At 68.0% G+C, this 112,598-nt stretch carries 116 protein-coding genes and 2 tRNA genes (1 of these 118 running past the window's edge); 43 read left to right on the forward strand and 75 right to left on the reverse strand.

Annotated features, from left to right (window positions below; genetic code table 11):
* Positions 1–32 precede the first annotated feature (32 nt).
* On the reverse strand, positions 33–1,853 hold the full coding sequence (locus tag AB0E63_RS17815) for an ABC-F family ATP-binding cassette domain-containing protein (protein WP_360366686.1): 1,821 nt from the start codon (positions 1,851–1,853) through the stop codon (positions 33–35).
* A 49-nt stretch (positions 1,854–1,902) separates the two neighbouring features.
* Between AB0E63_RS17815 and AB0E63_RS17820 the strand changes: the two genes are divergently transcribed.
* Complete coding sequence (locus AB0E63_RS17820) at positions 1,903–2,751, forward strand: fructosamine kinase family protein (protein WP_360366688.1); 849 nt, start codon at positions 1,903–1,905, stop codon at positions 2,749–2,751.
* Between the two features lie 5 nt (positions 2,752–2,756).
* Here AB0E63_RS17820 and AB0E63_RS17825 read toward each other — a convergent pair whose 3' ends face one another.
* The 12 genes from AB0E63_RS17825 to metG (AB0E63_RS17880) form a co-directional block, all read right to left on the reverse strand.
* The gene (locus tag AB0E63_RS17825; protein WP_360366690.1) at positions 2,757–4,655 is read right to left on the reverse strand and encodes a translation factor GTPase family protein; all 1,899 of its coding nucleotides are present in this window, start codon (positions 4,653–4,655) and stop codon (positions 2,757–2,759) included.
* A 213-nt stretch (positions 4,656–4,868) separates the two neighbouring features.
* A complete protein-coding gene (locus AB0E63_RS17830) occupies positions 4,869–5,255 on the reverse strand; it encodes a type II toxin-antitoxin system VapC family toxin (protein ID WP_360366692.1) in 387 nt (128 codons plus the stop codon).
* Positions 5,252–5,503, reverse strand: coding sequence for a type II toxin-antitoxin system prevent-host-death family antitoxin (locus AB0E63_RS17835; RefSeq protein WP_360367084.1), 252 nt, complete (start codon positions 5,501–5,503; stop codon positions 5,252–5,254). Before AB0E63_RS17835 ends, AB0E63_RS17830 begins: the two co-directional genes overlap by 4 nt.
* Before the next feature lie 33 nt (positions 5,504–5,536).
* Positions 5,537–6,475, reverse strand: a complete 939-nt coding sequence (locus AB0E63_RS17840; protein ID WP_360366694.1) for a 4-(cytidine 5'-diphospho)-2-C-methyl-D-erythritol kinase — start codon at positions 6,473–6,475, stop codon at positions 5,537–5,539.
* Between the two features lie 11 nt (positions 6,476–6,486).
* Complete coding sequence (gene rsmA, locus AB0E63_RS17845) at positions 6,487–7,308, reverse strand: 16S rRNA (adenine(1518)-N(6)/adenine(1519)-N(6))-dimethyltransferase RsmA (RefSeq protein WP_360366696.1); 822 nt, start codon at positions 7,306–7,308, stop codon at positions 6,487–6,489.
* 72 nt (positions 7,309–7,380) lie between these two features.
* The gene (locus AB0E63_RS17850) at positions 7,381–8,505 is read right to left on the reverse strand and encodes a transglycosylase family protein (RefSeq protein ID WP_360366698.1); all 1,125 of its coding nucleotides are present in this window, start codon (positions 8,503–8,505) and stop codon (positions 7,381–7,383) included.
* Between the two features lie 217 nt (positions 8,506–8,722).
* Positions 8,723–9,337: a nitroreductase family protein gene (locus AB0E63_RS17855; RefSeq protein ID WP_360366700.1), complete on the reverse strand. Its 615-nt coding sequence runs from the start codon at positions 9,335–9,337 to the stop codon at positions 8,723–8,725.
* On the reverse strand, positions 9,324–9,620 hold the full coding sequence (locus AB0E63_RS17860) for a hypothetical protein (RefSeq protein WP_360366703.1): 297 nt from the start codon (positions 9,618–9,620) through the stop codon (positions 9,324–9,326). Before AB0E63_RS17860 ends, AB0E63_RS17855 begins: the two co-directional genes overlap by 14 nt.
* Positions 9,617–9,931, reverse strand: a complete 315-nt coding sequence (locus tag AB0E63_RS17865) for a hypothetical protein (RefSeq protein WP_360366706.1) — start codon at positions 9,929–9,931, stop codon at positions 9,617–9,619. Before AB0E63_RS17865 ends, AB0E63_RS17860 begins: the two co-directional genes overlap by 4 nt.
* On the reverse strand, positions 9,928–10,842 hold the full coding sequence (locus AB0E63_RS17870; protein WP_360366709.1) for a TatD family hydrolase: 915 nt from the start codon (positions 10,840–10,842) through the stop codon (positions 9,928–9,930). Before AB0E63_RS17870 ends, AB0E63_RS17865 begins: the two co-directional genes overlap by 4 nt.
* 9 nt (positions 10,843–10,851) lie before the next feature.
* Positions 10,852–11,286: an SRPBCC domain-containing protein gene (locus AB0E63_RS17875; RefSeq protein WP_360366712.1), complete on the reverse strand. Its 435-nt coding sequence runs from the start codon at positions 11,284–11,286 to the stop codon at positions 10,852–10,854.
* 46 nt (positions 11,287–11,332) lie between these two features.
* Entirely contained in the window at positions 11,333–13,087 is a 1,755-nt protein-coding gene (metG, locus tag AB0E63_RS17880; protein WP_360366715.1) for a methionine--tRNA ligase, read from the reverse strand.
* 220 nt (positions 13,088–13,307) lie between these two features.
* On the opposite strand from metG (AB0E63_RS17880), the gene AB0E63_RS17885 reads away from it, so the two are divergent.
* On the forward strand, positions 13,308–15,053 hold the full coding sequence (locus tag AB0E63_RS17885; RefSeq protein WP_360366718.1) for a phytanoyl-CoA dioxygenase family protein: 1,746 nt from the start codon (positions 13,308–13,310) through the stop codon (positions 15,051–15,053).
* Here AB0E63_RS17885 and AB0E63_RS17890 read toward each other — a convergent pair.
* Positions 15,050–15,961 carry an NADP-dependent oxidoreductase gene (locus AB0E63_RS17890; protein ID WP_360366721.1) on the reverse strand — a complete coding sequence of 304 codons (912 nt, stop codon included), beginning with the start codon at positions 15,959–15,961 and terminating at the stop codon, positions 15,050–15,052. The two genes, AB0E63_RS17885 and AB0E63_RS17890, sit on opposite strands and share 4 nt — an antisense overlap.
* Before the next feature lie 140 nt (positions 15,962–16,101).
* Here AB0E63_RS17890 and AB0E63_RS17895 point away from each other — a divergent pair, with 140 nt between their 5' ends.
* Positions 16,102–17,352 carry a LuxR C-terminal-related transcriptional regulator gene (locus tag AB0E63_RS17895; protein ID WP_360366724.1) on the forward strand — a complete coding sequence of 417 codons (1,251 nt, stop codon included), beginning with the start codon at positions 16,102–16,104 and terminating at the stop codon, positions 17,350–17,352.
* 53 nt (positions 17,353–17,405) lie between these two features.
* Here the strand turns inward: AB0E63_RS17895 and metG (AB0E63_RS17900) are convergent, their stop codons facing one another.
* From metG (AB0E63_RS17900) to AB0E63_RS17915, 4 genes are read right to left on the reverse strand one after another with little or no spacing between them, the layout of a single operon-like run.
* A complete protein-coding gene (gene metG / locus AB0E63_RS17900; RefSeq protein ID WP_360366727.1) occupies positions 17,406–18,971 on the reverse strand; it encodes a methionine--tRNA ligase in 1,566 nt (521 codons plus the stop codon).
* A 22-nt stretch (positions 18,972–18,993) separates the two neighbouring features.
* Positions 18,994–19,833: a 16S rRNA (cytidine(1402)-2'-O)-methyltransferase gene (gene rsmI, locus AB0E63_RS17905; protein WP_360366730.1), complete on the reverse strand. Its 840-nt coding sequence runs from the start codon at positions 19,831–19,833 to the stop codon at positions 18,994–18,996.
* Positions 19,830–20,249, reverse strand: coding sequence for a PIN domain-containing protein (locus AB0E63_RS17910; RefSeq protein WP_360366733.1), 420 nt, complete (start codon positions 20,247–20,249; stop codon positions 19,830–19,832). The genes rsmI and AB0E63_RS17910 overlap by 4 nt, the downstream gene beginning before the upstream one ends.
* On the reverse strand, positions 20,246–20,485 hold the full coding sequence (locus AB0E63_RS17915; protein ID WP_360366736.1) for a hypothetical protein: 240 nt from the start codon (positions 20,483–20,485) through the stop codon (positions 20,246–20,248). Before AB0E63_RS17915 ends, AB0E63_RS17910 begins: the two co-directional genes overlap by 4 nt.
* A 228-nt stretch (positions 20,486–20,713) precedes the next feature.
* On the opposite strand from AB0E63_RS17915, the gene AB0E63_RS17920 reads away from it, so the two are divergent.
* Positions 20,714–22,264, forward strand: a complete 1,551-nt coding sequence (locus AB0E63_RS17920; RefSeq protein ID WP_360367087.1) for a phospholipid carrier-dependent glycosyltransferase — start codon at positions 20,714–20,716, stop codon at positions 22,262–22,264.
* Position 22,265: 1 nt separating this feature from the next.
* Here AB0E63_RS17920 and AB0E63_RS17925 read toward each other — a convergent pair whose 3' ends face one another.
* The 14 genes from AB0E63_RS17925 to AB0E63_RS17990 all read right to left on the reverse strand — a co-directional run bounded on the left by AB0E63_RS17925 (position 22,266) and on the right by AB0E63_RS17990 (position 35,057).
* Positions 22,266–22,721 carry a hypothetical protein gene (locus AB0E63_RS17925; protein WP_360366739.1) on the reverse strand — a complete coding sequence of 152 codons (456 nt, stop codon included), beginning with the start codon at positions 22,719–22,721 and terminating at the stop codon, positions 22,266–22,268.
* 44 nt (positions 22,722–22,765) lie between these two features.
* On the reverse strand, positions 22,766–23,446 hold the full coding sequence (locus AB0E63_RS17930; RefSeq protein WP_360366741.1) for a DUF1707 domain-containing protein: 681 nt from the start codon (positions 23,444–23,446) through the stop codon (positions 22,766–22,768).
* Between the two features lie 80 nt (positions 23,447–23,526).
* Positions 23,527–24,762: an MFS transporter gene (locus AB0E63_RS17935; protein ID WP_360366744.1), complete on the reverse strand. Its 1,236-nt coding sequence runs from the start codon at positions 24,760–24,762 to the stop codon at positions 23,527–23,529.
* Positions 24,759–25,580, reverse strand: coding sequence for a DUF364 domain-containing protein (locus tag AB0E63_RS17940; protein WP_360366747.1), 822 nt, complete (start codon positions 25,578–25,580; stop codon positions 24,759–24,761). Before AB0E63_RS17940 ends, AB0E63_RS17935 begins: the two co-directional genes overlap by 4 nt.
* Positions 25,581–25,648: 68 nt before the next feature.
* Positions 25,649–26,695 carry a pyridoxal-phosphate dependent enzyme gene (locus AB0E63_RS17945; RefSeq protein WP_360366750.1) on the reverse strand — a complete coding sequence of 349 codons (1,047 nt, stop codon included), beginning with the start codon at positions 26,693–26,695 and terminating at the stop codon, positions 25,649–25,651.
* Positions 26,692–28,239 carry an ATP-binding cassette domain-containing protein gene (locus tag AB0E63_RS17950; protein ID WP_360366753.1) on the reverse strand — a complete coding sequence of 516 codons (1,548 nt, stop codon included), beginning with the start codon at positions 28,237–28,239 and terminating at the stop codon, positions 26,692–26,694. Before AB0E63_RS17950 ends, AB0E63_RS17945 begins: the two co-directional genes overlap by 4 nt.
* On the reverse strand, positions 28,236–29,033 hold the full coding sequence (locus tag AB0E63_RS17955) for an ABC transporter permease subunit (RefSeq protein ID WP_360366756.1): 798 nt from the start codon (positions 29,031–29,033) through the stop codon (positions 28,236–28,238). The genes AB0E63_RS17950 and AB0E63_RS17955 overlap by 4 nt, the downstream gene beginning before the upstream one ends.
* Positions 29,030–29,968 (reverse strand): ABC transporter permease, encoded by a 939-nt coding sequence (locus AB0E63_RS17960; protein WP_360366759.1) that lies wholly within the window; start codon positions 29,966–29,968, stop codon positions 29,030–29,032. The genes AB0E63_RS17955 and AB0E63_RS17960 overlap by 4 nt, the downstream gene beginning before the upstream one ends.
* On the reverse strand, positions 29,969–31,501 hold the full coding sequence (locus AB0E63_RS17965) for an ABC transporter substrate-binding protein (protein ID WP_360366762.1): 1,533 nt from the start codon (positions 31,499–31,501) through the stop codon (positions 29,969–29,971). It lies immediately after the preceding gene.
* A 175-nt stretch (positions 31,502–31,676) separates the two neighbouring features.
* Positions 31,677–32,162, reverse strand: coding sequence for a MarR family winged helix-turn-helix transcriptional regulator (locus AB0E63_RS17970; protein ID WP_360366765.1), 486 nt, complete (start codon positions 32,160–32,162; stop codon positions 31,677–31,679).
* A gap of 54 nt (positions 32,163–32,216) precedes the next feature.
* Positions 32,217–33,239: a CopD family protein gene (locus AB0E63_RS17975; protein WP_360366768.1), complete on the reverse strand. Its 1,023-nt coding sequence runs from the start codon at positions 33,237–33,239 to the stop codon at positions 32,217–32,219.
* Between the two features lie 11 nt (positions 33,240–33,250).
* Complete coding sequence (locus AB0E63_RS17980; protein WP_360366771.1) at positions 33,251–33,763, reverse strand: copper resistance CopC family protein; 513 nt, start codon at positions 33,761–33,763, stop codon at positions 33,251–33,253.
* A gap of 2 nt (positions 33,764–33,765) precedes the next feature.
* On the reverse strand, positions 33,766–34,473 hold the full coding sequence (locus tag AB0E63_RS17985) for a YcnI family protein (RefSeq protein WP_360366774.1): 708 nt from the start codon (positions 34,471–34,473) through the stop codon (positions 33,766–33,768).
* A 44-nt stretch (positions 34,474–34,517) separates the two neighbouring features.
* Positions 34,518–35,057 carry a hypothetical protein gene (locus AB0E63_RS17990; protein ID WP_360366777.1) on the reverse strand — a complete coding sequence of 180 codons (540 nt, stop codon included), beginning with the start codon at positions 35,055–35,057 and terminating at the stop codon, positions 34,518–34,520.
* A 331-nt stretch (positions 35,058–35,388) separates the two neighbouring features.
* Here AB0E63_RS17990 and AB0E63_RS17995 point away from each other — a divergent pair, with 331 nt between their 5' ends.
* From AB0E63_RS17995 to proS, 4 genes are all read left to right on the forward strand, one after another.
* Complete coding sequence (locus tag AB0E63_RS17995; protein WP_360366780.1) at positions 35,389–36,213, forward strand: ROK family protein; 825 nt, start codon at positions 35,389–35,391, stop codon at positions 36,211–36,213.
* 30 nt (positions 36,214–36,243) lie between these two features.
* Entirely contained in the window at positions 36,244–36,918 is a 675-nt protein-coding gene (locus AB0E63_RS18000) for a pentapeptide repeat-containing protein (protein WP_360366783.1), read from the forward strand.
* Between the two features lie 78 nt (positions 36,919–36,996).
* Positions 36,997–39,213, forward strand: a complete 2,217-nt coding sequence (locus AB0E63_RS18005) for an NADP-dependent isocitrate dehydrogenase (protein WP_360366785.1) — start codon at positions 36,997–36,999, stop codon at positions 39,211–39,213.
* A 197-nt stretch (positions 39,214–39,410) separates the two neighbouring features.
* On the forward strand, positions 39,411–40,823 hold the full coding sequence (gene proS / locus AB0E63_RS18010) for a proline--tRNA ligase (protein WP_360366788.1): 1,413 nt from the start codon (positions 39,411–39,413) through the stop codon (positions 40,821–40,823).
* A 193-nt stretch (positions 40,824–41,016) separates the two neighbouring features.
* On the opposite strand, the gene AB0E63_RS18015 is transcribed toward proS, so the two are convergent.
* The 13 genes from AB0E63_RS18015 to AB0E63_RS18075 form a co-directional block, all read right to left on the reverse strand.
* A complete protein-coding gene (locus AB0E63_RS18015) occupies positions 41,017–42,000 on the reverse strand; it encodes a LuxR C-terminal-related transcriptional regulator (RefSeq protein WP_360366791.1) in 984 nt (327 codons plus the stop codon).
* 438 nt (positions 42,001–42,438) lie between these two features.
* Entirely contained in the window at positions 42,439–43,875 is a 1,437-nt protein-coding gene (locus AB0E63_RS18020) for a GuaB1 family IMP dehydrogenase-related protein (protein WP_360366794.1), read from the reverse strand.
* 175 nt (positions 43,876–44,050) lie between these two features.
* Complete coding sequence (katG, locus tag AB0E63_RS18025) at positions 44,051–46,282, reverse strand: catalase/peroxidase HPI (protein WP_360366797.1); 2,232 nt, start codon at positions 46,280–46,282, stop codon at positions 44,051–44,053.
* A 36-nt stretch (positions 46,283–46,318) separates the two neighbouring features.
* Positions 46,319–46,744 (reverse strand): Fur family transcriptional regulator, encoded by a 426-nt coding sequence (locus AB0E63_RS18030; protein WP_360366799.1) that lies wholly within the window; start codon positions 46,742–46,744, stop codon positions 46,319–46,321.
* A 116-nt stretch (positions 46,745–46,860) separates the two neighbouring features.
* Positions 46,861–47,697 (reverse strand): LuxR C-terminal-related transcriptional regulator, encoded by an 837-nt coding sequence (locus tag AB0E63_RS18035; protein WP_360366802.1) that lies wholly within the window; start codon positions 47,695–47,697, stop codon positions 46,861–46,863.
* 565 nt (positions 47,698–48,262) lie between these two features.
* A tRNA-Ala gene (locus tag AB0E63_RS18040) sits at positions 48,263–48,335 on the reverse strand.
* Between the two features lie 83 nt (positions 48,336–48,418).
* Entirely contained in the window at positions 48,419–49,222 is an 804-nt protein-coding gene (locus AB0E63_RS18045) for a hypothetical protein (RefSeq protein ID WP_360366805.1), read from the reverse strand.
* Positions 49,223–49,320: 98 nt separating this feature from the next.
* The gene (locus AB0E63_RS18050) at positions 49,321–49,938 is read right to left on the reverse strand and encodes a GNAT family protein (protein WP_360366808.1); all 618 of its coding nucleotides are present in this window, start codon (positions 49,936–49,938) and stop codon (positions 49,321–49,323) included.
* Positions 49,938–50,426, reverse strand: coding sequence for a MogA/MoaB family molybdenum cofactor biosynthesis protein (locus tag AB0E63_RS18055; RefSeq protein ID WP_360366811.1), 489 nt, complete (start codon positions 50,424–50,426; stop codon positions 49,938–49,940). Before AB0E63_RS18055 ends, AB0E63_RS18050 begins: the two co-directional genes overlap by 1 nt.
* A complete protein-coding gene (gene moaC / locus AB0E63_RS18060; protein WP_360366814.1) occupies positions 50,423–50,926 on the reverse strand; it encodes a cyclic pyranopterin monophosphate synthase MoaC in 504 nt (167 codons plus the stop codon). Before moaC ends, AB0E63_RS18055 begins: the two co-directional genes overlap by 4 nt.
* Entirely contained in the window at positions 50,923–52,149 is a 1,227-nt protein-coding gene (glp, locus tag AB0E63_RS18065) for a gephyrin-like molybdotransferase Glp (protein ID WP_360366817.1), read from the reverse strand. The genes moaC and glp overlap by 4 nt, the downstream gene beginning before the upstream one ends.
* 57 nt (positions 52,150–52,206) lie before the next feature.
* Positions 52,207–52,686 (reverse strand): GNAT family N-acetyltransferase, encoded by a 480-nt coding sequence (locus AB0E63_RS18070; protein WP_360366820.1) that lies wholly within the window; start codon positions 52,684–52,686, stop codon positions 52,207–52,209.
* Between the two features lie 16 nt (positions 52,687–52,702).
* Positions 52,703–54,091 carry a UTP--glucose-1-phosphate uridylyltransferase gene (locus AB0E63_RS18075; protein WP_360366823.1) on the reverse strand — a complete coding sequence of 463 codons (1,389 nt, stop codon included), beginning with the start codon at positions 54,089–54,091 and terminating at the stop codon, positions 52,703–52,705.
* 231 nt (positions 54,092–54,322) lie between these two features.
* On the opposite strand from AB0E63_RS18075, the gene AB0E63_RS18080 reads away from it, so the two are divergent.
* From AB0E63_RS18080 to AB0E63_RS18090, 3 genes are read left to right on the forward strand one after another with little or no spacing between them, the layout of a single operon-like run.
* Positions 54,323–54,883: a 5-formyltetrahydrofolate cyclo-ligase gene (locus tag AB0E63_RS18080; RefSeq protein ID WP_360366826.1), complete on the forward strand. Its 561-nt coding sequence runs from the start codon at positions 54,323–54,325 to the stop codon at positions 54,881–54,883.
* Positions 54,876–55,778, forward strand: coding sequence for an aminoglycoside phosphotransferase family protein (locus AB0E63_RS18085; protein ID WP_360366829.1), 903 nt, complete (start codon positions 54,876–54,878; stop codon positions 55,776–55,778). Before AB0E63_RS18080 ends, AB0E63_RS18085 begins: the two co-directional genes overlap by 8 nt.
* A complete protein-coding gene (locus AB0E63_RS18090; RefSeq protein ID WP_360366832.1) occupies positions 55,778–56,839 on the forward strand; it encodes a serine hydrolase domain-containing protein in 1,062 nt (353 codons plus the stop codon). The genes AB0E63_RS18085 and AB0E63_RS18090 overlap by 1 nt, the downstream gene beginning before the upstream one ends.
* On the opposite strand, the gene AB0E63_RS18095 is transcribed toward AB0E63_RS18090, so the two are convergent.
* On the reverse strand, positions 56,823–59,354 hold the full coding sequence (locus AB0E63_RS18095) for a penicillin acylase family protein (protein ID WP_360366835.1): 2,532 nt from the start codon (positions 59,352–59,354) through the stop codon (positions 56,823–56,825). The genes AB0E63_RS18090 and AB0E63_RS18095 overlap by 17 nt on opposite strands.
* A 79-nt stretch (positions 59,355–59,433) precedes the next feature.
* Between AB0E63_RS18095 and AB0E63_RS18100 the strand changes: the two genes are divergently transcribed.
* The 4 genes from AB0E63_RS18100 to mscL all read left to right on the forward strand — a co-directional run bounded on the left by AB0E63_RS18100 (position 59,434) and on the right by mscL (position 61,500).
* Positions 59,434–59,898: a DUF1203 domain-containing protein gene (locus tag AB0E63_RS18100; RefSeq protein WP_360366838.1), complete on the forward strand. Its 465-nt coding sequence runs from the start codon at positions 59,434–59,436 to the stop codon at positions 59,896–59,898.
* Between the two features lie 77 nt (positions 59,899–59,975).
* Entirely contained in the window at positions 59,976–60,317 is a 342-nt protein-coding gene (locus AB0E63_RS18105) for an FmdB family zinc ribbon protein (protein ID WP_360366841.1), read from the forward strand.
* Between the two features lie 56 nt (positions 60,318–60,373).
* Positions 60,374–60,991 (forward strand): hypothetical protein, encoded by a 618-nt coding sequence (locus tag AB0E63_RS18110; protein WP_360366844.1) that lies wholly within the window; start codon positions 60,374–60,376, stop codon positions 60,989–60,991.
* 119 nt (positions 60,992–61,110) lie between these two features.
* Positions 61,111–61,500 carry a large conductance mechanosensitive channel protein MscL gene (gene mscL / locus AB0E63_RS18115; protein ID WP_360366847.1) on the forward strand — a complete coding sequence of 130 codons (390 nt, stop codon included), beginning with the start codon at positions 61,111–61,113 and terminating at the stop codon, positions 61,498–61,500.
* Between the two features lie 75 nt (positions 61,501–61,575).
* Here mscL and AB0E63_RS18120 read toward each other — a convergent pair whose 3' ends face one another.
* Genes AB0E63_RS18120 through AB0E63_RS18135 form a run of 4 tightly spaced genes read right to left on the reverse strand, consistent with a single transcriptional unit; the run spans position 61,576 to position 63,506 of the window.
* Entirely contained in the window at positions 61,576–62,052 is a 477-nt protein-coding gene (locus tag AB0E63_RS18120; RefSeq protein WP_360366850.1) for a GNAT family N-acetyltransferase, read from the reverse strand.
* Positions 62,053–62,065: 13 nt separating this feature from the next.
* Entirely contained in the window at positions 62,066–62,689 is a 624-nt protein-coding gene (locus tag AB0E63_RS18125; RefSeq protein ID WP_360366853.1) for a hypothetical protein, read from the reverse strand.
* Positions 62,686–62,826 (reverse strand): hypothetical protein, encoded by a 141-nt coding sequence (locus AB0E63_RS18130; protein ID WP_355477357.1) that lies wholly within the window; start codon positions 62,824–62,826, stop codon positions 62,686–62,688. The genes AB0E63_RS18125 and AB0E63_RS18130 overlap by 4 nt, the downstream gene beginning before the upstream one ends.
* Positions 62,823–63,506 (reverse strand): hypothetical protein, encoded by a 684-nt coding sequence (locus AB0E63_RS18135; protein ID WP_360366856.1) that lies wholly within the window; start codon positions 63,504–63,506, stop codon positions 62,823–62,825. The genes AB0E63_RS18130 and AB0E63_RS18135 overlap by 4 nt, the downstream gene beginning before the upstream one ends.
* A gap of 240 nt (positions 63,507–63,746) precedes the next feature.
* On the opposite strand from AB0E63_RS18135, the gene AB0E63_RS18140 reads away from it, so the two are divergent.
* Positions 63,747–64,352: a hypothetical protein gene (locus AB0E63_RS18140; RefSeq protein WP_360366859.1), complete on the forward strand. Its 606-nt coding sequence runs from the start codon at positions 63,747–63,749 to the stop codon at positions 64,350–64,352.
* A 111-nt stretch (positions 64,353–64,463) separates the two neighbouring features.
* On the opposite strand, the gene AB0E63_RS18145 is transcribed toward AB0E63_RS18140, so the two are convergent.
* Positions 64,464–65,639 carry a hypothetical protein gene (locus tag AB0E63_RS18145; RefSeq protein ID WP_360366862.1) on the reverse strand — a complete coding sequence of 392 codons (1,176 nt, stop codon included), beginning with the start codon at positions 65,637–65,639 and terminating at the stop codon, positions 64,464–64,466.
* A gap of 98 nt (positions 65,640–65,737) precedes the next feature.
* Here AB0E63_RS18145 and AB0E63_RS18150 point away from each other — a divergent pair, with 98 nt between their 5' ends.
* From AB0E63_RS18150 to AB0E63_RS18170, 5 genes are all read left to right on the forward strand, one after another.
* Positions 65,738–67,036, forward strand: a complete 1,299-nt coding sequence (locus AB0E63_RS18150; protein WP_360366864.1) for an alpha/beta hydrolase — start codon at positions 65,738–65,740, stop codon at positions 67,034–67,036.
* A gap of 105 nt (positions 67,037–67,141) precedes the next feature.
* Positions 67,142–67,624 carry a SigE family RNA polymerase sigma factor gene (locus tag AB0E63_RS18155; protein ID WP_360366867.1) on the forward strand — a complete coding sequence of 161 codons (483 nt, stop codon included), beginning with the start codon at positions 67,142–67,144 and terminating at the stop codon, positions 67,622–67,624.
* A gap of 9 nt (positions 67,625–67,633) precedes the next feature.
* The gene (locus AB0E63_RS18160) at positions 67,634–68,239 is read left to right on the forward strand and encodes a hypothetical protein (RefSeq protein ID WP_360366870.1); all 606 of its coding nucleotides are present in this window, start codon (positions 67,634–67,636) and stop codon (positions 68,237–68,239) included.
* Positions 68,240–68,332: 93 nt separating this feature from the next.
* The gene (locus AB0E63_RS18165) at positions 68,333–69,649 is read left to right on the forward strand and encodes a hypothetical protein (RefSeq protein WP_360366873.1); all 1,317 of its coding nucleotides are present in this window, start codon (positions 68,333–68,335) and stop codon (positions 69,647–69,649) included.
* 33 nt (positions 69,650–69,682) lie between these two features.
* Positions 69,683–69,755: transfer RNA gene (locus AB0E63_RS18170), tRNA-Arg, on the forward strand.
* Between the two features lie 256 nt (positions 69,756–70,011).
* Here AB0E63_RS18170 and AB0E63_RS18175 read toward each other — a convergent pair.
* The gene (locus AB0E63_RS18175; protein ID WP_360366876.1) at positions 70,012–71,055 is read right to left on the reverse strand and encodes a porin PorA family protein; all 1,044 of its coding nucleotides are present in this window, start codon (positions 71,053–71,055) and stop codon (positions 70,012–70,014) included.
* 326 nt (positions 71,056–71,381) lie between these two features.
* Complete coding sequence (locus AB0E63_RS18180) at positions 71,382–71,810, reverse strand: hypothetical protein (RefSeq protein WP_360366879.1); 429 nt, start codon at positions 71,808–71,810, stop codon at positions 71,382–71,384.
* A 320-nt stretch (positions 71,811–72,130) separates the two neighbouring features.
* Here AB0E63_RS18180 and smpB point away from each other — a divergent pair, with 320 nt between their 5' ends.
* Entirely contained in the window at positions 72,131–72,610 is a 480-nt protein-coding gene (gene smpB, locus AB0E63_RS18185; protein WP_360366882.1) for an SsrA-binding protein SmpB, read from the forward strand.
* A gap of 74 nt (positions 72,611–72,684) precedes the next feature.
* Here smpB and AB0E63_RS18190 read toward each other — a convergent pair whose 3' ends face one another.
* The gene (locus AB0E63_RS18190) at positions 72,685–73,608 is read right to left on the reverse strand and encodes an RNA polymerase subunit sigma-70 (RefSeq protein WP_360366885.1); all 924 of its coding nucleotides are present in this window, start codon (positions 73,606–73,608) and stop codon (positions 72,685–72,687) included.
* Between the two features lie 140 nt (positions 73,609–73,748).
* Between AB0E63_RS18190 and AB0E63_RS18195 the strand changes: the two genes are divergently transcribed.
* Complete coding sequence (locus AB0E63_RS18195; RefSeq protein WP_360366888.1) at positions 73,749–74,453, forward strand: DUF899 family protein; 705 nt, start codon at positions 73,749–73,751, stop codon at positions 74,451–74,453.
* Positions 74,454–74,457: 4 nt separating this feature from the next.
* Here the strand turns inward: AB0E63_RS18195 and AB0E63_RS18200 are convergent, their stop codons facing one another.
* The 6 genes from AB0E63_RS18200 to AB0E63_RS18225 form a co-directional block, all read right to left on the reverse strand.
* On the reverse strand, positions 74,458–75,096 hold the full coding sequence (locus AB0E63_RS18200) for a hypothetical protein (protein ID WP_360366891.1): 639 nt from the start codon (positions 75,094–75,096) through the stop codon (positions 74,458–74,460).
* A 49-nt stretch (positions 75,097–75,145) separates the two neighbouring features.
* Positions 75,146–75,979 carry an aquaporin gene (locus AB0E63_RS18205; protein WP_360366894.1) on the reverse strand — a complete coding sequence of 278 codons (834 nt, stop codon included), beginning with the start codon at positions 75,977–75,979 and terminating at the stop codon, positions 75,146–75,148.
* Positions 75,980–76,031: 52 nt separating this feature from the next.
* Positions 76,032–77,501, reverse strand: coding sequence for a DUF2252 domain-containing protein (locus tag AB0E63_RS18210; protein WP_360366897.1), 1,470 nt, complete (start codon positions 77,499–77,501; stop codon positions 76,032–76,034).
* A gap of 216 nt (positions 77,502–77,717) precedes the next feature.
* Entirely contained in the window at positions 77,718–78,185 is a 468-nt protein-coding gene (locus AB0E63_RS18215; protein ID WP_360366900.1) for a hypothetical protein, read from the reverse strand.
* A 144-nt stretch (positions 78,186–78,329) separates the two neighbouring features.
* A complete protein-coding gene (locus AB0E63_RS18220) occupies positions 78,330–78,989 on the reverse strand; it encodes a response regulator transcription factor (RefSeq protein WP_360366903.1) in 660 nt (219 codons plus the stop codon).
* Positions 78,986–80,155, reverse strand: a complete 1,170-nt coding sequence (locus AB0E63_RS18225; protein ID WP_360366906.1) for a sensor histidine kinase — start codon at positions 80,153–80,155, stop codon at positions 78,986–78,988. The genes AB0E63_RS18220 and AB0E63_RS18225 overlap by 4 nt, the downstream gene beginning before the upstream one ends.
* Before the next feature lie 188 nt (positions 80,156–80,343).
* Between AB0E63_RS18225 and AB0E63_RS18230 the strand changes: the two genes are divergently transcribed.
* Positions 80,344–81,111 (forward strand): CPBP family intramembrane glutamic endopeptidase, encoded by a 768-nt coding sequence (locus AB0E63_RS18230; RefSeq protein WP_360366909.1) that lies wholly within the window; start codon positions 80,344–80,346, stop codon positions 81,109–81,111.
* 317 nt (positions 81,112–81,428) lie between these two features.
* Here AB0E63_RS18230 and AB0E63_RS18235 read toward each other — a convergent pair whose 3' ends face one another.
* Positions 81,429–81,596 carry a hypothetical protein gene (locus tag AB0E63_RS18235; RefSeq protein WP_360366912.1) on the reverse strand — a complete coding sequence of 56 codons (168 nt, stop codon included), beginning with the start codon at positions 81,594–81,596 and terminating at the stop codon, positions 81,429–81,431.
* A 160-nt stretch (positions 81,597–81,756) separates the two neighbouring features.
* Here AB0E63_RS18235 and AB0E63_RS18240 point away from each other — a divergent pair, with 160 nt between their 5' ends.
* From AB0E63_RS18240 to AB0E63_RS18270, 7 genes are all read left to right on the forward strand, one after another.
* The gene (locus AB0E63_RS18240; protein WP_360366915.1) at positions 81,757–83,361 is read left to right on the forward strand and encodes a multicopper oxidase family protein; all 1,605 of its coding nucleotides are present in this window, start codon (positions 81,757–81,759) and stop codon (positions 83,359–83,361) included.
* Positions 83,358–84,443 (forward strand): NAD(P)/FAD-dependent oxidoreductase, encoded by a 1,086-nt coding sequence (locus AB0E63_RS18245; RefSeq protein WP_360366918.1) that lies wholly within the window; start codon positions 83,358–83,360, stop codon positions 84,441–84,443. The genes AB0E63_RS18240 and AB0E63_RS18245 overlap by 4 nt, the downstream gene beginning before the upstream one ends.
* A 40-nt stretch (positions 84,444–84,483) precedes the next feature.
* Positions 84,484–85,383, forward strand: coding sequence for an NAD-dependent epimerase/dehydratase family protein (locus tag AB0E63_RS18250; RefSeq protein ID WP_360366921.1), 900 nt, complete (start codon positions 84,484–84,486; stop codon positions 85,381–85,383).
* A gap of 34 nt (positions 85,384–85,417) precedes the next feature.
* Entirely contained in the window at positions 85,418–86,140 is a 723-nt protein-coding gene (locus AB0E63_RS18255) for a DUF2993 domain-containing protein (RefSeq protein WP_360366924.1), read from the forward strand.
* Positions 86,141–86,219: 79 nt separating this feature from the next.
* Positions 86,220–87,185, forward strand: a complete 966-nt coding sequence (locus tag AB0E63_RS18260; RefSeq protein ID WP_360366927.1) for an aldo/keto reductase — start codon at positions 86,220–86,222, stop codon at positions 87,183–87,185.
* A 154-nt stretch (positions 87,186–87,339) separates the two neighbouring features.
* The gene (locus tag AB0E63_RS18265; RefSeq protein WP_360366930.1) at positions 87,340–88,026 is read left to right on the forward strand and encodes a PadR family transcriptional regulator; all 687 of its coding nucleotides are present in this window, start codon (positions 87,340–87,342) and stop codon (positions 88,024–88,026) included.
* Complete coding sequence (locus tag AB0E63_RS18270; protein ID WP_360366933.1) at positions 88,023–88,652, forward strand: DUF1707 domain-containing protein; 630 nt, start codon at positions 88,023–88,025, stop codon at positions 88,650–88,652. Before AB0E63_RS18265 ends, AB0E63_RS18270 begins: the two co-directional genes overlap by 4 nt.
* A gap of 6 nt (positions 88,653–88,658) precedes the next feature.
* Here the strand turns inward: AB0E63_RS18270 and AB0E63_RS18275 are convergent, their stop codons facing one another.
* Complete coding sequence (locus AB0E63_RS18275) at positions 88,659–89,042, reverse strand: VOC family protein (RefSeq protein WP_360366936.1); 384 nt, start codon at positions 89,040–89,042, stop codon at positions 88,659–88,661.
* Positions 89,043–89,093: 51 nt separating this feature from the next.
* Here AB0E63_RS18275 and AB0E63_RS18280 point away from each other — a divergent pair, with 51 nt between their 5' ends.
* The 3 genes from AB0E63_RS18280 (at position 89,094) to AB0E63_RS18290 (ending at position 90,708) form a co-directional block, all read left to right on the forward strand.
* Positions 89,094–89,681: a helix-turn-helix transcriptional regulator gene (locus tag AB0E63_RS18280; RefSeq protein WP_360366939.1), complete on the forward strand. Its 588-nt coding sequence runs from the start codon at positions 89,094–89,096 to the stop codon at positions 89,679–89,681.
* Between the two features lie 109 nt (positions 89,682–89,790).
* Positions 89,791–89,979: a hypothetical protein gene (locus AB0E63_RS18285; RefSeq protein WP_360366942.1), complete on the forward strand. Its 189-nt coding sequence runs from the start codon at positions 89,791–89,793 to the stop codon at positions 89,977–89,979.
* 99 nt (positions 89,980–90,078) lie between these two features.
* On the forward strand, positions 90,079–90,708 hold the full coding sequence (locus AB0E63_RS18290) for a dihydrofolate reductase family protein (protein ID WP_360366945.1): 630 nt from the start codon (positions 90,079–90,081) through the stop codon (positions 90,706–90,708).
* Positions 90,709–90,711: 3 nt separating this feature from the next.
* On the opposite strand, the gene AB0E63_RS18295 is transcribed toward AB0E63_RS18290, so the two are convergent.
* Positions 90,712–91,761 (reverse strand): lipoate--protein ligase family protein, encoded by a 1,050-nt coding sequence (locus AB0E63_RS18295; protein WP_360366948.1) that lies wholly within the window; start codon positions 91,759–91,761, stop codon positions 90,712–90,714.
* A gap of 23 nt (positions 91,762–91,784) precedes the next feature.
* Complete coding sequence (locus tag AB0E63_RS18300) at positions 91,785–92,066, reverse strand: DUF1905 domain-containing protein (protein ID WP_360366951.1); 282 nt, start codon at positions 92,064–92,066, stop codon at positions 91,785–91,787.
* A 36-nt stretch (positions 92,067–92,102) separates the two neighbouring features.
* Here AB0E63_RS18300 and AB0E63_RS18305 point away from each other — a divergent pair, with 36 nt between their 5' ends.
* A complete protein-coding gene (locus AB0E63_RS18305; protein WP_360366954.1) occupies positions 92,103–92,735 on the forward strand; it encodes a hemerythrin domain-containing protein in 633 nt (210 codons plus the stop codon).
* A 9-nt stretch (positions 92,736–92,744) separates the two neighbouring features.
* Here AB0E63_RS18305 and AB0E63_RS18310 read toward each other — a convergent pair whose 3' ends face one another.
* From AB0E63_RS18310 to AB0E63_RS18340, 7 genes are all read right to left on the reverse strand, one after another.
* On the reverse strand, positions 92,745–93,668 hold the full coding sequence (locus tag AB0E63_RS18310; RefSeq protein WP_360366957.1) for a hypothetical protein: 924 nt from the start codon (positions 93,666–93,668) through the stop codon (positions 92,745–92,747).
* Between the two features lie 5 nt (positions 93,669–93,673).
* A complete protein-coding gene (locus tag AB0E63_RS18315) occupies positions 93,674–96,796 on the reverse strand; it encodes a caspase family protein (RefSeq protein WP_360366960.1) in 3,123 nt (1,040 codons plus the stop codon).
* Positions 96,796–97,182: a hypothetical protein gene (locus AB0E63_RS18320; RefSeq protein WP_360366963.1), complete on the reverse strand. Its 387-nt coding sequence runs from the start codon at positions 97,180–97,182 to the stop codon at positions 96,796–96,798. The genes AB0E63_RS18315 and AB0E63_RS18320 overlap by 1 nt, the downstream gene beginning before the upstream one ends.
* 156 nt (positions 97,183–97,338) lie before the next feature.
* Entirely contained in the window at positions 97,339–98,202 is an 864-nt protein-coding gene (locus AB0E63_RS18325) for a hypothetical protein (protein ID WP_360366966.1), read from the reverse strand.
* Positions 98,203–98,302: 100 nt separating this feature from the next.
* Entirely contained in the window at positions 98,303–98,890 is a 588-nt protein-coding gene (locus AB0E63_RS18330) for an adenylate kinase (protein ID WP_360366969.1), read from the reverse strand.
* A 129-nt stretch (positions 98,891–99,019) separates the two neighbouring features.
* Entirely contained in the window at positions 99,020–99,397 is a 378-nt protein-coding gene (locus AB0E63_RS18335) for a VOC family protein (RefSeq protein WP_360366972.1), read from the reverse strand.
* Positions 99,398–99,399: 2 nt separating this feature from the next.
* Positions 99,400–99,771, reverse strand: coding sequence for a YciI family protein (locus tag AB0E63_RS18340; protein ID WP_360366975.1), 372 nt, complete (start codon positions 99,769–99,771; stop codon positions 99,400–99,402).
* Between the two features lie 123 nt (positions 99,772–99,894).
* Here AB0E63_RS18340 and AB0E63_RS18345 point away from each other — a divergent pair, with 123 nt between their 5' ends.
* From AB0E63_RS18345 to AB0E63_RS18365, 5 genes are all read left to right on the forward strand, one after another.
* Positions 99,895–101,064, forward strand: coding sequence for a histidine kinase (locus AB0E63_RS18345; protein ID WP_360366978.1), 1,170 nt, complete (start codon positions 99,895–99,897; stop codon positions 101,062–101,064).
* Positions 101,061–101,720 carry a response regulator transcription factor gene (locus AB0E63_RS18350; RefSeq protein WP_360366981.1) on the forward strand — a complete coding sequence of 220 codons (660 nt, stop codon included), beginning with the start codon at positions 101,061–101,063 and terminating at the stop codon, positions 101,718–101,720. Before AB0E63_RS18345 ends, AB0E63_RS18350 begins: the two co-directional genes overlap by 4 nt.
* A gap of 108 nt (positions 101,721–101,828) precedes the next feature.
* Positions 101,829–104,003, forward strand: a complete 2,175-nt coding sequence (locus tag AB0E63_RS18355; RefSeq protein ID WP_360366984.1) for an MMPL family transporter — start codon at positions 101,829–101,831, stop codon at positions 104,001–104,003.
* Positions 104,004–104,398: 395 nt separating this feature from the next.
* Complete coding sequence (locus AB0E63_RS18360; RefSeq protein ID WP_360366987.1) at positions 104,399–106,504, forward strand: DUF222 domain-containing protein; 2,106 nt, start codon at positions 104,399–104,401, stop codon at positions 106,502–106,504.
* Positions 106,505–106,702: 198 nt separating this feature from the next.
* Positions 106,703–107,449 (forward strand): NAD(P)H-binding protein, encoded by a 747-nt coding sequence (locus AB0E63_RS18365; RefSeq protein WP_360367090.1) that lies wholly within the window; start codon positions 106,703–106,705, stop codon positions 107,447–107,449.
* Here AB0E63_RS18365 and AB0E63_RS18370 read toward each other — a convergent pair.
* Complete coding sequence (locus AB0E63_RS18370; protein ID WP_360366990.1) at positions 107,413–108,306, reverse strand: DUF3800 domain-containing protein; 894 nt, start codon at positions 108,304–108,306, stop codon at positions 107,413–107,415. The genes AB0E63_RS18365 and AB0E63_RS18370 overlap by 37 nt on opposite strands.
* Before the next feature lie 163 nt (positions 108,307–108,469).
* On the reverse strand, positions 108,470–109,279 hold the full coding sequence (locus AB0E63_RS18375; protein WP_360366993.1) for an SAM-dependent methyltransferase: 810 nt from the start codon (positions 109,277–109,279) through the stop codon (positions 108,470–108,472).
* Positions 109,280–109,506: 227 nt separating this feature from the next.
* Between AB0E63_RS18375 and AB0E63_RS18380 the strand changes: the two genes are divergently transcribed.
* Together AB0E63_RS18380 and AB0E63_RS18385 are read left to right on the forward strand one after the other, a co-directional pair.
* The gene (locus tag AB0E63_RS18380) at positions 109,507–110,952 is read left to right on the forward strand and encodes a polysaccharide lyase 6 family protein (protein ID WP_360366996.1); all 1,446 of its coding nucleotides are present in this window, start codon (positions 109,507–109,509) and stop codon (positions 110,950–110,952) included.
* A gap of 140 nt (positions 110,953–111,092) precedes the next feature.
* On the forward strand, positions 111,093–111,635 hold the full coding sequence (locus AB0E63_RS18385; RefSeq protein WP_360366999.1) for a dihydrofolate reductase family protein: 543 nt from the start codon (positions 111,093–111,095) through the stop codon (positions 111,633–111,635).
* Here the strand turns inward: AB0E63_RS18385 and AB0E63_RS18390 are convergent.
* Positions 111,632–111,928 carry a hypothetical protein gene (locus tag AB0E63_RS18390; RefSeq protein WP_360367002.1) on the reverse strand — a complete coding sequence of 99 codons (297 nt, stop codon included), beginning with the start codon at positions 111,926–111,928 and terminating at the stop codon, positions 111,632–111,634. The genes AB0E63_RS18385 and AB0E63_RS18390 overlap by 4 nt on opposite strands.
* A 60-nt stretch (positions 111,929–111,988) precedes the next feature.
* On the opposite strand from AB0E63_RS18390, the gene AB0E63_RS18395 reads away from it, so the two are divergent.
* Positions 111,989–112,516 carry a GNAT family protein gene (locus AB0E63_RS18395; RefSeq protein WP_360367005.1) on the forward strand — a complete coding sequence of 176 codons (528 nt, stop codon included), beginning with the start codon at positions 111,989–111,991 and terminating at the stop codon, positions 112,514–112,516.
* On the opposite strand, the gene AB0E63_RS18400 is transcribed toward AB0E63_RS18395, so the two are convergent.
* A protein-coding gene (locus AB0E63_RS18400; protein WP_360367008.1) for a methyltransferase domain-containing protein crosses the window boundary here: on the reverse strand, positions 112,509–112,598 show its final stretch. 672 nt of this gene lie beyond the right edge of the window; 90 of the gene's 762 nt are visible here — the last part of the coding sequence; the start codon falls outside the window, past its right edge; its stop codon occupies positions 112,509–112,511. The genes AB0E63_RS18395 and AB0E63_RS18400 overlap by 8 nt on opposite strands.

The raw sequence follows: 112,598 nt of genomic DNA on the forward strand, positions 1-112,598 counted from the left end.
GACTCTGTTGTCTGTTTCTGGGACGCTGCGGATCACTCGGCGCGTTCGGCGGCTTCGAACCAGGCGGTTTCGAGTTCGCCGCGTTCGTCGGCGAGCTTGCGCAGCTCGGCGTCCAGCTCGGCCAGCCGCTCGTAGTCGCTGGCGCTGACGGCCAGCTGGTCGTGCAGCTTCGCCTCCGCCTCGGTGAGCCGGGAGAGCTGGCGTTCGATCCGGTTGAGTTCTTTCTTCGCCGCCCGGGCCGCTGCCGCGTCAACCACCGGTCGATCATCAACCGCGGAATTCCCGGCCGGCGCCAAATCATTGGACACCGCCGGTTGCGGTGTCAACGCATTCGACGGCGTACGCCGCGGAATTCCGGTGACGAGTTCCTCGAGATACTGATCGACACCCCGAGGCAGATGCCGGACCCGCCCGTCGCCCATGATCGTATACACCATGTCACTGACCCGTTCGAGGAAGTAACGGTCGTGCGTGACGGTGACGACAACACCGGGCCAGCTGTCCAGAAAGTCCTCCAGGACGGTCAGCGTTTCGACGTCGAGATCGTTGGTGGGCTCGTCGAGGATCAACACGTTCGGCTCGTCCAAGAGGATCCGCAGCAACTGCAGGCGGCGCCGTTCGCCACCGGACAGATCCGAGATCCGCGTGGTCAGCTTGTCGCCGGTGAACCCGAACCGCTCGAGCAGTTGCGATGACGTGAGCTCGCCGCCGCGCCCGGCGAGGGCCGCCGTACGACGAATCGCGGTGATGTGCTCCAGCACCGTCGCCGAGCCGTCGATCTCCTCGAGGGTCTGCGACAGGTTGGCGATCCGGACGGTCTTGCCCTGCTTGACCACGCCGCGGTCAGGTGCGAGCTGTCCGGTCATGACCTTCAAGAACGTGGTCTTGCCGGCACCGTTCGGACCGAGCAGCCCGATCCGGTCCGCCGGACCGAGCCGGAACGTGACGTGGTCGAACATCACCCGGTCGCCGAAGCTGAGGCTCATGTCCTCGACGTCGAACACGTCCTTGCCGAGGCGGGCGGTCGCCAGCTGGGACAGGGCGAGCTTGTCGCGCGGCGCCGGCTCGTCCTCGATCAGCGCGTTGGCGGCCTCGATCCGGAACTTCGGCTTGGTGCTGCGGGCCGGTGCGCCGCGACGCAGCCAGGCGAGCTCCTTCTTCAGGAGGTTCTGCCGCTTCGTCTCTGTTACCTGTGCGCTCCGGGCCCGCTCCGCCTTCGCGAGGACGTAGGCCGCATAACCACCGTCGTACGACGTGACCCGGCCGTCCTGCACCTCCCACGTCTCGTTGCACACCGCGTCCAGGAACCAGCGGTCGTGGGTCACGACGACGAGCGCACCGGCCCGGTCGACCACGTGGTCGGCGAGCCAGTTGACCGCTTCGATATCGAGGTGGTTGGTGGGCTCGTCGAGGATCAGCAGGTCGACCTCGGTCAGCAGCAGCCTGGCCAGGGACGCGCGCCGGCGCTCACCACCGCTCAGGGTGCCGATCAGCGCTTGGTGATCCACTCCGCCGAGCAAGTGCTCCATCACCGACCGCGCGCGCGGGTCCGCGGCCCACGTGTACGTCTCGACATCTCCGAGGACCGCGTGCAGCACGGTCTGCTCCGGATCGAGATCGTCGCTCTGCCCGAGGTACCCGAGCCGCAGGTCCCGGTTGTGAGTGATTCGTCCACTGTCGGCCTCCTCTCGCCGAGCGAGGAGCCGGAGAAGCGTCGACTTGCCGTCGCCGTTTCGCCCGACCACGCCGACGCGCTCACCCCGGCCGATGCCGAGGCTGACTGAGTCGAGGAGTGTCCGAGTACCGAAGCCTTTGGAAACGGCTTCCAGATTGACCAAGTTAGGTGCCGCCATAACGCGCCCCAGGGTAGCTGACCGGAGCCCGCATGCCAGGATCGTCCACGTGCTGACTCCTGCCTGGCTCGACGGGCTGGCCCTGGGTGACGCGATCTCGGCCGATTCCGTGGAAGGCGGCTACGCCAGCAGGACCTACCGCGTCCGTACGTCGCTCGGCCGGTCGGTGATCGTGAAGACGCAGACCGAGCTGCCGCCCGACCTCTACGCCCGGGAGGCCGACGGCCTGGACGCACTGCGGTCGCCCGGTGCGTTCGCCGTACCCGAAGTGCTCCGCGTCACGCCGACCTTCATCGTCCTCGCAGACTTCGGTACATCGTCCCCGTCGCCCACCTACTGGGAGAACGCCGGCCGCGCACTGGCTCGCCAGCACCAGCAGACCGCTGACAAATTCGGATACCACCACGACAACTACCTCGGCGTACTCCCCCAGCGGAACCCGTGGAGCACCGACGGCCACACCTTCTTCGCCGAGCACCGCCTGCTCCGCTACCTCGAGGTCCCCAACTGCTACAACGCCTTGTCCGCTGACGATCGCCGCCGCCTCGAACGGGTAGCCAACCGCCTCCCCAACCTCGTCCCCAGCCAGCCGCCGTCCCTCCTGCACGGCGACCTTTGGCACGGCAATCTCCTCCCCACTCCCGAGGGTTACCCCGCGTTGATCGATCCGGCCGTCTACTACGGCTGGGCCGAAGCCGAGCTCTCGATGCTGCACGGCTGCGGCAACATCCCGGACACCTTGTACGACGCCTACCAGGAGGTCCGCCCTTTGGCCCCGGGCTGGCGGGACCGACTGCCGCTCCTCCACCTCCGCGAACACCTCTGCGTCACCGCTCACTTCACCGACTCCGCGACCGCGGTGGAGAAGATCCACGCCACCCTCGCGCACTTCGCCTGACGGGTTCAGGCCTGGTTGAGGTGGAGCAGGTACTGCTTCTGGTTGAGCGGATTGCCGTCGGTCCGGGTGCGGGTGGGCGGGGTCCCGGGGACGGACTGGTAGGTGGTTTCCGTGGGCGTCAGGATGCCTTCGCCGTGGGTCTGCCCGGGGAGGTGGGTCTCGAACGGGTGGATCGTGGCGGCCGGAATGGTGCCTTCCAGGCGAGCGCGCGTGGGGTGGATCGTGGTCTGCTCCACCACCGCCCGGGACTCGGCCAGCAACGACAGGACTCGGGCGACGGAGTCGGGTGGGATGTCGAGCTCGAAATGGCTGACGGGCTCGAGCACCGTGGTGCCCGCGGCCTCGATGGCCTGCATCAGGACGAGCGGGACGAGACGGCGGAAGTCCGACGCGACCGTGACAGGGCTGCTGTAGGCGGTGTGGGTGAGGTCGATCCGGCAGTTCGGGATCTCCCAGCCGTACAGGCTCTGGTGCAGGGTCTGGCGGACCGTCTCCTCGATCGCGGTATGGAAAGCGCGAGGCAGGCCACCCAGCTCGACCTCCAGGTTGTACGCAATGCCCTCTGCCAGCGGTGAGACCCGGAACCCGACACCCGCCGCCCAGAGGTTGTCGGGGGCACCGATCTCCCGGTACGCCGCTCCGACACCATCCAACCGCTCGATATGGATCGGCGTGGTCTCACTGAAGGCGACCTGCAGTCCGTACTCCGTTTCGAGCAGAGACGCGATCACCTCCTTCTGCACCTCGCCGTACAGGCTGACGGTGATGTCGTCGGCCTTCCGGACCCGGATCAGCGGATCCTGCTCGGCGAGCTGGGTCAGGGCCTGGAACAGCTTGACGCGATCACGAGCACTCACGACGGTCTCGAGCGTCGGCGGCGAGAACAGCCGGCCGACACCCTGCGCGGGGACGCCGAGCTGATCGCCGATCCGGATGTCCTTCAGTCCCCGCAACGCCACGATCTGGCCCGCCTCGGCGCGCTCGACCGTCCGCCGCGCGCCGCGCTCGAACAGCTCCACCGCGGTCGGCCGTGCCTCGTACGACGGACCTTCCGCCGGGTGCACGTGGACGTACGCGCGGGCCGAGAGCGAGCCGGCGAAGATCCGGGCCGACGCGACCTTCTGCCCGGCAGACGCTCGCTCGACCTTGAACACCCTTGCCCGCAAGGCATTTGAAGGCGAGTCGGATGCCCTGGGCAACCACGACTGGATCCCCGCGATCAGCTCGTCGATTCCGTCCCCGGTCATCGCGGACCCGAAGTACACCGGGTGGACCTGAGCGGCCGCCACCTGCCGCCGCAGCTCGGCGGCGTAGTCGTCGGCCGACAGACTGTCGTCCAGGTAGCCGGTCAGGATCTCGTCGTTGTGCTCGGCAAGCAATTCGCCAAGTGCCTTGTTCTGCAGGGGAAACGGCACGAACCGTGCCGACCGCTGGCCGAGATCCTCGACCGACCCCATCGGTACGGCGGCGGGAGTCAGCAACCGCGCGATGTCCGCGAGCAGCTCGTCGTACCGCGCACCGACCCGGTCGATCTTGTTCACGAACAGACAGGTCGGGATGCGCAGCCGGGTCAGCGTGCGCATCAGCAGGCGGGTCTGCACCTGGACGCCCTCGACCGCGGAGATCACCAGCACGGCACCGTCCAGCACGGACAGCGCGCGCTCGACTTCGGCGATGAAGTCGGAGTGTCCCGGGGTGTCGATCAGATTGACGGTCAGGTCACCCAGCTCGAACGACACCACGGCCGAGCGGATCGTGATGCCGCGCTTCCGCTCGAGGTCCATCGAGTCGGTCTGGGTGCTCCCGTCATCGACCCGGCCGACCCGGTCGATCACACCGGCGGCGTACAGCAGCCGCTCGGTCAGGCTGGTCTTACCGGCGTCGACATGCGCCACAATGCCCATCGTCAGAGAGTTCAAGAGTCCTCGCGAATACGTCGAAGCGATCAGTACCGATGAGGTCGATCACTCCACGGCGCATCCCGGTCTCCTACCACTCGTTCGACGGACTACCTGCCCGGACCGTAACAGCACCCCGCCCCGCCCGCGACCGAATTACCCAGCAGATTCAAACGCTCGCATTCCCGATCGGCCGGAATCCCTTGCAGGTTGAGGAAATCAGGCCTTGATCGTCGGTACGTCGTACTGATGGATCAGGCCGTCCCTGGTCACCAGCGTCAGCCTCTCGACAAGCGCCTGCGCGATCAGCATCCGATCGAACGGATCCCGATGGATCATCGGCAACCGGCCCGCGAGGTCGGCGTGCGCCATGCGGATCGGCAGATCGCTGAGACCGCTGCGCTCGATCCAGCCGGTCAGGTCGTCAGGCAGCTTCAGCTTCCCGGCAGCGGACTTGATCGAAAGTTCCCACACGGTGGCCGTGCTGACGTACACCTCGAGCTCGGTGTCGATCCGGTCCTTCAGCTGGTCGGACAGCTCAGGACCGTCCTCGAGCCACCAGAGCAGCACATGTGTGTCCAGCAGCAGCCTCGCCGGCTCCGTCACGAGGGCATTCCGAAATCATCGGCGATCTGCTCATTGGTCTCGGTCGAATCCCAGTCGTCCGAGAAGCCGATCTGCCCGGCGAGCGAACCCCGGCCGGTGCGGCGGCGAGCGGTGGGCAGCGGGACGACCTGCGCGACGGGGTGGCCGGCCCGGCTGATGATGACGATCTCGCCGTGTTCCACACGGTCGATGATCCGGGACAACTGTGTCTTCGCTTCATGGATGTTGTACTGTGCGAGCTCGCTCACCAATGCCCTCCTTAGTCCACTTAGCTAAGTGTACTACCGGGTGACGATGGCGGGGAGGATTCGGGCGCCGGGGACGGGGGCTTCGGCTTGGCGGACCATGCGGCAGAGGCCGGATTCGGCGAGTTCGACGGCGAGGTCGACGGCGCTGCGGCTGTCGGCGGCGAGGAACAGGCAGGTCGGGCCGGAGCCGGAGATCTGGGCGGCGAGGGCGCCCTGGTCGAGACCGAACTGGAGGGTCTCGGCCAGTTCGGGGCGCAGCGACAGCGCGGCCGCCTGGAGGTCGTTGCTGAGGGCAACCGCGAGGGCACCGGGCTGGCCGGAGAGCAGCGCGGAGAGGAGCTCGGGGCGGACATGCGGCTGCTCGACCCGGCGGATCGGCCGCAACCGGTCCAGTTCGCGATAGACGGCCGGCGTGGACAGCCCACCGTCGGCGATCGCGAACACCCAGTGGAAGGTCCCGCGCGACATCACCTCGGTGACCTGCTCGCCCCGCCCCTGACCGAGCGCGGTGTGACCGACCAGGCAGAACGGCACGTCACTGCCCAGCTCGGCCGCATGGTGCCGCAACTCGGTCTGGGACAGCTGCAGCCCCCACAACCGGTTGCACGCCACCAAGGTCGCTGCCGCATCGGTCGAACCGCCCGCCATCCCACCCGCGACCGGGATCGTCTTCCGGATGGTCAGCTCGACGCCGTCGTCGACGTCGTACTCCGCCTGCAGCAGCCGCGCCGCCCGAACCGCGAGGTTCGTGTCGTCGGCCGGTACATCGTTCGCGAAATCACCGACCACCTCGACCGAGATCGTGTTGTCGTCGTCACGGAGCACTGCGGTGACATCGTCGTACAAGGCAACGGCCTGGTAGACCGTGGCGACCGGGTGATACCCGTCCGAACGCGGCGGACCGACCGACAGACCGAGATTGATCTTGGCCGGCGACCGCACCGTGACCTCAGAGGAAGGTGGCACGGGCACAGGCTAGTGCCTCAGACAGTCCGACCCGCACCAGCGAGCGCAGCGAAGTCGGTGATCGACAGCATCTCGCCGCGCAACTGCGGGTCGATGCCGGTGGCGCGGAACACCTCGTCGAGCCGCTGCCGATCCGGAATCCAGCGGGCCAACGCGGACCGAACGGTCTTGCGCCGCTGCGAGAAGGCCGCCTCGATCACCGCGAACACCTCTTCGCGGGTCGCTGCGGTCTCAGGTGGTTCGCGCCGCTCGAACGCGACCAGCCCGGAGTCCACGTTCGGCGCCGGCCAGAACACATTCCGTCCGATCGGCCCGGCGCGGCGGACCTCGGCGTACCAGGCGGCCTTCGCGGACGGTACGCCGTACGTCCGGGAACCGGGGCCTGCGGCGAGCCGGTCGGCCACCTCGGACTGGACCATCACCAGCCCGTGCCGCAGCGACGGCGAGATCCGCAGCAGGTGCAGCAGGACCGGTACGGCGACGTTGTAGGGCAGATTGGCGACACACGCCGTCGGCGACCCGATCTCGTCAGCTCCGACCGTCATCGCGTCGGCCTCGACCACGGTCAGCATCTCCGCCTGATTGGGCGCGTACGTCGCGATCGTCGACGGCAGCGCCTTCGCGAGCACCGCGTCGATCTCGACCGCGGTGACCGGGTGTCCGTCGGCCAGCAACGCCAGCGTCAGCGAGCCGAGGCCGGGGCCGACCTCGAGGACCGTCTCGCCGTCGTCCAGCTCGGCGGCGCGGACGATCCGGCGGACCGTGTTGGGGTCGATGACGAAGTTCTGGCCGCGCTGCTTGGTCGGGCGGACCCCGAGCGCGGCGGCCAGTGAACGCACTTCCGCCGGACCGAGAAGTCTCGGTCCGGCGGAAGTGGATGAATCAGACGAGGTCACCCCGTCAGTCTGTCACTACGCGCGCTGGCCACAGACCGGCCAGGCGCCGTAACCACCGCGGTCGGCCTTGACCTTCTCCGCGATCGCGATCTGCTGCGCCTTGGACGCGCCGTTCGCGTTGGTGGCGTACGCCGTACCGCCGTAGGCGGCCCAGGTGCCGTGGTCGAACTGCAGGCCGCCGTAGTACCCGTTACCGGAGTTGATCGACCAGTTGCCGCCCGACTCGCACTCGGCGATCCGGTCCCAGGCACTCGTGTCGCCGGTGGCCGGCGGGGTGCTGGTGTCCTGCGTCGGCTCCGCCGGCTTCGGCTTGGTACCGACCAGGACCTGCTCGTCGACCGGCGCGGTGACCAGCTTCGAGGTGAGCACCTTGGTGGTCGCCAGCTTGCCGTCGAGGTAGGTGAGCACGTAGGTCACCGACTTCGCGCCGTCGGTGCCCTTGGTCGTGGTCTTCTTGGTGCCCACTTCCAGCGTGGCCGACTTGGTCTCGTCGGTGCCGTGAGCGATCGCCTCGCTCTTGGTGACCCTCTTGACGTCGACCTTCACGTACCCGATCCGGTTCACGCCCGGCTTGAGCACGGTGGCCGCCGTGGGGGTGATCCGGTCGTCGGCGTCCCAGACGATCTTCGCCTCGGTCAGGGCCGCACCGACGGTCGGCGCCATGGACTTGATCGTCGCGATCTTGCCCTGCCGCACGATCTGCACGGTCTTCGGCGTCTGCACGACGAGCTCCAGGCCCTGGCGGCCGAGCGGCGCGCTACGGCTGGTGGAGAAGACGGCGCTGGAGTCGTAGCGCAGACCCAGATCGGCGAGCGCCTCGTTCACGCTGTCGGCCGTGGTCCAGTAAGCCTTCTTGATGCCGTCGGCGTTGACGGTCAGCTGGCGGCCGTACTGCACCGCGATCTCCTGACCGTCCTTCAGCTTCGTGTCCGGCGACGGGGCGACGACGTCGTGCTCGCCGACCTGAACTTTCTCGGCCTTCAGGGCGTCTGCCACGGTGGAGCCGAAGGTGTGCACCTTCTGCACCTGGCCGTCGACGGAGAGACTGACTGTCTTGCTCTTGGCTGCATAGGCCACGGAGCCGCCCGCGACGGCAAACGCAGCCGTCGCACCGACGGCCACGATAATGGACTTACGCACTAACGCTCCCAGGTAGGGCTACCCGGGCACGGGGTTCGGACAGCACTGGCGAAGGCCGCGAACGCTGAGCTGGCGGCTCAGAAACCACGGTCCACGCCGAGGGGCGTGCTATCCGGGATCTTCCCCGATCCCGGCCAACATCACGAGACAGTAACGAGAATGTCCCGAAAGCGCCAATCCCCTCGTCGGCGAGTCGCAAAAAGGTGTAATGGGCCAATTACGCCAGGTGATGACCCCAGTGGCCCCGGTGCACGACTTCCGCCGTACTGCGCCTGCCTCGTTTGAGCGACGGCGACCGCTTGTCCGGAGCCCGGTAGCCGACCGACAACAGCCCGATCAGGTCGAAACCGGCGGGTACGCCGAACTCCTTCAACAACCGCTCCACCTTGTCCGCCGGAGGCCCGAAAAAGCACGCTCCCAGGCCTTCGTCGACCACCGTCTGGAGCATCAGCAGGGCCGCCATCCCGGTGTCGACGTACCAGTACGGCGCGGTCCAGCGGGACTCGTCGCGGTCGGTCCAGCCCTTGTCCGCGGCGGCGTACCGATCGAGGTAAGCGTCCTTGTGCGCGAAGGCCAGGATCAGCAGCGGCGCGCGGCGGAGTCCTGTGAGCCATCCCACGTACTTCTCGTCCGCGTTCTCGGCCGCGATCCGCCAGTACCGCTCCCGATCGTCGCCCTCCAGCGTCAGGAACGCCCACCCCTGCGTGAACCCGCCCGACGGCGCCCGCAGCCCGTTCTCCAGGATCCGTTCCCGGATCTCCTCGGGCACCGGTCGGTCCGGGTCGTAGTTCCGCACCATCCGCCGCCGCCGGACTACTTCACTGAACTCCATGCCCACTGTCTACCAGCCGCGCCAGCAGGTAGGCCTCGGTGCCGGCCAGGCCCACGGAGCAGAACGCGGTGATCTGTTGCGGGGAGGTCCGGCCGGGGGTGTCGCCGGCGAGGACGGCGCCCAGGCTGATCAGGCGGTCGTGTTGGGGGGTGCCGACGAGCACGAACGGTGGGTCGTACGCGCGGGTCTGTTCGATCGAGTCCGTCACCGCGACATCCGCCCGGGCGATCAGGCCCGGCCCGAACTCGGCCCGTCCGATCAGCTTCGGCCCCAGCGTGGTCACGAAGGCGCCCGGCGCGGACCGAGCTCGTTGCCGACAGCAACACCGCGGACGGCGCCGGTGTGCCAGTCGTGGACGACGACCAGCTGACCGCCCGGATCGGTGGGGAAGGTGTCGTACGAGCGGTACCCGTACCACTCCCCGGTCAACGCGCCGGTGGTGAAGATGAGGTTCCCGTCACCCAGCTCCGCGTGCACCCGTGGCGGCGTGTGCAACCGTCCGGTGTGCGCGGCGAGGATCGCCTCCCGCGTCCACTCGACGGCGTCGGCGGCCGTCAACCGATCCCGGATGTCGGCATCGGTCAGGACCTTCACCAGGATCCGCCGAAGGCCCGGTTCGCATTGTTGTTGAGGGCATCGCACAGCTCGGCGACCGAGATGTTCAGGACGCCGGCCATCTTCCGGACCGTGTGCGGGATCAGGTACGACGCGTTCGGCTGACCGCGATGCGGGGACGGGGTCAGGTACGGCGCATCCGTCTCGACCAGCACCCGGTCGAGCGGGGTCACGGCCAGCGCGTCGCGCAAGGACAGGGCGTTCTTGAACGTCACCACCCCGGCGAAGCTGAGGAACGCACCCCGGTTGACGCACTCGCGGGCGAACTCGGTGTCACCGGAGAAGCAGTGCATGACGAGGCGGTCCGGCACTCCCTCGCGATCCAGGATCCGCAGGATGTCTTCGTGCGCGTCCCGGTCGTGGATCATCAGCGTCTTGTCCAGGCGCTTGGCCAGCTCGATGTGCGCGGCGAACGACTCGTGCTGCGCGGCCCGGCCGTCCTCGCCGGTACGGAAGTAGTCCAGCCCGGTCTCGCCGATCACCCGGACCTTGTCCGTGCTCTGCGCCAGCCGCTCGATCTCGGCCAGCGCGCTGTCCAGCTCACCGGCGGCCTTCAGCTTGGGCGCCTCGTTCGGGTGCAGCGCGACGCCGGCGATCAGGTTCGGGTACTGCTCGGCGGCCTCGACCGCCCACACCGCACCCGGCAGGTCGCAGCCGACCTGGACGATCCGGGTGACGCCGACCGACGAGGCCAGCTTGATCGCGTCGGCCGGGCTCAGCCACGCGCCGTCCTCGCCGTCGGCGATGTCGAGATGGCAGTGTGAGTCGACCACGCTCATCGGCAACTGGTCGGGCAGCGCCGGCCGCCGCCGGTCCCGGGACCTGCCGTCCTCCCCGATCGCAGCCCGCTCCCGGGTCGGCCGGTCGACCTCCACACCATCTCTCGCCATACGGTCAGGTTACTGACCGGGCGTTTCAGCGGCTTCCTTGACCTTGGCGACGAGCATCTCCCACATGCCCTGGGAGTGCTTGGCCTCTTCCTCGCTGCCGTTGTTGTCCTGCGTGAGCTTCAGGTGCGTCGCCGGACCGTCGCCGTCCAGGGTGTAGGTGAGCGTGTGGTAGTTCTCCGGTACGTCGGGCTGCCCGGTGAGCGGACTCCAGTGCGTCAGCTTCAGCAACCGCCCGGGGTCGACCTCGAGGATCTCGCCCTTGTCCTCGTACGGCTTCCCCTCCCACTCACCACTCCAGGTGATCGGACTCCCCTGCTTCCAGTCCGTCGACACCTCGGCCCCGAACCAGAGCTCCTTCAGCTGTGCCGCATCCGTCAGCACGTCCCACACCCGCGCGGGAGTCGCCTGGATATCGGTCTCCGCCGTTGCCACATAACCAGTCATGCCTCGACCGTACGACCGCCGCCACTTATGCGCTTGTAAGAAAGCGTCAACCGAGCCGCGCCAGTTCCTCCTCGACCACGTCTGGTGACAGCTTGGTGAAGATCGGTGTGGGCGGACGTACCGGCGTGCCTGGTACGACGGGCTCGGATGCCCAGCGTGGTTGGGTCGTGTAGTCGCCGGTGATGATCGGGTACGACGGACCACCGTCGAGGTCGGCGGCTTCGACGATCTCCGGTTGGGGCAGGAACGTGCCGGTGCCGCCGAGGGCCTCGTGGACGCGTTGGGCCGAGTGCGGCAGGAACGGGGCGAGGAGCCGGTTGCTGTCGGCCACCACTTGGGCGGCGACGTGCAGGATCGTCGCCTTCCGCTCCGGGTCCGGCTCCTTCCACGGTGCCTGCTGGGAGAGGTACTGGTTCGCCTCGGCCGCGTTGTGCATCGCCGTACCGAGGCCGAGCCTCAGGCGTTGATGCCGGAGATGCTCGCCGACGGCATCGAACGCCTTCCGGCTGGTAGCCAGCAACTCTTGGTCGGCCGTGGTCAGGTTCGCGGCGGCCGGGATCGCGCCGAAGTTCTTGGCGATCATCGACGCGGTCCGGTTGACCAGGTTGCCCCAGGTCCCGACCAGTTCGTCGTTGTTCCGGCGGACGAACTCCGGCCACGTGAACGCGGTGTCCTGGGTCTCCGGGCCGGCGACCGAGATGAAGTACCGCAGCGCGTCCGGGCCGTACCGCTCGAGCACGTCCCGGACGTAGATCACCACCGACCGGGACGACGAGAGCTTCCGGCCCGCCATCGTGAGGAACTCACTGCTCACCACCTCGGTCGGCAGATTGAGTACGCCGTACTGCCCGGGCGACGCGTTGTAGGCGAGGAGCTCGGCCGGCCAGATCTGGGCGTGGAAGGTGATGTTGTCCTTGCCCATGAAGTAGTAGGACTGCGCGTCCGGGTCGGTCCACCACTTCCGCCACGCGTCCGGGTCACCGGTACGCCGGGCCCACTCGACGCTGGCCGACAGGTAGCCGATGACCGCGTCGAACCATACGTACAGCCGCTTGTTCGGGTTGTCCTCCCACCCCGGCAGCGGGACCGGGATCCCCCAGTCGATGTCCCGCGTCATCGCCCGCGGCCGGACGTCGTCGAGAAGGTTGAGCGCGAACTTCAGCACGTTCGGCCGCCACCCGGTGCGGGTCTGCAGCCACGCCCCCAATTGGTCCGCCAGCGCCGGAAGATCCAGGAAGAACTGCTCCGACTCCACGAACACCGGCGTCTCGCCGTTGATCCGGCTGTGCGGGTTGATCAGGTCGATCGCGTCCAGCTGGTTGCCGCAGTTGTCGCACTGGTCCCCGCGCGCCTCGCCGTACCCGCAGATCGGGCAGGTGCCCTCGATGTAGCGGTCCGGCAGCGTGCGGCCGGTGGACGGCGAGATCGCGCCCTCGGTGGTCCGGCTGACGAGATATCCGTTGCGGTACAGGGTTTTGAAGAGTTCCTGGGCGACGGCGTAGTGGTTGCGGGTGGTGGTCCGGGTGAACAGGTCGTAGCTCAGCCCCAGGCCCTGCAGGTCCTCCACGATTACCCGGTTGTACCGATCCGCCAGCTCCCGCGGGGATACACCTTCCCGCTCCGCCTGCACCAGGATCGGCGTACCGTGCTCGTCCGTCCCCGACACCATCAGTACGTCGTGACCGGCCATCCGCAGGTACCGGCTGAACACATCGGACGGTACGCCGAAGCCGGACACGTGACCGATATGCCTGGGACCGTTCGCATACGGCCAGGCCACGGCAGCGAGGATGCTGGTCATGGGGCCTCCCGGCCTGGACTGAGGAGCGCAGGGAGCGTAGCGACTGGAGCGACGAGGGAAGGCCGGGAGTTAAAGCCCCATGACCTCCGCGCCGGAGGCGCGGCATTCAATACAGTCATGGGGCCGACTGTAGAAGGCTGGGACCCTTTGTGCAGCTGGATTGTGCAGGAAGTCAGCAGGTGGAGCGATGTCCGGGGCGTCGCGGGGCGGACTAGGTTGCGTGTCGGTTCCGGTGCAGGTGCTGAGCCTGACCGACTTGCACGGCTACCTGTCCGAGACCGAGAACCTGACGCTCGCGAGACCATCGGGGACGTTGCAGGTCGGCGGCGCCGCCTATCTGAAGGCACACCTGGACCAGCTACGCGTCGGGAAGCCGAACAGCTTCCTGATCGGAGCGGGCGACCAGTTCAGCGGCTGGCCGGACTACACGCAGGCGTTCGCGAACGAGCCGACGATCGAGGTGCTGAACGCGTTCGGCATGGACTTCGACGTGGCCGGCAACCACGAGTTCGACCGGGAGTTCCCGTTCCTGCGCCGGATGCAGACCGGCGCCTGCTACGGCAAGCCGGGCTTCGACAGCTGCTTCAAGGACTCGACCGGCCGCAACTTCCACGGCACCGACTACGCCTACCACGCGGCCAACATCGTCGACCCACGGACGAAGCGGCCGGTACTGCCGCCGTACTGGATCGCCAAGGCGGGGTCGCAGCGGATCGGCTTCATCGGGCTCGGGTTCCCGGGGACACCGACTGAGACGCTGTCGATCGACGGGTCCGGGTTCGAGTTCCAGGGCGTCGTCGACGCGGCGAACCGGGCGGCGGCCGAGCTGAAGGCCCAGGGTGTGAACGCGATCGTGGTCAGCATGCATGAGGGCGGTCAGCAGGGCGGTCTGTACGACGAGTGCAAGAACCCGACCGGACCGATCTTCGACGCCGCCCGGGCGATGTCACCCGATATCGACGTGATCCTCGGCGGCCACTGGCACACCGCGTTCAACTGCATGATCCCGGACCCGAACGGCGTACCGCGTCCGGTGCTGGAGGCAAGCAACCACGGCCGCGTACTCCGCGAGGTGAACCTGTCCCTCGATCCGAAGACCGGTGACGTGATCCGGTTGGCCGGGGACGGGTACCTGTTCTTCCGGGGGCTGTTGCCGGCTGACGTGGTTGGCGACGTGCGGGAGCGGCTTGCGCGGATTCTGTACGACAGCAATTGGCTTGCGCCTGGTAGCGAGGCCGCGGAGTTGATTGCGTCGGAGCGGGCTGTCGAGGAGGGATCGGCTGGGTTCTTCGGGGCTTACACCGCGATTCAGAGCACGGAGGCGTTCCACCAACTGGCCGTGCGGCCCGAGCTGCTCAGCCTGACAAGTCGGCTGCTGGGTGAGGAGGCGTTCGCCCACGCGGCGCACATCTGCCGGATCGCTCCGCCGTCGCCGGGCGCCAACCCGACTCCGATCCATCAGGACTACCGGTTCATCCAGGGGTGCATCGACACGCTGACCACCTGGCTGCCGCTCAGTGCGGCGCCGCCGGAGATCGGTGGGCTGCGGGTGTTCGCCGGCTCACCGCGGCTCGGCGTACTGCCGGTCAAGGCGTCCGACGGGCCCGGGATGATGCGGGCCGAGGCGGACGAGAACCATCCGGAGTGGCGGACGACGTCGTACCAGCCTGGGGACGTGCTGCTGTTCGGGAGCCTCACCGTGCACGGCGCGATGCCGAACCGCACCAAGCAGCTGCGGTTGTCGGCCGACTTCCGCTACCAGGCCGTCAGCGCGCCGATGGCTCGCGACGCCCTCGGCACCGGCAAGCCGCACTACCACCCTGACGTCCCCGACTTCCCGACCCTCACCCGCGGCTGGACCTCGACCGACTGCATCGAGATCCCAGCCGGGGTGAACTTCGTCGACCGCTGGGACCCGCGAGTGGACGACGTACCGACACCACCCTCGCGGTTCGCCTATGCCTAGACGAGTACGACGACCTTGCCGGGGGCGTGGCCGGATTCGCTGAGTTCCTGGGCCTTGGCGGCGTCGGACAGCGCGAAGGTGCCGGCGATGCGGACCTGGAGGTTGCCGTCGGCGGCGGCTTGGAGCTGGCTGGTCAGGCCGGCGGCGATCTCCTCCGGGGTGCCGGTCGTGCCCATCGAGGCCGCGATGCCGAGCTCGCCGGCGTTCATGGCCGCGATCGTGATGATGCGGTCAGTGCCGCCGCGGAGCTCGATCGACTCGTCGAGTCCGCCCTGGCCGGCGGTGTCGAACACGGCGTCGATGCCCTGCGGTGCGGCTTCGCGGACCCGGTCCAGCAGGCCCTCGCCGTACGCGACCGGAGTGACGCCGAGGCCGCGGAGGAAGTCGTGGTTGGCGGGCGACGCCGTACCGATGACGGTGACGCCGGCGGCCTTGGCGAGCTGGGCCGCGATCGAACCGACGGCACCCGCGGCGCCGTGCAGGAGCAGGGTCTCGCCCTCCTTGAGCTGCAGGTCGTCGAGGACGCGCTGCGCCGTCTCACCAGCGACCGGCAGTCCGACGGCCTGCTCCCAGCTCAGTCCGGCGGGCTTGCGGGCGACATTGCCGACGATCGCGTGCTCGGCGTACGAGCCGGTTGCGGACCAGCCGACCACCTCGTCACCGATCGCGAACTCGGTACCTTCGCCGGCCTCGTCGACCACGCCGGCGACCTCCATCCCCGGCGTGGCCGGGAACGTCACGTCGATGAACCCCTTGGTCCAGCCGCGGCGGATCTTGAAGTCGATCGGGTTCACCCCGGCCGCGCGGACGCGGACCCGCACCTGCCCGGGACCGGCGTGCGGCTCGGCCACTTCCTCGGTCCGCAGTACCTCGGGACCGCCGAACTCGGTGAATACCACCGCTTGCATGCTCTGCCTCCGTCGATTGGTTGTCGCTTTAATCAAATGCTGCCGGGTCGTCCGGCATTCCCGACTGGCCGAACGGATGGTTGTCCACCGTCCGAAAGGCTGGCTCGGGTGGACGCATCAACCGACGTACGCTGAAAGGCATGGAGACGGCAGACGAGGTGCTGGCCGCTGCGGCGCAGATCATCGATGGGCCGACGGCGGAGCTCCTCGAACGACTCTCAGCGGCCACGGCCGAGGTGATCCCGCACCGCGCGGTCGCCCAGCTCGCGTCCCAGTGCGCCTCCACCCCGGTCACGGCGTACGGCGAGCCGGCTCTGGCGAAAGCCATCACTGGCGCCGACCTGGCCGGGCTGCTCGGCACCGTGACCGCCGGTCACGCATGGCAGGGCGTCGTACCGATCGCCGGCTCGAAGCACCCGGTGCTGGCCGTCGCGAGCGACCGGGCGCCGCGCGGATCAGTGGTCGTCTTCATCCGGTACGACGAGACGCCGGCGGACGCGGCCACGACACTCCAGGCGTTGTGGGACCTGGTCACGGCGCACATGTACCGGCTCACACTCGAGCGGGAACCGGGTGCACTGGCGCAGAACCGGGCGGTGGCTGAGGCGCGCGCCGACCTCGCCGCCGAACTCGGTGAAGCCCACGCGGCGACGCTCGCCACGCTCCTCGGCGTACTGCGGAACCAGCGGATCGACGACGCCTCGGCCCGATCGATGGCGGTGGAACTGGCCTTGAACGGGCTCGCCGAGCTCCGGACCGACACCCAGCGGGACCGGGTATGCAGTGGCGAGGAGCCGGCCGGCAGGGCTTTCGAGCGACTCGCCGACTCGCTCCGCGCCCTGCTCCGGCACGGCCCGGTGGAGCTCGAGCTGGATGCCCCCGGCAACGATCGGCTGATCCCCGGCGGCGTCGCGCACCGGGCCCGGGTCGCCGTCCGGTCCGTGGTCCTCGCGATGCTCACCCAGGACCGCGTACGGCGGATCCGCGTCGGCTGGCGGTGGACCGATACGGACCTGCAGGCCACCGTCCGCGACGACGGCCCCGGCCGGCTCGAGGACGTCCTGGACCTGGGCCAACTGGCCGAACGCCTCCGCCTGCACGACGACGACCTGGACCTGGACGCCGTCCCCGGCTGGGGCCTGACGGCCCGGATCACCCTGCACGCCCACGAGACACCCCAGCCGACCACCTCGGCCCCACTGACCGCCCTGGGCACCCGCGAACTCGAGGTCCTCGAGCGCATAGCCCAAGGTCAGCGCAACCGCTCCATCGCCGACGACCTACACATCAGCGAATCCACCGTGAAGTTCCACGTAGCCAATATCCTCACCAAACTGGACGTCACCACGAGAACCCAAGCCGCCGCCCTCTACCACGCAACAGCGGTCTGACAGTCCCTGAGCGGTCAGCATCACCGGCGATACTTTCACCGGTGATACCAATCTCAGGACTCTTCGAGCCTCGGGAAGAGGGCTTCGCCCTTGGTCAGGATTGAGCCGGCTGGGAGTTGGCCCCAGGTGCCGGTGTCCTGGATGCGCTGGTCGGCCAGCGCACCCAGCTTCGCTTCGGCGCCGAGCAGCTCCCAGAGCTTGGCGCCGGTTTTGGGCATGGTCGGGTTGTGGAGTACGGCGACCGCGCGCAACGCCTCCGCGGAACTGTAGAGGATGGTGGCCAGGCGGTCCCGCTGGGATTCGTCCTTGGCGACCTTCCAGGGCTCCTGCTCGGTGACGTAGCCGTTGATCGCGCCGACCAGGTCGTTGATCGCGGCGAGCGCGTCCTGGAAGGCGAGCGTGTCGATCGCCTTGTCCGCGGTCGCGACCGTCTGGGCGAGCTTGTCGGCGAGCGTCTGCTCGGCCGGTCCGTGGTCGGTCGGCTCCGGCAGCGCGCCGTCGAAGTACTTGTTGACCATCGCCGCGATCCGGCTGGCCAGGTTGCCCAGGCCGTTGGCGAGCTCGGAGGTGTAGACCGCGCTCAGGTGCTCCCAGGAGAACGAGCCGTCCGAACCGAACTGGATCGTGCGCAGGAAGTAGTACCGGAACGCGTCCGAGCCGAAGTGGTCGGTGATCTCGTGCGGCGCGATCGCGGTCAGCTTGGACTTGCTCATCTTCTCGCCGCCGACCAGCAGCCAGCCGTGCGCGAAGACCTGCTTCGGTACGGCGACCTCCGCGGCCATCAGCATCGCCGGCCAGATCACCGCGTGGAACCGGAGGATGTCCTTGCCGACCAGGTGCACGTCGACCGGCCACAGCTCCTCGAACCGCTCCGGGTCGGTGCCGTAACCCGCGGCCGTCACGTAGTTCAGCAGCGCGTCGATCCAGACGTAGAGGACGTGGTCCTCGTCCCACGGGACCGGGATGCCCCAGTCGAAGGTCGACCGGGTGATCGACAGGTCCTGCAGACCCTGCTTGACGAACGCGATCACCTCGTTGCGGGCGCTGGCCGGGGCGACGAAGTCGGGCTGCGATTCGTACAGCTCCAGCAGCTTGTCGGCGTACGCCGAGAGCCGGAAGAAGTAGTTCGTCTCCGAGACCGTCTCCAGCTCGGTGCCGTGGATCATGCACCGCTGGGTGCCGTCCTCGTCGGTGCGGATGTCCGCGGGGAGCTTGAACTCCTCGCAGCCGACGCAGTACAGGCCCTCGTACTCGCCCTTGTAGACGTCGCCCTTGTCGTACAGCGTCTGCCAGAACTCGCGGACCCGCTCGGTGTGCCGCTGCTCGGTGGTCCGGATGAAGTCGTCGTACGCGATGTCGACGTCGACCCAGGCCGGCTTCCAGGACTCCTCGACCAGCTTGTCCGTCCAGGTCTGCGGAGACATGCCCTGCGCCTCCGCGCTGCGCATCACCTTCTCGCCGTGCTCGTCGGTACCGGTCAGGTACCACTTGTGCTCGCCCCGCTGGGCGTGCCAACGGGTCAGGACGTCCCCGGCCACCGTCGTGTAGGCGCTGCCGATGTGCGGCGGAGCCGTGACGTAGTAGATCGGGGTGGTGACGTAATAGGCCTTCTCGGACATGCGTAAAGGGTAATGCCCCGCGTCAGCCCGATTTCCGCGCGGCCAGGACGGCGTCGTACACCGTTCGTTTCGGGACGTTGAAGCGCTTGGCGACGTCGGCGATCGCCTGCTTACGCGGAGTGCCTGCCTCCTCGTCGGTGGCGACCTCGGCGGCCAGCTCGTCCGGCGTGAGGATCTTGTGGGGATCCGCACCGGCCACCACGACGGTGATCTCACCGCGTACGCCGTCCTTGGACCAGGTCACCAGGTCACCCACCGGGCCGCGTTTGACCTCTTCGTACGTCTTGGTGAGCTCGCGGCAGACCGCCGTACGACGCTCTGCACCGAAGGCCTCGCTCATCGCCTCGAGGGACGCGGTCAGCCGGTGCGGTGCCTCGAAGAACACCATCGTCCGCGGCTCGTCGGCCAGGTCCGCCAACCGGCGCGCCCGCTCCCCGGGCTTCCGCGGCAAGAACCCCTCGAACGTGAACCGATCCACCGGCAGCCCGCTCAGCGCCAGCGCGGTCAGCACCGCAGACGGCCCCGGAACGGCCGTGATGTCCACCCCGGCCTCGATCGCCGCGGCCACCAGCCGATACCCGGGATCCGAGACACTCGGCATCCCCGCGTCCGTCACCACCACCACGGTCTGCCCCTCGGTCAGCGCCTGAAGCAGCTCCGGAGTCCGCTCCCGCTCATTCCCCTCGAAATAACTGACCACCCGCCCGCCGACCGCGATCCCCAGCTCGGCCGTCAACCGCCGCAACCGCCGCGTATCCTCCGCGGCCACCACATCAGCCTCCGCCAGCACCCGCCCCAACCGCGCCGAAGCATCCGTAACATCCCCAATAGGACTCCCCGCCAACACCAATCGCCCGCTCATGGCAGGAGGGTGAACGAGTCGACGTGTCGAGGGCGGACGACAGAGAAGTGACGACGGTCAAGCGTCGCGATCTCCCTCAGCTCGAGTTGCTCTGCCAGGGCGATCACCGAAGCGTCCACCAAGCCGAGAGGCATGTCGGCGTACTGCGCGATGAGATCGGCCGTCCGCTCCAGCCCTGCAGCGGTCACCGGGGCGATGGTGAAGTCACCGGCGGCCAGCGAACGGACGAAGGCGGTCTCAGCCTTTGATCCCCCCTCACGCTCCAGCAGGTAGCACACCTCGGTCGCGACAAAGGGCGGGAGGACCAGACGCTCGTTGTTCAGGCGGAGCGAGGCGAACAGCTCAACGCAGCGCCGGTGGTTGACGTCTGTCGCTAGCGCGGCGGCTACCAGAGGTCCGGAATCAACGACGATCACTGGGCGCGGCGCCCGAACTCGGCGCCGAGGATGTCGTCGATATGCTCGGACAGGTCGGGGCGGCTGCCTTCGACAGAGCCGAACCAGGACGGCGGCCAGTCCCTCGGGGCGGAGACACGCTCGGAACGGGCCTCGGCCTGCAACTTCAGCAGCCGAAGCTCTGGCAACAGCTCCGCCGCCGCGCTGTCCGACAGCGAGTCGATCAGAGCGTGCATCTTTTCGCGTGGCGTGCTCATGTCACTGATTGTAGAAGGTCCGAGCGCCCATTCCCGGTTGTCCACAGGAGCCCGTTCCGGCACTCCGGGAGGCGGTGCTACCTGGGCGTCCGTACGATGGCGGGCGTGGCTGCTGTGATCGAGGATGGGACTGCGCGGCGGAGCGACGCTGCCGAGGGGCAGGAGACGCTCGGGCGCGACGTGCTCGGGAGACGGCTGCCGCCGTTGAAGGAGCGGTTGTACCCGCCGATGCCGCGGGACTTCGACGGCGGGTGGATCGCGACGCTGGCGATCACCGCGATGGCCGCGATCCTGCGGTTCTGGAACCTCGGCAACCCGGTGAAGTTCGTCTTCGACGAGACGTACTACGCCAAGGACGCATTCAGCCTGCTCAAGTTCGGGTACGCGCGGCAGTTCATCGACCAGCCCGAGGGAGCCGCCGACAAGGCGATCCTGGCCGGCAACCTGGACGTCTTCAAGGACACCCCGAGCCTGACCGTGCACCCCGAGGTCGGCAAGTGGATGATCGCCGCCGGTGAGCAGCTGTTCGGGATGAACACGTTCGGCTGGCGGTTCATGCCGGCCCTGTTCGGCACCCTGACCGTCCTGCTGGTGATCCGGACGGTACGCCGGATGGCCCGCTCGACCCTGATCGGCGCCATCGCGGGCCTGCTGCTGGCTGTCGACGGCCTGCACTTCGTGATGTCCCGGGTCGCGCTGCTCGACATCTTCCTGGCGTTCTGGATCGTCGCCGCGGTCTCCTGCCTGGTCGCCGACCGGGACTGGACCCGCCGCCGGCACGCCGACTCCCTCGATACCCCGGTCCCCGACGGCGCCCGCCGTACCGTCGGCCGCTGGCTGCTGATCCGGCCCTGGCGGATCCTGGCCGGCATCTGCTTCGGCCTCGCGTGCGGTACCAAGTGGTCCGCGATCTGGGTGCTGGCCGGCTTCGGCATCCTGGCCTTCGCCTGGGACCTGGGCGCCCGGCGCGCGCTCGGCGTCCGGTTCGCGTTCATCAAGTCGGCGCTGGTCGACGGCCTCCCGGCGTTCTTCAGCATCGTGCTGGTCGCGCTCATCACGTACCTCGCGACCTGGACCGGCTGGCTGCTGCACGACAACGCCTACGACCACGACTACGCGTCCAAGAACCCGGCCCATGGCGTGATGAAAGTGGTCCCGGACGATTTCCGGTCACTGCTGCACTACCACCAGGAAGTGCTCGCCTTCCACACCGGCGACTACATCAAGCACGCCACCCACCCGTACGCCTCGAACCCGGCCGGCTGGCCGATCATCGCCCGCCCGATCGGGTTCGACGCGGTCAACGACATCAAGGCCGGTACGCCGGGCTGCAACCCGCCGGCCGGGACGAACTGCCTGTCGGTGATCTCCGCGCTCGGTACGCCGATCCTGTGGTGGGGCGGAGCTCTCGCCCTGATCTCGGCCCTGGTGCTGTGGATAGGTACGCGCGATTGGAGATTCGGCGTACCGATCGTCGGCTACATCACCTGCTGGGTGCCGTGGTTCGCGTTCGACGACCGGCCGATCTTCTTCTTCTACGCCGTGACGATGATCCCGTTCACGGTGATGGCGCTGGCCCTCGTGCTCGGCAAGATCCTCGGCCCGGCCCGGGCAGCACTGGGTACGGCGACACCACGAAGACTGATCGGCAGCGCGGTCGTCGGCGCCTTCGTCGTCCTCGTGGTGCTGAACTTCGCCTACATCTGGCCGGTCCTGACCGACAAGGTCCTCCCCCACCCCGACTGGCTCAGCCGAATGTGGTTCAAGTCCTGGATCTAAGTCATCGGGACGCGTAGTCGATCGTCCCGAACGGCCAGAGATCGGCCAGCCAGGTACTGACGGCTTCGTACAGATCCACGTCCACCTCGGCCCGGTCGGCGCTGACCCACGAACGAACATCGGTGACGTGCTCGTCCTTGCGGGACGGGTAGATGTACACGCAACCGATCACCTCGCCGCTGCCGGTCTCGAGCACGGTGTAGGTGAATCCTCGGCGCTGGACGAAATCGTCCGCGTGACGCTGCAGGTCGCCCAGGTTCGCCTCGGTGCTCATGCCGTCGACCGGCGGCCAGCTGCCCTGGAAGCCCGGGGTCGCGCGAATGTGCTCGATGCTGCTGGTCCACGCGGCGTAGTCGGCAGCGTTGTGCTCCGGGCCGAGCGGCTCCAGCCGGAACCGCGGCGTGACCAGCTCAGTGGGGACGACGAAGTCAGCTGGGACGAACGACTGATCGGGCATGGCGGCAGGCTACGAGCCGGCCCGCCGGACCGCATCCGAATTGCTCAGTGACCGCCGAGCTGGTGGTGGCCTTTGCCCTTGTTCTTCTTGCCGTGGCGCTTGGCGGATGACTGGCCGCCGACGCCGCCGAACAGGGCCAAGCCTTTCACCACGACGACGGGCGCGTTCGGGTCCGGGTCCTCGCTGCCACGGGCCGCGAAGCCGCCGAAGATACCGACGCCCTCGTTGCGGACGCTGACGCCCTCCGGGACGGTGATGTCGATCCCGCCGAACACCGCGAACGCCCAGACCGTCACCTCGCGGCCCTCGAAGACCGCGTCGGTCATGTCGAGATCGTGCCCGCCGAACACCGCGACCGCGTTGGTCCGGCGCTTCACCCGCCAGCGGCCCTTCCGTTCGCCGCCGCCGAAGATCGCCAGCATGGTGTCGAAGCTCTCCGCCGGATTGGCCGGTTCCTCGATCGGGACCGGGCTGTTCGACGCCACCGGCACCGGCACCGCGGCCGGCTGCGGGCCGTGACCCGGTACGACGAGGTCGCGGGTGATCGGCTCGAGCTCGCCCAGCGTCCGTGCCTGCAGCGTCTGCTCCAGGCGCTCGGCGTGCTCGTCCTGCGACAACCGCCCCGACATCAGCGCATCCCGCAGTACGTCGACAACCTGGTCGCGATCGGTGTCGGAGGCCCGCAGGTGTGCGTGCGGGTGCGGGCGGTCGGGCAGGTTTTCCATAAGACCAAACGATATATCGAAGACGGCTCGGGGAGGACCCTGATCAAGCCCGGATCAACCCCTCACCGCAGCGGTTGTCGTCACCCGATCGCCGGCCGCCGAACGCGGAGTGCGAGGAGGATCGCTATCGCGGTGATCGAGGCGAAGGTGAGTGAGGTGCCCGGGTAACCGCCGACGCCGAGACCGAGTCCGCCGAGTGCGGCGCCGAGGAAGGTGCCCAGGCTCATACCGGCTGCGTTGACGCTGAGGGCCGAGCCGCGGAGGTCGCCGCTGCGCCGCACCAGCAGGGTCGTGACACAGGCGGCGACGGTCGCGTGGCTGACGCCCATCAGGGCGGTGAGGAGCAGGGTGAGCGGCAGGGTCGGGGAGAAGTAGAAGGCGGCGACGCCGATGAGGGCGAGGCCCAGGCCGGCGAGCAGCATCTTCTCCGGGCTGATCCACGGGCGGTCGAGGGCGATGTAGCGGCCGGCCAGCAGGTTGCCGAGGAAGAACGAGGCGCCGCTCAGCGACCAGACCAGGGCGAACCATCCCGGTGCGAGGTCGAACTTGTCGTCGTAGAAGGCGGCGAGGTAGGCGAGGTAGCCCATGAAGGCTGCTGTCCGGAGCATCGCGACCGCGAGCAGCGGGAGGGCGCCGGGGATGCGGACCAGTGCGCGGTAGGTGGCGAGGTAGCTCATCCGGTGGCCTTGGGCTGCGAGTGGCGCCTTGCGTCCGCGACCGCGCCAGAAGAAGGCGGCCGACAGGGCGAGTGAGATCGCCGAGGCGGCGAGCAGGTTTCCACGCCAGCCCCAGATCAGCCCTGGTACGGCGAGCACCGGTGCCGCGAGCATCGCCATCGCGGAGGTCGTCGCCGACACCAACGTCGCCGCGCGCCCAGCAGCCGCCGGTGACCGGAACCGGTCCGCCGCAGCCGCTCCGATCGACGGTGCCAGGATCGAGGTCGACGCTCCGATCAGCAAGCAGAACGCGGCCAGCGCAAACACGTTGCCCACGGCACCAAGCGCGGCCGAAACCCCCAGCAACGCCAGCCCGCCCGCGGCCACCAACTCCCGCGCCAGCCGATCGATCAACGGCGCCAAGGAGAACCCGACGATCAACGCCGCCAACCCACCCAGCCCCCGCAGCCCGCCGATCTCCGCCACACTCCCACCCGCCGCCCCCGCGATCGGCACGAGATACATCCCGAACACCGTGAACGGAATCAAACTCACCGCCGAAGCCACCAAGAACGGCCACAACCGCCGAGCCATCCGCCAGTCCCCCGGCACCTCCATCGGGCGCGGGGCGACGACAGCTGGGTTCTGGGGAGCGCTCATGTGTGGGTCCTGGTGTGGTAGCGGTAGAGGCTGGTGGGGCGGGAGCTGAATTGGGAGAAGGGGAAAGGTTCGGCGGAGAGGGCGGTGAGGCCGGAGCCTAGGAAGGCTCTGGCGATGGCGCTTCCGGTTTGAGCATAGACGGCCAAGGCCTTCGATTGCTCACGGCAACGAGTTAGGAGGGTGTCGAAAGTGCCGTTGGACAACGTCATTCCGGTGGCGACGACGGCGTCGGCGGCGTCGATCACCTGGGTCATGTCGCGCGAGACAGGCAGGCCGGAGGCGGTCTCGCGGAGGTTGAAGTCGCAGGGCAGGCAGATTCCGCCGCGGGCGGTGATCGCGTCGACGAGGGGGTTCACCACGCCGATCAACGCAACTTTGGTGCCCTCGGCAACATCCAGAAGTCCCGCGACCGCCGCGTCACGGGCGCGGGCGCGGACGTCCGGCGTACCGGCGGGGAGAACGATCTCCTCGGCGCCCGGCGATCCGTGATGCGGCTCGACGGCGGCCAGGTAGGCGTCCAGAGCCGCAATGCGTACCGGCAGCGGGTCGTCGGACTGCAGGACGTCGGCGAGGGTGCGACCGGAGGTGTCTGCGCAGTACGACGGGTCGAGTTCGCCGGACTCGAACGAGCAGGCGCCGAAGACCTCGCCGACGCGGAGCAGCACGTAGTAGTTCCGGTAGGTGACGTCCGCACCCGGCAGCCGGGTGGTGTGGTGGAGCCAGAACGCGCTGGTGACATCCAAGTCGGCCGGCGAAGGACCAAGGGAGCCGGAGAGAACTGATGCAACGAGCTCGTCGACGGATGCGGGAGTGGTCATGGTAGATCGGCCAGCCTTTCGGGGCGTACAGCAGGGCGGATGACTCCGAACCCGTCGCGCGCCTCAGCTTAATGCGACGGGGTCGCAGATGGAAACTCCTCGCGCCGGGCCCAGGCCGACTCCCGCCGGTCCCATGACATCGCCGACCACGGCACCGCGAGCTGGTCCAGCGAGTCGATCTCGCGCGGCCGCATCGAGTCTATCGGCCGCGCCTCGGCATGCCGGGCAAAAGCCGACTCGACGTACCGCGTCCCGGTGTCGGCAGCGAGAAAGACATGCGTCCGGCTGCTGTCACAGTTGTGCTCCCACAACGCGGACAGATACGCCGCTCCCGCGGACAGCCCGGCGAAGACACCCGAGGTCCGCAGCAGGTCCACCGCGGCCGACATCGCATAGTCGAACGAGACCCAGTGCAACCGGTCGTACAACTCGTGCCGGACGTTGCGGAACTCGATCGAGCTACCGATCCCCGCAATGATCATGTCCGGATCCTGAGTGTGCCCGGCGCCGAACGTGATGCTGCCGAACGGCTGCACGCCGACCAGGTTCACGTCCCGCCCGTGCTCACGCAGGTACGCCGCGATCGCGCCGGTCGACGCCCCGGTCCCGACCCCACCGACCAGGCACAACGGCCCGGCCGGCACCACTTCGGCGACGAGCTCGGCGACCGCGCCGTACCCGAGGTAGTGGATGTCGTCGTGGTACTGCTGCATCCAGTGGTACGTCGGGTTGTCACGGAGGATCTCGCCGATCCGCCGGACCCGGAGGTTCTGGTCGAGCTGCAGGTTGTTCGACGACGGCACCTGCTCGACCGTCGCACCGAGGATCTCGAGCTGGATCTTCAGCGTCCGGTCGACCGTGGTCGAGCCGACGATGTGGCACTTCATCCCGTACCGGTGGCAGGCCAGCGCCAGCGCGTGCGCGTAGATCCCGCTCGAACTGTCGATCAGCGTGTCCCCAACCTGGACCGCGCCGGTCTCCAACAGGTGGCGTACGGCGCCGAGCGCGGAGTACACCTTCATCGTTTCGAACCGCAAGCAGATCAGGTGGTCGCCGACCCGGATCGGATCCGGGTCCTTGATCGCCTCCGCCAGGTGGTCGTGCAGTCGCGTCATCGGCGCGGTTCGCTCCTCAGATCGGGAATGAGCACGGGCGGAGAATCTTGGTGACCCAGGTGGGCGGCCCTCACCAGCCGCCGGGTCAGGTCGTGGTGCGGGTCGGTCATCACGGTCGTCGGTGGTCCTTGCTCGACCACCCGGCCACCGTCGATCATCAGGACCTGGTCCGCGACGGCCGCGACCAGCCCCAGGTCGTGGCCGATCCAGATCAGCGCCGTACCGCGGTCCTTGAGCTCGGTCAGCAACTCGACGACGAGCGCCGTACCGTGGTCGTCGAGAGCCGTGGTGATCTCGTCGCAGATCAGTACGTCGGGATGCGCGAGGACTGCCCGGGCCAGGGCCGCACGCTGCAGCTCGCCACCGGACAGGCGGCTCGGCGGACGGGCCGCGGTGATCGCGGAGACGCCGAGGCGGGCCAGGGTGGCGACGGCCTCGGCGTGAGCCTGACCAGGCTCGAGACCACGCAGACGCTGGGCGGTGCGGGCGACCTGCTGATCGACCGGGCGGCGTTCGTCGAACGAGCCACGGACCTCCTGCCAGACGTACTGGATCCGGCGATGCTGTTCACGCGAACGCTTGCGGAGGACCGGCAACGGTTCGTCGTCCAGCAGCAGGCGGCCGGTGAAGCGCTCGTGCAGGCCGGCCAGGCACCGTGCGAGCGTGGTCTTACCGCTCCCGGACCGGCCGACGACGCCGAGGCAGGCGCCGGCGCGAACGGTGAGGCCGACCTCGTGCAGGACGAGATCCCGGCTGCGGGGCCGCAGCGACGCTGACAGGTTCATTGCCTGAAGCAACGGTTGCCCGAGCGCCTTCGTTCCCGCCGCGGCGAGCTCCGGTGCGGCGGGGAGTACGTCGGTACCGCCCGAGGCGATCACCCGGCCGGCCGACAGCACCACGACGCGAGCGGCGAGCGCCCGCACGAGGTCGAGATCGTGACTCAGCAACAAGATCCCCAGACCACCCGCGGCCAGTTCTCGCAGTTCGGTCACCAACTGCAGCCGGGTGATCGAGTCCAGTCCGGTACTCGGCTCATCAAGCACCAGTACCTTCGGCCGGCACGTCAACGCCTGGGCCAACGCGACCCGCTGCCGCTGCCCACCCGAAAACTGATGCGGAAACCGCCGCAACGTGTCCCCGTCCAACTGGGCAGCCCGCAGAGCGTCCCGCACGACCCCTTCGTCCCCCGGATGATGCAACCGGGCCAACTCCCGCAACGTCGCCCCGATCCGCCGCGCCGGATTGAGCGCGCTCCCCGGATGCTGAGGCATGTAGGCCACCACCCTCCCGCGAACCCGAGCCGCCGCCGCGGTCGGCCCGTTGCCGTCGACAACCACCTCGCCGTCGACTTCGGCGTACCCGTTGAGCTGAACGCCGTCGCCGCGCTCCCCCAGCAGGGCCAGGGCCGAGGTCGTCTTCCCTGACCCGGAGGCCCCGACCAGAGCGGTAACCTCCCCCGCGGCAACGTCAAAGGAAATGTCATCCACCAACACCGCTGTCCCCGCGGTGGCCGCGAGCCCGCGGACACTGACGAGCGGGCTCATCGGGTCGCCTCCACCAGACGCCGGGAACGATGGACGAGCCGATCTGCCAGCAGGTTGAAGCCCAGCGTGAACGAGACCAGCAGAAGCGCCGGAGCCAGCACGGACCACGGCTGCAACAACAAGCCCTCTCGGTTGCGGGAGACACTCACCGCCCAGTCCGGTGCGGTAGGACTCAAGCCGAGGCCGAGGAAGTTGACCGAAGCCACCAGGAACACCGCCAGCGTGATTCGGGTACCGAGATCGGCGGCCACCGGACCGAGGACCGAGCGGCCGATGTAACCGACGTGAATCGCGAACCAGGACTCGCGTTGCATCCGCAGTGCCTCGACGACCGGCGACGACGCTGCATCGAGAGCGGCGGCGCGGACCAACCGGGCGACGGTCGGAACGTTGACCATGGCAACGGCCACCGTGATCGCGAACGCCGACGCACGCCACCCGACCGCGACCACGCCGATCACCAGCAACGACGGCAACGGCAGCAGTACGTCGAGCGGCCGGATGAGCACCTCGTCCAGCCAGCGATGCCTAGTGGACGCCGCGACCAGCCCGATCAGTCCACCCACGAGGTACGCGATCAGCACCGCACCGATCGCCATCCCCAACGCTGTCCGGCCTCCGACCAACAGCAAACCCAGCACGTCCCGCCCGAGCCCATCCGTCCCGAGCAACCCGTCAGCCGCATACGGCAACCCCGGCTTGCGATCCAGCTGAAGGAGCGGCCCGAAGACGGCGACGAGGAGCGGCACCACCACGAGCGCTGCCGACACCACCAGCGGCACCCGGCCCCTCATCGCAGCAGCTCCGTCCGCGGCACCAACCGGTTGCACACCAGGTCGGCTCCGAGGTTGATCACCAACGCAGCAACGGCCAGCACCAACGTCAACCCCTGCACCACCGGCACGTCCCGCGTTTCGACTCCATCCACCAAAGCGGTGGCAAACCCAGGAATCGCGAAGATCGCCTCGACTACCAGGACCCCGCCCAGCAAGGTGTCCCCGGTCCGCGCCAGCTCCTGCACCCCAGGGACCGCCGCGTTCGGCAAGACGTGCCGCAGCAGCAGCTGCCGCCGCGGGATCCCGAGCCGTCGAGCCTGTACGACGTACTCCGCCTGAAGGGCTGTGATCGTCCCGGCCCGGACCTGCCGTGACAGCAGACAGACCGTCCGTCCGAGCAGCACCGCAACCGGCAGCACCAGCAGCGCGGGCGACGCGAGCAGATCACCACCGATCCACGTGGCCGGCAACCAACCCAACTTGAGAGAGAAGACCGCGACCAACACCACCGCGATCACGAAGTCCGGGATCGCCGAGAGCGCCAGCGTCACCGACGTGATCGCCCGATCCAGCCGACCGTTCTCCCGCGTCCCCATCACGATGCCCAGGGCAACCGCCAGCGGCACGACGACGGCCAGGGTCGCCAGTGTCAGCACCAACGTCGCGCCGACCGAGTTCCGAACGATGTCGACCACGGGCCCACCGCTGATCAGCGACGTACCCAGATCGCCCGTCAGCACGTTGCCGAACCAGTGCCCGAACCGTTCCAGCGCAGGCTGATCGAGTCCCAACTGCGCCCGCATCCGATCGATCTGCTCCGGCGTCAGCGTCTCGGTGAAGCGCAGGTCCGCCGCATCCCCCGGCAGCAGTGACGTCAGCGTGAACACGAGCACCGACAGCACAGTCAACTGGACGACAGCGAGAAGTGCCCGCTGTGCGGCGTACGACCGCATTCAGGCCAGCCACACCTTGTCGAACCGCCCGGAGTCCAGCGTGTTCGGCGGGACCGCCTGGATGCCCTGCACCTTCGCCGCCACCGCGACCAGGTAGTCGGGCAAGCCCCACGCGATGATGCCGCCGTCGTCCCGCAGCGTCTTCTGCAGTTCGCCGTACCGCGCCGAGCGGGCGGCCTCGTCGGTCAGCACCTGCGCGGCCGCGAAGCCGGCGTCGAACGCGGGCCGCCGCCAGTGGGTGACGTTGAACGGCGATTTGGTCAGCAATCGATCGGTGATGTATTGCGGGATAGGCATCGCACCCGACCGATGGTTGCCGATGACACCCTTCGTCAGCAGGTCCTTGGCGTACGTCTGCGGACTGCCGGTGGTCACCTTCAAGCGAACCCCCGCCTCCGCGACCTGCTCCGCGAACAGCGTCGCCGCCTCGACGAACCCGGCCGATGCGTCGGCGGTGAAGAGCTCGATCTCCTTCCCCACCAGCCCGGCCTTGGTCAGCAGTGACTTGGCCTGCTCGACGTCGCGCTCCCGCTGCGGCAGCTCGGCCGGGTAGTACTGATACCCCTTGCCGAACAGGTCGTTGCCCACGGCACCGCGCCCCGCGAGGACGACGTCGACCAGCCGCTGCCGGTCCGCGAGCAGCTTGAACGCCATCCGTACGTCGGGATTGTCGAACGGCGCCTGGTCGACCTTCATCACGAACGCCTGCATCGTGCTGGCCTTCGCGGCGACGATCCGCACCGTCTTCCCGGCCTCCGCGGTCCGCGCGAAGGTCGCGGTCATGTCATTCGCATACTCCGCCTGCCCACCCTGTACGGCGTTCGCCCGGGCCTCGGCGTCGGCCGACAAGACGTGCAGCTCCTCGATCCGCGCCGGCTCGTCCCAGTACTCGTCGTACCGGCTCGCCACCATCGACCGGCCGGCGTCGAACGAGACGAAGCGGAAGGCGCCCGTACCGATCGGCTTGGTCGGATCCTTGAAGCCGTCCCGGACGATCTGCGTGCCGATCCCCGCCAGCAATGCCGCGAACTCCGCGTTCGGCGCGGACAGCACGAGCTCGACCGTCTGCGTATCGATCGCCCTGCAGCGCTTCAGGTCCAGGGTCGCCAGCGACGACTGCGCGACCCGCTCGGGCACGGTCGGATCGGCGATCCGGGCGAGGCTGTACAGCACGTCCTCGGCCGTGAGCCTCGCGCCGTCGTGGAAGCTCGCATCCCGCAGTGTGAACCGCCAGGTCGTCGCCTGCGCGTCGTGTTCCCACTTGGTCGCGAGCCGCGGCACCGGCTTCAGGTCGGGTCCGAGCTCGACGAGCTTCTCGTACATCGCCTTGTGCCGCGCGATATCCACGAACAGGCTCTGGACGTGCGGATCCAGCACCTCCTTCGCCCCGCCACCGGCGTACACCGCACGCAGCCGGCCACCCTGTTTCGGCTGCGCCGCGGGCTGGCCGTCGGCACCGCAACCGGTCAGCGCGGCGACGCCGAGCGCGCCGGCCAAGCCCAGGAATCCACGCCTGTTCAGAGCATCGGACATCCGCATTTTCCTTCACGGTGAGGTCGCCACGGGGCACGAATCCTGCCGATAATGAAAACCGTTGTCAAATTCAGCGCGCATCCGAACGAGACGACCTCATTCTTTCGGCCCCGCGCGCCGACTGCTCTGCGTGACGGCGTGTCACCCAACGCCTACCCCTGAGTACCGGGAGTTACTAGTCCTCGCAGTCGGAGGGCAGGCAGGGGTCGGCGGGGATGGAGGTGGCGATGCGGTCGAGAAGACCGGCCAGCTGGGTCTGTTCCTCGGCGGTCAGGTGGTCGAAGAAGAAACTGCGGACGGCGGCGACGTGATCGGGCGCGGCAGCCTCGATCGCCTTCCGGCCGAGCGGCGTGAGGCGGACCATCGAGCCACGGGCATCCGACGTGCACTCCTCACGGCAGACCAGCCCCCGCTTCTCCATCCGGCTGACCTGGTGGGACAGCCGGCTCCGCTCCCAGCCGACCGACTTGCCCAGGTCGCGGGTACGCAGGACGCCGTCCTCCGCGACGGACAACGGGTGCATCAGCGCGTAGTCGGCACCGGACAAACCCGAGTTGCCGATCAGTCGCGCTTCTAAGGCGCGCATCAGGTCGCGATGCGTGTCGCGGTACGACTGCCACAGCCGCGCCTCACGCGCATCGAGCCACTCAGCTTCCGCCATTCGCCCATTGTACGGACATCTGTTGACATGTCATCGAGTCCGAGAGTCGGCAGTTCATGGCGTGCGCGAAAGGGCAACGGCCAGCCCGACGGTCCCGGCCATGATCAGCAACTCGACCACCGCCAGTCGCCGGAACGTCGCCGGATCCCCGGTCGCCAGGTCCGGCAACGTCGTACGCCGATGCCACCAGCCGACCAAGACAAGGATCGCGAACGCCACCGCCTTGGCGAACACCAGAGCGCCGTACCCGCTCGTCACCCACTGCGTGATCAGCCCCCACCCGTCCTCCCGCCCGCCGAGGTGGATCTCCGCGGTCACCAACCCGGTGATCCCCATCGTCACCGCACACACCAGGGCGAGCCCGCTGAACAACTCGACCGCTTCACGAGAGCGGGCATACCGCAGTACGCCGGCCAGTCCGCCGATCCATGCGGTCGCCGCGAAGACGTGCACAACCAGCGACGTGGTCGCGAGCACCGACCAGACGCTCGTCCTCTCGATCGCACCGTGCCCGGTCAGCAATGGACCCGTCAACGCCGCGGCAGTCAGCAGGACTGCCCAGCGGGCGCCGCGCACCGTTCGGCATCCGCTGAGGACGACGGCCAGGATCGCCGTGAGTACGACGGCCACCGCGAGCGCTCTCACCTGGCTCAGTTGGCCGGCCGGGGAGGCATGCTCGGCCAGATGCGACAGCGGGATACCGAGGATCACCGCGGCCGTCGTGACCAGCCCGCCGATGCTCGCCACGGCCCAGATCCCGGCGGCCAGCGCGGCGTCCTGGCAGGCCCGCAACGCCTTCGTGCCGAGCTTCCCGTCGGTGGCCGGCAGGAACAGGACGACGGCCAGCAGCGCGCCGCCGGTCGCTATCGCGGCCGCGTCAGCGACGAACCGCAGGATCGGAACCGACCAGGACAAAGGCATTCCGGCACCGAGGAGTCCGGCCGGCAACGGCTTCGGCGCACCGCCCGCGGCGAGCAACGCCACCACCATCACGACGATGCCGGCGGCAACCATCCCGGCCGCCACCAGCCGGCCCCTGCCACGGACCGGGCTGCCTGCCGAGGTTTCCGCTCCCACCGGCGCCTCGCTCATTGCGAGGCCGGGCGGCGACGGACGATCACAACCGCCAAAGCGACCACGACCAGCATGACCAGGCACATGGCGACGATGGTGACCGTGTTCGAGCTGCTGTCCTGCTGGGCGGTCGGCGTACCGGCGGGCTGGGTGGCGGGGTGACCGGCGTGGGTCACAGTGAAGGACCCGGTCACGGTGATCGGGTGGCCGTCGGCCGACACCACGCGGGCGTCGACCTCGTACCGGCCGGCCTCGATCATCGCGCCGACCGGCTGGGTCACCGTGTTGTCGACCACCTGCACGTCCCCGCTGGCGACGTTCGTACCGCTGGGGGATTTCACCTGCACCTGGGTGCCGTTGCTGCCGACCGGCTCGTTGAAGGTCAGCACCACCTTGGTCGGCGGCGCGGCCATCGACGACCCGTCGGCAGGTGTCATCGACTCGAGTTTGGCGTGCGCCGCCGCCACTCCGGTGGAAACCACCAGAGCGAGCAGCGACGCCACCAGTACCGCGATCAATCGGCGCACGACTACGACTGTGCCTTCCCGGAGTCCGCCGTACCAGCCGCCGCCTTCCGCGGTCGCAGGCCGAAGGCGAGACCGAGCAGTCCGGCCAGCAGTCCAGCGCCGCCGAGCCAGCGAGCCAACGAGTCGGTCGAGTCTTTGGTCTCCGAGGTGGTGGCCGCGACCGGAGTGATCGCGGCGGCCAACTTCAGGGTCGGCGCCGGGTGCTCCGGCTCGTCAGCGCCGTCCTTGGCGACGTCGGCCCACTTGACCACCTCACCGTCGCTGTAGGTCTGGTCGGCGGGGAAGCTCAGCGCGTCCACACCCTCGGGCAGTTTGCCGACCGACAGCGCGAACTCGTCGAAGTCGTTCGGCGGGATCCCGCCCGCAGTGGCGGTCCAGGTGATCGTGGTGATCGCCTGGGTCAGCGTGACGTCGCCGACCTTGACCGCCGCGGGCAGCTTCTCGGTCTTCTTCTCCACCTTCCACCCGTCCTTCACCTGCGCACCGACATGCGCGAACGGGTGGTCCTTGGGCAGCGAGACGACGAGCTTGGTGGTGCTGGTGTTGTCGGACTCGGTCGGGACGCGGAACACGAGCTTCGCGTACCCACCGGGCTTGGCATCCGGCGAGGACACGGTGACATGGGCCGACGCCGAGGTGGCGGCACCGACCAGGACGAGCGCGGACGCCGCGACGATCGCGCCGGCGCGCAGGACGAATCTCTTGGGCATGAGAGAACCTTTCACGGTCTTACGGGGAACCCGGCCGGAGCCGGTCAGCGAGCTGGGATCACTCGGATGACGGGAGGTCCTCGCAGACAGACGTTCGAGGTCAGCCATGCCCCGACGAGCCGGGGCGCCGGCGTGTGGGCGACCCGGGCGGACGACGTACGCCGTACCGCAGGCAGGACCGGTAGTTGGGGCAGGAAACGGGCCAGGATCCGCAGGATGCGGTAGACCCAGCGGTGAGCCCCGGTAATCGCGAGGACCCCAGCGAGCAGCACGGACAGGTGGGCGGCGGTCATCATCAGACTGCCACCGATCCCGGACGGCATCGCCATCCCGTGGTGCATCGGCGGATGCGTCGCGTCCAGCGTCACGTGGACGAACAGCTGCACACCGGCGAGGACAAGGGCCGTGAGGAACCGTTCCCCGGCGAGGTACTCGCCGAGGAGCCAGCACACACCGGCCAGTGCGGCGAACGGTGGTACGACGCCGAACGGAACCGCACTGCCGCCGACGAGCGCGTGACCGACCGCCGCGACCGCGACGCTCAGCGCCGCAACCACGGACGTCGCACTGCTCTCGACCGGCATGACTGTCCCCTCGCTCCAGGTCGTGTCTGATGGTCCAGCGCCGTAGCGAGCAGGTGCTCGGTGCGGTAGCTCGGCGCGCTGGAGCGAAGGTCTCGATGCGGAGCATCGTGGCCTTTGCGCCAGTGCGCCGAGGTGCCGTGCCGAGTGCCGCGCAGTAGGCGATGGACCATCAGACACGACCTAAGTCACTCTACGGTCAGGAAGGCTGAGTCGTTCCCTCGGTGAAGCGCAATACATCCCCGCACACCAAGTAAACGGTCCGGCACAGAGCGTCCGCCTGCTGGAGGCGCCGTCGGCAGGTGGTGAGCCGCCGTAGTAGATGATGGGCCGCATGGACGTAGCGGTACTGGAGGTCGGGGGCAGCCACGTGACCGCGGCGGTCGTGTCGCCAGGTGGGTGGGACGTAACAGTGGTCGACCGGGTCAAGCTCGAGTCGCAAGAGGCGCCCGAGGCGGTGGTCGGGCAGCTCGCGGCGGTGGCCCGGAAGTTGCCGCTGGCAAGCGGTCTGGCGGTGGCCCTGCCCGGGCCGTTCGACTTCGCGACCGGCGTGGCCTGGTACCGCAACCAAGGCAAATTCGATCAGCTGTACGGCTACAACCTCGGTGAGAGTCTGGGCGCCGAGCTCGCCCTGGATCGGCTGATGTTCATGAACGACGCCGAGGCCTTCGCGGTCGGTGAGTGGACCGCGGGCGAGGTCCGCGAGGTCGAGCGCTGCGTCGGCGTCACCATCGGTACCGGCATCGGTACGGCGTTCCTCGCCGACGGCCGCGTGGTCCGCGAGGGCGAGTCCGTGCCGCCGGGCGGTGAGCTCTACAAGACGTCGTACGACGGGAAGCCGCTGGAGGACTCGATCTCCGCCCGGGCGATCCTGCGCGCGTATCCGGACCCGGTCCCAGGGGTCAAGGAGGTCGCCGACCTCGCCCGAACCGGAGACCCCGTCGGACAGGGGGTCCTCGAGACCGCCTTCACCCACCTCGCATCGGCCCTCACGCCGTGGATCGATCGATTCGGCGTGACCAGGACCGTCCTCGGTGGCTCGATCTCCGGAGCCTTCGACCTGGTCGAGTCCGTCTTCGACTTCCCCGTCGCCGCCACGAAGGACACCGAGCACTCGGCCCTGATCGGCGCCGCCGCCCACTACCTCCGCTCCAGCTGAACTGTCCGAGTCTCCGGTTACGGTCGCTCCATGAAGATCGCTGCGCCGCGGCTGCGCGCCACCCTCGACTCCGCGTCGCCGGATCCGGACGACATCGCTGACGAGGAGCGGCTGCTCGACCTCGCTCTGGAGGACGTGGATCTGAGCGATCTGGAGGCCGAGCACCTCGAGCTGAGCGGCTGCCGGCTGACCCGGTGCAAGCTCGCCGGCTCGGACCTGGACAAGCTGATCCTGGTCGACACCGAGCTGACCCAGTGCGACATCGCGAACGCCCGCTGGTCCGACGCGGTGGTGACCCGGCTGGCGATCACCTCGTCCCGGCTGACCGGGTTCGCCGGCCCGGGGATGAGCCTGCAGCACGCCACGATCCGGGACAGCGTGCTGGACTTCGGCTCGTTCCGCTTCGCGAAGTTCGTGAAGGTCGAGTTCAGCGACTGCCGGCTGCAGAACGCGGACTTCGTCTCCGCCGACCTGACCGGCGCGGTGTTCCGGAGCTGTGACCTGTCCGGAGCCGAGTTCTCCCAGGTCAAGGCGCGCGGCGCGGTGTTCGTGGACTGCACCTGGGACGGCGCGAAAGGGCTGGGTTCGCTGGCCGGCGCGACCGTCGCCGCCGCCTCCCCGATCGACACCCTGGCCTTCACCAGCGCGGTCACCGTCGCGACCGGCATCACACTCGCCCATCCCGACGACCTCGACATTCGCTGACGCCTCGGTCCGGGGGCGGAGCGTGAGCCTGCCCACGCGGCCGCCGGAGCGGCGGGAACGCCCATTAGGGTGGGGCCTGTGACTGACTCGACGATCATCTACACCCACACCGACGAGGCTCCGGCGCTGGCCACGTACTCGTTCCTCCCCGTGATCCAGGCGTACGCCGGTCAGGCCGGTGTCGGGGTGGAGACCCGGGACATCTCACTCGCCGGCCGCATCATCGCCCTCTTCCCGGAGTACCTCAAGGAAGACCAGCGGATCGCGGACGCGCTGTCCGAGCTCGGCGAGCTGGCCAGGACCCCGGCGGCGAACATCATCAAGCTGCCGAACGTCTCGGCCTCGATCCCGCAGCTGAAGGCCGCGATCGCCGAGCTGCAGGCCCAGGGCTACGCCCTGCCGGACTACCCGGACGAGCCGAAGACCGACGAGGAGCGGGCGACCCAGGCCCGCTACGACAAGGTCAAGGGCTCCGCGGTGAACCCGGTGCTGCGCGAGGGCAACTCCGACCGCCGCGCGCCCGCCTCGGTGAAGAACTACGCGAAGACCCACCCGCACCGGATGGGCGCGTGGACCGCCGACTCCAAGACCAACGTCGCCACCATGGGTCAGAACGACTTCCGCTCGACCGAGAAGTCAACCGTGATCGAGGCCGATGGATCGCTGCGGATCGAGCTGGTCGCCGCGGACGGCACCACCACTGTGCTGCGGGACGCGGTCCCGGTGCTGGCCGGCGAGGTCGTCGACGCCTCCGTCATGCACGTGGCCGCGCTGCGTGAGTTCCTGACCGCGCAGGTCGCCCGGGCGAAGGCCGACGACGTGCTGTTCTCGGTCCACCTGAAGGCCACCATGATGAAGGTCTCCGACCCGATCGTGTTCGGCCACGCGGTCCGCGCGTTCTTCCCGAAGACCTTCGCGCAGTACGGCGAGACCCTCTCGAAGGCGGGCCTGTCCCCGAACAACGGGCTGGGCGGGATCCTGTCCGGGCTGTCCGCGCTGCCGGAGGGTGACGCGATCAAGGCCTCGTTCGACGCCGAGCTGGCCGACGGCCCGGCGATCGCGATGGTCGACTCGGACAGGGGCATCACCAACCTGCACGTGCCGTCCGACGTGATCGTCGACGCGTCGATGCCGGCCATGATCCGTACGTCGGGCCACATGTGGGGACCGGACGGCGCTGAGCACGACACCCTCGCCGTCCTGCCGGACAGCAGCTACGCCGGCATCTATCAGGTCGTCCTCGACGACTGCCGCGCGCACGGCGCCTTCGACCCAGCCACGATGGGCTCGGTGCCGAACGTCGGCCTGATGGCACAGAAGGCCGAGGAGTACGGCTCGCACGACAAGACCTTCGAGATCGCGGCCGCGGGCACCGTCCGGCTGGTCGACACCGCGGGTACCGTCGTCCTCGAGCAGGCCGTCGAGCCGGGCGACATCTTCCGCGCCTGCCAGACCAAGGACGACCCGATCCGGGACTGGGTCAAGCTGGCCGTCAACCGGGCCCGTGCGACGGGTGACCCGGCGGTGTTCTGGCTGGACGAGAGCCGCGCGCACGACGCTCAGATCATCGCGAAGGTCAAGGAGTACCTGCCGGAGCACGACACCGACGGCCTGGAGCTGAAGGTCCTCGCCCCGGTCGACGCGATCAAGTTCTCGCTGGACCGGATCCGCCGCGGCGAGAACACCATCTCGGTGACCGGCAACGTGCTGCGTGACTACCTGACCGACCTGTTCCCGATCCTCGAGCTCGGCACCAGCGCGAAGATGCTGTCGGTCGTCCCGCTGATGGCCGGCGGCGGCCTGTTCGAGACCGGCGCGGGCGGCTCGGCGCCGAAGCACGTGCAGCAGCTGGTCAAGGAGAACTACCTGCGCTGGGACAGCCTGGGTGAGTTCTTCGCCCTGGCGGCGAGCTTCGAGCACCTGGCCCAGTCGACCGGCAACGCGCGCGCCCAGGTCCTCGCCGACACGCTCGACCGGGCGACCGCGACGTTCCTGAACGAGGACAAGTCGCCGACCCGCCGCGTCGGCGGGATCGACAACCGGGGCAGCCACTTCTACCTGTCGCTGTACTGGGCGCAGGAGCTGGCCCAGCAGACCGACGACGCCGACCTCGCGAAGGCCTTCGTCCCGCTCGCCGAGACGTTGACGGCGAACGAGCAGACCATCGTGGACGAGCTGCTCGCCGTCCAGGGCAACCCCGTCGACCTCGGCGGCTACTACCAGCCCGACGCGGCGAAGGCGGCCGCGATCATGCGCCCGTCGAAGACCTGGAACGACGCATTGGCGTCTATCTGACGAGCACCCGGCGAATTCGGCGGGCATCGACGAGCCGTGCGGACCGCGTACGGCGACAACCTCGGCCCCGGCCGCACCCCGTCGTCCTGCTCTGACTCCTTTCGCAGCTCCCGGCGCCCGCAAGGCGCCGGGAGCTGTTGCTGTAAGGCGGGGAAATACATCGCCGCAACGGATTTTCCGTTCCTACACTGGCGAACATGACAGCGACCCGATCCGTGCTTGCCGCACAGGCAGCGGACTTTCCCCGGTGGTACCAGGATGTGATTGCCAAAGCCGAGCTCGCCGACAACGGGCCGGTGCGGGGGACGATGGTCATCCGACCGTACGGGTACGCGATCTGGGAGTTGCTGCAGTCGGCGATGGATCTGCGGATCAAAGCGGCCGGAGCGGCCAACGCGTACTTCCCACTGCTCATCCCGGAGAGCTACTTGCGCCGCGAGGCCGAGCACGTCGAGGGATTCAGCCCCGAGCTCGCCGTGGTGACCCATGCCGGTGGCAAGCAACTCGAGGAGTCGGCAGTGGTACGGCCGACGTCGGAGACGGTCATCGGCGAGTACATGGCCAAGTGGATCCAGAGCTACCGTGACCTGCCCCTGCTCCTGAACCAGTGGGCCAACGCCGTCCGCTGGGAACTGCGGCCACGACTGTTCCTGCGGACCACCGAGTTCCTCTGGCAGGAGGGGCATACCGCGCATGCGTCCGCTGACGACGCCCGCGCGTACGCCACGAAGATCCTGTACGACGTCTATCGCGACGTGATGGTGAACCTGCTGGCAATCCCGGTCGTGGTCGGGCGGAAGACTCGGCGTGAGCGGTTCGCCGGTGCGGTCAACACGATGACGCTGGAAGCGATGACCGGTGACGGTAAGGCCCTGCAGATGGGTACGTCGCATGAGCTCGGGCAGAACTTCGCCCGCGCTTTCGACATCGGCTACCTGTCTCGCGACGGACAGCGCGAGCTCGCCTGGACCACGTCCTGGGGCAGCACCACGCGCATGGTCGGCGGGCTGATCATGGTGCATGGTGACGACGCCGGCCTGCGGGTCCCGCCCGCCGTCGCTCCCACGCAGGTCGTCGTACTCGCGATCAGGGACGAGGCGCTCGAGGCGGCCGGACGGATCGCCGCGGGCCTCACGGCGGCCGGTCTGCGCGTGACGCTCGACGACCGTACCGACCAGCCGTTCGGCCGGCGGGCGGTGAACTGGGAGCTGAAGGGCGCCCCGATCCGGATCGAGCTCGGGCCCCGCGATCTGGAGCAGAACGTCGCGACCGTGGTCCGCCGGCTCCGCGACTCGGGCAAGTCGACCGTGAACCTGGCTGACCTGACCTCGACGGTGGTGGCCGCGATCGAGGCGGACCAGCCGCACCTGCTCGAGGAGGCGACGAAGCGGCAGACTGCGCGGACCACAGCCGTCGCCAGCGTGGAGGAAGCGCAGGAGGCAGCCGCGTCCGGCTGGGCCAGCCTGCCGTACGACGTCGTCGGCGAGGAAGGCGAGGACCGCCTGGCCGCAGCCGGCATCTCAGTCCGCTGTCTCCAACGCCCCGACGGCACCCTCCCGACCGAGGACGACGAACGCGGCCTGACCGCCTTCGTCGCCCGCTCCTACTAACCCTCTCGTCAAGCAACGCCGGACAGCCACCCGGGCCGGCGAATCGCCCACCACCCGCGGCCTCCCAACCCCCCCAGCTGGTGGGTTCACCTACCAGCTGGGGGATTCCATACCGTGATACCGGTGGGGGAACCCACCAGATGAGGCGGGGACGGGTGGGCGTCGGGTGGGTGGTCGTGGTTCCGGGCGGGGGTCAGCGCGCTAGGTACCTGCGGACGTCGTCGGCGACCTGGGCCCGGTTGGGCATGCCGTACTTGCGCAGGATCGCGCTGAGGTGGGTCTTGACCGTGTTCAGGCTGACGCCGAGCTCGGCGGCGAGCTGGTCGTTGTCGAGGCCGTCGACCAGCAGGACCGCGACGCCCTGCTGGGCCTTGGTCAGGCTCGTGTACCGGCGCTCCGGAGCCTCGTCGGTGTCCATCAGCATCTCGATCAGCTCGGACTGGATGTGCTCGGTGGCGTCGACGATCCGGGCCAGGTGAGTCTGTACGGACGCACCCACGTCCGGCTCGTCCATCGCCTCCTCGACCATCTCCCGGATCGACGCGACCCGGTGCGACAGGTACTCCATCACGTGGTCCGACGTCAGCAGGTTCGGCCCGATGTCGCCGGCCGGCAGCCGCCGCAGCGCTTCCCGGTCCTCACCCTCGCGGGTCAGCACCCGTTCGACCAGGCTGCACAGCCACTCGAACGCGCGGATGGCGTTGTCGTCGTAGCTGTTCGACGCGTAGCTCTGCATCGACAGCATGCCGAACAGCTGATCCGGCCCGTCCTTCGTCGGCCGGAAGATCGGTACCGTCACCACGTCCTCCGACCGCCGGACGGCATCACCGAGCGGGACGCCGGCATGCAGCGCGGCACCGCCGTCGTAGGCGAAGCGGTACGTCTGCCGGCGCTTGATCAGCCAGGAGGTCTGGCCGTTCGGGCCGAAGATGTGCGTATCCGGGTCGACGTACCGGCCGTCGTCGTACGCGTAGGGGTAGCGGACCCGGTTGCTGCCCTGCAGGAAGCCGACGAAGAACGCGTCGACACGGGCGATCTTGCCGGCCACCACCCGGACGTAGTCGTACAGCCCGTAGTGGTCGGCACGAAACAGCGCCTCGATCTTGTGGTAGGCCTCGCGCAGGATGATCGCGGTCTCCGCGTCGACCCTCAGCGGGGCACCCCTGTCTCCTTCCACAACGCCGGCTCCCAGAAAACCCAGCTTTTCGTCGATCATTCGACTATGCCGCCAGGCCCCCTGGATTGCCAAGCACCAACGCGCATCAGCCGTCGGCGCACAGCAGTCGCGAGTGGTGGGTTCGGAGTTCCCGAGTCGCCCTCCCAAGCCTCGGTCGAACTCCGCACCACCACCCGCGACCACGATCAGGACGTCTGATTGAGAGCCCCCGCGTCGATCGATCGCACGCCCCCTGCGAGATCCTCGACCCCCCGACAGTTCCTCCTGACGTCCTGCCCCTCCACCCCGCTGACTACACCGTGCCACCGATCACGGACCATGCCTATCGCCCGCCGTATGAGATTGTTGTGTCCTCAATCTCACCCCGGGGATGAGAGACGATGTAGTCGTTTTCGCAAGCGTTTCGGCACGGAATTCGTTGTACGACGGGCTGTTCGGTCACCAACTCGTGTCGAGCGGCTTGCCCTCGGCGTACCCCGCGGCGGTCTGCAGGCCGACTACAGCGCGTTCGTGGAACTCGGCCAGGTTCGCGGCGCCGACGTACGTGCAGGAGCTCCGGATCCCGGAGACGATCGAGTCCAGCAGGTCCTCGACGCTCGGGCGTTCGGGGTCGAGATACATCCGCGCGGTCGAGATGCCCTCGCCGAAGAAACTCTTCCGGGCCCGCTGGAACGGCGTGTCGTCGGTCGTCCGCGACCGGACCGCCCGCGCCGATGCCATCCCGAAACTCTCCTTGTAGATCCGCCCGTTGCTGTCGCGGTGCGGATCCCCCGGCGACTCGTACGTCCCCGCGAACCAGGACCCGATCATCACGCTGGACGCGCCCGCGGCCAGCGCCAGCGCCACATCCCGCGGATGCCGCACGCCGCCGTCCGCCCAGACGTGCTTGCCGAGCTCATGCGCCCGGGTGGCACATTCCAGCACCGCGGAGAACTGCGGACGACCGACCGCGGTCTGCATCCGCGTCGTGCACATCGCCCCTGGCCCGACGCCGACCTTCACGATGTCCGCGCCGGCCGAGATCAGGTCACTGACGCCTTCGGCGGTGACGACGTTGCCAGCCACGATCGGCACGTCGGGCTCGAGACCGCGGACCTGCCCGAGGACCTCGAGCATCCGCTCCTGGTGCCCGTGCGCGGTGTCGATCACGAGGGTGTCGATGCCGACATCGAGCAGCGCCTTCGCCTTCTGCTCGGCGTCCCCGTTGATCCCGATCGCGGCCGCGACTCGGAGCTTGCCGTTCGCATCGAGGGCCGGCTCGTAGAGGGTGGCCCGGAGCGCGCGCTGGCGGGTCAGGATGCCGACGATCGTGCCGTCCGCATCCACCACGGGCGCGAGCCGATGCCGACCGTCGTGCAGCAGGTCGAACGCCGCCTCTGCGTCCATGCCGGCCGGTAACGTCAGCAGCTCGCGGGACATGATCCCGTCCAGCTGAGTGAACCGATCGACACCGGAGCAGTCCGCCTCGGTCACCACGCCGACCGGCCGGCCATGATCCACCACGATCACCGCACCATGACCCCGCTTGGGCAACAGGTTCAGCGCTTCACCGACGGTCCCGGTCGGCGGCAGCACGAGCGCGGTGTCGTGCACAGGGTGCCGTTCCTTGATCCAGGCAACCACCTCGGCCACGACGTCGACCGGGATGTCCTGCGGAATCACCGCCAGCCCGCCACACCGCGCGATCGTCTCCGCCATCCGGCGTCCCGACACCGCTGTCATATTCGCCGCGACGACGGGAATCGACGTCCCAGTGCCGTCAGTCGTCGACAGATCCACGTCCAGCCGCGACGCGACCCCGGACCGATTCGGCACCAGGAACACGTCACTGAAGGTCAGATCCCCCACAGCCTCCCGATCATGATGAAACCGCATGGCACGACCCCTTCCGCCCGATGGGTACCGTCAGCCCGATGAGAACTGTCGTCCGACGAGAACCTCGCCAGCCTGACACGCCCTCATCGGCCCTCACAAGGAACCCAGAAGGAACTCTGGCGGCAAAAGACCGGCTCCCAGGAGGGCGGGAGCCGGTCTTCTACCACGGGGTGGATCAGCGCAGGTCGAAGCGGTCGAGCTCCATGACCTTGGTCCAGGCGGCGACGAAGTCGGATACGAACTTCGCCTTGGCGTCGTCACTCGCGTAGACCTCGGCGACGGCGCGGAGCTCGGAGTTCGAGCCGAAGACCAGGTCGGCGCGGGTGCCGGTCCACTTGACCTCGCCACTCGCGTCGCGGGCCTCGAACGTCTCCTGGCTGTCGTCCGTCGACTTCCACTCCGTGCCCAGGTCGAGCAGGTTCACGAAGAAGTCGTTGGTCAGCGTGCCCGGGTTCTCGGTGAGTACGCCGTACTTCGAGCCGTCGTAGTTCGCGCCCAATACACGCAGACCACCGACCAGGACGGTCAGCTCCGGCGCGCTCAGGGTCAGCAGGTTCGCCTTGTCGAGCAGCAGGTACTCGGCCGGGTACCGGTTGCCCTTGCCGTAGTAGTTCCGGAAACCGTCCGCGGACGGCTCCAGCGCGGCGAACGAGTCGACGTCGGTCTGCTCCAGCGACGCGTCCGTACGGCCCGGGGTGAACGGTACGACGATGTCCTGGCCGGCGTTCTTCGCCGCGACCTCGACACCGACACCGCCGGCCAGCACGATCAGGTCGGCCAGCGAGACCGGCTTCCCGAACGACTGCTGGATCCCTTCGAGCGTGCGCAGCACCTGAGCCAGCTCGTCGGGGTTGTTGACCTCCCAGCCGCTCTGCGGCTGGAGCCGGATCCGCGCGCCGTTCGCACCACCGCGCTTGTCGCTGCCCCGGAAGCTGGACGCCGACGCCCACGCGGTCGAGACCAGCTGCGCCACCGACAGTCCGGAGGCCGCGATCTGCGCCTTCAGCGCGGTGATGTCGTCCGCGCCGACCAGCTCGTGGTCGACGGCCGGGACCGGGTCCTGCCAGATCAGCGTCTCGGTCGGAACCTCCGAGCCGAGGTAGCGCACGATCGGGCCCATGTCACGGTGGGTCAGCTTGAACCAGGCCCGGGCGAACGCGTCCGCGAACTCGTCCGGATTGTCCTTGAAGCGCCGCGAGATCGGCTCGTAGATCGGGTCGAACCGCAGCGCCAGGTCGGTGGTCAGCATGGTCGGCTTCTGCTTCTTGGCCGCGTCGTACGCGTCGGGGATGATCTCCTCGGCGCCCTTGGCCACCCACTGGTTCGCACCGGCCGGGCTCTTGGTCAGCTCCCACTCGTAGCCGAACAGGATCTCGAAGAAGTCGTTGCCCCACTTCGCCGGCGTCCTGGTCCAGGTGACCTCGAGGCCGCTGGTGATCGTGTCAGGGCCCTTGCCGGTGTTGTACGTGTTCCGCCAGCCGAGGCCCTGGTGGTCCAGCGGCGCGCCCTCCGGCTCGGCACCGACGTACTTCTCCGGGTCGGCCGCACCGTGGGTCTTGCCGAACGTGTGACCGCCGGCGATCAGGGCGACGGTCTCCTCGTCGTTCATCGCCATCCGGCCGAAGGTCTCGCGGATGTCGCGGGCCGAGGCGATCGGGTCCGGGTTGCCGTTCGGGCCTTCCGGGTTCACGTAGATGAGACCCATCTGGACCGCACCGAGCGGCTTCTCCAGGTCGCGGTCACCGCTGTACCGCTCGTCGCCGAGCCAGGTGGTCTCGGGACCCCAGTACACGTCATCCTCCGGCTCCCACACGTCCGGGCGGCCACCGGCGTACCCGAAGGTCTTGAAGCCCATGGTCTCCAGCGCCACGTTGCCGGTCAGGATCATCAGGTCGGCCCAGGACAGCTTCTGGCCGTACTTCTTCTTGACCGGCCAGAGCAGCCGGCGGGCCTTGTCCAGGTTCGCGTTGTCGGGCCAGCTGTTCAGCGGCGCGAACCGCTGCTGCCCGGCACCGGCGCCACCGCGGCCGTCGCTGATCCGGTACGTCCCGGCGCTGTGCCAGGCCATCCGGATCATGAACGGGCCGTAGTGCCCGAAGTCGGCCGGCCACCAGTCCTGCGACGTGGTCAGCACCTCGGCGATGTCCGCCTTGACCGCGGCCAGGTCGAGGGTCTTGAACTCCGCGGCGTAGTCGAAGGTCTCGCCCAGCGGGTTCGCCACGGCCGGGTTCTTGGCCAGGATCTTCAGGTTCAGCTGGTTCGGCCACCAGCCACGGTTCGCGTTGCCGCGGGTCGGGTGCGCGCCCTGACCGTGTGCGACCGGGCAGCCGCCTGCCGCCTGCGCGTCTTCCTCGCCGCGGCTCTCTTCGCTACCTTCACCGGGCAGTGGCTCATGGATCTCGGACATCGGATTCCTTCCAGGACTGGACGTTTTCAAAGGAATTCAGGTACGGCGTGCGCAGTCGGCGCAGAGCCCCCAATAGATGACCTCGGCCTCGTCGATGACGAACCCGTGGTCCTCGGACGCGGTCAGGCAGGGCGCGTGCCCGACCGCACAGTCGACATCGGTGATGGCGCCGCACGAGCGGCAGACAGCATGGTGATGGTTGTCCCCCACACGCGACTCGTACCGGGCCACCGAGCCCAACGGCTGGATCCGGCGGACCAGGCCCGCCGCCGTCAGCGTGTGCAGCGAGTCGTACACAGCCTGGTGCGAGACATCGGGAAGTTCGTTGCGTACGGCACCTATCAGCGAGTCCGTGTCGGCGTGCGGATGCGCGTACACCGCGGTGAGCACGGCCACCCGCGGCCGGGTCACCCGCAGCGCGGCCCCGCGCAACAGCTCCTGGAGCTCATCCACCGTCGGCACGTCGAGCAGTCTGCCGCGTATTCTGGAATGAGTCAAGAATAGCTTCCGCGATTCTCATTTTGCGACAGCCTCGGCCCCGGTTGATGCTTGCCTCAGGCACCTACCGCGGGTCTCGATCAGCGGGCCAGGTACCGGCGGACGTCGTGGGCGACCTGGATCCGGCTCTCCATCGCATACTTGCGCAGGATCACGCCGAGGTGCGACTTCACGGTCGGCAGCCGTACGCCGAGCTCCGTCGCCAGCGCCTCGTTGTCGAGCCCGTGCACGAGGAGCAGCGCCACACGCTGCTGAGCGTCGGTGAGCGACAGGAACCGTCGTTCAGGTCCTTCGTCGACCTCGAGCATCATCTCGATCAGCTCCGACTGTGTCTGCTCCGCCGTACGAACGATGCCCTCGAGATACCCGCGCAGCGGCTCGTCCGCGGCGGCCGGCACGTCCAGCGCCTGGTCCGCGAGACCCCGCAGTACGGCGATCCGGTTGGACAGGTACTCCATCACGTGATCGGACGTCAGCAGGTTCGGCGTATCGTCCCCGGCCGGCAAGAGCCTGAGTGCCTCGCGGTCCTCGACTTCCCGGGTCAACACCTTGGCGAGAGCACCGGCGAGCCACTCAAACGCTCGTACGGCGTTGTCGTCGTACACCTCAGCCTGGTAGCTGTAGGTCGCCATCATCCCGAACAGCTGATCGCGACCATCCTTCGTACGCCGGAACATCGGCACGAGAACTGCGTCCTGGGACTGCTTGGTCACGTCACCACACGGAATCCCCGCATTGAGCACGGCCCCGTTGTCATACCCGAACCGATACGTCTGCCGCTTCCGCAGCAACCACGCGGTCGGACCACTCGGCCCGAACGTGTGACTCGACGGGTCGTCGTACTTCCCGTCCTCGTACCCATACGGGTACCGCACCCGGTCCGACCCCTGCAGAAACCCCACAAAGAACGTATCCACCGGCGCCACCTTCGCCGCCACCCCACGCACATAGTCATAAAGCGCGTAGTGATTCCCCCGCGGCAAAGCCTGAATCTTGTGATAAGCCTCCCGCAAAACCAAAGCCGTCCCCGCATCAACCCGAACAGCCACCCCAGCCCCCTCCCCCAGTTCCCCCATGACTATGCCCAGCAATCGCTCAACGTAACAATCCAATCCGAGCCTCCCCCCGCACCGGACGCCGTGGCTACCGGCTGTCACCCCTCGCCGTGAACGATCGCGTCAACCATGGGGGCTCAGATGTCCGACGAGAAGGCGCCGTGGCCAGGCAAGGCCTAAGTCTGGCCACCGATCGGCCTTGAGCACCCACCAACCATTCCCAGGCCCCCGGAATGGTCGGTGGGTTCTCAAAGCCGCGCGACAAGGCTCCAACCCCGATCGCACGTCAGTTGTCGATCAGCGCGCGACGATAGGAGCTCGCGTGCTTCGGGTGGGAGCGGTGCGGGCGAGCGGAGCGAGCGAAGTGGCGCGTGGGTTGGTCTCTGCATGCGAAAGGCCGGTCCGTTGGACCGGCCTTCGTGGTGGGTGGAGCTGAGGGGATTCGAACCCCTGGCCTCTTCGTTGCGAACGAAGCGCGCTACCAACTGCGCCACAGCCCCGAGCTGATCGCTGGTTTCCCGGCGACCGCGAAACTCTAACACGGCTATGGTCGCGCGATAAAACCGAGGTTGTCGAGCGGGTTTCAGTCGCCGACGGCGCGCTTGACCTCGGGCTCCTCGGGCTGCTGGGCAGGCTCCGGGAGCGGTGATCTTTCGGCGGGATCTGTCGTACGCGCGGAGGAGAAGACCTCGTCGTCGGACAGGGAGATGGTGCGGACGGTGCGGTCCGGTGCCTTCTCCTTCATCACGTACGTCGGCAGCGTCACGGGCACCGGGTCCCACAGGCCTTCTGCCGGAACCGCGGGCTTCTCAACCTGAGGCTCCGGGAGCTTGACCTCGATGGTCATCTCCTCGTCCGGAGACGGCGCGGGCTTGCCGGCCGGGCCGCGGTCGTGGCGAGCCTGCTGTAGCGCCCGGCGCTTCGCGGCCTGCCGAGCACGCGACCGGGCCTGGCGCCGCAGCTGCACCCGGGTGAGTACGACGAACGCCACGATCAGCGAACCGGGGATCGCAACGGTCCACCACAGCAGCATCTGCAGACCGGCCAGTGCGACGACCGACAACAGCGAAAGGGTCAGGATCGACAGCACCCGCCGGCGGCGCATAGCGGCCACCCGGCGGGCTCGGTTCGGAACGTACCGCTGCGGCGGCGGCAGGTCGGTCGCCCCATCCAGAGCACCACCAGCAGCACCAGAAGCAACAGGAGCGGCACCCGGAGGACGTACGACGTACCGAGGCCGCGACGGGTCACGCGACAGCACCCGCGCGTCGGCCGATGTCGACACCGGGCGGCGCCGCGCCTCGTCGTTGCGCTTCAGCAGCATCGGGACGAGGTAGGCGGCCCACGCGGCGACGATCGCCACATAGATCAGCCCTGTCGTCCCCATGCGACGACGCTAAGGTGCGGCGAGCTCATGATCAGGTACGTGAGTCGGTGTGTCGCAAGAAGACTCGTGTGACTGATGTGAATAGCGACGCAGGGTGATCAAACCAGTCGCGCTACGAGACCAGGCCCGACCTCTTCGACGTTCAGCGCGAAGATGCGGTGGTCGCGCCAGTCCCCGTCGATGTGCAGGAACCGTGGCCGCTCACCCTCGTACCGAAAGCCGAGCTTCTCGACCACTCGGAGACTTGCCTTGTTCTCCGGGCGGATCGCCACTTCGATCCTGTGCAGCCCGAGGGTGAACCAGCAATGGTCGGCGGCCATCGCGACCGCGGTCGGCACGATGCCACGACCGGCGTACTGCTCGTCGACCCAATAGCCGAGGTTCGCCCAGCGCGCCGAGCCGTAGGTGATCCCGGACACCGTCAGCTGCCCGACCAGCGGCCACTTCGCCCGCGCACCTGCGCCCGCGGCACCGCCGTATGTGATGACGAAAGGCAGCATGCGGCCGTAGCGTGCCTGCCGGTTCCAGTCACGTGCCATGGCGCGGAATGTCCGCGCACCGTCTTCCGCACCGGGTGGCTGGGTCGCGTCCCACGGGCGCAGCCAGCTGACGTTGCGCTGGCGTGCGGCCGCCCATTCACCGCCGTCGCCGGCGCGCAGCGGTCTGAGCGCGACCTGCCCGTGCTGCAGCTCCACGGGCCAGTGCACGATCGCCATCAGTCGGTATCCGTCCGGAGGTGGTCACCGCCGTGCACCTGCTCGACCGCATGGCGCAGCAACGGCTCCAGCACGGCGAGACCGTCCTTCACGCCGCCTCGCGAACCGGGCAGGTTCACGATGACCGTCGTACGCGCGACTCCGGCGAGCCCACGGGACAGGGCGGCCGTCGGTACGCCGTTTGCCACGCCATAGGACCGGATAGCTTCAGCAATGCCAGGGATGACGCGCTCCAGAACCGCAGCCGTCTGCTCCGGCGTTGCATCGGTCGGAGAGATGCCCGTGCCTCCAGTCGTCAGCACCACGTCGTACGACGCCTCGACCGCGGCACGCAACGCATCACCGACAGGCGGACCATCCGGGACGACCTGCGGACCGGACACCTCGAAGCCCCAATCAGACAGGCGCTCGGCGATCAACGGTCCAGTGGTGTCGGTGTAGACGCCGGCGGCCGCGCGGTTCGAGACGCTGACGACAAGGGCTCTCACGGCCGCTCCCAGTGCCCGGTCTTGCCGCCCTCTTTGAGCTCGACGCGAACGTCGGACAGCACGGCTGCCGGGTCGAGTGCCTTCACCATGTCGATGACCGCGAGCCCGGCGACCGCGACGGCGGTGAGCGCCTCCATCTCGACACCGGTGCGGTCGGTGGTCTTCACCTGAGCCTGGATCAGAACGGCGTCGTCCGCGACCTCGAGGTCGACCTTGGCGCCGGTGATCGCGATCGGGTGGCAGAGCGGGACCAGGTCGGGCGTCCGCTTGGCGCCCATGATGCCGGCGATCCGGGCAACGCCGAGTGCGTCGCCCTTCGGTACGCCGTCGCCGCGCAGCGCGGCGACCACCTCGGCCGAGACGAAAACCTTGCCACTGGCAACAGCTCGCCGGACGGAGGTGTCCTTGTCCGACACGTCGACCATCCGCGCCGCCCCGGTCTCGTCGACATGGGTCAGCCCGGGCGAAGCCGGCGTACCAGCGCCGGGGTCCTGCGTCATCCGGTCTCCTCGTCCAGCAGCAAGAGCTCGACCTGATCGCCGGCCCGGACCGCCGTCACGTCCTCGGGCACCACGATCAATGCGTTCGCACGACTCAGCCCGCCGAGCAGGTGTGAGCCGTGCCCGCCGACTGTACTGGCCATCCAGCCCTCGTCGCCGGATCTGGCCGCGGCGCGGACGTACTGGCGCCGCCCGGCAGGTGAGCTGAACCCGTCCAGCGTCACGCCATGGACCGTCGATCGCCGATACGGCATTTGGCCCATCAGCTTGCGCAGCGCCGGCCGCACGAACACCTCGAACGACACGTACGCCGACACCGGGTTGCCGGGCAGCGTGAAGATCGGCACCTCGTCATCGCCGAGCACACCGAACCCCTGCGGCTTGCCCGGCTGCATCGCGACCTGCGGGAAGTCGACCGTACCGAGCTTGGACAGCTCCTCCTTGACCACGTCGTACGCGCCCATGCTCACGCCACCGGTGGTGATCACCAGGTCGGCGCGGACGAGCTGGTCGGACAGCGTGTCCATGATCCGCTTCGGGTCGTCGTCGACGATGCCGACGCGATAGACCACCGCACCGGCATCCCGCGCGGCCGCGGCCATCGTGTAGCTGTTCGAGTCGTAGATCTGCCCCTGGCCCAGCCGGCTCCCGGGCTCCCGCAACTCCGCTCCGGTCGACACCACGACCACTCTGGGACGCGGACGGGCCTTGACCCGCGCCCGGCCGACAGCGGCGAGCACGGCGATCTGGCGCGGCCCAAGCACGGTGTCGCGCTCCAGCACCTGATCTCCCGCTTTCACATCCTCACCGGCCCGCCGCACCGACGCACCAAGCGGCGGCTGCTGGGCGATCCGCACGTTCACTGTGCCACCGTCGGTCCACTCGACCGGTACGACGCTGTCCGCGCCGCGGGGCATCTCCGCACCGGTCATGATCCGCACGCACGTACCTGACGTCACCACGATCGGCTCGCTCCGGCCGGCCCGGAACTCTCCGACCACCGGCAGGCCGATGGGGTTGTCCTGCGTCGCTCCGGCCAGATCCGCGGCCTGCACGGCGTACCCATCCATGGCCGAGTTGTCGAACCCCGGCAGACTGACGCCGGACACGACGTCCTCGCAGAGCACCAGCCCCAACGCCTCCATCAGCGGCTGGTCGAACGCCGGCAGCGCCTTCACCCGCCCCAGCACGACCTCGAGATGCTCATCCACAGTCCGTCTCACGAGCCCGACCCTAATCCACGGATCCGGTGATCCCGCGCTCAGTTCCGGAAGGATGCGTCAAGAATGCCGGGTGAGGGCCTCAGGGTGGTTGCCCCAGGTCATGCGGACGTCGGGGGCGCGCTCCTCGTTCTCCGCACCGTCGGTACGACGTACCTCGACGAAGCCATGTGCTTGGTAGAAGGCCTGCGCACGGAGGTTGGTCTGGAAGGTCCACAAGGCGAGACCGCCCGGCCGGAGATCCTTCGCGAAGTCCACCAGGGTCGACCCGACGCCACGGCCGGCCACGTCCGGGTCGACGTACAGCTGGTCGAGGTCATCGCCGTCCAGCGTCAGCACCGCGACGATCCGGCCGTCGTCGAGCGCGACCCAGGTCTGTGCGTCCGGCAGCAGCACCTCGGCGAACCAGGCCGCCACCTGCTCGGCAGTATGGATCGCCGCGGGCAGCAGCGAGCCCTCCGCGTGCCGCGACCGCCACCACACCGCGGCGGCCTCGCCCGTGTCGTACGGCTCCAGCGGCCTGATCAGCAGGTCGTCCATTCCCCCCGAACCTCCGTCAGCCCTCGAGTACGGCGCCGTCCGGGATCTCCCGGCGCGCACCGGCCGGCGCCTGGAGCTCCACGTCGCCGACCACTACCACATCCTTGCCGAAGGCAACGTCACCGCGCACCTCGAGCCGGTCGGCGCGCACCAGCGACGGCGGGCCGGCCGCGAACCGCGTGTCGAAGTCGGCCAGGATCTTGAAGAACTCCGGGTCGAGCTCGACGTACGGCTCGTCGCCTTCGTGGGTCGTGCTGAGATCGCCAGCCTCGTTCAGCTCGTACACGTCCGACCGCAGTACGAGCAGGTCGTTGGTCGTCTTCACCGGCTTGAACCTGCTGCGGTCCACCAGCACTGCCTGCGCGCCCTCGAAGGTCTCGATCGCGGTCCCCATCCCGGTCTCCAGCTGGATCACCTTGGGCGACGTCGGATCGGCCGGATCGACGGTCTTGCGGTTGACCATGATCGGCAGGCCCAGGATTCCGTCGTGGCCGTCCATCAGCTCGGCCAGCTGGTCCAGGTCGATCCACAGGTTGTTGGTGTTGAACGTCTTGTGCCGGGTGATGTCCTGGAAGTACTTGGTCTCCTCTTCGGCGACCTGCGCGCTGTCCCGCAGGATCAGCCGGCCGTCGGACTTGCGCACCGCCACGTGCCCGCCCTTGCGGTCGGACCGGGTACGCCGGCACACCTCCATGCCGAACGGTACGTCGTGCTCGGCCATCCAGGCCGCGATCCGCGGGTCCGCGGTCGCACCGAGGTTGTCCGCGTTGGAGATGAACGCATGCCGGAAACCGTGTTCCCTCAATGCGTCGAGGGCGCCGGAGGCAACCAATGCGGTGAACAGGTCACCATGACCCGGTGGGCACCAGGCCAGCTCCGGGTCCGGCTCCCACTCGGCCGGCGTCAGCTCGTCGGCGAGCAGCTTCGGCTCCATGTTCTGCAGGAAGTCCAGGGGCAGGCCGTCCACCGCGAGGCCGTCGTACTCGCTCAGGATCTGCAGGGACTCCTCCTTGGTGCGGAAGGAGTTCATCAGCACCAGCGGCAGCGGTACGTCGTACTTGCGCCGGGTGCTCAGGATCTGGCGGGCGATGATGTCGAGGAAGCTCAGTCCGTCCTTGACCTGCAGTGCGGACTTCGGACCGGTCACACCCATCGACGTACCGAGGCCGCCGTTGAGCTTGATCACCACCGTCTCGGCCAGCGCGGCCCGCAGCGCCTCGGGGTCGGTGTCCAGGTGGTCCAGGTGTGGGAGGTCGCCGACCGGCTCGATGTCGTCCTCGCGGATCGTCCCTTGCTGACCCGACTCGAGCAGCTGGTAGTAGTGCGTGAAGACCCGGATCGCGACGTCAGCAGCGCCGGCCGCGCGCATCTTCTCCTGCGCTTGTCTCAGACCTGCCTCACTCATGCACCAACCCTAGGGGACGCCGGGTAATCCCAGTGTTAACCGCGTCACGCTCTCGGCATCGCTCCGTGGATCCTGGTGGGAGCGAGCAGGTGCTCGGCGGGGTGCAGCGCAAGGCGGAGGGCGAGGCTCGGAGTGGGGTTCTCCGTGCCTTGTCCTCCAACGCGGCGATGTGCCCCGCCGAGTGCCGCGCAGCCCCGCCAGGATCCACGGAGCGATGCCTAGGATCAAGGGGTGTTCCCCTCGAAGGCCGCGGCGCGGCAGTACTTCCTCGGTGCCCGCAGAGCCCGGCCGCATGCGGAGGACCTCCTGAGCGGTGCACAGCAGCAGGTACAGGACGTACGCCGGGTGGCTTTGTACGTATCGATGGGTGCGGAGCCGCAGACGGGCGCTCTGATCGACTGGCTGCTGGCAACCGGCCGTGAGGTGCTCCTGCCGATCCTGTACGCCGACAACGACCTGGGCTGGGGTATCGCACCAGGAGCGGCGGACCTGGTACCCGGCCGCCTCGGCCTGTCCGAGCCACCGGTCGATCTGGGATCCGACGCTATCGCCACGGCCGATCTGGTCATCTGCCCAGCTCTGGCCGTCGCCCGCGACGGTGTCCGGCTGGGACGCGGCGGAGGCTCGTACGACCGAGCACTCGCCCGCGTACGACCGGGTACGCCGATCTGGGCCGCGGTGTACGACACGGAGGTCGTCGAAGCGCTTCCGAGCGACGCCCACGACCACCTGGTGGACGCTGCGCTCACCCCAAACCGGTTGATCCCGCTGAGAAGATCGGTGGATGACTGAGACGGCGATCGACGCCGCGGCAGCGGCCGCGCGTGACCTCGGCCTGACCGTGACGGACCCGACAGTCCTGTACGACGCGTTCTCCGTGGTGGTGCACCTCAAGCCGTCGCCCGTGGTCGCCCGCGTGCCGATGAACCTCCCGGACTACCTGATGGACCTGGAGGTCGCCGCCCACCGCCAGCAGCGCGAGTTGGACGTGGCTGCGTGGCTGGTCTCGTACGGCCATCCGGTGGTTGCCCCGAGCCCACTAGTGCCGTTGGAGCCGGTGGAGCGGGACGGGTTCTCCATGACGTTCTGGCAGTACGTCGACCAGTCCGGTGAGGTCGACTACCTCGCCAGCACGACCCGGGCCGCCGAACTGCACGCCATACTCGCGGGCTACCCGAAGGAACTGCCCTGGCTCACGCCACTGCTCGGAGTGCCGTCGGGACTAGCCGCTCTGGAGGCCGTACCCGGATTGCTCGAGCAGGAGGACGTGGACCGAGCCCATGCCGAGTGGAAGGTACTGAAGCCGCTCCTGACGAGCCGGGCCGGCTTCGAGGCGGTCTTCCCGTCGGCGACCATCCAGACGATCCACGGCGACGCACCGTCGTACAACGTCATCCCAACGGCCGACGGAGTCCTGTGGGCCGACTTCGAGGACACGACCCTCGGTCCGATCGAGTGGGACATGGCTGGGTTCGGACCGGACCTCGGCAAGGTGTACGACGAGGCCGCGGCAGCACTCGGGCGTCCACAGCTGGACCAACGCGTGCAGCAGGTGATGGACACGGCACGCGCGTTCCAGATCATGGTGTGCACGCCACTGGTGCCACGGATGCCGGCTCTCGCGGACGGCATCCGGATGTTCGTCGGGCAGTGGCGGACCACGCCGTTCGCTGGTGGACTGGGCTGATGCTGGGCACGTACGTCGACAACGGAGTCCTGTCCGGGCTGGTCTCGCTGGTGAGCCGGGAGGGCTCGACTCGGGTCGAGGTGCTCGGCCAAGTCGAGTTCGACGGTGCGGAGATGCAGCGGGACACCCTGTTCCGGGTGGCATCGTTCACCAAGCCGATCGTCGCGGCCGCGGCGATGATCCTGGTCGACGAGCTCCGGCTCTCCATGGACTCCCCTGTCGCTGACCTGCTGCCGGAACTGGCGCATCCGGTCGTACTGCGGCACCCGGACGGACCACTCGACGACACCGTCCCGGCGGGGCGGCCGATCACTCTGCGGGATCTCCTCACGTTCAGACTCGGGCTTGGCGAGTCCGACAACGCGGCTCTTCGGCAACGCGAGGCGGAGCTGGAGCTGCGGACGTTCGGTCCGCCCGTGCCGCGGACTTCGCTGGAGCCAGACGAGTGGATGCGGCGGCTGGGGATGCTGCCGCTGCAGTTCCAGCCGGGTGAGCGGTGGCTGTACTCAACCGGCTCGCATGTGCTCGGCGTACTGATCGCCCGAGTGACCGGTCAACCGCTGGAGGACTTCCTGCGGGAGCGGATCTTCGAACCGCTGGGGATGCGCGACACCGGGTTCACCGCATCGGATCCGGCCCGGCTGACGACGGCGTACGTCGGTGACGACGTCATGGATACGGCATCAGACAGCCAGTGGCTGGTGCCGCCGTCGTTCCCGGATGCGAGTGGTGGGCTGATCTCGACGGTCGACGACTTCCACGCGTTCGCGCAGATGCTGCTGGCCGGTGGAGACCGAGTGCTGTCGCCTGCCGCGGTGGCGGAGATGACGACAGACCAGCTGACGCCGGCGCAGCGGGCGGCCGCCGTCGACTACCTCGGGCCGGACACCGGCTGGGGCTATGGCCTGTCCGTTGGTGGCGGACGGTACGGCTGGGCCGGTGGTCTGGGCGCGCTCTGGTCGACTACGCCGGCAGATCAGACCATCTCGATTCTGCTGACGCAGCGTGCATTGTGGACTTGGCCCGAGGAGCTGTTCGCCGAGGCTAGTTCTCCGGCTTAGTGATCGTCAGCGCGTGCTTGCGAGCCGCCTCGACCGCTCCCCTGGTGTAGGCCCACTGGAGCGTCTCGCCCTTGAGCCACAGCTCGGTCTGGTCGGTGTAGTTGGACGAGAACGCGTGTCCGGACACACCGGTCAGATTCACCCAGCGGGATTTGTCGAAGTCGGACAGGTCGACCACCATCCGCATCGACGGTGTCGCGGTGACTGTGTAGCCCTCGGACGCGTCCCACGCGGTCGCGTCGACGATCGACGTACCGCCGCCGAGCTCGTAGGGACCGCGGTTGAACAGCCGGTCCACCAGACCGATCCCGGACTTGCCCAGCGTCTGGTTGGTCAGCGTCAGCTTGTGCAGCTTGCCCCACTGCCAGTTCTCGGGTTCACGCGCCATCTTCTGCGTGATCTCGGTCCGCGCGTTGACCAGGGCCTCCCGCAGGATGTCGTCCCGGTTCTCCTTCTGCGGCGTACCGATGTTGTCCCACCAGCCACTGTTCGGCTGGCTGAGCAGCGTGTGGATCACCTCGAACCAGCGCGAGCCGCCGTCCGGCCAGGTGCCCTCGGGGAGCTGATCGTGGAAGGTCAACGCGAGCAGGTTGCGCCAGACGACGTTGAAGTACGCGGCGGCTGCGGAGTCCGGCGGCTGGGTGAAGTCCCAGTTCCGCAGCGTGTCCTGGCCCTGCTTGTCGAACGCGTCCTCGATGCCGATCTGGAGCAGGTACGGCACCAGCATCTCGGCGGCCCGGTTCTTGGTGTCCAACTGGATCGACGCCATCGCGTTCGCATCCAGCTTCCCGGCGGCCTTGATCCGGTCCAGGATCTGCTGCGACCGATAGCCGTAGTCCCAGTCATTGGTCAGGTAGTACTTGTACGTGCCGGGCACCACGGCCTGGTTCGCGGTGACGATGATCCCGTCCGGTGGATCGAACTCACTGGGTAATGCATCGAACGGGATGTAGCCGGTCCAGCGGTACATCGGATCCCAGCCAGGCACGGGCCAGTCACCCCGGCCCTTCCGGCGGATCGGGATCAGTCCGGGCGACTGATAGCCGATGTGCCCGTCGGTGTCGGCGTACACGAGGTTCTGCGAGGGGACCTCGAACTGCGACGCGGCGGCGCGGAACTGGGTCCAATTCTGGGCCCGGTTGATCGCGAAGAGCGCGTCAGCGGTCCGGCCAGGAGTCAGTGCGGTCCATTGCAGCGCGACGCCGTACGCCTGGGGGTACTTGCCCTGCTTGGCGGCGATCTCGCCGACTTCGCGCTGATCCTCGCCGACATCGGAGATGAGCGGACCGTGCCGGGTCTCGCGAACGGTGATCTTCACCGGCTTGTCCTGGCCGGCCACCTTGAACGTCTCCTCGCGCGTCGCCATTGCGCGCCACTTGTTGCTGTAGAGGACCTTGTTGCCGTCGATCCGCTCCAAGTACAGGTCCTGGACATCCGGATCCAGGTTGGTGAAGCCCCAGGAGATCGCATTGTTGTGGCCGATCACCACACCGGGCAGGCCGGAGAAGCTGAAGCCGGACACGTCGAACGGGCAGCTCTTGCTGAGGCTGTTGCAGTGCAGGCCGACCTGGGTCCAGATACCCGGCATGGTGGCGCCGAGGTGCGGGTCGTTGGCCAGCAGGGGCTTGCCGGTGGTGGTGTGGTCGCCCGAGACGACCCAGGAGTTCGAGCCGATGCCATCCCCCTGGCCGAGCAGCTCAGGCAGGCCCTTGGCCACCTTCTGGACGGAGTCGAGGGACTTCAGGAAGTCCTGCGTCAGCATCCCGCGACGGGCCTCGGGGGCGATCGGCGAGGTGGTGAACTTGCCGTCCTGACCGACCGAGCCGGAGGCCATGATCGGGTCGTTCCGGTCGTACGGGTACTGCGGGTAGAGGCTCTCGATGTTGCGGGACGGGAACGCCGCGAGCAGCTTGGTCCGGGTGATCTCCTCGTCCATGTTGCCGCCGAGGTCCCACGCCATCGCCTTCAGCCAGGCCAGTGAGTCCGCCGCCGTCCACGGCTCCGGGCGGTAGTCGGTGCCCTTGAGTGACAGCACGGCGTACTCGAGGCTGAGACCGGATCCGCTGTGGTTGGACAGGTATTCGTTCACACCGCGGGCGTAGTCGTCCAGATACTGCCGGGTGGACGGGCTGAGCAGGCCCAGCTCCTTCTCCGCGACCCGGCGCCAGCCGAGCGTGCGGACGAACTTGTCCGTCTCCAGTGCGTCCGCGCCGAACAGTTCGCTCAGCCTGCCCGCGGTGACGTGCCGGCGGAAGTCCATCTCGAAGAACCGGTCCTGTGCGGCCACGTAGCCCTGCGCCGCGAACAGGTCCGACGGTGTGTCCGCGTAGATCTGCGGGATGCCGTTGGCGTCCCGGACGACGTTGACATCGCCGTCCAGACCGGTCAGCTCGATCGTTCCGTCGTACGTCGGGAACGAGTGGCGGACGACGAAAACGACGGTTCCCGCGATCACCAGGAGGACCGTGGCGAGGGCGATTCCGCTGATGATGACGACTCGAAGCAGGCGACGCACGGACCCAACCGTAGAGAATCACCCTGGATGCCCCAAATGGGGTCCCTCACAACTTTGCGTTGCTCTGCGTTCCAGAAGCATGAACGCAGAGTTGGAGTACCTCCCTGTACCGGGTGCCGAGCTGGACCGGATTCGCTGCAACGGCCATGACGATTTCGGGAACGCTGTCGTTTCCCTTATCGCCGGCGGCGGTGAGCCGCTGCGGTGCTGCCTGACGATCGCACCGGCCGGTGACCAGATCGCACTGGTGTCGCACCGGCCGATGACTGCCGGCGGGCCGTACGCCGAGATCGGTCCGGTGTTCGTCCACACGTCTGAGTGCCCGGTGCCGGCCCCGGACGTCTTCCCGATGGACTTCCGGGACCGGCGGGCCGTACTGCGCCCGTACGACGCCTCTGGCCAGATGCTGGACGGAGTTGTCGCAGAGCCTGGGACGAGCGAGACAGAGCTCAAACGACTGTTCGAGGACCCGGCTGTGGACACGGTCCAGGTGCGCAATGTGGTCGCCGGGTGCTGGAACTTCACAGTGCGCCGCCACGGCTGAGTTGGAATACTTCGGGCCGCTGGCGCATTATTAGCAGTCGAGTAGTAGGAGTGCCAGCGGCCTGAAGGGACCCAACCGTGCCGACGTACCAGTACCAGTGCACTGACTGTGGCGAAGCCCTCGAGGTGCGCCAGAGCTTCACCGACGACGCGCTGACCGTGTGCCCGAACTGCCAGGGCAGCCTGCGCAAGGTCTTCAACGCCGTGGGCGTCGTGTTCAAGGGTTCCGGTTTCTACCGCAACGACAGCCGGTCGACGGGCAAGAGCTCGGTGCCGGCGAAGGCCGAGTCGTCCTCGTCGTCTTCCTCGAGCACTTCTTCGTCGGACTCTTCCTCGTCTTCGGCCTCATCGAAGTCTTCCAGCGGCTCGTCCTCGAGCGGTTCTTCGTCGACTTCCGGGACCAACACCAGCGCTGCCTGACCGCCCCTGTGGATAACTGAGGGGTGGGTGCCGGAGAAACTCGTACTTTCTCTGCCATGAGAACCCCTTCCGTGTTTCGAGACCTGCTCCGCGCCGCTCGCTGGCATCGTCGGCTCCTGGCCGGCATCGCCGCTGCGGCCGCCGTGTACTTCGGGCTCGTCGCCCTGTCCCCGGCCCCTCCACCGACCGTCGCCGTGCTGGCCGCTGCGCGCGACCTCGCGGGCGGAGCCGTGCCCGCAAGCGGCGATCTACGGACCATCGGCCTGCCTCCCGGCTCTGTGCCCGACGGTGCGCTCAGACCTGGCGCGGACCTGACCGCGCGTGTGCTCAGCGGTCCCGTCAGATCCGGCGAGCCACTCACCGACGCCAGATTCCTGGCCCCGGCCGCGGTGCCGGCGGGGTCGCTCGCCTATCCGTTCCGGATCGACGATGCCGATATCAGCGCACTCCTCCGCGTCGGCGACCACATCAACCTGTACGCCGCGACCAGTACGCCGACCGACACCGGGATCCTGCTCGCCCGAGCCGTCCGCGTCGTCGCCCTCCCAACCCCGCGTACGTCGGCCGCCGGCGCCCTGATCGTGGTCGCGACGACGCCCGAGGTCGCGACCAGACTGGCTCAGGCCACAACGAACTCCAGAATCACGGTGGCATTGACACCGGACACGAGCTGATCACTCACCGGACATCCGGCAACACGATGGGTGGCCCTGCGGCGCGGTCCCTCGCTCTGGCAGTCCTGCGGTCCTACCTTGACTCGGGTAATTACCACCCGCTTCGTGGAGGACCCCACATGCTCAAGGGCTTCAAGGAATTCATCATGCGCGGCAACGTCGTCGACCTCGCGGTCGCCGTCGTCATCGGCGCTGCGTTCGGCAAGATCGTCACCGCACTCGTAGACGGCCTGATCAACCCGCTGATCGCGGCCATCTTCGGCAAGACCGATCTCAGCAAGGTCTGGTCGTTCGAGATCAACAACGCGGTCTTCTCGATCGGCCTGATCCTGGACGCGGCGCTGAACTTCCTCTGCGTCGCGGCCGCCATCTACTTCCTGATCGTGATGCCGCTGAACAAACTCGCCGAGCGCCGGGCCCGCGGCCAGGAGCCGGAGCCGGACCCGCTGACCACCGAGCAGGAACTGCTGACCGAGATCCGCGACCTGCTCCGCACCCGTCAGGTCTGATTCGAAGGAGTGGGTAGGCGCACCAATCTCAGCCCCTGAGCTCGCCAAGCGCCTGCCTGCTCCCGTTCGGACTGTTCACCCCGCGAAGCGCAGCCAGCGGTACGCGACGGGCTGACCCTCGTTCCACTCGTCCATCAGGCCGGCCGGGACGTCGACGAACCCAGTGCGGTGGTAGGTGCGGATCGCGACCGCATTCTCTGGCCGGACCCGCAGGAAGACCTCTGAGTACCCGGCGGCCAACGCCGGCCCGAGCAAGGCGCGCACCAGCTCCAAGCCGATCCCTCGGCCGCGGACCTTCGGATCCACGATGATCCGGGCCAGCTCGACCTCGTCCTCCTCGTCGTCCAGCCACACCTCGCCGTACCCGACCGCCCGATCACCGTCGAACAGCAGATAGGAGTGGATGTCGGACTCGACCTTGCGCCACGTCGCCTTCACTTCCTCCGGGAACGGGTACGCGACCCGCCCCGACAGCAATGCCACTTCCTTCGCGTCCACGGCCCATCCTGCGACCAGGACGGCGTACTCGTCGGAAAACCCCCGGAGCTCCACGACCACATCCCCCTCAGTTCACGAACTCGACAATCGTTCGCGCCAACTGATCCAGGTATGGCGGGAAGCCGGGCGTCGGCGGTTCCGGACACCCGGCCAGCTCCCGACTCCCCCGGATCGACCGCAAGAGCACGTCGACCGTCTTCCGCTGGTGAGCTGGATTCTCCGGGACCGACGGCACGATCGCCACCGGAATTCGTGCCAGCACGGTCAGAGCGGCATCGAGCACGCCCCGCAACGTCCCGCCGGCGAGCAACCGGTCGGCGACTTCCGGCGGGCAGTCACGCTCGATCAGACCGGCCCGGGTTCGCGCGTTGACGGCGCCGTCGTCACCGGTCGCCGGCCAGGCGAGCACGAGCCGATCGACCACGTCCGGAAAGGCCAACGCCAGCAGGACTGCCACGGTGCACCCATTGGATGCCCCAACGATCGTGACCGGTTCGGCGCGGTTCGCCAGAAGTTCACCCAGTGCTGCTAGCTCGACGTCCCACCCACTCGCTCGCCGCGGCCTGTCGGGCGCGAGCACATCCAGTCCGTACGACGTGAGTTCTTTCACGATCCCCGTCGTACGCCAGAAGGCTTCCGCGTCCATGGCCTCCCAGAGGCCGCCGTGGACGAGGACCACGGACGCGCTCATCCGTGGTGGGGAGGGACCTCGTTGAGGATGCGATCGTCGTCGTCGGTGCCGAAGTCGTTATCGCCCCAGGTCCGCGGGTCGTCGTCGCGGGTCTGCTCGGGCAGCAGCGGCTCGTCGTCTTCGTACGGGCTCGTCATGGTTCCAGGTTACCGAGTCGCCGAGGCTCTCCGGGACCGATTTCGCCCCGGACCACGCCCGGTGGCAGTTGCGGCCCGATCGCGGCCTCCATGAGCGGTGCGATTCCGGGTTCGCCTTGCCAGCGGTCGTTTCCGAGCACACACCAGGAGGTCAGTACGGACAGTGTCGGTGTGGCCAGTCCGGCCAGGCGCAGCGGCTCCGCGTTCTGGAAGGCGAACGTGATCATCCAGTTCGCCGGATCGGGGTAGAACTCCTGCACAGCGCTGTAGTAGAAGCTCATCCAGCCGCGCCTCGGCAGGTGACACAGCAGGCGGTAGTTGGTCGCGACCGTCGGGACCTCCTGGAGGTCACGCCACATCAGCTCCATGTTCCGCGTCGCCGCGGCCTTCCGGCTCGCGTTCACCGCGGCGTTCGCGGCCATCATCCCCAGCACCAGTGCCGGCTTGCCGATGAACAGGCCACCGCTCTGGGTGTAGCGGCCGCTGCCGCCGTACAGGCGCGCGTACTGCGTGGGGGTGTTCACGTACGCGACCTCGCCCGGCTCGAGGACGAGGCCGTAGATCGTCAGCGGCTGTGGAGCGTTGCCGCCGATCAGCCATCGTGCCCAGTCGATGCCGAGCTGCCACTCGTCGCGCTCGCGCTGCTGCGTCGCGGCAGCCTCATCCTTCTTCCGGCCCACGGCACAGCATCGTAATCGCCCACCCGGCCCACGGCCGCTCCGCGCGGGTCGCCCGTACGTCGCCCGCTTCGGGAGGCGCTTGTCGGGCCGACCAGTGCGTGCACGTTACAGGTCGGCCTCGGTTGCCGCACGATCCGGCGACGTGACCGGAACGACGCGCCGCCGTGATCTTCTGGCACGCGCGACGTGACCCTGGTCGACCATCATGGGTGACCTTGCCCAACCCGGAAGGACCGAGTCGTGAGTGCATTACGGACACGGGGCCTGATCGGTGCGACGCTCGTCGTGGCTGTGCTCGGACTTACCGCCGCCTGCGGTTACGAGAACGCCACGTCCCCGCCCGCCGCCCAGCCCACTGATACGCCGACCACCCCCGGCACCCGCAGCCAGTCGCCCACCTCCGGCGGCACCCCGAGCATGGACTGTCCCGACAACATCGCTGCCGTCCGCGCCGCCACCGACAAGGTGGTCTGGGGCCAGGGCGCGGCGACCTCGTTGTTCCAGCCGGTCAGTGTGACCATCTGCCAGTTCGACGCGCAGGCCTCCGGGCAGGACTACGCGACCGTGACGACCAAACGCACCGCGAAGCAGGCGACCGACCTGTTCGCACTGGTGAACGCACCGAAGCCCGTTGCCAAGAAGCCCGCGATCTGCACCAAGGAGCTCGGCCCGACGTACGTGCTGCGGTTCACCGACAACGATCGCGGCGTGCTGTCGTACACCGTGGAGGCCTTCGGCTGCCGCCGGCTGGTGGCGACCTCCCTGGAGGGCCAGGGCAAGCCCGGCACGCTGCCGGCGCCACGACAGGTGACCCCCGAGCTGATCAAGTCGCTCGGCCTGCGCTGACCCTGCGCCGGACGCGCCCCCCGAAGCCGTCCGGACCGGGGTCAACCCGCACCTGCCTTGCGGGTCCCTTCCTAGGTCGACCCGCAGGGCAGGTTGCGGCTGCCGGCGCGATCAGGAGAGCGCCGCCAGCCAGGTACGCAGCTCCGCCTCACTGGGATCTTCAGGCGGCAGGACGTGCGCGACCAGACCGTCAGACCCCACCAGCGCGACGGCCGACTCCGTCTCGGTACTGCCCTCCGGCGGAATGAGCTCCGGAAGACCCGCGACGATCGAACCGACCGCCGCACCTTTCACGTCGATCCCGACCGGCACCGTGAACGGTCCGGCCGTCCTCGCCACGGAATCGACATACTTCTTCTCGTCCGCCGGGTTCAGCAACGACCCCTTCCAGTCGCTCGGCGGTACGGCGATCAGCACCCCGACCACCACCGGCTTCACACCGCCGCCAGTCATCGGCAACACCCGCGCCAGCGCCACCCGCAGCGAACTCGGCGACCCGACCACAAGCACCAGCGGCTTCCCGCGGTACGACGTGTCGCTGACGAACCCACCGCCGACAGCAGGAAGGCGGAATGCGCCGAGTCCGGCCGGCGTCGTCGTCTCGCCCTCATCCGGAGGAACTTCTGTCGGCCCGCCCCCATCGGAAGGGCCTTCCGTCGGCTCGGCACCTGATGGAATGTCCGTCGAGAACGTGTCCGCCTTGATCGCCGGACCGAAGGTCACCTCGATCGGCACGTAGGGTCCGTCCACCAGGATCAGGCCGGTCTGCTCGTCAAGACTGATCTCGCGGGCGGGAGCCGCCTCCTCACCCGTCTGCTCGTTCATGGGCCGGGCGTCGCACGCGTAGCGCACCGCGTTCCGGCCGTACAGCGTCTTCGCACCCAGCCGGCGACCCTTCGGGCAGGTCTTCTCGAACTCGTCCGTCTCCGGCTTGACGAAGAAGGCCACGCCGCGCATGTCGTCACCCGGATGGTCGTCGCGCTGGTAGCCCTCGCCCGGCGTGTAGATCAGCATCACCCGGCCGTCCCACACCTGGTAGTACCCCGCGTTCGGCCCACTCACGGCCGTGATCCGGTACCGACGGTTGCCATCGGCAAAGATCTCGACGTTCCCGGGATCCGACTCTGTGCCCGGATAGACGATCCGGACGAGGTCGGGTGGCGCCGGAGTCGACGGGTTCGTCCGGGTCTCGGTCGCGGGATCCCGCTGCGCCCCGCAGCCGGCAACCAGCGCGACGACAGCCACGATTGCCGACAAGCGTTTGAGTCCATTCCTCCCAACAGCCATGGCGGTACTCCTCCCCCTCTTGCTCAGTCTGCGCCGACTCCCAGCGTCTTGCCAGCCAGTCGCACTTGGCTGCACCCTGAGCACTCTGGGAGGAGTACATGCGACTGATTCACTTGCTGTGCGCGCTTCTCCTTGTTTGCACAGCGTGCGCCGCACCCCTACCGTCCACCTGCACCGACGGCTTCACCTGTACGACGTTGCGCGTGCCACTCGACCATCAGCGGATGGACGGTCCGTCGCTGGACCTCGCAGTCATCGCGTCCGACAACGTGGATGCACCACGTGGCGTGCTGTTGATGCTTGCGGGCGGCCCTGGCCAACCAGGCGTCTCACTACTGCCTCGCATCCGGAACAACATCCACCCCGACGTGTTGCGCGAGTACAGGGTGGTCATGTTCGATCAGCGTGGCACTGGGCCGAAGGGGATCGACTGTCCCGCCTTGCAAGGGACTGTGGGTGGTTCGGACTTCCTGACGCCGCCTGGTGAGGCTGTGGATGAGTGCGCGCAGCGAATCGGCTCTGGGCTCGGGTACTACGGCACTCCGGACACCGTCGAGGACATCGAGTTGCTGCGGCAGCACCTCAAGGTGGATCGGCTGACGCTCGACGGGACGTCGTACGGGAGCTTCACGGCGGCGCAGTACGGGCTGAAGTATCCCGACCACGTCCAGGCTCTCGTGCTGGACTCGGTGGTGCCGCACAAGGGCTTCGACCCAACGGGTGTGGATCTGATGGCTGCGACCGGCGGAGTGCTCACGGCTGCGTGCCGGCAGGATCCCGCGTGTACGACGGACCCCGTGGCCGACCTGGCGTGGTTGGTGCAGCACGGGGTCAGCGGCACGGACCTGATGGAGAGTCTGTCGGTCGCCAGCCTGAACTCGGTCAACCCTTCCCTGCAAGGGATCCCAGCGATCCTGCATGCCGCTCGCAACGGCGATGACGCGGGTCTGAAGGAGCTCTTCCAGCAGACCACCAGCAAGGGCCTGAGCTACGACACTCTGTCGGCCGGACTGCACATGGCCACGCTGTGCTCGGACCTCCGCTTCCCCTGGTCCGGCACAACCAACCGCACTGCCGCCTTGGACACCGCCGTACGACATCTGGACCCGAAGCGGCTGTATCCGTACGACGTCGCGACCGCACGCGAGCAGCTGATGATCCAGGGCTGCCTGAGGTGGCCGGCCGCGCGAGTGTCGACGTACCCGGCCGGTCAGGAGCTGTTGCCGCGCACACTGATCCTGCACGGGAGCAACGACCTGTTCTGTCCGCTCGTGTGGGCTCGCTGGGAGCAGGCGCATGCGCGGTCGGCCCGGTTGGTCGTCGTACCGGGGAGCGGGCACAGTGTGCAGCGCGATCCGCGCGGTCAGGAGGCGGTACGCGCGTTCTTGCTGGTCTAGTCCGGCATGGTGAGATCCAACTGTGTGTGAACGGTTGCAGCACCCTGAGGGACTCAGTGCGTCTAATAGGTGTGAGGTGTTGTACGCCCAGCCAGGGAGTGGCGAGTGGAGTTCGAGGAGTACGTATCCGCCCGTGGACAGGAACTGGTGCGGCTCGGGTTCACCGTCTCCGGGGACTACCAGCGAGCGGAGGATCTGGCCCAGATCGCGTTGATGCAGGCGTTCCGGTCCTGGCGGAAGGTACGGAAGGCGGACGATCCGCACCATTACGTCCGGCGGATCCTGATCAACTCGTACCTGTCGATGACGCGGCGGCGTTCGTTCAGCGAGGCCCCGACGGCCGACGTCGACACCGAGCGCACGGTGCCGGACCACGCCGCCGACGTCGTGAACTCCGACGATCTCTGGCGCGCCCTCGCGGCGTTGTCGGCGCGAGAGCGGGTCGTGCTGGTCCTGCGCTACTACCAGGACCTGGACGACCGCACGATCGCCGATGTGCTCGGCATCAAACCGTCCTCCGTCCGCGCGACCGCCAGTAGAGCGCTCGCCACGCTGCGGAAGACCAGGCAAGCCAACCGTGTTGGATGAGAGGTTGTCGTGAGCAACACCGATCTCGAGGATGAGCTGCGGGGGACCTTCGACCGTGCCGCGGCCTCGGTGCCGCAGGCCACCGGCCTGACCGAGCGGGCGACCACGGGCGCGCGTCAGGCCCAGCGCCGTACCTGGATCATCACCGGAGCGGCCGCTGTCGCGGTGGCCGCCATTGCCGTCGTGGGCTTCGGCCTGGCCGGCTCGAGCAACAAGCCGTCGCAGCCGCCGGTCGCGGGTGGGCAGACACCGGCGGCCACCACTGCTGCGCCGGAGCCGCCCACGGCGCAGACCGTGGCCGGGACATGGCGGCCGGTCCAGATGGCCGGGCTCAAGGCGCTCGAGGCTTCCCGGCCGGACGATCCGGTGCTCATCCTCCGTCCGGACGGGACATGGGGCGGCTCGGATGGCTGCAATGCGTTGCAGGGGACGTTTGCGATCGGCCAGCGGGGCGAGTTCAGTGCGACGGTCGGGCCGCAGCGCCTGGTCGGCTGCGACAACGTGCCGCACACCGGCGTACTGCAGGCCGCCAAGCGGGTCTCGGCCGACGGTGACACGCTCCAGTTCTTCGGCGCCGACGGGCGTGAACTTGCGAAGTACGCTCGCGCAGGGTAGTCGAATTTGCTAGCGGACGGTGATCGGCTATTGACTGAGCGGAGTCCCTGACCGGACGATGTAACGAGGCCGTCCACCGATTTGGGGAGCTACGTGCGACTCTCAGCCACCGTCCCGCTGGTCACCCTCGGCTCAGTCTCACTCTTCGCAGTCGGCCTCACGGCGACCGCAACGCCTGGCCCCTCGACCGCATCGACCGGGGCGACCGCTCCGACCGGGGTGGCCGCATGCTCGCATGCCGAGCCGAGTACGAGCTCGACCGAGGCCACCCGCCTAGCGCAGCCGACGTCAGCCAAGGACCCGCGACCGCTCGGCGAGACGCTCGGCGACGGGATCACCGCCGCCGTCCGCTCACTCGAGCCGCTGGACGCCACCGGCAGGCCGGAGTCCGGACTGCCGTACGGGCTGAGCCAGGGAGTGATCGGCGTGGTCGGCTCCGCCTCGACCGGCTACAAGGTCGTGGTGGACAGCGCCAGGCTGGACGAGAAGAAGTACCAATCCGCGATGGCCGGCAACGTCCCGGCCGCCGGCAAGCAGATGGTCCGCATCGAGCGCAGTTGCCGTTCGGCCCAGTCGATCGCCGACGCCTGGAACTCGGTCGGCGCACGCTCCTGGGCCGACGCAGGGAAGACCACTTTCGCCGCGGACCTCGATCCGGTCAGCGAGGACATCGTGGTCGAGTACGACCAGGCCAGCACGTCCCCCGCGTCACTCGAGGGCCTTCGCGGACTGTCCGGCGTACAACTCGTTGCCAGCTCGCTCGCACGGACGTCCCGGCTCAGCGACACCGCGAAGGGCGGTCACTGGGGTGGCGCCCGGATCACCTCGACCTTGAAGAACTGCACGGCCGGCTTCTCCGTCGTACGCCGTTCCAACGGGCAACGCGGCTCCGTCACCGCCGGCCACTGCGGCGGCCCTGGGACGGTGTGGAGGTCCGGCACCAACTACTACGGCACGACCTCGGTCCGGACGAATTACCCCGACTACGACCAGTCCCTGCTGACCGGCAGCGCCTATGGCCCGAAGATCTGGACCGATGGCCCCGGCGACACGGCCAACACCCGCACCGTCACCGGCGGCGCCGACCCCGGCGTCGGCACGGTCGTCTGCCAATCCGGCAGCTTCAGTACGTCGCTCTGCGGCATCACGGTCCGTTCGACGTCAGCGAAGTACTGCGACACCGAGGGCTGCACGACGTACGTCATCCGCGCCACCCGCGGCGGCCAGATCGCGATCATCGGCGGCGACTCCGGCGGCCCCGTCTACACCCGCCCCGGCTCCTCCACCGCCACCATCCGCGGCATCACCTTCGCCGGCGCCGGCTGCGCCTCCTCCCGCTGCACCACCCTCTACGCCGAGCGCTACGCCTCCATAGCCGGCCACCTGGGCGTCTACGCCCTCACCGGCTAACCCCCACCCCTCCGCTAAGCTGTCCCCGCGTGCGCCCCCGTAGCTCAGGGGATAGAGCGTCGGTTTCCTAAACCGTGCGTCGCAGGTTCGAATCCTGCCGGGGGCACCGTGTGATGTCTCAAGACATCGGCAACACCCGAACCCACGATTCGTGGGTTCGGGTGTTGTCATTTGGGGTGTCGTGGTGTGGGGCCGGGTGGGCGTCCGGTGGGTTGGTAGTCGCGGTTGGGGTCGAGGACCAGGTCGCGGAGGAGTTCACCGGTGGCGTCGACGACGCGGATCTCGAGGTCTTGGATGTGGAGCAGGGCGTCGCCGCGTTTCGAGGGGCCATGCGCCGTCCGAGCCGGCCGAGGTTTGCCGCGTCAGCCTGGTGCGGGCGAGTCCACGCCTGTCCGAGTATCCTCAGCGCCGGGCTGTGCGGACCTGCGCCTGCCCAGCCACAGTCCGAGCGCCACCAGAACGAGGCCGAGGATCAGCAGCACGATCGGACCCCACACCTCGATCCAGCTGAGCAACTGGTCGGCGTTCGCCGCCCTGTCCGCCGCATCCTGCACCGACGCCTGGTCTTCGGCGACGTCGATCGCCAGTACCGGGAGCAACGGAATCGATGCCGCCCCGGTCCCCACGTTGGCGACCACCGAGCGGTTGATCTTCGTATCCAATGGAGCACCCAACGCGGCGTCTGCCCAGACGTCGTATGTGCTGGTGGCCGTATAGCTGAGCGGTACCTGGTCCGGCAGCGCCGACACGAGCGGGAGGAGCCTCTGCTGAGTCTCTGCGGGCAGCAGAGCGAGCAGTTTCGCAGCGAGCGTCCTCGGAAGCGAGGACGGCAACTGCTGCAGCAACGCGGGGTTGGCCAATGCACCAGACGCGGCGGCCCGATAGTGGTAGGTGTCGCGACCTGCACGCGTCTCGGTGCCGACGTACGTCACTGGTACGGCGGTCCGCGTCGGGGTGTCCCAGTACGTGTAGACGCCGGACTTCGGTTCCGGATCGACCGGCAGGCTGACCGTCAGTCCCTGGTGCTTTTCGACCTCGACGCCGTTGATGGAGGCGGTTTCGGTGAGGTCCTTCCGGTCGACAGCGTACGTGTGGTTGTCCTTCGACGACGTCGTGCCGGCCTTCAGTGTGAGGTCGTCGTGGACGATCGCCGTGCCGCTGTCCGCCTCGCTGACGTAGACGTGCCGGTCGAGGGTGACCGGGATGTCTCGCGCGAGCGCGTTGGCCACGTCTCCCGACTGCAGTGCCGCGGCGTTCAGCACGGTGCCCTTGCCGCTGTACGCCGTAGTGATGTCGGTGTCAGCGGGCAGTTTCGTCGCGTTCGGCGCGACGACGAACCTGAGCAGGGCCGCACTGAGGATCAGCAGTGCCCCGACCCCGATGAGAAGCCACCCTGAGCGGCGCATCTCGAACCTCCAGACTCCGACAGATATGCCCGTCGTGAATCCCATGGTGGTCGTTCTACGAGAAAGCCGGTTCATCCTGTCCGGATGACTACCTGGAATCGGGGCTCGACTTAATTGGATGAGTACTACGAAGCCCTCTGCGGTGGCCGAGTGGTAGCCGATCCGGGCAACAAATAGAATTGAGTTCAGAGACCTTGCAATCCTCTATCAGAATTCGGCGTATCTCCTGGAATCCACCGGTGTGGGCGGCGGCGGTGGCTGGTTCAGGCAATGTGTGGGTGCCGCGCGTCGCCATGTCGATCAGTGCAGGCGGTGTCGCAGGTCGCCTACCCGCGGAGGTCGGGCAGTTCTGACGGAGCGACGCTGATACGGAAGACTGGGAATTGCCCGGCGATCCGGTCGAACTCCGCCAGCGGGGCGTGCCGATCGACCGGCACATGGGCCCGTGCTCCCGGGGCGCATTCCAGGTAGCGGCGCAGAATGGGCGCGCGGGCGCCGACCTCGACGTCCTCCAGGTAGACAGCCTCGCGCAGGCCGTGGCGCAGGATCACCCGCCCGCCGGCCGCGTGGACGTTGCGCACCCAGTTCGCGTTCTCTCCGAGCATCGATACCAGATAGCGCTCACCGTGGTAGTCCGCGACGACCAGCGGGAAGGAGATGATGCGGCCGGAGCGCCGTCCGGGCACCTCCAAGGTGACCCAGGTGCTCCGCGCGAGTAGACCGGTCGCGAAGTGGATGGCCGAGACTCGGTTCATCGTTCGCGCCAGTCGGTTCGGGTGCCCGCCACGGTACAGCCAGCGGTCGAACCGGTGGAGGCGCTTCGCCTCACCAACGTTTCTACAACTTCTCACGAGACTCACGCTGGCACCGGCCCCGCCGGGCAACCAGGGCCGAAAGTCACCTCGACTCTGGACCGAGGGAGATCAACGCACGAGGCAAGCCTTCGGTCGTTGTCCTGGGCGGGACGGCCGATGGCGTCTCAAGACATCCCGGACAGGTGAACCCACGTTTCGTGGGTTCACCTGTTTCTATCCTGGAGGTCGGGCTGTCGGGGGGGTCGGGGCAGAATTGGCGTGTGAAGAAACCCGAGGTCGACCCTGTGGTCGCGCGGAACCGGAAGGCTGCGCATGACTACCTGCTGGGCGAGTCCTGGGAGGCGGGGATCGTGCTGCAGGGTCTGGAGGTGAAGGCGCTCCGTGCCGGCCGGGCGTCTCTGGTCGGCGGCTTCGCGCAGGTCGAGAACCGGGAGATCTGGCTGCACGGCGTGCACATCCCGCAGTACTCCCAGGCCCGCTGGTTCAACGACGGCTCACGCCGCAAGCGAAAGCTGCTGCTGCATCGTGCCCAGATCGACAAGATCGAGCGCAAGGTCAACGAGAGCGGGCTGACGATCGTCCCGGTCACCCTCTACTTCAAGGACGGTCGCGCGAAGGTGGAGATCGCCCTGGCCCGCGGCAAGAAGACCTGGGACAAGCGACAGACGCTCGCCGAGCGCGAGGCGAGCCGGGAGGTCGAGCGTGCGGTCAGCCGCCGGCTGAAGGGTCGCCCGGACTGATTCAGCGGTGCACAGGGCCGCCCATGAAACGACGGAAGCAAGCCCAGCTCGGTAAAGCGGGAGACGGCTTCAGATCAGGCTTCGTGGTCTTCGATGCTCGTGGGCATACCGAACGCGGCGACGTGGTGGGCTCCGACGAAGGCGTTGCTCTCGACGATCCTTCCATTCTCGATGGTCAGAACGTCGACGACCATCGCCTCGTACTGAGCGCTGCCCGGGCGACGGAGATAGCAGATCAGGGCGGGCCGGCCGTTGGCAGCCGACGGGAACGTGAGCCAATCCATGGGCCTGCCCAGGAACTCGGCCGCTGCATCGCGCCCGACGACAGGTGGGTCCGGCGGCATGGTGATGCGCACGTCTTCGGCCAGCAACACCCCGAAGCTCGCGGGATCGGTCGCTGCGGCATAGCGACGCAAGATGTCCTCGTCCTCGCTGGTCAGCTCCGGCCTGCGCCAGTCTCGGGAATCACCTGGCGCATAGTGACGGAGGGTCTTCCGAGCCCGCTGAATCAGGCTGTTCACCGCGGGCACGGCGAGGCCGAGACCGTCAGCGATCTCGGCCGGGGTCCAGCCCGAAACGTCACGCAGTACGAACGCCGCCCGTTGCCGTGGCGGCAGATACATCAGCGCTGCGATCAGCGCGAGTTCGACCGTCTCTCGTGCCACCAGACCTGATGGCGGATCCTCGCCCAGCAGAGAGTCGGGATAGGGACCGATATCAGTGCACCACTCCATCGGGTCGCCGACCGGCACGGTTCGTCGCGCCGCGGCCTTGCGGTGATCGAGGTAGACATTGGTGGCGATCCGGTAGAGCCAGGTCCGGATAGACGCCCTCCCCTCGTACTGCGTACGGGAGCGCCAGCCACGCAGGAACGTCTCCTGGACCAGATCGTCCGCATCGGCGACGTTCCCGGCGAGTCGGTAGCAGTGCGCATGCAACGGGCGCCGGTGTTCCTCGAACGCCTCCCGGAACCAGATCTCGTCCGCCGTACTCGTCATACGCCTCCTGGAACATGCTGGTCGTGACCGCTCCTACGCCGTACGGACGCCGTCGCAAAGAAAGTGCGATGACGCTTCGCCGGGTCGCTCGTCGATATTCATAACACCAAACCGGCCCGCACTCGACGAGGAGAACCCCCATGACCGGAGCGACCGCATTACCCCCGATCGTCGACCGTGAGACCTGGAGCCGTGAGCGCCACAGCCTCCTCGTCCGCGAGAAAGCCCACACCCGTGAGGGAGATGCGATCGCGGCGGCCCGGCGCCGGCTGCCGATGACCGAGGTCGACGCCTCGGCCACACTGGTCGGCCAGAACGGGCCGGTGTCATTCCTGGACGTCTTCGACGGCCGCGACCAACTCCTCGCGTACAAGCACATGTGGCACCGCGGCGCAGGCATCGAAGGCCAGTGTGAAGGCTGTACGGCGAGCATCTTCGACGTCCACGACGCCAGTTACCTGAACCATCGCGGGGTGTCCTTCGCGGTCTTCTGTGAGGGGCCGTGGGAGGAGATCGCGCCGTTCCGCGAATTCATGGGCTACACGTTGCCGTGGTACTCGATGCTCGGAGTCGAGGATCGCGGCGTCGGCGCCGGGCTCCTCGACGAACCGGGCTACTTCGCCTGCTACCTGCGCGACGGTGACCGTGTGTTCCTCACCAACGAGACGATCGGTCGCGGCGTCGAGGCGGCCATGGTGCAGGCCCAACTGCTCGATCTGACGGTCTACGGCCGTCAAGAAGGCTGGGAGGACTCGCCAGAGGGTTGGCCCCAGGATCCGACCCACTCCTGGTGGATGAAAGACGGCCGCCCCGTCCCGCAGTGGACCAGGCCGGGCGCTGTGTGATGTCTCAAGACCGCGGCTGGGACAGCCATTGTTGGTAGGACTTGGATTCTTCGAGACCGGGTTCAGGACCGCCAGGCAGGGGGCTGTTGAAGACGAGCCTCGCGGTGGCTTCTAGTGCGCTTCGGAGCAGATCGGCGGGACCGCTCGCCTCGAAGCCCAGGGTCCACCAGTTCTGGCCGATGGTGCTGACCTCGGTGAGTTCCACGTCGCACTGTGGCTCCTGGTCCAACTGCGAGGCGCGCGTCACGATCTGTCCGCCGGCCAGTGCGAAACGGCTGATGCGTCGCCTTTTGCGTACCGGCTGCCAGCCGCCCGGGTAGGCGCTGTCCTGGCCGGGCAGGCTGACCGGAAAGGACCACTTCTGCCAGGACTCCAGGCGTCCGCGGGTGCGGCCCGCCACCTCCAGGATTCCTGGGCTCCCGTGGTACATCTTGACCTCGAAGGCCCTGCTGCCGCGGACCTTCACCGAAAGGCCGGGCAGCCGCGGATCCAGCAGGTAGCTGTCCTCGCGTGACTCCGTCTCGATCGGGAACCGCCCGAACCAACCGGTCACCGCGGTCTCCAGCCGGCCCGGGAAGATCCAGCGCACCTCCAGGCTGCGGACCTCCTCGCCCGCCGCGCCTTGAGGCGGTTCACCCGTCATCGCCACACGCTCCTGACGCCGGCCGGACACCAACATGTCTGTGGCCTGCCTACTCAGTGGCTTTCTCGCGAGTGGGAGTACCGGTCATCGGCAGAGCGCCGCCCTCGGCGGCCTCGAGCTCGTCCTTGTCGGGCAGTCCGCGCACGGCTCCGATGATCGCGACGGCGATGGCGGCCCCGACCAGCGGCCCCACGATATAGAGCCACCAGCCCGTGTAGTCGTTGCCGACGATGTCGGGCCCGAGGGTGCGGGCCGGGTTCATGGACGCGCCGCTGATCGGGCTGGCGAACAAGCCGAGCAACGCGACCGTCGAGCCGACCGCGATCGCCGCGTTGTGGCCGATGCTGCGGCCGCCGGTCGCAGTGTTGAGGATGACGCTGACGAGGATCGCGGTCAGCACGAGTTCCATCACCATCGACTTCCACTCCCCGCCGGGAGTGTTGATCGGGTAGTTCCCGCCCGTGCTGACGTCGCCGAACATCACCTCCAGGAACAGTGCGGCACAGATGGCGCCGGCGAGCTGGACGACCCAGTACGGCACTATCCATTTGGTGGGAAACACACCCCGGGCGGCGAAGGCGAAGGTCACGGCCGGGTTGATGTGGAGTCCCGATAGCGGACCCCAGGCGTAGATCATGGCCATGACCACCGCGCCGGGCGCGATCACCGCCGCGGTCCTGCTGATCGGTTCGTTGCCCACGTAATGGTTGATCACCCCCGATCCGGCCGCCACCGTCACCAGGACGAAGGTGCCCAGGAACTCGATGATCAGCCGGATCCACAGCGGCCGTTGCCGCAGGGTGTCTTCCTCGAACCGGATGAAGTACCGACGCCCGAGTGACGAGGTGTTCCCGGCAACGGGATCTAGCGCGGGGTCTGCCATGGCGCATCCCTTTCCTGCTCGGCCGTCCGGGCTGGACCGCCCGGATTCGGATTCAGATATCGGTGGTCGCTTCGACCCGGCCGGCTTTGACGGCGCTCTGGAGCGCGGCGTAGTCGGCTTCGTTCTGGTCGGCGTAGGTTTCGGCGAAGTCGGCAATTGCCTGGTCGAAGGTGTCCGAGCCGCCGAGGTAGGCGGCCAGGGTGACGCGGTCGCCGGAGCGAGCGTGGGCGCGGGCCAAGGTCGATCCGCAGAGGCCGGCATAGACCACCATGCCCGAGGGCAGCATCCGCTCGATGTCGAGGGAGAACTTCCAGTCCTTGAGCTGGCGGACGTAATAGTCGCGGTCCACCCCGTCCGGGCCCGGCGTGTGGGTCCAGCCGAGGAAGATGTCGCTCTCGGCCTGCATCAGGTGCTGTCCGGCGACCACGCGCTCGCCCTGGTTGGTGTACTGGCTGCGCCCGCAGTAGTCCGCCAGTACCGACGGCTGCGCTTCCTTGGCCTGCAGGAACACCGGCTCGACGCCGTCTCCGCTGTCCATCAGCACGATCCAGGCGCGGGTGCCGACGCTGCCCACGCCGACGACCTTGCGGGCCGCCTGGACCAGTGTGAACTGTTCGAGCATGTGCCGCCGGTCGGACTGCAGGGTACGCCGATACTTGCCCAGCACCACGCGGATCTGCTCATACACCTCACCGGCCCGCACGTCGGCGAAGACCTGCTCGATGGGGACGACCATCGGGGGGTCACTGATGATCTGCCGACGGCCCTCGACGACCGTGGTCAGCTTGCGCAATGCCTGGGTGCTGTCGCGGGTGTGGGCCTTGGCCACCATCTTCTCCGTCGCCGCGAACCTCTTAGGCTTCATCCGGGACCGGAAATCCCCCATGACCTGTTCGATGTCCAGGTGCGTGTACCAAACGTCCAGGAACGTCTGGTCCGCGAACCCGCGCATCGCCTTCCGGTACCCCTTCGCCGCCGCGAGGACGATCTTGCGGCAGTGCTTGCCCTTGAACCCGTTCTCCCGTCCCGCCACGGCCAGGCTCGCCGCCAGCCGCTTGACGTCCCATTCGAACGGCCCGGGCAGCGTCTCGTCGAAGTCGTTGACGTCGAAGACCAGCTCCCGCTCCGGTGAGGCGTACGCGCCGAAGTTGGACAGATGTGCATCTCCGCACAGCTGCACCCGCAGCCCCGACGTGGGCGTCGTGGCCAGGTCAGCCGCCATCGGCAGCGCAGCCCCCCGATAGAACGTGAACGGCGACACCAGCATCCGCCCGTGCCGGATCGGCACCAGCTCCGGCACCCGCGACTTCGACTGCTCCAGCAGCAGCCCCACCGGATCCCGCGACCCGCTGGGCTGGAACTCCGCGTGCGACTCCCGCGGAGTGACCCTCCGGGCGTCCTTCCCCAAGGCGACCCGGTCCGCACGGCTCAACTGCCCGTGCGCCCCGGCCTGCTTCGAATCCCTCCGGAACGACCGCGCGGCAGGGCTCGCCGATCTGCCATCCCGAGTCGTCACAGTCATAGCTCCCCCTTCCGCCCATGCCGACAAGAGCTTCGCGTCTGGAGGGCTGAAGGCCGTGAGAACAGCATCGTTCCCAGGACCACGCTCCCTACCCTGATACCGAGAGGGGCAGCCCGGCATCACCCCTGCTGGGTGACGAGAGGGTGCGCCGGTCGCACTGCGTGGCAGCTCGCGGGCATGCCGTTGGTAGTCCTGCTGAACGTCAGACAGTCCTGCTCACAGGCTTCGGCGTACGACGACGTTGCGTTTGGCTCGGGTGCGCTCCTCGCCGTACACGGTGAAACCGGCGGCGAGGAAGGTGCTCAGTACCCCGCGTCCCGGGTCGCCGGGCATGGTCTTGATCGGGTAGGCCTCCACCGTCCGCGCGCTGGAGCTGCGGGCGTATCCGACCGCCGCCTCGATCATCGGCAGCGTCATGCCGCGCCCGCGGTAGCCGCTCTTCACAAACAGACAATTGATCGCCCAAATCGACTCATCGTCCGGCTCGTCGATGGGCAAGGTCCGCGAGTGGAGGATTGCGTAGTACTCCGTCCGCGGGGCGACCGCACACCACGCGGCCGGCCGCTCGTCCAGGTACCCGATGAGTCCAACCGGCGTACCCGCCCGGACAAAGCCCTCCAAGGCCGCCCGATTCTCCGCGCTGCCATTCACGGCGACCACCGAACTAGGCAGCCGCCGAGCCATGCACCAACACCCCCGCGTCCCCCCGCTGGGCCCGAACAGCTCGGCCAGGTCGTCCCACCGCTCCTGATCAACCGGGTGAACCGCGATCCCCATCCGCGCATTCAACCACGGCACGCACATCCCTAGAACGCGCTGAAGACGAGCTCAGCGTGGGTCGGAAGGCTCGAAGAGGTTCGTCTGGTAGGCGAGGACTATGGCTTGGGCTCGGTCGCGGAGGTCGAGTTTTTGGAGGAGGCGGGTGACGTGGGTTTTGACTGTGGTGTCGCTGATGAAGAGTTCGTGGCCGATCTCGGCGTTGGACAGGCCGCGCGTGATCAGGCGGAACACCTCCAGTTCGCGGGTCGTCAAGGTGTCGACGGCCTTCGGCGGAGGCTGGCGGTGGAGGCGGGTGAAGTGCTGGATCACCCGTTTGGTGATGGCGGGTGACAGGAGGGCGTCTCCGGCGGCAACCGTTCGTACGGCGGCGATCAGCTGCTCGGGAGGGTCGTCCTTGAGGACGAAGCCGCTCGCGCCGGCTTGGAGTGCTTGGAAGACGTAGTCGTCGAGATCGAACGTGGTCAGGATCAGGATCCGCGCGGACGCATCGGTCGCCATGATCCGCCGGGTCGCCTCGAGCCCGTCGAGCTCCGGCATCCGGATGTCCATCAAGATGACGTGCGGGTGGAAGCGGGCTGCCTGAGCCACCGCCTCGAGGCCGTTGCTCGCTTCGGCCACGACCTCCACGTCGGGTTCGTCGGCCAGCAGCAGCCGGAACCCCGCTCGTACCATCGACTGGTCGTCCACCACCAGGACACGGATCGTCATCTGGCACCTCCGTCCAACGGGAGCTGCGCGCGGAGCACGAAACCGCCGGTACGCACGGTGCCCGCGGTCATGCCCCCGCCGAAGATCCTGACGCGCTCGCGGATCCCGACCAGCCCGTGGCCGACCCCCGTGTCGGTGGAAGGGCCACCGGGTCCGTCGTCACGCACCTCGAGTCGAAGCTCAGTTGCGGAGTACTGCACCTCGACCTCCGCCTGACTCGCACGGGCGTGCTTGAGGGCGTTCGTGAGCCCCTCCTGCAGGATGCGGTAGGCGGACAGGTCGAGGCCGGGCGGCAGCGCGAACGGCGTACCGCGGATCTCGAGCCGCACGGGCAACCCCGCAGCTCGTACGTCGTCCACGAGCGAGTCGAGGTTGTCGAGTCCCGGGTGTGGCAGCAACTCGAGTTCGTCGCCGTCATGCCGCATCGCGTTGAGAAGGCGGCGCATCTCCGCGAGTGCCGTGCGTCCAGCCTGCTCGACGTTCTTGAGCGTCTCCCGATCCTGCGTGTCGGTCTCGGGCATCCGGTGGCGCACAGCCCCCACCTGGAGCACCATCACGCTGACAGCGTGCGCGACGACGTCATGGAGCTCTCGGGCGATCCGTGCGCGCTCCTCGGCGACCGCAATGCGAGCCGCCGCCTCCCGTTCTCGCTCGGCCCGGGTCGCGCGCTCCTCAGCGGCCTCGGTCTGCTCGGTCCGGTCCCGTAGAGCGAAGCCCAGGAGCCAGCCGATCCCGAACACCAGCGGTGTGAAGATGACGTCGCCGCTCGTGTGAGCCGGGTCGTTGTAGATGACGATCGCCGCACTGCAGAGCACGATCGCCAGGCCGACCCGTGCCTGCGTGCCGCGGCGCAGGTTGCCGAGCAGCAGGGCAGCACCTATTCCGGCGACGGAGAGTCCGGCTTCGTCGACGATGAGTAGGCCATCCAGGAAGGACAGCCCAGCGCTCGCCAGCCACGTGACCGCCGGTGCGGCGAAGGGGAACCGTCGTCGCCAGAGCAGCGTGAGTACGACGGCGGTGACCGCGAGCACTTCGAACCACAGCTTCGGGCCGGTCGGATGGCCCGGGTCGTCGCGCAACGCCGTACTGATCGCACTCTCGACTGCCGCGATCACAATCAGCAGGTCGAGACCGTACTTCGTGAAGAACAGCCGCACTCGGCTCACCTGGTCAACGTACGTCTCCACCATCGTCGCCTGCGTCCTACCAAAGTCGGACGGGAACTCGTCGCTTGGTGCCGGTGTGAACACGGCCTTCCGACGACGCGCTCGCGCGTCCACGTCCATAGCGTCGTGAACACCACAAGGGCCGCTGAGAACCAGTCTCAGCGCCGGAACTGACGGAAGTGGACGACATGACGACATCTGACACCGCTACCCGGGCAGTCCACATCCCGACCTGGACCCGCGGCACTGTACTGACGGTGTGGGCAGCCGCCGCACTCCCGATCGGTGTACTCGCCTGGGTAGTCGCGCCGGCGCTGGCGCACGCCTTCTCGGGGCCGATGGCCCTTCCCCAAGCACTCATCCTGTGCCTCGCGGCTGGACTGATCTGGCAGTTCGTCCTCGTACTGATCGTCGTACGACGCGAGCAGGGCAACTTGCGCTGGTCAGTCGTGAAGGGCGCTCTGTGGCTCAACACCCCGGTCAGCCGACGCACCGGCAAGCGCAGCAAGCGGCTCTGGTGGATGGTTCTGCCGCTGGCGGCGTTGCTTGCCCTCGAAGAAATGTTGCCGTCACCTCCTACTCCGGTGGCTCGTGACCTCGGTCTGATCTTCGGGTCTGACAGCGGGCAGACGTGGATGTCCGGCAACTGGATCTGGTTCGCCATCCTCGTCATCGTGTTCATCTTCAACACCGCTCTCGGTGAAGAGTTGTTGTTCCGTGGCCTGCTGCTGCCCCGGATGGGAACGTTCGGTCGCGCCGACTGGGTGGTCAACGGAGTGCTGTTCGCCTGCTACCACCTGCATGAGCCGTGGGTCATCCCGCAAACGCTCCTGGTCGACACGTTCGCCGAGGCCCTGCCCGCGCGGCGCTGGCGCAGCTCCCTCATCGCCATCGCGGTCCACAGTTCGCAAAGCGTCTTCTTCTTCGTGATCGGGCTCGCCCTCGTCCTGCGGTGACGCTAGTTCGCTCGGATGATGTCGGGGAGCTGGTAGGTGCCGTCGATGATCGTCTCGTTCGGCACGTACGCGCGGAGCGCCAGGCAGAAGGGTGGCCGAACATGTCGACGCCCGGGTGGGCCCAAGCGAACACCACCCGGGCGAGTGCCTCGACGAATGCCTCGCTCCCAACCTGAGCAGCCACTCCACCGGAATGCGGAAGATCGGCGTGCGCCGGCACGAATGACTGAGCTGCCTGCTTCGCGGAGAGTCCCATGCGCCGAACAGTCTCGTTAACGCACGGCGATCGCCTCATCCCGGCAGGGTGAAGTGCTGCGTCAGGTGTCCCAGCCGGCGCCGTAGAAAGGCTGCTCCGCCCGACATGCCTTCTCGATCGCGTCGAGACCGTTCTTCCGCTCGCTGAGTGCCTTGAACCCGACCTCGTACGGGCGTTTCAGCACCGTGCCCATCACGTGTTGCAGATAGAGAATCGTCCGGCGTTTCATCACCGTCGAACATCGGCAGCAGCGTCTCGTACGACGCAAGGACCCCTATTTTGTTGGCAGGTTCTCGGCGTAGGTTGGCGATGCCGAGGATCTTCTCTGCCCGGACCCCGCTCTGCGTCACCCCGGCGAACCATTGCCGACACCGTGAAAGTAGAAGCGCATGGACTCCCACGACGTATTCAGTACGGAAACGGCCGGACTGCCTGCTGCGGCGCCCACGAGCGTGGTGCGGCTGCGGGACGGAGACCTGCTCGAGCTCGGCATCGGCGCGGTGCACAAACGCATCGAGGGCGCCGACCTGCGCATGCTCGCCTACAGCGGTTCGATCCCGGGTCCGACCCTGCACGTCGATCAGGGGTCGGAGATCACGGTGCAGGTCAGGAACGAAGGTGACGTAGAGACGACCGTGCACTGGCACGGCCTGCGGTTGGAGAACCGGTACGACGGGGTCCCGCACGAGACTCAGAGGCCGATCGAGATCGGTGGCTCATTCACCTACACGTTGCAGTTCCCCGACGCCGGCCTGTACTGGTACCACCCGCACATGCGGGAGGACTTCGCCCAGGAGATGGGCCTGTACGGCGCGATCGTCGTCGAGCCTTCGGACTCCTCGTACTGGCCGGCCGTCGACCGGCAGTTCACTGTCACCGTGGACGACCTCCTGGTCGAAGACGGACACATCGCTTCCTTCAACCGCTCCGGGCCGACCTTCACCGCAATGGGCCGGTTCGGCAACGTCATGCTGATCAACGGGGAGGCCCAGTTCTCCGGTCAAGCGGCACAGGGCGAGGTCGTACGCCTGTATCTCGTCAACACCGCCAACACGCGGATCTTCAATGTCGCCGTCCGCGGTGCCCGGGCGAAGCTGGTCGGCGGCGACAGCGGCCGGTACGAGCGTGAGACGTTCGTCGAGGCAGTACTGCTGTCCCCCTCCGAACGCGCGGTCCTCGACGTACTGTTCGACACCCCTGGCGACGTACGACTGGAACATCGCACCCCTGATCGGGTGTACGACCTCGGCGGATTCACGGTCACGGCCGGCGCGGGCGGCGGTGCCGCTGCGTCGTTCGAGACGCTGCGCACCAACCCCGACCTCACCGCCGTCCACCAGTCGATCCGGCCCGACCTCGACCGGCCGCCCGACAAGGTCCTCGCCTTCCTCTCCCGGATGCCGCTTCTGTACGGCGAAGACGACGTACTGGCGTCCAGCTACGTCTGCCCGATGCACCCCGAAGTCACCGCCACCGAGCCGTCGAAGTGCCCGCAGTGCGGCATGAAGCTGGTCCCGTCCACCGCGGCGCCGCCGGAGGCTGCGGCGCACAGCGCCCACGATCACGGCGATGGCCTGGAGTGGGAGGACCTGATGCCGGAGATCAACCGGGCATCGGATCCGAGCAACATGATCTGGCAACTCGTCGACCGGGAGACCGGCGCCGAGAACGCGGCCATCACGTGGTCTTTCACCGTTGGCGACCGAGTGAAGATCCGGCTGGTCAACGAGATGGACTCCGACCACCCGATGCACCACCCGTTCCACATTCATGGCGCCGGTCGCTTCCTCATCCTGTCCAGGGACGACGTGCCGGAGTCCAACCTCGTCTGGAAGGACACCGTCCTGGTGCGGGCCGGTGAAACGGTGGACATCCTGCTGGACGTCTCCAATCCCGGGTTGTGGATGGCGCACTGCCACATCGCCGAACACACCGAGAGCGGGATGATGTTCAGCTTCAACGTCGCGCGCCGTCCAGAGGCGGTGCCGTCATGACGAACATCCTGGACGTGCTGGTCATCGGCGGCGGCCAGGCCGGTCTGGTGATGGGATACCACCTCGCCGACCGCGGGCTGCGCTTCCTGATCGTGGACGCCAACGCGGAGATCGGCGACGCGTGGCGCTCACGGTGGGACTCCCTGCAACTGTTCACCCCCGCCCAGTTCGACAACCTGCCCGGAATGACCTTCCCCGCTGCGAAGGACACCTATCCCGGCAAGGACGACGTCGCGGACTTCCTGCGGGCCTATGTGGCACGATTCCAGCTACCGGTGCGGCTGAACACGACCGCCGAATCGCTGACCAGGACTGACGACGGGTACGTCGTGACGACGGCGCGAGACACCTTGCAGGCACGGCAGGTGGTCGTTGCCACCGGCCCCTTCCACATCCCGTCGGTGCCACCGATCGCGAACGACCTCGGCCCAGAGGTGACCCAGCTCCACAGCGCGGAGTACCGGCGACCGCAAGACATCCCGGCGGGACGGGTCCTGGTGGTCGGGGCCGCGAACTCGGGCTGCCAGATTGCTCTGGAGCTCAGCGCCACCCACACGGTGGAACTGGCTGCCGGCCAACGGCTCCCCACGATCCCCCAGCGGCCGTTGGGCCGCGACGTGTGGTGGTGGGCGAGCGGGATCGGACTGGACCGAGTCACTGTCGGCTCCCGGCTGGGACAACGTCTGGCCGGGCGTGACCAGGTGATCGGCGACGGCCCGCGTCGGCTCGCCAAGCGACACGGCATCCGGGTCCGCCCCCGTGCGACCAGGGCGACCGGTCGAACCGTGACCTTCGCCGACGGCGCTGTGGCCGAGTACGACGCCTTCGTGTGGGCGACCGGGTTCACCGCGGACCACGCCTGGATCGACGTCCCCGGCGTACAGGACGCACGCGGACGTATCCTGCACCGACGCGGCGTCACCCCATCCCCTGGTCTGTACATGCTCGGCATGACGTGGCAGCACACCAGAACCTCCGCTCTGCTCGGCTGGGTCGGCTCCGACGCGTCCTACCTCGCGGACCAGATCGCAACCAGGCACGCAGGTCACGCCGTCCAGACCTCGCAGTCACCACCCACCTGATGCCCAGACTGACGTCGACGGCTGACCGTAGTGTGTGCGTATGCATGTCGTCGTAGGTGCTGGTCCGGTCGGCTCGACGACTGCGCGGTTGCTCGCTGCTCAAGGGGAACGGGTTCGCGTGATCACTCGCTCCGGGAGTGGGCCTGATGGAGTCGAGCGGGTGGCGGCGGATGCGAGTGATGCGTCCAAGCTCTCGCGGTACGCCGAGGGCGCTCAGGCGATCTACTCGTGTGCGGGACCGGCGTACCACCGGTGGACGACGGACTGGCCTCCGCTGGGGGCAGCGCTCATCCGGGCGGCTGAAACGACGGGCGCCGTACTGGTTACTACCGGCAATCTCTACGGGTACGGCGCTGTGGACGGGCCGATGACCGAGGACACGCCACTGCTGCCCAACTCGATCAAGGGGCGGGTGCGAACCAAGCTGTGGACTGATGCGCTGGCCGCGCATGAGGCGAAGAGGATCCGGACTGCGGAGGTTCGTGGATCGGACTACCTCGGTGCCCGCGCGGTCTCGCCGTTCAGCGTGATGGTGCTGCCCAAGGTGATCAAAGGCAGGCGCGGTACGGCGCCGGCCGACCTGGACGCGCCGCACAGTTGGACGTACGTCGGTGATGTCGCGCGCACGTTGATCGCGATAGCAGCCGACGAGAGAGCCTGGGGCCGCGCGTGGCACGTGCCCACGCCGGAGCCGCTGTCGATCCGGACCCTCGCCACCCGCGCGGCCGAACTCGCCGGCGCACCACCGGCCCGCGTCGCCAAAATGCCCACGATCGCGCTGCGCTTGGCCGGCCTCTTCAACCCGGCCGCGCGCGAGATGCTCGAGACGCAGTACCAGTGGCAGCGTCCCTTCATCCTCGACTCCACCGCCGCGACCGTTGCCTTCGGCATCAAACCCACGCCGACCGACGAAGCCCTCCGGGAAATGATCGCTTTGTGACCTCTAGGCTGGGCGGATCGACGGAAGGGCAGGGATGAGTTCCAGGAGACCGCGTCGCTGGTTGCGGCGGTTGGTTGTCACGCTGGTGGTGCTGGGGATTCTGGCGGTTGCCGTGGATCGCGCGGCGGCGTGGGTGGCCGAGAATCAGCTCGCGTCGATGGCGGAGAGGGAGGCGGCGCAGTACGACGTACAGGCGGCTGACACGTCCGTCGACATCGGCGGGTTCGGGTTCCTGCCGCAGCTGGCCAGGGAGAAGTTCTCGAAGGTCACGCTGACCATGAAGGATCCAACGTTCGACTCGATCCCGGCCGAGGATCTGAAGGTCGAGATGATCGGCGTCCACGTGCCGCGTGGTCTGCTGACGCGGGAGCCGGGTACGGCGGTCACCATCGACACCACCGACGTACGCCTGCAGCTGTCGCCGGCCGAGCTGGCCAAACTCGCCGCCCGCAGCACCGGACTGAGCGGGCTGACGATGAGCGCCGTCGATGGCAAGCTCCACGCGAAGCTGTCCCTACGCGGCGTCGAGGCCGACGTGATCGTCCGCCCGCAGGTCGAGAAGGGCCGCATCGTCCTCGCCGTCGAGGAGCTCTCCGACGCGATCCCGTCCTTCATCCGGAACGCGGTGAAGAACCAACTCTCCCGCGGCATCGCCCTGCCCAAACTCCCCTACGGTGCCACCCTCGAACAGGTCACCGTCGAAGGCAACTCCATCACCCTCAATGCCACCGCCGCCGACTTGAAGTTCGCCACCTGAGCGATACCGGTACTGACAGAGCCTCCCTCGTCCGCCCGACTCCGCCTAGCGTCGAACCAGACCAGCGAAAGGGTTCGATGTGAAGTATCAGCGGTTAGGGCGGACCGGGCTCGAGGTCAGCCGGATTGCGTTGGGCTGTATGAGTTTCGGTGAGCGCAACGAGTTCCACCAGTGGACGCTGGACGAGGAAAGTTCGCAGCCGTACTTCCGGCAGGCGGTCGAGCTCGGGATCACCTTCTGGGACACTGCGAACACGTACGGCGGTGGTAGCTCGGAGGAGTTCGTCGGTCGCGCGATCAAGCAGTACACCCGGCGTGAGGACGTCGTACTGGCCACCAAGGTGTGGGGCAAGATGCACGACGGTCCGGGCGGATCGGGGTTGTCGCGCAAGGCGATTCTGGAGCAGATCGACGCCTCGCTGACCAGACTGGGCACGGAGTACGTCGACCTGTACCAGATCCACCGGTTCGACCCGGACACGCCGGTCGAGGAGACCATGGAGGCACTGCACGACGTCGTACGGGCGGGGAAGGTCCGCTACCTCGGTGCGTCGTCGATGTGGGCTTGGCAGTTCGGGAAGATGCAGTACGCCGCGGATGCCGGTGGGTGGACGCGGTTCGTGTCGATGCAGAACCAGTACAACCTGATCCGGCGCGATGACGAGCAAGAACTGCTGCCACTCTGCGCGGACCAGGGCGTCGGCTCCATCCCCTACTCACCGCTGGCCAAAGGCAAGCTCGGCAAGCCATGGGGCACGCAGTCGCTGCGTGCGGACACCGATCGGGTCGCCAGGGCTCTCGCCCGCGACAGCGACCGTCAGAGCGTCGATGCACTCGAGTCAGTGGCCGCGAAGCGCGGTGTGCCGATGGCACAGGTCGCACTGGCCTGGCTGTTGACCAGACCGGTCGTCTCCGCACCCATAGTCGGTGCCACGAAGCCACATCACCTAACAGATGCCGCTGCGGCGCTGGAGCTCGAGCTCACCGAGGCAGAGCTCACCCAGCTGGAGGAGCCCTACGTCGAGCGACCGCGCAACTGGTACTGAGCGCTAGCCTCGAAACGTGGTCACTCGGCAGTAGGCCGACGGTGCTTGGTGGTTGAGCGGCCGGCTATCCGACTTCGGGAAGCTCTTGGGTCGCGATGGTTCGCGATATATCGTCGAACTATCGCAATCTCTTCGTGAGGGACGGGTGATCGGGATGACCGGATCGACGTACGCCGCGGGGTGGCCCTGGGCGCACTTTGCGCGGCACTGTTCAACCTTCGACGACATCAAGGACGAGTTGCGCGCCGCGATGACCGGGCAGCGCAGGCACCAGCACCACGGGCACCAGGGGTTCGGGCCGCAGTGGGGGATGTTCGGCGGGCAGGTGTTCGGGCCACCGTGGGGTCCACCGCCGCGCTGGCGTGGACCGAAGGCCCGGCGGGGTGACGTGCGGGCCGCGATCCTCGCCGTACTCGCGGAGCAGCCGATGAACGGCTACCAGATCATCCAGGAGATCGCCGAGCGCAGCGGCGGGGTGTGGAAGCCGAGCCCGGGCTCGATCTACCCGACCCTGCAGCAACTCGAGGACGAGGGACTCGTCACCGCGGACGCCGAGGTCGGTCGCCGGACGTTCACGCTGACCGACGAAGGACGCGCGTACGTCGCCGAGCACCAGGACGAGGTGTCCGCGCCGTGGGAGGCGATGAGCGCGCCGGCCGCCGACGACGAGAACGGTCTGAAGCCGATGCTCGGGCAGGTGGCGACCGCGATGTGGCAGATCCTCGCGACCGGTACGCCGGAGCAGCAGGCGAAGGCACGGGAAGCGGTCAGCGAACTGCGGCGCAAGCTGTACGGCATCCTCGCCGACGAAGGTCAGGACGACGAGCGGGACCGGACATGAGCTCGCCCTCACCTGACTGGCACGGCCGTGACCGACACGGACGTAACCGGGCCGGACGCGACCGGCGCGGACGAGACTGGGCCGGCCGCGACTGGGCCGGATCTGACTGGCGCGGCGGTGACTGGGACGGTGCCGATGAGTCCGGTGCTGAGCGGGCTCGTGCGGATTGGGCTCGTGGTGCTTGGGCCGGCCCCGGATCCGACGCGGAACGCCGTACGACCGAGCGCCGCCAGGGCCCGGTCCGGATCGGTGACGCCGAACGCGACCAGGCCGTCTCGCTGCTGAGTGATCACTTCGTCGCGGGCCGGCTGACGCAGACCGAGTTCGAGGAGCGCAGCGAGCAGGCGACGCGAGCCCGGTACGTCGACGACCTGGAGCCACTCTTCGACGACCTCCCGAGCTCGGCCGAGCTGCAGCTCGCGCAGGGCCCGTGGTCGCCGCAGACGGTCCGGTCTCGCCGCCGTACGGGTCCACCGCCGCCGTTCGTGATGCTCGCGCCGTTCCTGATGATCGGCCTCGTCATCACGGCGATCACCCTGACCGCCCCGTGGCTGCTGTGGGGCATGTTCTGGATCATGCTGATCAGCGGCGCGAGCCGCCGCCGCTGGTACCACCAGAACCGCTAGCCACAACTAGGTACGACGGCCCCGTGCCCGCGGGATCTCCGTCGCGAACTCGACCACGAACCCGTCCGGGTCGGCCACATGCACCGTCCGATGTCCCCACGGACGGTCGGCCGGCCCGCTCAGTACCGGCGCGCCCAGCCCCGCGAGCCGCTCGGCCCACGCGTCCACGTCGTCGACCATCACCACGATCTCCCCACCCGCCCCCGGCGACACCGCCCGCCCCGTCAACCACTCCGCTCGCCGCCGCTCATACAACCCGAACCGCACCCCACCCGCCTCGAACTCCGCATACCCCGCATCCGTGAACTTGTACTCCAGCCCCACCACATCCCGATAAAACCCCACCGACGCCTCAAGATCCTCGACGTACAAGATCACGTAACCGATCACGAACCCCACGCTAACCGTCGGCGGCGGCGGTGTTGCATATATGCTACCTATATGAGCGCGGGAGATCTGGTTCGGCGGGCTCGGGAGGATGCCGGGCTGTCCCGCAGTGCGCTCGCCGCCAAGGCCGGCGTTCCGACGTCCACGGTCTCGCGGATCGAGGCCGGGTCGAGCGATCCGACAGTCACGATGCTCTCGAGGCTGATCGCGGCCAGTGGTCGGCACTTGTCGCTCACCCTCGACGCCGTCCAGGATCGCCCGCAACGGATCGCGATCGAGATCCTGACCGAGGCCTACACGCCGGACGAAGAGCTCCGCAAGGTCAACTGGGCCCGGCTACGAGGATTCCTCGACCACCTCACTGAACATCGCGAACTCACCGCCGACGCGATCGAGTCCCCTCCGCACCGGACCGGCGATCCCGCATTCGACGCACTGCTGGCCGGCATCGCGGAGAAGCTCGCCGACGACGCCGGAATCCCACGCCCCCGCTGGACCCGATCGGTGCCGCCGTCACCCACACCCTGGGAGGCACCAGGCACACCGGCACGCGTCGCACGAGCGCGCGCGCAAGCCCCCACCCAGCTAGCCGCCCGCAACATCTGGCTCGCCGCTCACGATCTCTGGCGTAATGCTGCATGACCAGCGAGCCGGCACCGATAGTCCTTGGCAAGACCGAAATCCTTACCCACATCGCGGAGGTCGCCGCCATCTGACAGTTCTCGGGCCGCCGCCTGGTCAGGTGTTCTTGATGAAGCTGCTTGCCGGCCGTGCACCTGATCATGACGACATGGTTGCGCTGTGGCCGAGATGTGGGTTCTCGGACGCGCGGGCTGCGGTGGACGCGTACTACCTGGCGTATCCGTTCGAAGAACATGATCGACACCTTGCTGCCTACGTTCAGCAGATTGCTGACCTGGCTGTCGGCGGGGGGTCGTAGGTTCGTCGGACTGGTCGGAAGAGATCTTCCGGTGCATGTCAAAGGTCTTGGGCTTGTTCCGACCTGGGGTTAAGGGCAGGCACAAGCTGAGGAGACGTCATGGCAAAGGTTCGGGTGGAGAACTTCACGGTTTCGGTGGATGGGTTCGGGACCGGGGTGAATCAGCGGTTGGAGGCGCCGTTCGGGGATGGGGTGGAGGGGCTGCACGACTGGATGTTCGCGGCTCAGGAGGACAAGGCGGCGGGGCGGGGCGGGATCGACGCGGAGCAGGTCGGGCGGTTCGAGGAAGGGATCGGCGCCACGATCATGGGGCGCAATATGTTCGGGCCGATCCGCGGGCCGTGGGAGGACGAGTCGTGGACCGGTTGGTGGGGGGACAACCCGCCGTACCACCACGACACCTTCGTGCTCACCCATCATGCTCGTCCGTCGGTGCCGATGGAGGGCGGTACGACGTTCCATTTCACCGACGACCCGATCGACGTCGTACTGGAGCGCGCGCTCACCGCGGCGAACGGGCAGGACGTGATCATCGCGGGCGGCGCGTCGACGGTCCAGCAGTATCTCAACGCCGGGCTCATCGACGAGCTGCACATCGTCGTCGCGCCGATCCTGGCCGGCGCCGGCGTACGCCTGTTCGACAACGTTGCCGAAGCCCTCGGCAACTACAAGGTCACCAAGACCGTCACGTCCCCGAACGCAACGCACATCGAGATCATCCGGCGGTGAGCATCACGGCACCCGGGTGAGCCACTCTTCCGTGCCGAACTTGCCGGCAACACGATCGGCGGCAAGATCGACGGTGCTCGAGTCGATTTTGCCAGGGCGAAGGCCGTACCGGTTCCGGAACGAGTCGACCATCCGGTCGATCACGTCCGCGCGCTCGAGACCCGTCTGACTACGCAGCGGATCAACACGCTTGTTCGCGCTCGTGGCCCCCTTGTCGGACAGCTTCTCGCGGCCGATCCGCAGGACCTCCAGCATTTTCGCGGCATCCATGTCGTACGCCATCGTGACGTGATGCAGTACGGCGCCACCCGCGAACCGCTTCTGCGCGGCGCCGGCGATCTTCCCGGCCGGCGACGTGATGTCGTTGATCGGCTGGTACGTCGCAGCGATCCCGAGATCGTTGAGCGCGCCAATCACCCAGTCGTCGAGGAACGCGTACGACTCGACGAACGACAGCCCGGACACCAGGGACTCGGGGACGTAGAGCGAGTACGTGATCGTGTTGCCAGGTTCGACGAACATGGCCCCGCCGCCGCTGATCCGCCGTACGACCGTCACGTCGTGCTTGGCGGCGCCGTCCAGATCGACCTCGTTGCGCAGCGACTGGAAGCTGCCGATGATGACCGCATTCGACGCCCACTCCCAGACCCGCAGAGTGGGCGCACGCTCACCGGAACCGACCTGCTCGGTCAGCACCTCGTCGAGCGCCATCTGCAACGCGGGCTCCCGCGGTACGTCGTGCACGAACTCCCACTCGTGATCCCGCCACCCGGTCGCGCCGGTCAGCGCACGCCGTACGACGACGGCCACGGCATCTGGTGAGAACCCGAGCATCTCGACACCGTCACCCAGTACGGCGCGAACGCGAGCCGCGATCTGAGCAGCCGGAGTGGCGACCGGCAGACCGGCGAGCGCCCCGTTGATCAGCTCCAGCGCGTCATCGGGCTCCAGGAAGAAGTCGCCACTGATCTGCGCCCGCCGTACGTGCCCGTCGACGACCTCCAGATCGGCGACGACAAGTTTCCCGCCCGGCACTTTGTACTCACCATGCATATCCAGAAGCAACCTGAGCCGGCCTAAGGTTGTTCCCGCGACAGCACGACCCGCACCTCGTCACCCACCGCGGCGCCGGCTGCCTTCAGAGCCGCCTTGCTGACGCCGACGCAGAACCCGCCGCCCGCGACGAGCATCGTGCTGCCGGTGAAGTCGGCGCCGTTCAACGTCCCGCTGACCCGTCGCTGCTTGCGCCCACCAAGTTGCTGCACGCAATCATCCGGTACGTCGACAACGGCGAGACCAGCGCCTTTGCCGGGGTCCCAGAACCGAACGTTTCCCAGGAATTCGACCGTTGCGTTCATCTCCCCATCTCCGTTCGACGCCCTACACTCCCGACTATGGCGGAGATGAGCATGAACAAGGCGATTCACGCGGCGTTCCGACGGGATCTGGGGCGCTTCATTGACGCACTGGGGCGGTTTCCGGCCGGGAATCGGCAGCGGGCCGAACAGTTGGCGACAGCGTGGGCGAACTTCGACGACCAGTTGACGCGGCATCACGAGGGTGAGCACGAGATCGCCTGGCCGGCGCTGGAAGCGGTCGGGGTGAGTCACGACGTACTGACGCAGATGGACGCGGAGCACGACACGATGGCGACCGCACTGGCCGACACGCGGACCGCGATGGCATCGCTGCGCGGGTCTGCGAGTGCCGAGGACGCGGCGTCCGCACTGGCCGCGATGCAGGAGCTGCAGCGGGTCACGGTCCAGCACATGGAGCACGAGGAAGCCGAGATCGAGCCGGTCTACCTGGCGAAGAAGGACTCCCCTGAGGTCAAGGCGATGGGCCGCGAGTTCGCCAAGGTCGGTCCGGTCCAAGGCGGCACGTTCTTCGCCTGGGCCCTCGACGGCGCCGCCCCCGAAGAGACCGCAGCCATCACCGGCACCATCCCCAAACCAGTCCTCGTCCTCATCACCGGCGTCTTCGGCCGCTCCTACCGCAGGTCCGTAGCCCCGGTCTGGCGCGGCTGAAGCCGGGACTCACCGGCACGTCAGCTTGTACTCGCGGGAGGACTCGACGGAGTTCGGGTCGTCGACGACCAGGGCCTGAGTGAAGCTGAACTCGTCACCGGACGCCGAGTTGGGCCGGACAGTGGTTTTGACGATCCGCGTGGCAGCGGACGCGAACTCGACGGAGACCGGCTTCGCGTCCGTCGTCAGCTTCGACTCCCAGTGGTAGGTCACGGTCGCGGCGTCGTCCGTCGTGATCCTGGCCTGCACGGTGATGGGCTGCGTGCAGTCGACTACTGTCGACTCGAGTTCGACCAGATCGACGTCGGTCACCGGTCCTCCTCCGCGGAGAAGCAGAGCCCAGACGGCTGCCGAGACAGCGATGGCCACCACGACGATCAGGACAAGGTTCCGGCGGGCAATCGGGGACGGACTCGCGGCCACGGCCACCGGCTCGGGCGCGCCGGCTCCGGGGTCGACAAGGTGAGCGGGGGCGGACGAGAGCACCAGCTCGGGGATCGACCGCAGGACGAACGGCCTGGAGATCTCCCGCTCGAACGCCGATTCGGCGGCCAGGAAACGCCGGTAGGTCGCGATCGCCTCCGCCCGCGCGGTGGCGAGGTCGGCGTTGTCCACCTCGCTGATCCCACCGCCCCGGAGCACGAACCCGTACAACAACTCCAACGGCCGGCCGAACTGGTCGGTCACCGGCCCGGACAACCACCCCAGATCGCCGTCCCCGAGCCGTTCGCTCCGATACACGAGTACGACGTCACCCGCCGCCAGCCCGGGGATCGGGGTGATCCCGACAGCCGACTCACCACCGGTGGCCTGGTCGAGTACGCCGTACTCGTTGCTCTCGGCAAGAAAGTCGGGCACCAGCAGCGCCTGGTACCCCTGCTGCCGGCCACGCGCGACCAGGAACGTCCAGCCGTACGGCGGTGAATCGGGCACCGTGGTCACCGTCCGCCGAGTCGGGAAGCAGGCAGACGTTCCTCGAGCCGGTGCAAGTCCGCGGCGAACTCGCCCAACACCCGCGCGCGGGCCGCCTCGACGGTCGCGGTCTGGCGCCGGGCGTCGCGTCGTTGCTCGCCCGCGGCCCTGGCCTCGTCCGTCGGCAGCCCCGCCATCCAGTCGAGGAACATGCCGACGACCTCACGCCCCGCGGATCCACCGACGACGTCCTGGAGCCTGCGGCCCAGCGTCGCACCGGCCGGGAGATTCAGGAATGCCGTCATCGAGAATCGTGGCTCCAGCCGGGATCTGGCGTCCGCGGCAAGCTGCCGGCGGATGGCCGGATCAAGGGCTTGCTCCACTTGCCGGAAGAGATCCGGAAGGATGGCGGTGAGCGGCACCTCGACGTTGGCCGGGTGGAGCTCGCCGTTCGGGAGCTTCAGGATCCGGCCGTCGGTGTCCATCTGGGCGAAGTCCGGACCGACCGCGCTGACCGGGATCAACCGGATGATCCGGCCTTCCCAGCTGTGCGTCTCGACAAGCGCCTTCAGCTGGGCGGTCTTCATCAAGGCTTCGCGGACGAGGCTGAGCCGGAGGTTGTCATCGGCATCGGCCGGCTCACCGAACCCGCGGATCAGGTCCCACTTGGTGAGGACGAAGTGGATCGGGGACGTGGCGCCGGCCATGATCCCTATCATCGGCTGGATGGAGCTGCGAAAGTAGCGCTGCCCGGCGGGTTCGCCGCGGAGAAACTGGAGGACGCGATACCCGTCGAGCATTCCGAGCAGGCCGTGGGCGTTGCGGATCCGTGCCTCCAGATCGCTGAGGCCGGTCGAACCCGCAGCCTGCTCCGACTCCAGCAGTTCGCCCGCGTAGTCGAGATAGCTGATCGTGAACACCTGATGCTTGGTGCCCTGGTTGAACGACATGCAGTCGAAGACGAGTTCCCGGGTCTCTCCCGTGCGCGTTCCCCGCGGCCACGGCTCGGTCGTGTCGCTCACCTCGTCGAACACCTTGCTGAGATAGATCCGCTGAGCGGCGGCCGTCTCCAGGAAGTACGAGCGAGTGGCCGTCGGCACGTTCACGGTGTGGAACATGCTCGACAGGTACACCGTCTTTCCCGACCCGGCGATGCCTAAGGCAACAACCCGGAAATGCGGCACGACGGCCGGCGCTTCGGCAACAGGACGCCGTTCCGGAGCCGCTTCTACCGGCGCCGCGACGGCGGGCGCGAACACGCGCCCGCGCAGCACGAACGCCTGGATCGTGCCGGCGATGACGAGCAGGATGTTCAAGACCGGGTTGTTGTTCGCGAAGAACCCGATCGCCAGCACCCCGACGACGATGTAGCCGACAGCTGCCAGCTGGAGAGCAACACTCTTCAGCCGGGAGGCCGCATGGACGACGGGCACGAAGGCCAGGAATCCGAAAGACAGCAAAGGAATCAGCGCCCAGAGGACCGAGCCGATCTCACTCGCGGCCTTAGGTCGCGCGGCGACAGGCTGAGCCACCGGCGGCGGCGCACCGAACCCGATAGGGCGCGGCGGAACCGATTCAGTACGACGAACCTCCACTGGAGCACTCGGAGCAGGACTCGGCCGCGACCCGGCCGGTGCTGGAGGGGGAGCGGGCCTCGCGGCAGGTGCCTTGGGCTTGACTGCCGACTCCGCGGATACCGGAGGGGCTTCCTGCACGGAGACGGACGGGCGTGGATCGTCGGTGGGAGCGATCGCGACGTCGCCCAGAGGTGCGTCACCCACGACCGGCACGTCCTCCGCAGCGGGCATCCCCTCGGCGACCAGCACCTCCAGCCCAGCTGGCACCTCGTCGGTGATCGGCACCTCCTCCGCGACCGGTGGTTTCTCCGTCACCGGCGGCTCCTCGGCTGGCAGGACGGTCACAGTGACGGGGAGGTCAAGTTCGCCGGTGGGGCCTTTGAGGTTGAGGGTTCCGGTGCGGGTGGCGCGGGTGTCCACCGAGATATCGAGGCCGTCGGGTGTGTCCTCGACGTGGATCCAGTCGTCCGAGGCGTGCGGCGTACAGATCCTCGCGACCGGCGGGCCGAGCAGGCGGAGAACGAGGTGCGGCGGCTCCGCGCCCGGACGAACCGGCTCGAACCGCAGTTCCGGTGCACTGGGATGCAGGGTCGCCTCCTGGACGGCCGCTTGGGCGGGCCCGGCGACGTACTGGATGTCCGTCCGCGCGATCTCCACCAACGCCTCGTGCGCCCCGACCGCCGCCGGGAGATTGTCGCTGAGCAGCCGCGAACGCAACTCACTGACGGCGCCAAGACGCGAGAACATGTTGGCGTCCGTCATCGCGGCCTGCAGATCCGCCGGGATGGGCTGCGGTTTGATCCGCCGCCGGCGGCTTCTGGCCAGGTACAGCTCGCCCTGCATCTCCACGTCCCGGCTGGGCGTCTGGTGCGGGGTCTGCGCACGCACTCGGTCGAACACATAGTCGTACAGCTCGTTCAGCGACACCCACCCGTCCTCGTCCCGGTCGGCGTCACCGGTCGCGAGCCCCTCCACCAGCGCGGCTGTGAACACGGACGGCCGGCTGCTGTGGTCGTCGGCGAGCTCGTCGCCTTCGAACGCGTACTCGATCGAGTTCGACGCGGTGATGACCGCCCGCCCCCGGCCGCCGCCGACCTGATTGCCCGGGAAGCTGTCCAGGACGTTGGCATCACCGGACGACCGGACCGCGACGCCCTTGCCGAACGCCCCGCCGTAGCAGCAGTCCAGGAGCAGTACGACGCTGCGCGATCGGCTCGCCTGCATGCACCGCCGGACGAAGTCCGCCGAGATCGCGGTGGAACTGAGCCGGTTCGGCCGGGTGTTCCGGGCGGCGAAGAAGAGTTCGCCTGACTCACTCTTCAGGCCGTGGCAGGAGAAGTGCAGCAACAGCACGTCGTCCGGCTGGCTCTCCGCGAGCAGGTCCTCGATCTGCGTCTGGATCACATGCGACGGTTCGTTGCGAACGGTCTGTACGTCGAAGGCCCCGATCTGTCCGTCGCCGAGCACGCGCCCGAGCGCCTCGGCATCGGCGGCCGGCGACCTCAGATGCCGGAGGCCTTCGTGGTCGTACTCGTCGTTCGCGACGATCAGGGCTCTGCGCCGGCCGTCCACTACTTGTCCCTGGGACCGGTGTGCCTGTTCACGAACAACTCGATCAGCCGCGTCTGCTCGGGGGCACTCACCTCCGACAGCTCGAGGACGTCGCCGTCGAGCTCCAGCCGAACAGTCCGCCTGACGCCGTCGCCGCGCGCCAACCAGTCCCTGATCACGGACACCACCTTGCGAACACCCTCGGTGGCTTCACTGAAGGTGACCAGCAACCCGCCGATCGCCAGGAACTCGAAGGCTCGCGTACCCGGTGGTGGCTCGCCGGCCGGCAGCGCTGTGACGTCCTCGACGTCCAGCTCGAGCAACTCCCGCCGGAGATAACCGGTCAGTTGGTCCAGACGCTCCGCATCCGCACCTGACTCGGCAAGCTGAACTTTCAGCTCCCCCACCATCGCCCCCTTGATTCATTGGCGACAACCGCGTTGCGAAGCCCCCCACACGCGGTGTCACCTCGGTGACACTCAGGTTAGACCTCTACCGCACGGACCGCTACGAATATGGAGCCGGAACTCCGGAGCGAACTCCGGAGCTCCGGATCCCTCGGGTCAGGCCGAGGGCGTGGCGGTTGGTGCGTCGGTGGGCGGGGCGCCGGTAGGCGGAGTACCGGTGGGCGGAGTGCCGCCGGGGCCGCCGGGGGTTGAGAAGGAGTCGTCGGCGCCGACTGCGGTGTCGGACAGGTCCAGGGCGATGGCGAAGGCTGCTTCGTAGCCGCCATCGGTTGCAGTGGGCTCGAGCAGCATCTGGTCGCCGATGTCGGCGTAGTGCATGTCGGCGTCGTTGGTGGTGTCGGGCGTGCCTTTCGCGGCGTACGGCGCAGTGGCAAGGTAGACGGCCTTGAACTCCTCGCTGAAGAAGAGCTGCGACGTGAACTCGTACGGGTTGCCGTCGGTGCCGGTGGTGCGGACCTTCACGTGAGTGTGGACGGTCCGGCCCTGGTACCAGCCCGGCAGGATCGTGGTGAACTTGACGATCCCGCCGGAATTCGACACCTGGTAGCCTCGCAGGAAGTTCTTCCCGGTGGTGCCTTCGGCGGCGATGTCGGAGTACACCCCGGCCGCATCACAATGCCAGATGTCGACAGTTGCCCCAGGCAATGGTTTGCACTGGGTTCCGTCCAGTTGCAGGATGTGCAGGACCAGGCTGAACTTCCTACCGGCAGCCACCGAACCGTCCGAGGTGTCCACCCGGATGTCCGACCGCTTGAGCCCTTCGTCCACGTAATAAGGGCCTTCGGTCATCTCGGGTTTCACCACGCAGCCGGGCGAGACCGTACTCGCGGCCACGTCAGCGTCGGCGTTGGCCGCGACCGCCGCCCCTACCGCCGTGAATGCCACACCGGCCGCACCGAACACGGCCAGCGCCCGCCGCCGGCTCAGCACCCGGCCGACCGGCTTGTCGTCGTCGTCCACTGCCATCTCCTTCGTTCGTCGGATCTCCGTACGAAGGAATGACGCTAGAAAGCCCCGCTGGGAAAACCCCCTCGGCCTTTCTGGCAGTACGCCGTGAACCTCAGCGCTGCGCGGCCACTCCGAGAAGGTCGGCCACTTCGTGGACGCGGACTCGGACGGTGTCGATGTCGGCGGAGGCGTCGATCTCGTAGTGAATGCCGCGGGCGGCGTACGACGTGATCAGCGGGGACGTCTCGTCGTCGTACACCTGGAAGCGCCGGCGGATGACGACCTCGGTGTCGTCGGAGCGGTGCTCGATCTCGGCCCGGCGCAGCAGGCGGTGGACCAGGACTTCGGGGTCCACCTGGAGCACGACGGCCGCGGCGAGGGACCGGTCCTGCGCGGCCAGGATCTCGTCCAGCACGGCGGCCTGGTCGACAGTGCGCGGGTAGCCGTCGAGGAGGAAACCGAGGCGGGTGTCGTCGGCGGCGAGCCGTTCGCGCACCATCGCGTTGGTCACCTCGTCGGGAACGTACTCACCGGCGTCGAGGTAGCGCTGCGCGGTCCGGCCGAGCTCGGTCCGGGCGGCGACCTGGGCCCGGAAGATGTCGCCGGTCGAGATCACGGGCACGCCGAGCCGTCCGGCGAGGTGGTCGGCATGTGTTCCCTTGCCGGCCCCCGGCGGTCCCATCAGAACAACAATCGTCACAGCGCGCTCCTGACTCCCGGTAAGTCCTCCAGAATATGGAAGCCTCCGTCCGTGCGGTACGGCGTACGTCACTCCGCACCGCAGGGACACGTCACACCGCGCGAAAGTGTTCCATGCGGCGCGAAAACGCTACTTCTCGAGCATGTCCCAGGTGGACAGGCAGAACGGGTGGCCGGCCGGATCGGCGAAAACCAGGCAGTGATCGGAGTTCGGCTGGTGCGCGTACCTGGTCGCGCCGGCCGCCAGCACCGTCGCCTCGCCCGCGGCGAGGTCCTCGACGTAGAAGTCGAGGTGGAACTGGATCGGGACCGTCGACTCCGGCCAGGTGGGCGGAACGTACGCCGGATCGGTCTGGAAATCGATCCGGCCGCCCGGCCCGTTCATAGTCGCCCAGACCGGGTCCGTATACACGACGCGGCCACCCGTGATCTGCGCGTAGAAACCGGCCAGCGCGAGCGCGTCCAGGCAGTTGATCGTCGGCGAACTGAGCCTGATCCCGCCGGCCACCGTCACATCTCCGGGCGGAGCTCGACGGTGTCGCCGGGGCCGGCGAACTGGGCCGCGACCTCCTCGGCACGCTCCCGGGTGGCACAGTCGAGGATGAAGAACCCGGCCAGGTGCTCCTTCGCCTCGGCGTACGGCCCGTCCGTGCTGACCGGCTTCTTCCCCTCCCACCGGTAGAGCCTCGCCGACCCCGGCGCATCCAGCGCCAGCCCGCTGACCAGCTCACCGGACGCGGACAGCTCGGCCAGCAGCGCGTCGAACTCCTTGCCCATCGCCTCCCGCTCGTCCGCGGGGATCGCCCGGCCCACCTCGGTGAAATCGATCGTCGGGTGCCCCCACGGCTGCGGGTTGGAGTGGATCAGGACCACGTACTTCATGACAACCTCCACTGCGCTCAACCGGTACGCCGTACTGCGCCCGGCAACCGTGACGTCGGACCCGAGCGCAGGCTCTCGACACCCTACGCGGCAAGAGATCCGGGATGGATCACAATCGACAGCATGCAGGCGGAGTCGAGGATCGAGCCATGGGCAGCCGGCCCCGTGTGGTTCCGGCGAGCTGGAGTGCTGCACGCCGGGACCGCGGCCCTGATCGCCGTATCGGCCTCGGTGGAGCTCGTCCGGATGATCGCGGACAGTGCCGGACTGCTGGCGTTCGCCGCCTTGCTGATCACGGTGGCCGGGGCCGCACTCGCCCGCCGGCGACCGTGGCCCGGGCTCGTCGTCACGGTGGCGGGCGGCCTGATCTCCGCGCTGATCGGGTGGGATCCGATCGTGATGTGGAGCATCGCCGTGTTCGCGCTGTTCTCGTTCACCCTGCAGGGCATGCCCGCGGTGCGTGGCACGGTCTTCGTCGGGGCCGGGCTCTACTTGATGACCGCGATCGCCCAGGACTACGACTTCCTGAGCCTGCAGTCGTTCCCGGCCGTGGTGTCCGCGGTCGCCGCTGGTGCGATCGGCAACACGATCCGCATTCACCAGGAGTACTGGCGCTCCCTCGAACAGCGTGCGGCCGACGCGGAGGCGACTCGCGATCTCGAAGCGACCCGGCGGGTGGCCGAGGAACGGCTCCGGATCGCCCGCGATCTGCACGACGTCGTCGGGCACCAGGTCGCCGTCGTGAGCATGCACCTGGGTGTCGCGGAGGTGAACCTTCCGCCACAGGCGGACTCCGCGCGTGCGGCGCTCGACTCGGCGCGGACCGCCGTACGAGCGGTGCTGCTGGAGACCCAGCACATCCTCGAAGTGCTGCGCCGCGGCACGGACGACGCGTCGGCAGCAGAACCCGCGCCCGAGCTCAGCAGCCTGCCCGAACTGATCGACTCCTATCGCCAGATCGGCCTGAAGCTCGACGCCACGATCGACGAGGTTCCCGTGGCGATCGATCCCGCGGTGAGCCTGACGGCGTACCGAATTGTGCAGGAGGCGCTGACGAACGCGCACCGGCACGGTGAGGGTACGGCGACTCTGCGCGTGACGACCGCGGACGGGCGGATCCTGATCGAGGTGGAGAATCCGCGCCGAACCAGCGACAGCAGAGGTAGTGGTTACGGCCTGGTCGGCATCCGGGAGCGGGTCGAGTCGGCGGGTGGGCGGCTCGAGGTGATCGACGCGAACGGCTCGTTCCGGCTGAGCGTCGTACTGGCGGTCGACGGGAGCGACCTCGCGTGACGCGCATCCTCATCGTCGACGACCAGGAGATGATCCGGGTCGGCCTGCGGTCGATCCTGCAGACGCACGCGCCGTTCGAGGTGGCCGGCGACGTCGGCGACGGGCTCCAGGCGGTGCGCTTCCTGCAGGAGCAGCCGGTGGACGTCGTGCTGATGGACATCCGGATGCCCGGTGTGGACGGCGTGGAGGCGACGCGACGGATCCGGGAGATCCACCCGCCGGAGCGGACGCGGATCATCATCCTGACCACCTTCGAGCAGGACGAGTTGGTGCTCGCCGCGCTCCGGGCCGGCGCGAACGGCTTCCTGAGCAAGGCGGTCGGCCCGACGGAGCTCATCACCGGCGTTGAGGAGGTCGCGGCAGGTGGTGGCGCCCTGTCGGCCGCGGCGTCGGCGGCCCTGATCGGGCATGTCAGCGAGCAGCCGTCGGTGACGGTGGACGAGGAGATGGCGGGAAAGTTCACCGAGCTCACGCCGAAGGAGCGGGAGGTGGTGGTCGCGATAGCGTCCGGGCTGGACAACGCGCAGATCGCCGCCGCGATGTTCCTCTCGCCGTACACGGTGAAGACGCATCTGAATCGGGCGATGACGAAGGTGGGCGCTCGGGATCGCGCGCAACTGGTCGCCTTCGCCTACCGGGCGGGCATCGCCCGGTGAATCTACTGCGATCGCAGTAGATCGGTCGCTGCGTCCGGACGACGCGGTGGGCGGCGGGAATCCAGAGGATGAAGAACGTCCCGATCCCTTGTCCTCAGGAGCATCACCATGCCGCAGTTACTCGCCCGGATCGGCCGCTTCAGCGCCCGGCACCGGCTGATCGTGGTCGCGATGTGGCTCGCCGCCTTCGCGATCCTGACCGGGGTGGTCGCGTCGGCGGGTTCGTCCGGCGCCTCGTCCACCCCGTCGATCCCCAGCACCCAGGCATCGAAGGCCCTCGACATCGTCCGGCAGAAGTTCCCCGGCACGCAGACCAGCGCGAAGACGCTCACCCTGGTGCTCGAGACCAACGGCACCGCGAAGGTCACCGACCCCGCCGCCAAGGCCGGGATCACCCGAATCCTCGCCGATGCAGCGGCGATTCCGCAGGTCAGCTCGGTCAGTAACCCGTTCGACGCCCAGAAGCCTTTCGTCTCCACGGACGGCACGACCGTCGTGTCGACGCTGACCTTCGACGGTGTGACCGAAACCAACCAGCAGCAGGCGTACGACGACGTCCTCAAGCTGGCCGCGAATGCTCGGACAGACTTCACGGCCGAGGTCGGCGGTGAGCTGTTCGCGGACGACGTACCCGCGTTCGGGGCCGGTGAGCTCCTCGGTGTCGCGGTCGCGTTCCTCGTTCTGCTGTTGACGTTCGGCTCACTGGCCGCAGCCGGCGCGAACATGCTCGTCGCCTTCGCCGGCGTCGGTGTCGGCACCCTCGGAGTGCTTGCCTACGGCACCATCAACCCGTTACAGGACACCACCCTGACGCTCGCCACGATGCTCGGCCTGGCGGTCGGTATCGACTACAGCCTGTTCATCCTGACCCGTTTTCGCGCCGAGCTCCGAGAAGGGCGTGACGTCGAGGACGCCGTCGCCCGGTCTGTCGGAACCGCGGGTACGGCGGTTGTGTTCGCCGGACTGACCGTGATCATCGCGCTGGCCGGGCTGAGTGTGGTCGGGATCAGCGTGCTGCGTGACATGGGGCTGGCCGGGGCGTTCGGCGTACTGATGGCTGTCTTGATGGCACTGACTCTGTTGCCGGTGCTGTTGCGGACTCTCGGCCGGCGCGCTCTCCCGCGACGTGAGCGCACGGCCGGTCCGGCGCCGGAGCACCGGGCGTCGGTACTGCATCGGTGGGCCTCGTTCGTGGTCCGTCGTCCGGTGGTGTCGTTGCTAGGAGCAATTGTTGTCGTCGGCATCGTCGCCGTACCGATGCTGGACATGCGGACCGCATCGAACATTCCCGGTGGCAATGATCCGGTGTCGACCCAGCGGCACGCTTATGACCTCGTGGTCGACAAGTTCGGCGGCGTACAGAGCCCGTTGGTCGTACTGGTCCAGGGCGGCGAGGTGAGTGGGAAGCTGCCGTTCGTGGAGACCCGGCTGCGCGGGCTGGCCGACGTACGGGTCGTCGCCACCACTGCAGTCACGGCGCAGAACGACGCGGCGCTCGTCACGGTCGTCCCCCGCGGCGGACCGATCGACAACGCGACCAAGGACCTCGTCACCAGCATCCGCGACCAGGCCGGCACCGTCAGCGGCGTGAGCCTCGCCGTCACCGGCGAAACCGCGATCGGCATCGACAGCGACGCGAAGCTGCACAAGGCTCTGATCGAGTACGTCGTCCTGATCGTCGGGCTGTCGCTGCTGCTGCTGATCCTGATGTTCCGGTCGCTGCTGATCCCGCTGGCCGCGACGCTGGGCTACCTGCTGTCCGTCGGCGCCTCGTTCGGGGCGAGCGTGGCGGTGTTCCAATGGGGCTGGTTCGAGGCGACCATCCCGGCTCCGCAGGGCGATCCGATGCTGAGCACGCTGCCGATCATCCTGGTCGGGGTGCTGTTCGGACTCGCGATGGACTACCAGGTCTTCCTGGTCTCCCGGATCCAGGAGATGCACAACCGCGGCGCGTCACCCAAGGACGCGGTCATCAGCGGATTCGCCAAGTCGGCCCCGGTCCTCGTCGCAGCCGCCGCGATCATGGCCTTCGTCTTCGCCGGCTTCGCCTCGTCCCCGATGGCAGTCGCCGCCTCCATCGCCCTCGGCCTGGTCGTCGGAGTCATCGTCGACGCCTTCGTCGTACGCATGATCATCATGCCCGCGGTCCTGTCCCTCCTCGGCCCCGCCGCCTGGTGGCTCCCCACCTGGCTCAATCGCCTGCTCCCCCACCTCGACACCGAAGGCCACAGCCTCGACGAACAGACCCCGGCGGGGGACGACAAGGAGCTGGTGCTCACCTGAGTCGGCACGCGCCCGGCCGGCGACCGGATCCAGGTCGCCGGCCGGTTGTGCGTCAGCAGCAGTACATCGTGGCGTGCTCGAAAGAGCTGGTCGTCCCGTCGAGCCGTCGCCGTAGAACCAGGCTCGACCGTCACGCAGCCGCGACACGTGGCAGGTCCACCGTCTGCCGGTTCATCAGAGTCGTTCCGCGTTCACATCGGGTCCATTGGCGGTACTTGTTGCTAGCAGCAACGATCCTGAAGCTGTACGTTCGGCCCGTAGCACATTGGTTCGTATGATTGCGGCAGTTGTCCACAAGGCCGGCGCCACTGTGGACAACCCGCGATGCCGGAACTCCTTGAAAATAAGGGCTTTCGCGTTTGCGAACTGTCGGTGGCGATGTCTACAGTAGGTACATGGAGTTTCTCGGAGAGCGACCGGTGCGGTCGATGAGCGGCGACGAGATGCTGTCGTCGCTCGACGCCACGTTCGCCGAGATCGCCCGCCTGGAAACCTCCGCCCTGCACCTCATCCACGGCCTCGAAACCACCGGCTACGCCCAAGAACTCGGCGCCGGCACCACCGCCCGGCTCCTGACCTTCCGCTACCGCATCGACGCCACCAAGGCCCGCCGCGACGTCCACCTCGCCACCACCCTGCCCAAATTTCCGGCCGTCGCCGCCGCCCTGCCCGACCCCAACCCCCACCACGCGACACCCGCACACGACAACGACGCCGACCGCAACGGCGCGGGTATCGACGGCGCGGGCGAGGACGGTGCCGACGACAACGGCGCGGGTGGCGATTGTACGGGGGTCGGTGTGGGGGTGCTGCTGCACCCGGCACAAGCCGAGGCGATCGTGTCGGCGTTGGAGAAGGTCCCGACCACAGTCGCGGCCGACGACCTCCAGGTCGCCGAACAAGCACTGGTCGAACTCGGCCGCACTCACGGCCCACTCGAACTGCGCAAGGCCGGCAATCAAGTCCGCGACCGGCTCGACACCGACGGCCCCGAACCCGCCGAACAGAAGGCGTATGACCGCGAGACACTCACCCTGAAGAACGCCGACAACGGCATTGCCTTCACCGGCTACCTGGCCAACGAGAACGCCGAGCTGTTCCGCACCCTCATCAACATCCACGCCAAACCCCACAAAACCATCGACGGCGCACTCGACCCCCGCCCCCGCCACAAGCGCCACGCCGACGCCCTCACCACCATCCTCACCACCGCCACCAACCCCACCGGCACGGGCAACACAGCCGCCGGCACGGCAGGATCTGGTTGCACACCAGGCACTACTGAATCCCCAGGAGCTGCAGGAACCGCCGACGCCGCACACGTCCCCGACGCGATGCTGCCGGACATGCCCAGCGACCCCCGCTCACCGAGGACCGGCAACAGCACCCCCGCCGACGGCATCAGCGCCGATTCCGCGGCCAGGTTCATCCCGGGGCATGGTCCGAAGGCCCACATCACCGTCACCATCGACTTCAACGACCTCAAAACAGCCACCGCGCACAAGATCGGCCACCTCACCTACGGTGACGCCCTGTCCGCGGCCACCATCCGGCGACTCGCCTGCGACGCACAGATCCTGCCGATCGTGCTCGGCTCGGACTCCCAGCCCCTCGACGTCGGCACCACCGTCCGGCTGGCGACCGGACCGATCCGCAAAGCCCTCATCGCCCGCGACAAGGGCTGCGTGTGCTGCGGCGCCCCACCCATCTACTGCGACGCCCACCACGTCATCAGCTGGATCGACGGAGGCGAAACCACAATCACCAACCTCGTCCTGCTGTGCAAACGCTGCCACCGCGACCTCCACGCCGGCCACTGGAACATCGACATCACCAACGGCACTGTGCACGTCGCCCGCCCGGCCTGGGCCACCCCCAACCCCGCCCCCTGCGGCAGATACCGGCCACCAACCACCGACCCTGTCTCGGGTGCCGACCACGGATCAACCACGCGCGAAGCAGCGGGCGCGACCACAGCAGGTCGGTCCGCGCGTGCCTGGCCACGCGAGACCGACCCGCAGTGGATCACACCCGAGAACACTGCACGACTCAACCCCTGGGGCGACCCCACCGATGAGCGACCGGCCCACACCCACAAGCAACAAGACCAGCAGTTTCAGCACGAGCCGCACAAGCACCGGGACCACCGAGTGCAGACGCCGAAGTCCGGACCGCCGCTCCTACCCGCCGGTGGCTTCGACCCCTGGGGCGTAGGCTCCGACAGCAGACCACGCGGCGTTCCCAAGCCGCCGGCCGGCGAAGGGACGACCGATGTGGGCGTCGACGTCTGGGGCGATGCCGTGAGCCGGAACCCGACCGTTGATCGCCGGAGCAAGCTCGGCACGAACGCCACTGGCACGTTCGACCCCTGGGGCGACCTCGCCCCGGAGACCGCTGACGAGCCCAACCCCGCTGACGACGATCCGAGATCCATCCGCCGCATCTCAGACCCCTGCGGTGACCCCACAGAACCCCACAGCGCCTCCACTACCGCCGCCTAGGCCACCGCCACCAACACTGCCGCCACGGCCACGGCCGTCACCTCCGCCGCCCAGCACGGCCACCGTGATCGCCGCCGCTCCTCCCCCTCCGCCACTGCACCGCCGGTGGTCACTGTCACATCCGCGCACTGGACTCCGTCAGAGGGTTGGGTCCCGAGAGGTGGGCCTGGCCGATGAGCGGAGGACGTCGTGGGACTCATGATGGTGACTGGTGGGACCGGCACGCTGGGACGGCAGGTGGTGCCGTTGGTGCAGGCGGCGGGGTGGAAGGTGCGGGTGCTGAGTCGGCACGCGCGGGATGGTGGTGACGGGGTCGAGTATGTGGCGGCGGATCTGCTGAAGGATGAGGGGATCGACGACGCGCTGGGCGGGATCGACGTTGTGGTTCACCTGGCGGGTGGGCCGAAGGGGGACGACGTCGGGACGCGGAATCTGGTGCGGGCGGCGGAGCGGGCGGGGGTCCGGCACCTGGTGCACATCTCGGTGACGGCGGTGGATCAGCTGCCGTTGACCTACTTCAAGTCGAAGCTGGGTGCGGAGCAGGCAGTACGGGAGTCGTCGGTGCCGTGGACAGTTCTGCGGGCGGCGCAGTTCCACGACTTCGTGTTGAACGCGGTACAGGCGATGGCGAAGCTGCCGGTGCTGCCCGTTCCCGGTGGAGTGCGGTTCCAGCCCGTGGATGCGAGGGATGTGGCGGATCGACTGGTCGAACTGGCCCTCGGCGAGCCGGCTGGGCTCGTGCCAGACCTGGTGGGACCCAAGGTCTACGGCCTGGGCGAGCTTGCCCGCGACTACTTGCGGGCCAAGGGCAAGCACCGCCTCTCGCTGCCGATCCACGTGCCTGGCAAGGTCGGCAAGGTCTACCGGGCCGGCGGAAACCTCACCCTGTCCGGCGCCGATGTAGGCACTCACACCTGGGAGGACTTCCTGTCCGCGCAGGTCTGAAGGTACGGCTCCAGCAACTCGACCAGCTCCGGAGATCGGCGGCGGGCGATCCCGGCCAGGAGATCCGCCACCTGCACTCGCGGGTCGTGCTTCGAATCGACCTGCGTGACCGAGAGCAGTGGCGGCGGCGCCGGAGCCACTGCCTCGGCGAGGTACGTCGCCAACCGAGCCATGCGACCTGGCGTCAGGGCACTCTGCTCGTCGTGCACCACGGCGACCGACCGCTGCCCGGCGCTCCAGAAAAGCACGGTCTCGGCGAGCGCGGGTACCAGCGGCTCGAGCGGCGGCGGGATCGCCGGATCGTCGTCGATCAGCCGCAGCACCACGTCTTCCACCTGAGCCCGCGTCACCGCATCCAACTCGGGTACGTCGGAGGGCATGGTCGTGAAGAACCGCTCGATCGCCACATGGTCGATCAACCGCACCCGCTTCGTCCGCGTCAGGTCGACGAACGCCGCCAGGAATCCGGTCCGCCGCTGCAGCGCGAGTACGGCGTCGGAGTGATCCCGGGCCAGGCTGGTGCCATCGCCGTACGACGGTTCGCCGGTGAACAGCTCGAGGACCCGGGCGGCGACGTACCGGGTCTTGTCGATGACGTGGACGTGCGCATGCCCACGCAGGGTGGTGAGGAACCACTCGAGCGCGGACCGCTGCTCGGGTCGCAGCAGTTGGTTGGACTTGTACTCGGATCGGCTGCGGAAGCGGGATCGCAGTACGGCGACCACTTCGGCGGCCGCGGGTAGGGCGAGATCGACGCTGGCATGGGTGATCACGGGCGAGGCGGGGTCCAGGAGGTTGGTCCCGGAGAATCCGGACTCGTCACACGCGATCTCGACCCATGACGACAAGATGGTCATCAGGATAGGACTCCAAGGCTGAGAGACTGCACGCTGCGGGGCCCGTCGTCGACGGGCTTGATCAGACGCGATGGACGCGCGATCAGTGAGCGGCAGCGGCCTTGGCAGACATGCGACCCATCATCGGCCGCGAAGGGCTGACCGCACCAGTGATTTCCAGGGCTCAGGGCTTGCGGGCGAGTCCGACCAGCATGAGTTGGCCCGCGCCCGCCGGGCTGAGGTTCTGATCAGCCTTCGGCCACCAGACGGTCAGGTCGACCAGCCCCGGCCCCACCAGGTCGAGACCAGCGAAGAAGCCCGCCACCTCGTGCCAGGTACGGAACCGTACCCGTGGGAAGGCTTCCTGCAGCTTCTCCTCCATCGCGGTCGAGAACTCGGCCAGCCGGCTGCCGTCGCGTGGGTTGAGCGGATGCGAGAGCGCCAGGTACGACCCGGACGGTACGGCGGCCAGGTACTCCGCGATCACCCGCTCGATCCGGTCCGTGTCCGAGATGGAGTGCAGCACCAGCCCGAGGATGATCCCGACCGGCTTGGTCAGGTCGAGTCCGCCGGTGACGGCCGGGTCCTTGAGAACGGCGCCCGGGTCGGTCAGGTCGGCGCCGACGAAGTAGCTGGTGCGGTCGTCGGCGAGCAACGCTCGACCGTGGGAGATCGCGGTCAGGTCGTTGTCGACATACACGACGGCCGCTCTCGGGTTCGCCCGGACGGCGATCTCGTGGGTGTTCTGCCGGGTCGGCAGGCCGGCGCCGAGGTCGAGGAACTGGTGGACCCCGTCGGTGCTCAGCCGGCCGATCACCTCGGTCAGCCAGCGCCGGTTCTCCCGGGCCAGCTCGGGCGCCTCGGGTGCGATCTTGACCAGGTCCTGGAACAGCCGGCGTTCCACCTCGAAGTTGTTCTTGCCGCCGAGGAACAGGTCGTACAGCCGCGCCTCGGACGGCCGCTCGAGGTCGATCACCTGGTCCCGGTCCGGCATCGCCTCGATCCACCTCGTTTCCCGAATCCGAAAACGTCGATTGTCCGGAAGGCTACCGCCAGCCCGTACCACGGTCGCGCCAGGGCTGCGTCGCGGAACCCCGGCCCGGCCCGTCCCACCCCACGGGAGATCCGGACCAATTCCCTGGCAAGCGCTTGCCAAGATCCGCGCGCACCCACAGACTGAGCGCCTCATCCGGACACCGCCCCGAACCTCCCGGAGGAACCATGCATCGCCGGACCTTCCTGTTCACCACTCTCGGCGCCGGCCTCGCCGCCACGCCGGCCACCGCTCTCGCCAGACCCAGCAGCACCACCGCGACCCACGCCCGCGCCGTCCAGGTACGCACCCTCGACGAACTCCGGAAGGCGATCGCCGCGGCCAAGCCCGGCGCCGAGATCGTGCTCGCCAACGGCACGTACGACGTACCCGGCGATCAGACCATCGCCGTCACCGGCAGGCGCGGCACCGTCGACGCGCCGATCACCGTCCGGGCCGAGTCACGTGGCGGGGTGACGCTGACCGGGAATCGCGGGTTCGTGTTCGCGGACTCGTCGTACGTCGTCGTGAGTGGGTTCAACCTGCGGCAGAAGACCACGTTCGAGATCCCGACGAGCTGCCACCACGTCCGGATCAGCCGGAACGACTTCCAGCTCGCCGATCTCGAGGGGATGCACTGGCTGATGGTCCGCGGCGACGCGACCACCGTGGAGCGCAACCACTTCCACGGGAAGTCGACACTCGGCGTGTTCCTCGGGGTCGAGGGACCGGGCTCCGACGGCATGGCCCGCGGCGTGCACATCGTCCGCAACTACTTCTCGGATCACACCTTCGCCGGGGACAACGGTGGTGAGCCGATCCGCCTCGGACTCAGTGGACGGTCGCTGAGCGAGGCCGGCGCGGTGGTCGAGGAGAACCTGTTCGAGCGGTGCGACGGCGATCCGGAGGCCATCTCGGTCAAGTCGTCCGCGAACACGATCCGGCACAACACGATCCGGGACAGCCTCGGCGGGATCGTGCTGCGGCACGGCAACAAGACCCGGATCGACGGCAACTTCATCCTTGCCGGGAGCAACGGAATCCGGATCTACGGCAACGATCACCTGGTGGTGAACAACTACACCGAGCAGATCGGCGGATCCGGCATCGTGCTGGGCAGCGGCAGCGTCCGCGACCACAAGCCGGAGGACTCGCCGGACAGCCGCCGCGGCAACGACGCACCGGACCGGGTGACCATCGCCCTCAACACCATCCAGTCCTGCGGCACGGCGATCAGCGGCGAATCCCAGCGCACCCTGCCACCCTTGGGCTGCACGATTGCCGACAATCTTCTTGTCGGCAATGCTGGCCAGCAGTTGGTGTCGATGCCATACCAGGAGGGCATCACCTGGTCCGGCAACCTGTGCTGGGGCGCCGCGGCCGAGGGCAACATCCCGGCGTCGGGCTTCAGCCGCAAGGATCCGAAGCTCGCCACTGGCTCCGACGGGATCCGCCGGCTCACCTCGGGAAGTCCCGCGATCAACGCCGCCGGCAAGACCTACCCGACCGTGACCCGCGACCTCGACGAGCAGCCCCGCACCGGCCGAGCCGATGTCGGCGCCGACGAGTACAGCCAGGCTGCTGCGCACAACCGCCCGCTGACCTCGGCAGACGTAGGTCCCGCCTCGCGATGAGTTTTCTCCGGCTCGCTCGTCTCAACAACCAACACCCGACGAGCGAGCCGCCACCCTTCCGTTCTTTCCCTGCCCTGCGATGAGTTTCTTCCGGCCCGCTCGTCTCAACGAACTACAACCACGAGCGACCAGGAGGAAACATGGCGAAGGTTTTGTATTCGGTGACGATGTCGGTCGACGGTTTCATCACCGGACCGGACGGCGACATGCAGTGGATGCGCCCGTACCTCGGCCCCAACCCCGAGGTCGACGAACTGGTCCCCCGGATCGGTTCGCTGCTGATCGGCCGCCGTTCACACGACGGCGACGACCCGCACAAGGGTGAGACCGGCGAAGGGCAGGCCTTCGGCGGTGGGTGGAGCGGACCGATGTTCGTCGTCACCCACCGCCCTCCGGCCATACCCGAGCCCGAGATCACGACCGTCGACCAGTTCCCGAAAGCACTCGCTCTCGCCAAGGAGGCGGCCGGCGAGAAGTACGTCAACGTGATCGGCGCCAGCATCGCCAGGCAGTGCATCGAAGCCGGCGAACTCGACGAGGTCCTGCTGATCTATGCCCCGGTCATGCTCGGCGACGGCACCCGCCTCTTCGACCACCCCGGCGGCCGAACCGTCCGCCTGGACCGGATCAGCTGCACCGAGAACCCCTCGGCGACCAACCTCTGGTTCACGGTGACTCGCTAGAAGTCCGCGGCGGTCGTGTGCATGACGGCCCGGATCTCGACGCACCGGCCCGGAGTTCGGCTGTCGGGGAGCAGACGGGCGAGCTCCAGCGCCCGATCATGGGTCTCGACGTCGATCAGGTAGTAGGCGTCGATGGACGCGGGAGCTGCCCGATCCGGCACGCGGACGGCCAGTTGAGGATGCGCGAGTACCTCACCGCCAACCAGTTCGCCGGCGTCGTACGCGGCTCGCTCGAAGTCGTCGCGGCGCAGGCACGGGTCTGCGTCACCCTGCAGGATCAGTAGGAATTTCATCGGCGCACTCCTCTCACTCCTAGGACGGAGTCGAGGCCGCGGTTTTGACATGATGGCCCGATGTTCGTGCGCACCGAGCGGCTGACCCTGCGCCGCTTCACCCATGGCGACGCCGAGGCGTTCGCGGCGTACCGGTCGGATCCTGACGTCGCCCGGTACCAGTCGTGGGACGCCCCGGTGCCGCCGGACGACGCGATCCGGAAGGTCGACGAGTTCGCCACCGGCGACCCGGAAGCGCCCGGCTGGTTCCAGTACGCAGTCGATCTGGACGGCGTACTGATCGGGGATCTCGGCCTCAACCTGGACGAGAACCTCAAGCAGGCCGAGCTCGGCTTCACCCTGGCTTCGGAGTACCAGGGCCAGGGCTACGCAACCGAAGCCGTGCGCGGGCTACTCGACCACCTCTTCGTCGAGCGCGAGCTGCACCGGGTCTCGGCCGAGTGCGATGCCCGCAACACCGCGTCGGCCCGGCTGCTCGAGCGTGTCGGCTTCCAGCGCGAAGGGCTGCGGCGATCGCACACCTGGTTCAAGGGTGAGTGGACCGACGATCTGCTTTTCGGGCTACTCCGCAGCGACTACCTCAGCTGACCGCCGCCCACGCCCGCGCGGTCAACCGGATCGACCCATCCGCCTCGATCGGCAACCGCGATCGCACCGCCTCCCGCAGAGC

The organism is Kribbella sp. NPDC026596 (assembly GCF_040638415.1).
In the GTDB taxonomy this organism is placed as follows: domain Bacteria; phylum Actinomycetota; class Actinomycetes; order Propionibacteriales; family Kribbellaceae; genus Kribbella.

What these genes read in the sequence shown, in the direction of transcription:
- AB0E63_RS18145 (WP_360366862.1), bottom strand. Translation starts at nt 65,639, where the DNA reads ATGGCTGTTGGGAGGAATGGACTCAAACGCTTGTCGGCAATCGTGGCT.
- AB0E63_RS18390 (WP_360367002.1), bottom strand. Translation starts at nt 111,928, where the DNA reads ATGAAATTCCTACTGATCCTGCAGGGTGACGCAGACCCGTGCCTGCGC.
- AB0E63_RS18210 (WP_360366897.1), bottom strand. Translation starts at nt 77,501, where the DNA reads ATGACTGTGACGACTCGGGATGGCAGATCGGCGAGCCCTGCCGCGCGG.
- AB0E63_RS18245 (WP_360366918.1), top strand. Translation starts at nt 83,358, where the DNA reads ATGACGAACATCCTGGACGTGCTGGTCATCGGCGGCGGCCAGGCCGGT.
- AB0E63_RS18215 (WP_360366900.1), bottom strand. Translation starts at nt 78,185, where the DNA reads ATGGCTCGGCGGCTGCCTAGTTCGGTGGTCGCCGTGAATGGCAGCGCG.
- AB0E63_RS18050 (WP_360366808.1), bottom strand. Translation starts at nt 49,938, where the DNA reads ATGGCGATCGTGCACTGGCCCGTGGAGCTGCAGCACGGGCAGGTCGCG.
- AB0E63_RS17825 (WP_360366690.1), bottom strand. Translation starts at nt 4,655, where the DNA reads ATGGGCATTGTGGCGCATGTCGACGCCGGTAAGACCAGCCTGACCGAG.
- AB0E63_RS18130 (WP_355477357.1), bottom strand. Translation starts at nt 62,826, where the DNA reads ATGACGAGCCCGTACGAAGACGACGAGCCGCTGCTGCCCGAGCAGACC.
- metG (WP_360366727.1), bottom strand. Translation starts at nt 18,971, where the DNA reads ATGTCCGAGAAGGCCTATTACGTCACCACCCCGATCTACTACGTCACG.
- AB0E63_RS17920 (WP_360367087.1), top strand. Translation starts at nt 20,714, where the DNA reads ATGCCGCGGGACTTCGACGGCGGGTGGATCGCGACGCTGGCGATCACC.
- mscL (WP_360366847.1), top strand. Translation starts at nt 61,111, where the DNA reads ATGCTCAAGGGCTTCAAGGAATTCATCATGCGCGGCAACGTCGTCGAC.
- AB0E63_RS18365 (WP_360367090.1), top strand. Translation starts at nt 106,703, where the DNA reads ATGATGGTGACTGGTGGGACCGGCACGCTGGGACGGCAGGTGGTGCCG.
- AB0E63_RS18200 (WP_360366891.1), bottom strand. Translation starts at nt 75,096, where the DNA reads ATGACGGGTGAACCGCCTCAAGGCGCGGCGGGCGAGGAGGTCCGCAGC.
- AB0E63_RS18205 (WP_360366894.1), bottom strand. Translation starts at nt 75,979, where the DNA reads ATGGCAGACCCCGCGCTAGATCCCGTTGCCGGGAACACCTCGTCACTC.
- AB0E63_RS18125 (WP_360366853.1), bottom strand. Translation starts at nt 62,689, where the DNA reads ATGAGCGCGTCCGTGGTCCTCGTCCACGGCGGCCTCTGGGAGGCCATG.
- AB0E63_RS18370 (WP_360366990.1), bottom strand. Translation starts at nt 108,306, where the DNA reads ATGACCATCTTGTCGTCATGGGTCGAGATCGCGTGTGACGAGTCCGGA.
- AB0E63_RS17890 (WP_360366721.1), bottom strand. Translation starts at nt 15,961, where the DNA reads ATGCAAGCGGTGGTATTCACCGAGTTCGGCGGTCCCGAGGTACTGCGG.
- AB0E63_RS18305 (WP_360366954.1), top strand. Translation starts at nt 92,103, where the DNA reads ATGGCGGAGATGAGCATGAACAAGGCGATTCACGCGGCGTTCCGACGG.
- AB0E63_RS18295 (WP_360366948.1), bottom strand. Translation starts at nt 91,761, where the DNA reads ATGCATGGTGAGTACAAAGTGCCGGGCGGGAAACTTGTCGTCGCCGAT.
- AB0E63_RS18070 (WP_360366820.1), bottom strand. Translation starts at nt 52,686, where the DNA reads ATGGACGACCTGCTGATCAGGCCGCTGGAGCCGTACGACACGGGCGAG.
- AB0E63_RS17960 (WP_360366759.1), bottom strand. Translation starts at nt 29,968, where the DNA reads ATGCGGTCGTACGCCGCACAGCGGGCACTTCTCGCTGTCGTCCAGTTG.
- AB0E63_RS18385 (WP_360366999.1), top strand. Translation starts at nt 111,093, where the DNA reads ATGGCGAAGGTTTTGTATTCGGTGACGATGTCGGTCGACGGTTTCATC.
- AB0E63_RS18250 (WP_360366921.1), top strand. Translation starts at nt 84,484, where the DNA reads ATGCATGTCGTCGTAGGTGCTGGTCCGGTCGGCTCGACGACTGCGCGG.
- AB0E63_RS17915 (WP_360366736.1), bottom strand. Translation starts at nt 20,485, where the DNA reads ATGAGCACGCCACGCGAAAAGATGCACGCTCTGATCGACTCGCTGTCG.
- AB0E63_RS17990 (WP_360366777.1), bottom strand. Translation starts at nt 35,057, where the DNA reads ATGCCGGTCGAGAGCAGTGCGACGTCCGTGGTTGCGGCGCTGAGCGTC.
- AB0E63_RS17940 (WP_360366747.1), bottom strand. Translation starts at nt 25,580, where the DNA reads ATGACCACTCCCGCATCCGTCGACGAGCTCGTTGCATCAGTTCTCTCC.
- AB0E63_RS17930 (WP_360366741.1), bottom strand. Translation starts at nt 23,446, where the DNA reads ATGGAAAACCTGCCCGACCGCCCGCACCCGCACGCACACCTGCGGGCC.
- AB0E63_RS17965 (WP_360366762.1), bottom strand. Translation starts at nt 31,501, where the DNA reads ATGTCCGATGCTCTGAACAGGCGTGGATTCCTGGGCTTGGCCGGCGCG.
- AB0E63_RS18100 (WP_360366838.1), top strand. Translation starts at nt 59,434, where the DNA reads ATGAACGCAGAGTTGGAGTACCTCCCTGTACCGGGTGCCGAGCTGGAC.
- AB0E63_RS17855 (WP_360366700.1), bottom strand. Translation starts at nt 9,337, where the DNA reads ATGGAGTTCAGTGAAGTAGTCCGGCGGCGGCGGATGGTGCGGAACTAC.
- AB0E63_RS18230 (WP_360366909.1), top strand. Translation starts at nt 80,344, where the DNA reads ATGACGACATCTGACACCGCTACCCGGGCAGTCCACATCCCGACCTGG.
- metG (WP_360366715.1), bottom strand. Translation starts at nt 13,087, where the DNA reads ATGACCAGCATCCTCGCTGCCGTGGCCTGGCCGTATGCGAACGGTCCC.
- rsmI (WP_360366730.1), bottom strand. Translation starts at nt 19,833, where the DNA reads ATGAGCGGGCGATTGGTGTTGGCGGGGAGTCCTATTGGGGATGTTACG.
- AB0E63_RS17970 (WP_360366765.1), bottom strand. Translation starts at nt 32,162, where the DNA reads ATGGCGGAAGCTGAGTGGCTCGATGCGCGTGAGGCGCGGCTGTGGCAG.
- AB0E63_RS18355 (WP_360366984.1), top strand. Translation starts at nt 101,829, where the DNA reads ATGCCGCAGTTACTCGCCCGGATCGGCCGCTTCAGCGCCCGGCACCGG.
- AB0E63_RS18090 (WP_360366832.1), top strand. Translation starts at nt 55,778, where the DNA reads ATGCTGGGCACGTACGTCGACAACGGAGTCCTGTCCGGGCTGGTCTCG.
- AB0E63_RS17995 (WP_360366780.1), top strand. Translation starts at nt 35,389, where the DNA reads ATGGACGTAGCGGTACTGGAGGTCGGGGGCAGCCACGTGACCGCGGCG.
- AB0E63_RS18195 (WP_360366888.1), top strand. Translation starts at nt 73,749, where the DNA reads ATGACCGGAGCGACCGCATTACCCCCGATCGTCGACCGTGAGACCTGG.
- moaC (WP_360366814.1), bottom strand. Translation starts at nt 50,926, where the DNA reads ATGACGCAGGACCCCGGCGCTGGTACGCCGGCTTCGCCCGGGCTGACC.
- AB0E63_RS18000 (WP_360366783.1), top strand. Translation starts at nt 36,244, where the DNA reads ATGAAGATCGCTGCGCCGCGGCTGCGCGCCACCCTCGACTCCGCGTCG.
- AB0E63_RS18290 (WP_360366945.1), top strand. Translation starts at nt 90,079, where the DNA reads ATGGCAAAGGTTCGGGTGGAGAACTTCACGGTTTCGGTGGATGGGTTC.
- AB0E63_RS17925 (WP_360366739.1), bottom strand. Translation starts at nt 22,721, where the DNA reads ATGCCCGATCAGTCGTTCGTCCCAGCTGACTTCGTCGTCCCCACTGAG.
- AB0E63_RS18265 (WP_360366930.1), top strand. Translation starts at nt 87,340, where the DNA reads ATGACCGGATCGACGTACGCCGCGGGGTGGCCCTGGGCGCACTTTGCG.
- AB0E63_RS18395 (WP_360367005.1), top strand. Translation starts at nt 111,989, where the DNA reads ATGTTCGTGCGCACCGAGCGGCTGACCCTGCGCCGCTTCACCCATGGC.
- AB0E63_RS18360 (WP_360366987.1), top strand. Translation starts at nt 104,399, where the DNA reads ATGGAGTTTCTCGGAGAGCGACCGGTGCGGTCGATGAGCGGCGACGAG.
- AB0E63_RS17935 (WP_360366744.1), bottom strand. Translation starts at nt 24,762, where the DNA reads ATGAGCGCTCCCCAGAACCCAGCTGTCGTCGCCCCGCGCCCGATGGAG.
- AB0E63_RS18270 (WP_360366933.1), top strand. Translation starts at nt 88,023, where the DNA reads ATGAGCTCGCCCTCACCTGACTGGCACGGCCGTGACCGACACGGACGT.
- AB0E63_RS18190 (WP_360366885.1), bottom strand. Translation starts at nt 73,608, where the DNA reads ATGACGAGTACGGCGGACGAGATCTGGTTCCGGGAGGCGTTCGAGGAA.
- AB0E63_RS18235 (WP_360366912.1), bottom strand. Translation starts at nt 81,596, where the DNA reads ATGAAACGCCGGACGATTCTCTATCTGCAACACGTGATGGGCACGGTG.
- AB0E63_RS17875 (WP_360366712.1), bottom strand. Translation starts at nt 11,286, where the DNA reads ATGACTGGTTATGTGGCAACGGCGGAGACCGATATCCAGGCGACTCCC.
- AB0E63_RS18380 (WP_360366996.1), top strand. Translation starts at nt 109,507, where the DNA reads ATGCATCGCCGGACCTTCCTGTTCACCACTCTCGGCGCCGGCCTCGCC.
- AB0E63_RS18110 (WP_360366844.1), top strand. Translation starts at nt 60,374, where the DNA reads ATGAGAACCCCTTCCGTGTTTCGAGACCTGCTCCGCGCCGCTCGCTGG.
- AB0E63_RS17895 (WP_360366724.1), top strand. Translation starts at nt 16,102, where the DNA reads ATGGAGACGGCAGACGAGGTGCTGGCCGCTGCGGCGCAGATCATCGAT.
- katG (WP_360366797.1), bottom strand. Translation starts at nt 46,282, where the DNA reads ATGTCCGAGATCCATGAGCCACTGCCCGGTGAAGGTAGCGAAGAGAGC.
- AB0E63_RS18220 (WP_360366903.1), bottom strand. Translation starts at nt 78,989, where the DNA reads ATGACGATCCGTGTCCTGGTGGTGGACGACCAGTCGATGGTACGAGCG.
- AB0E63_RS17945 (WP_360366750.1), bottom strand. Translation starts at nt 26,695, where the DNA reads ATGACGCGACTGCACGACCACCTGGCGGAGGCGATCAAGGACCCGGAT.
- AB0E63_RS18285 (WP_360366942.1), top strand. Translation starts at nt 89,791, where the DNA reads ATGAAGCTGCTTGCCGGCCGTGCACCTGATCATGACGACATGGTTGCG.
- AB0E63_RS18255 (WP_360366924.1), top strand. Translation starts at nt 85,418, where the DNA reads ATGAGTTCCAGGAGACCGCGTCGCTGGTTGCGGCGGTTGGTTGTCACG.
- AB0E63_RS18375 (WP_360366993.1), bottom strand. Translation starts at nt 109,279, where the DNA reads ATGCCGGACCGGGACCAGGTGATCGACCTCGAGCGGCCGTCCGAGGCG.
- AB0E63_RS18240 (WP_360366915.1), top strand. Translation starts at nt 81,757, where the DNA reads ATGGACTCCCACGACGTATTCAGTACGGAAACGGCCGGACTGCCTGCT.
- AB0E63_RS18280 (WP_360366939.1), top strand. Translation starts at nt 89,094, where the DNA reads ATGAGCGCGGGAGATCTGGTTCGGCGGGCTCGGGAGGATGCCGGGCTG.
- AB0E63_RS18300 (WP_360366951.1), bottom strand. Translation starts at nt 92,066, where the DNA reads ATGAACGCAACGGTCGAATTCCTGGGAAACGTTCGGTTCTGGGACCCC.
- AB0E63_RS17870 (WP_360366709.1), bottom strand. Translation starts at nt 10,842, where the DNA reads ATGGCGAGAGATGGTGTGGAGGTCGACCGGCCGACCCGGGAGCGGGCT.
- AB0E63_RS17950 (WP_360366753.1), bottom strand. Translation starts at nt 28,239, where the DNA reads ATGAGCCCGCTCGTCAGTGTCCGCGGGCTCGCGGCCACCGCGGGGACA.
- AB0E63_RS18075 (WP_360366823.1), bottom strand. Translation starts at nt 54,091, where the DNA reads ATGAGTGAGGCAGGTCTGAGACAAGCGCAGGAGAAGATGCGCGCGGCC.
- AB0E63_RS17985 (WP_360366774.1), bottom strand. Translation starts at nt 34,473, where the DNA reads ATGCCCAAGAGATTCGTCCTGCGCGCCGGCGCGATCGTCGCGGCGTCC.
- AB0E63_RS18020 (WP_360366794.1), bottom strand. Translation starts at nt 43,875, where the DNA reads ATGCGGTTTCATCATGATCGGGAGGCTGTGGGGGATCTGACCTTCAGT.
- AB0E63_RS18180 (WP_360366879.1), bottom strand. Translation starts at nt 71,810, where the DNA reads ATGAACCGAGTCTCGGCCATCCACTTCGCGACCGGTCTACTCGCGCGG.
- AB0E63_RS18045 (WP_360366805.1), bottom strand. Translation starts at nt 49,222, where the DNA reads ATGGGGACGACAGGGCTGATCTATGTGGCGATCGTCGCCGCGTGGGCC.
- proS (WP_360366788.1), top strand. Translation starts at nt 39,411, where the DNA reads ATGACAGCGACCCGATCCGTGCTTGCCGCACAGGCAGCGGACTTTCCC.
- AB0E63_RS18345 (WP_360366978.1), top strand. Translation starts at nt 99,895, where the DNA reads ATGCAGGCGGAGTCGAGGATCGAGCCATGGGCAGCCGGCCCCGTGTGG.
- AB0E63_RS18340 (WP_360366975.1), bottom strand. Translation starts at nt 99,771, where the DNA reads ATGAAGTACGTGGTCCTGATCCACTCCAACCCGCAGCCGTGGGGGCAC.
- AB0E63_RS17815 (WP_360366686.1), bottom strand. Translation starts at nt 1,853, where the DNA reads ATGGCGGCACCTAACTTGGTCAATCTGGAAGCCGTTTCCAAAGGCTTC.
- AB0E63_RS18150 (WP_360366864.1), top strand. Translation starts at nt 65,738, where the DNA reads ATGCGACTGATTCACTTGCTGTGCGCGCTTCTCCTTGTTTGCACAGCG.
- AB0E63_RS18085 (WP_360366829.1), top strand. Translation starts at nt 54,876, where the DNA reads ATGACTGAGACGGCGATCGACGCCGCGGCAGCGGCCGCGCGTGACCTC.
- AB0E63_RS18175 (WP_360366876.1), bottom strand. Translation starts at nt 71,055, where the DNA reads ATGCGCCGCTCAGGGTGGCTTCTCATCGGGGTCGGGGCACTGCTGATC.
- AB0E63_RS17955 (WP_360366756.1), bottom strand. Translation starts at nt 29,033, where the DNA reads ATGAGGGGCCGGGTGCCGCTGGTGGTGTCGGCAGCGCTCGTGGTGGTG.